This is a genomic window from Flavihumibacter profundi (assembly GCF_020076305.1).
In the GTDB taxonomy this organism is placed as follows: Bacteria; Bacteroidota; Bacteroidia; order Chitinophagales; family Chitinophagaceae; genus Flavihumibacter; species Flavihumibacter profundi.
On record NZ_JAIQXE010000004.1, the window covers coordinates 461,373 to 576,715 of the forward strand.

113 protein-coding genes and 1 pseudogene (2 of these 114 cut by a window edge) are annotated in these 115,343 nt (G+C 43.1%); 54 read left to right on the forward strand and 60 right to left on the reverse strand.

Translation table 11 applies throughout. The annotated features are described in order from the left end of the window. The 4 genes in view from LAQ65_RS20290 to LAQ65_RS20305 are tightly spaced (at most 50 nt apart) and all read right to left on the reverse strand, a layout consistent with a single transcriptional unit that may run on beyond the window. Positions 1–407: the 5' portion of a tetratricopeptide repeat protein gene (locus tag LAQ65_RS20290; protein ID WP_224118847.1), read on the reverse strand. It extends 1,225 nt beyond the left edge of the window; only the first 407 of its 1,632 coding nucleotides appear in the window; its start codon is at positions 405–407; its stop codon lies off the left edge, out of view. 50 nt (positions 408–457) lie between these two features. Continuing rightward, positions 458–1,366, reverse strand: coding sequence for a PstS family phosphate ABC transporter substrate-binding protein (locus tag LAQ65_RS20295; protein ID WP_224118848.1), 909 nt, complete (start codon positions 1,364–1,366; stop codon positions 458–460). A gap of 29 nt (positions 1,367–1,395) precedes the next feature. Next, complete coding sequence (locus tag LAQ65_RS20300) at positions 1,396–1,632, reverse strand: hypothetical protein (RefSeq protein WP_224118849.1); 237 nt, start codon at positions 1,630–1,632, stop codon at positions 1,396–1,398. 42 nt (positions 1,633–1,674) lie between these two features. Then, positions 1,675–2,496 (reverse strand): TonB family protein, encoded by an 822-nt coding sequence (locus LAQ65_RS20305; protein ID WP_224118850.1) that lies wholly within the window; start codon positions 2,494–2,496, stop codon positions 1,675–1,677. 110 nt (positions 2,497–2,606) lie between these two features. On the opposite strand from LAQ65_RS20305, the gene LAQ65_RS20310 reads away from it, so the two are divergent. Continuing rightward, positions 2,607–3,071, forward strand: coding sequence for a low molecular weight protein-tyrosine-phosphatase (locus LAQ65_RS20310; protein ID WP_224118851.1), 465 nt, complete (start codon positions 2,607–2,609; stop codon positions 3,069–3,071). Positions 3,072–3,081: 10 nt separating this feature from the next. After that, a complete protein-coding gene (gene hisS, locus LAQ65_RS20315) occupies positions 3,082–4,458 on the forward strand; it encodes a histidine--tRNA ligase (RefSeq protein ID WP_224118852.1) in 1,377 nt (458 codons plus the stop codon). On the opposite strand, the gene LAQ65_RS20320 is transcribed toward hisS, so the two are convergent. Then, complete coding sequence (locus tag LAQ65_RS20320) at positions 4,445–4,855, reverse strand: hypothetical protein (RefSeq protein ID WP_224118853.1); 411 nt, start codon at positions 4,853–4,855, stop codon at positions 4,445–4,447. The genes hisS and LAQ65_RS20320 overlap by 14 nt on opposite strands. 169 nt (positions 4,856–5,024) lie before the next feature. Between LAQ65_RS20320 and rlmN the strand changes: the two genes are divergently transcribed. The 4 genes from rlmN to LAQ65_RS20340 all read left to right on the forward strand — a co-directional run bounded on the left by rlmN (position 5,025) and on the right by LAQ65_RS20340 (position 8,501). Further along, a complete protein-coding gene (gene rlmN, locus LAQ65_RS20325) occupies positions 5,025–6,077 on the forward strand; it encodes a 23S rRNA (adenine(2503)-C(2))-methyltransferase RlmN (RefSeq protein ID WP_224118854.1) in 1,053 nt (350 codons plus the stop codon). A gap of 37 nt (positions 6,078–6,114) precedes the next feature. Then, positions 6,115–6,654, forward strand: coding sequence for a hypothetical protein (locus LAQ65_RS20330; protein ID WP_224118855.1), 540 nt, complete (start codon positions 6,115–6,117; stop codon positions 6,652–6,654). A gap of 61 nt (positions 6,655–6,715) precedes the next feature. Next, positions 6,716–7,735 carry a pseudouridine synthase gene (locus LAQ65_RS20335; protein WP_224118856.1) on the forward strand — a complete coding sequence of 340 codons (1,020 nt, stop codon included), beginning with the start codon at positions 6,716–6,718 and terminating at the stop codon, positions 7,733–7,735. 13 nt (positions 7,736–7,748) lie between these two features. Then, entirely contained in the window at positions 7,749–8,501 is a 753-nt protein-coding gene (locus tag LAQ65_RS20340; protein ID WP_262901532.1) for an RluA family pseudouridine synthase, read from the forward strand. Positions 8,502–8,544: 43 nt separating this feature from the next. On the opposite strand, the gene LAQ65_RS20345 is transcribed toward LAQ65_RS20340, so the two are convergent. The 3 genes from LAQ65_RS20345 to dinB all read right to left on the reverse strand — a co-directional run bounded on the left by LAQ65_RS20345 (position 8,545) and on the right by dinB (position 11,807). After that, positions 8,545–9,825 (reverse strand): metal-dependent hydrolase family protein, encoded by a 1,281-nt coding sequence (locus tag LAQ65_RS20345; protein WP_224118857.1) that lies wholly within the window; start codon positions 9,823–9,825, stop codon positions 8,545–8,547. A 130-nt stretch (positions 9,826–9,955) separates the two neighbouring features. Continuing rightward, a complete protein-coding gene (locus LAQ65_RS20350; protein WP_224118858.1) occupies positions 9,956–10,594 on the reverse strand; it encodes a peroxiredoxin in 639 nt (212 codons plus the stop codon). Positions 10,595–10,655: 61 nt separating this feature from the next. Then, positions 10,656–11,807 (reverse strand): DNA polymerase IV, encoded by a 1,152-nt coding sequence (gene dinB, locus LAQ65_RS20355; protein WP_224118859.1) that lies wholly within the window; start codon positions 11,805–11,807, stop codon positions 10,656–10,658. A gap of 73 nt (positions 11,808–11,880) precedes the next feature. Between dinB and LAQ65_RS20360 the strand changes: the two genes are divergently transcribed. The 3 genes from LAQ65_RS20360 (at position 11,881) to LAQ65_RS20370 (ending at position 13,609) form a co-directional block, all read left to right on the forward strand. Further along, the gene (locus tag LAQ65_RS20360; protein ID WP_224118860.1) at positions 11,881–12,351 is read left to right on the forward strand and encodes a hypothetical protein; all 471 of its coding nucleotides are present in this window, start codon (positions 11,881–11,883) and stop codon (positions 12,349–12,351) included. Then, complete coding sequence (locus tag LAQ65_RS20365; RefSeq protein WP_224118861.1) at positions 12,348–12,938, forward strand: Crp/Fnr family transcriptional regulator; 591 nt, start codon at positions 12,348–12,350, stop codon at positions 12,936–12,938. Before LAQ65_RS20360 ends, LAQ65_RS20365 begins: the two co-directional genes overlap by 4 nt. A gap of 71 nt (positions 12,939–13,009) precedes the next feature. Beyond that, positions 13,010–13,609, forward strand: a complete 600-nt coding sequence (locus LAQ65_RS20370; RefSeq protein ID WP_224118862.1) for a DinB family protein — start codon at positions 13,010–13,012, stop codon at positions 13,607–13,609. 3 nt (positions 13,610–13,612) lie between these two features. On the opposite strand, the gene LAQ65_RS20375 is transcribed toward LAQ65_RS20370, so the two are convergent. The 4 genes from LAQ65_RS20375 to LAQ65_RS20390 form a co-directional block, all read right to left on the reverse strand. Continuing rightward, positions 13,613–14,125, reverse strand: coding sequence for a ribosome maturation factor RimM (locus LAQ65_RS20375; RefSeq protein WP_224118863.1), 513 nt, complete (start codon positions 14,123–14,125; stop codon positions 13,613–13,615). An 85-nt stretch (positions 14,126–14,210) separates the two neighbouring features. After that, the gene (rpsP, locus tag LAQ65_RS21130; RefSeq protein WP_214458421.1) at positions 14,211–14,651 is read right to left on the reverse strand and encodes a 30S ribosomal protein S16; all 441 of its coding nucleotides are present in this window, start codon (positions 14,649–14,651) and stop codon (positions 14,211–14,213) included. A 114-nt stretch (positions 14,652–14,765) separates the two neighbouring features. Beyond that, the gene (ffh, locus tag LAQ65_RS20385) at positions 14,766–16,100 is read right to left on the reverse strand and encodes a signal recognition particle protein (RefSeq protein WP_224118864.1); all 1,335 of its coding nucleotides are present in this window, start codon (positions 16,098–16,100) and stop codon (positions 14,766–14,768) included. A gap of 81 nt (positions 16,101–16,181) precedes the next feature. Further along, positions 16,182–17,057 carry a sigma-70 family RNA polymerase sigma factor gene (locus LAQ65_RS20390; RefSeq protein ID WP_224118865.1) on the reverse strand — a complete coding sequence of 292 codons (876 nt, stop codon included), beginning with the start codon at positions 17,055–17,057 and terminating at the stop codon, positions 16,182–16,184. 312 nt (positions 17,058–17,369) lie between these two features. On the opposite strand from LAQ65_RS20390, the gene LAQ65_RS20395 reads away from it, so the two are divergent. Then, positions 17,370–17,750: an START-like domain-containing protein gene (locus LAQ65_RS20395; protein ID WP_224118866.1), complete on the forward strand. Its 381-nt coding sequence runs from the start codon at positions 17,370–17,372 to the stop codon at positions 17,748–17,750. Here LAQ65_RS20395 and LAQ65_RS20400 read toward each other — a convergent pair whose 3' ends face one another. Next, entirely contained in the window at positions 17,751–18,344 is a 594-nt protein-coding gene (locus LAQ65_RS20400; RefSeq protein ID WP_224118867.1) for a hypothetical protein, read from the reverse strand. 36 nt (positions 18,345–18,380) lie between these two features. On the opposite strand from LAQ65_RS20400, the gene LAQ65_RS20405 reads away from it, so the two are divergent. The 6 genes from LAQ65_RS20405 (at position 18,381) to LAQ65_RS20430 (ending at position 24,134) form a co-directional block, all read left to right on the forward strand. Then, positions 18,381–19,829 (forward strand): LptF/LptG family permease, encoded by a 1,449-nt coding sequence (locus tag LAQ65_RS20405; RefSeq protein ID WP_224118868.1) that lies wholly within the window; start codon positions 18,381–18,383, stop codon positions 19,827–19,829. An 18-nt stretch (positions 19,830–19,847) separates the two neighbouring features. Continuing rightward, a complete protein-coding gene (locus LAQ65_RS20410; protein WP_224118869.1) occupies positions 19,848–20,618 on the forward strand; it encodes a superoxide dismutase in 771 nt (256 codons plus the stop codon). Continuing rightward, entirely contained in the window at positions 20,618–21,634 is a 1,017-nt protein-coding gene (locus LAQ65_RS20415; protein ID WP_224118870.1) for a cation diffusion facilitator family transporter, read from the forward strand. Before LAQ65_RS20410 ends, LAQ65_RS20415 begins: the two co-directional genes overlap by 1 nt. Before the next feature lie 24 nt (positions 21,635–21,658). Continuing rightward, a complete protein-coding gene (locus LAQ65_RS20420) occupies positions 21,659–23,032 on the forward strand; it encodes a dipeptidase (protein ID WP_224118871.1) in 1,374 nt (457 codons plus the stop codon). A gap of 70 nt (positions 23,033–23,102) precedes the next feature. Next, positions 23,103–23,486: an RNA-binding S4 domain-containing protein gene (locus tag LAQ65_RS20425; protein ID WP_224118872.1), complete on the forward strand. Its 384-nt coding sequence runs from the start codon at positions 23,103–23,105 to the stop codon at positions 23,484–23,486. Between the two features lie 222 nt (positions 23,487–23,708). After that, positions 23,709–24,134 carry a hypothetical protein gene (locus LAQ65_RS20430; protein WP_224118873.1) on the forward strand — a complete coding sequence of 142 codons (426 nt, stop codon included), beginning with the start codon at positions 23,709–23,711 and terminating at the stop codon, positions 24,132–24,134. Positions 24,135–24,160: 26 nt separating this feature from the next. Here LAQ65_RS20430 and LAQ65_RS20435 read toward each other — a convergent pair whose 3' ends face one another. Beyond that, entirely contained in the window at positions 24,161–25,216 is a 1,056-nt protein-coding gene (locus LAQ65_RS20435) for a response regulator (protein WP_224118874.1), read from the reverse strand. Positions 25,217–25,336: 120 nt separating this feature from the next. Here LAQ65_RS20435 and LAQ65_RS21135 point away from each other — a divergent pair, with 120 nt between their 5' ends. The 8 genes from LAQ65_RS21135 to LAQ65_RS20475 all read left to right on the forward strand — a co-directional run bounded on the left by LAQ65_RS21135 (position 25,337) and on the right by LAQ65_RS20475 (position 34,117). Continuing rightward, positions 25,337–27,709: a heavy metal translocating P-type ATPase gene (locus LAQ65_RS21135; protein WP_224118875.1), complete on the forward strand. Its 2,373-nt coding sequence runs from the start codon at positions 25,337–25,339 to the stop codon at positions 27,707–27,709. 85 nt (positions 27,710–27,794) lie between these two features. Then, positions 27,795–27,959, forward strand: a complete 165-nt coding sequence (ccoS, locus tag LAQ65_RS20445; RefSeq protein ID WP_224118876.1) for a cbb3-type cytochrome oxidase assembly protein CcoS — start codon at positions 27,795–27,797, stop codon at positions 27,957–27,959. Positions 27,960–27,979: 20 nt separating this feature from the next. Further along, a complete protein-coding gene (ccoN, locus tag LAQ65_RS20450) occupies positions 27,980–30,103 on the forward strand; it encodes a cytochrome-c oxidase, cbb3-type subunit I (protein ID WP_224118877.1) in 2,124 nt (707 codons plus the stop codon). 38 nt (positions 30,104–30,141) lie between these two features. Then, positions 30,142–30,321, forward strand: coding sequence for a cbb3-type cytochrome c oxidase subunit 3 (locus tag LAQ65_RS20455; RefSeq protein ID WP_224118878.1), 180 nt, complete (start codon positions 30,142–30,144; stop codon positions 30,319–30,321). A gap of 9 nt (positions 30,322–30,330) precedes the next feature. Continuing rightward, on the forward strand, positions 30,331–31,548 hold the full coding sequence (locus tag LAQ65_RS20460) for a cbb3-type cytochrome c oxidase N-terminal domain-containing protein (RefSeq protein ID WP_224118879.1): 1,218 nt from the start codon (positions 30,331–30,333) through the stop codon (positions 31,546–31,548). 11 nt (positions 31,549–31,559) lie between these two features. Next, complete coding sequence (gene ccoG / locus LAQ65_RS20465) at positions 31,560–32,960, forward strand: cytochrome c oxidase accessory protein CcoG (RefSeq protein ID WP_224118880.1); 1,401 nt, start codon at positions 31,560–31,562, stop codon at positions 32,958–32,960. Between the two features lie 3 nt (positions 32,961–32,963). After that, the gene (locus tag LAQ65_RS20470) at positions 32,964–33,410 is read left to right on the forward strand and encodes a FixH family protein (protein WP_224118881.1); all 447 of its coding nucleotides are present in this window, start codon (positions 32,964–32,966) and stop codon (positions 33,408–33,410) included. Further along, positions 33,410–34,117 (forward strand): sulfite exporter TauE/SafE family protein, encoded by a 708-nt coding sequence (locus tag LAQ65_RS20475; protein WP_224118882.1) that lies wholly within the window; start codon positions 33,410–33,412, stop codon positions 34,115–34,117. The genes LAQ65_RS20470 and LAQ65_RS20475 overlap by 1 nt, the downstream gene beginning before the upstream one ends. Here LAQ65_RS20475 and LAQ65_RS20480 read toward each other — a convergent pair. Beyond that, complete coding sequence (locus tag LAQ65_RS20480) at positions 34,106–35,674, reverse strand: sensor histidine kinase (protein WP_224118883.1); 1,569 nt, start codon at positions 35,672–35,674, stop codon at positions 34,106–34,108. The genes LAQ65_RS20475 and LAQ65_RS20480 overlap by 12 nt on opposite strands. A gap of 8 nt (positions 35,675–35,682) precedes the next feature. Further along, the gene (nudK, locus tag LAQ65_RS20485; protein ID WP_224118884.1) at positions 35,683–36,264 is read right to left on the reverse strand and encodes a GDP-mannose pyrophosphatase NudK; all 582 of its coding nucleotides are present in this window, start codon (positions 36,262–36,264) and stop codon (positions 35,683–35,685) included. 378 nt (positions 36,265–36,642) lie between these two features. Between nudK and LAQ65_RS20490 the strand changes: the two genes are divergently transcribed. Then, positions 36,643–37,896 carry a T9SS type A sorting domain-containing protein gene (locus LAQ65_RS20490; RefSeq protein WP_224118885.1) on the forward strand — a complete coding sequence of 418 codons (1,254 nt, stop codon included), beginning with the start codon at positions 36,643–36,645 and terminating at the stop codon, positions 37,894–37,896. A gap of 140 nt (positions 37,897–38,036) precedes the next feature. Here LAQ65_RS20490 and LAQ65_RS20495 read toward each other — a convergent pair whose 3' ends face one another. Both LAQ65_RS20495 and LAQ65_RS20500 read right to left on the reverse strand, forming a co-directional pair. Continuing rightward, positions 38,037–40,511, reverse strand: coding sequence for a glutaminase family protein (locus LAQ65_RS20495; RefSeq protein ID WP_394369740.1), 2,475 nt, complete (start codon positions 40,509–40,511; stop codon positions 38,037–38,039). An 11-nt stretch (positions 40,512–40,522) separates the two neighbouring features. After that, a complete protein-coding gene (locus LAQ65_RS20500) occupies positions 40,523–41,629 on the reverse strand; it encodes a cellulase family glycosylhydrolase (protein ID WP_224118887.1) in 1,107 nt (368 codons plus the stop codon). A 123-nt stretch (positions 41,630–41,752) separates the two neighbouring features. On the opposite strand from LAQ65_RS20500, the gene LAQ65_RS20505 reads away from it, so the two are divergent. The 5 genes from LAQ65_RS20505 to LAQ65_RS20525 all read left to right on the forward strand — a co-directional run bounded on the left by LAQ65_RS20505 (position 41,753) and on the right by LAQ65_RS20525 (position 47,100). Beyond that, positions 41,753–42,862, forward strand: a complete 1,110-nt coding sequence (locus LAQ65_RS20505) for an efflux RND transporter periplasmic adaptor subunit (protein WP_224118888.1) — start codon at positions 41,753–41,755, stop codon at positions 42,860–42,862. Further along, positions 42,859–44,118: an ABC transporter permease gene (locus LAQ65_RS20510; protein ID WP_224118889.1), complete on the forward strand. Its 1,260-nt coding sequence runs from the start codon at positions 42,859–42,861 to the stop codon at positions 44,116–44,118. Before LAQ65_RS20505 ends, LAQ65_RS20510 begins: the two co-directional genes overlap by 4 nt. Before the next feature lies 1 nt (position 44,119). After that, positions 44,120–44,800 carry an ABC transporter ATP-binding protein gene (locus LAQ65_RS20515; protein ID WP_224118890.1) on the forward strand — a complete coding sequence of 227 codons (681 nt, stop codon included), beginning with the start codon at positions 44,120–44,122 and terminating at the stop codon, positions 44,798–44,800. Positions 44,801–44,824: 24 nt separating this feature from the next. After that, positions 44,825–45,499: a tRNA (guanosine(37)-N1)-methyltransferase TrmD gene (gene trmD / locus LAQ65_RS20520; RefSeq protein WP_224118891.1), complete on the forward strand. Its 675-nt coding sequence runs from the start codon at positions 44,825–44,827 to the stop codon at positions 45,497–45,499. Between the two features lie 290 nt (positions 45,500–45,789). Then, on the forward strand, positions 45,790–47,100 hold the full coding sequence (locus LAQ65_RS20525) for an MFS transporter (RefSeq protein WP_224118892.1): 1,311 nt from the start codon (positions 45,790–45,792) through the stop codon (positions 47,098–47,100). Positions 47,101–47,102: 2 nt separating this feature from the next. Here the strand turns inward: LAQ65_RS20525 and LAQ65_RS20530 are convergent, their stop codons facing one another. From LAQ65_RS20530 to LAQ65_RS20545, 4 genes are read right to left on the reverse strand one after another with little or no spacing between them, the layout of a single operon-like run. Next, complete coding sequence (locus LAQ65_RS20530; protein ID WP_224118893.1) at positions 47,103–48,263, reverse strand: glycoside hydrolase family 172 protein; 1,161 nt, start codon at positions 48,261–48,263, stop codon at positions 47,103–47,105. Positions 48,264–48,275: 12 nt separating this feature from the next. After that, a complete protein-coding gene (locus tag LAQ65_RS20535; protein ID WP_224118894.1) occupies positions 48,276–49,133 on the reverse strand; it encodes a fumarylacetoacetate hydrolase family protein in 858 nt (285 codons plus the stop codon). A gap of 2 nt (positions 49,134–49,135) precedes the next feature. After that, positions 49,136–50,368, reverse strand: coding sequence for a DUF6786 family protein (locus LAQ65_RS20540; protein ID WP_224118895.1), 1,233 nt, complete (start codon positions 50,366–50,368; stop codon positions 49,136–49,138). A gap of 15 nt (positions 50,369–50,383) precedes the next feature. After that, complete coding sequence (locus tag LAQ65_RS20545; RefSeq protein ID WP_224118896.1) at positions 50,384–52,039, reverse strand: UxaA family hydrolase; 1,656 nt, start codon at positions 52,037–52,039, stop codon at positions 50,384–50,386. Positions 52,040–52,234: 195 nt separating this feature from the next. Here LAQ65_RS20545 and LAQ65_RS20550 point away from each other — a divergent pair, with 195 nt between their 5' ends. Next, the gene (locus LAQ65_RS20550; protein ID WP_224118897.1) at positions 52,235–53,113 is read left to right on the forward strand and encodes an AraC family transcriptional regulator; all 879 of its coding nucleotides are present in this window, start codon (positions 52,235–52,237) and stop codon (positions 53,111–53,113) included. A gap of 6 nt (positions 53,114–53,119) precedes the next feature. On the opposite strand, the gene LAQ65_RS20555 is transcribed toward LAQ65_RS20550, so the two are convergent. The 9 genes from LAQ65_RS20555 to LAQ65_RS20595 form a co-directional block, all read right to left on the reverse strand. Then, complete coding sequence (locus tag LAQ65_RS20555) at positions 53,120–53,446, reverse strand: FKBP-type peptidyl-prolyl cis-trans isomerase (RefSeq protein WP_224118898.1); 327 nt, start codon at positions 53,444–53,446, stop codon at positions 53,120–53,122. An 11-nt stretch (positions 53,447–53,457) separates the two neighbouring features. Then, on the reverse strand, positions 53,458–56,091 hold the full coding sequence (locus tag LAQ65_RS20560) for a GH116 family glycosyl hydrolase (RefSeq protein WP_224118899.1): 2,634 nt from the start codon (positions 56,089–56,091) through the stop codon (positions 53,458–53,460). A 135-nt stretch (positions 56,092–56,226) separates the two neighbouring features. Next, on the reverse strand, positions 56,227–57,357 hold the full coding sequence (locus tag LAQ65_RS20565) for an acyltransferase family protein (RefSeq protein WP_224118900.1): 1,131 nt from the start codon (positions 57,355–57,357) through the stop codon (positions 56,227–56,229). Positions 57,358–57,857: 500 nt separating this feature from the next. After that, complete coding sequence (locus LAQ65_RS20570) at positions 57,858–58,070, reverse strand: family 20 glycosylhydrolase (protein WP_224118901.1); 213 nt, start codon at positions 58,068–58,070, stop codon at positions 57,858–57,860. Then, positions 58,067–58,477 carry a glycoside hydrolase family 20 zincin-like fold domain-containing protein gene (locus LAQ65_RS20575; RefSeq protein WP_224118902.1) on the reverse strand — a complete coding sequence of 137 codons (411 nt, stop codon included), beginning with the start codon at positions 58,475–58,477 and terminating at the stop codon, positions 58,067–58,069. Before LAQ65_RS20575 ends, LAQ65_RS20570 begins: the two co-directional genes overlap by 4 nt. 127 nt (positions 58,478–58,604) lie before the next feature. Further along, positions 58,605–60,902: an aminotransferase class III-fold pyridoxal phosphate-dependent enzyme gene (locus LAQ65_RS20580; RefSeq protein WP_224118903.1), complete on the reverse strand. Its 2,298-nt coding sequence runs from the start codon at positions 60,900–60,902 to the stop codon at positions 58,605–58,607. A gap of 1 nt (position 60,903) precedes the next feature. After that, positions 60,904–64,005, reverse strand: coding sequence for a glycoside hydrolase family 2 TIM barrel-domain containing protein (locus tag LAQ65_RS20585; protein WP_224118904.1), 3,102 nt, complete (start codon positions 64,003–64,005; stop codon positions 60,904–60,906). A 115-nt stretch (positions 64,006–64,120) separates the two neighbouring features. Then, positions 64,121–65,644, reverse strand: a complete 1,524-nt coding sequence (locus tag LAQ65_RS20590) for a glycoside hydrolase family 32 protein (protein WP_224118905.1) — start codon at positions 65,642–65,644, stop codon at positions 64,121–64,123. 89 nt (positions 65,645–65,733) lie between these two features. Further along, positions 65,734–66,813: a fatty acid desaturase family protein gene (locus LAQ65_RS20595; protein ID WP_224118906.1), complete on the reverse strand. Its 1,080-nt coding sequence runs from the start codon at positions 66,811–66,813 to the stop codon at positions 65,734–65,736. 187 nt (positions 66,814–67,000) lie between these two features. Between LAQ65_RS20595 and LAQ65_RS20600 the strand changes: the two genes are divergently transcribed. The 8 genes from LAQ65_RS20600 to LAQ65_RS20635 all read left to right on the forward strand — a co-directional run bounded on the left by LAQ65_RS20600 (position 67,001) and on the right by LAQ65_RS20635 (position 75,113). After that, positions 67,001–67,471 carry an Lrp/AsnC family transcriptional regulator gene (locus LAQ65_RS20600; protein WP_224118907.1) on the forward strand — a complete coding sequence of 157 codons (471 nt, stop codon included), beginning with the start codon at positions 67,001–67,003 and terminating at the stop codon, positions 67,469–67,471. Positions 67,472–67,474: 3 nt separating this feature from the next. Then, complete coding sequence (locus tag LAQ65_RS20605) at positions 67,475–68,431, forward strand: EamA family transporter (RefSeq protein WP_224118908.1); 957 nt, start codon at positions 67,475–67,477, stop codon at positions 68,429–68,431. A gap of 174 nt (positions 68,432–68,605) precedes the next feature. After that, entirely contained in the window at positions 68,606–68,761 is a 156-nt protein-coding gene (locus tag LAQ65_RS20610; RefSeq protein WP_224118909.1) for a hypothetical protein, read from the forward strand. Between the two features lie 67 nt (positions 68,762–68,828). Next, positions 68,829–69,449, forward strand: coding sequence for a c-type cytochrome (locus LAQ65_RS20615; protein WP_224118910.1), 621 nt, complete (start codon positions 68,829–68,831; stop codon positions 69,447–69,449). A 33-nt stretch (positions 69,450–69,482) separates the two neighbouring features. Beyond that, positions 69,483–71,096 (forward strand): alkaline phosphatase PafA, encoded by a 1,614-nt coding sequence (gene pafA / locus LAQ65_RS20620; protein WP_224118911.1) that lies wholly within the window; start codon positions 69,483–69,485, stop codon positions 71,094–71,096. Between the two features lie 11 nt (positions 71,097–71,107). Beyond that, positions 71,108–72,142: a hypothetical protein gene (locus LAQ65_RS20625; RefSeq protein ID WP_224118912.1), complete on the forward strand. Its 1,035-nt coding sequence runs from the start codon at positions 71,108–71,110 to the stop codon at positions 72,140–72,142. Positions 72,143–72,187: 45 nt separating this feature from the next. Continuing rightward, positions 72,188–74,074 carry an ABC transporter ATP-binding protein gene (locus tag LAQ65_RS20630; protein WP_224118913.1) on the forward strand — a complete coding sequence of 629 codons (1,887 nt, stop codon included), beginning with the start codon at positions 72,188–72,190 and terminating at the stop codon, positions 74,072–74,074. Between the two features lie 13 nt (positions 74,075–74,087). Then, positions 74,088–75,113, forward strand: coding sequence for a phospholipase D-like domain-containing protein (locus LAQ65_RS20635; RefSeq protein WP_224118914.1), 1,026 nt, complete (start codon positions 74,088–74,090; stop codon positions 75,111–75,113). A gap of 5 nt (positions 75,114–75,118) precedes the next feature. Here the strand turns inward: LAQ65_RS20635 and LAQ65_RS20640 are convergent, their stop codons facing one another. Next, on the reverse strand, positions 75,119–76,162 hold the full coding sequence (locus tag LAQ65_RS20640; protein ID WP_224118915.1) for a glycoside hydrolase family 43 protein: 1,044 nt from the start codon (positions 76,160–76,162) through the stop codon (positions 75,119–75,121). A gap of 134 nt (positions 76,163–76,296) precedes the next feature. On the opposite strand from LAQ65_RS20640, the gene LAQ65_RS20645 reads away from it, so the two are divergent. Then, positions 76,297–76,893: a hypothetical protein gene (locus tag LAQ65_RS20645; RefSeq protein ID WP_224118916.1), complete on the forward strand. Its 597-nt coding sequence runs from the start codon at positions 76,297–76,299 to the stop codon at positions 76,891–76,893. Positions 76,894–76,908: 15 nt separating this feature from the next. Here LAQ65_RS20645 and LAQ65_RS20650 read toward each other — a convergent pair whose 3' ends face one another. After that, positions 76,909–77,406, reverse strand: coding sequence for a hypothetical protein (locus LAQ65_RS20650; RefSeq protein ID WP_224118917.1), 498 nt, complete (start codon positions 77,404–77,406; stop codon positions 76,909–76,911). Positions 77,407–77,530: 124 nt separating this feature from the next. Between LAQ65_RS20650 and LAQ65_RS20655 the strand changes: the two genes are divergently transcribed. From LAQ65_RS20655 to LAQ65_RS20670, 4 genes are read left to right on the forward strand one after another with little or no spacing between them, the layout of a single operon-like run. Then, positions 77,531–78,850, forward strand: coding sequence for a TolC family protein (locus LAQ65_RS20655; protein ID WP_224118918.1), 1,320 nt, complete (start codon positions 77,531–77,533; stop codon positions 78,848–78,850). Positions 78,851–78,864: 14 nt separating this feature from the next. After that, on the forward strand, positions 78,865–80,043 hold the full coding sequence (locus LAQ65_RS20660) for an efflux RND transporter periplasmic adaptor subunit (RefSeq protein ID WP_224118919.1): 1,179 nt from the start codon (positions 78,865–78,867) through the stop codon (positions 80,041–80,043). A 2-nt stretch (positions 80,044–80,045) separates the two neighbouring features. After that, a complete protein-coding gene (locus LAQ65_RS20665; RefSeq protein WP_262901534.1) occupies positions 80,046–80,792 on the forward strand; it encodes an ABC transporter ATP-binding protein in 747 nt (248 codons plus the stop codon). Between the two features lie 9 nt (positions 80,793–80,801). Beyond that, positions 80,802–82,028, forward strand: a complete 1,227-nt coding sequence (locus tag LAQ65_RS20670) for an ABC transporter permease (protein WP_224118920.1) — start codon at positions 80,802–80,804, stop codon at positions 82,026–82,028. Between the two features lie 14 nt (positions 82,029–82,042). Here the strand turns inward: LAQ65_RS20670 and LAQ65_RS20675 are convergent, their stop codons facing one another. Further along, positions 82,043–82,597 carry a hypothetical protein gene (locus tag LAQ65_RS20675; protein ID WP_224118921.1) on the reverse strand — a complete coding sequence of 185 codons (555 nt, stop codon included), beginning with the start codon at positions 82,595–82,597 and terminating at the stop codon, positions 82,043–82,045. A gap of 164 nt (positions 82,598–82,761) precedes the next feature. On the opposite strand from LAQ65_RS20675, the gene LAQ65_RS20680 reads away from it, so the two are divergent. Continuing rightward, positions 82,762–83,529 (forward strand): copper resistance protein NlpE N-terminal domain-containing protein, encoded by a 768-nt coding sequence (locus tag LAQ65_RS20680; RefSeq protein ID WP_224118922.1) that lies wholly within the window; start codon positions 82,762–82,764, stop codon positions 83,527–83,529. Between the two features lie 21 nt (positions 83,530–83,550). Here the strand turns inward: LAQ65_RS20680 and LAQ65_RS20685 are convergent, their stop codons facing one another. Next, positions 83,551–84,069 carry a hypothetical protein gene (locus LAQ65_RS20685; protein WP_224118923.1) on the reverse strand — a complete coding sequence of 173 codons (519 nt, stop codon included), beginning with the start codon at positions 84,067–84,069 and terminating at the stop codon, positions 83,551–83,553. A 156-nt stretch (positions 84,070–84,225) separates the two neighbouring features. Here LAQ65_RS20685 and LAQ65_RS20690 point away from each other — a divergent pair, with 156 nt between their 5' ends. Continuing rightward, complete coding sequence (locus LAQ65_RS20690; protein WP_224118924.1) at positions 84,226–85,545, forward strand: alpha-L-fucosidase; 1,320 nt, start codon at positions 84,226–84,228, stop codon at positions 85,543–85,545. 54 nt (positions 85,546–85,599) lie between these two features. Next, positions 85,600–86,712, forward strand: coding sequence for a Gfo/Idh/MocA family protein (locus tag LAQ65_RS20695; RefSeq protein WP_224118925.1), 1,113 nt, complete (start codon positions 85,600–85,602; stop codon positions 86,710–86,712). 13 nt (positions 86,713–86,725) lie between these two features. Here LAQ65_RS20695 and LAQ65_RS20700 read toward each other — a convergent pair whose 3' ends face one another. Further along, positions 86,726–88,219: a mandelate racemase/muconate lactonizing enzyme family protein gene (locus LAQ65_RS20700; protein ID WP_224118926.1), complete on the reverse strand. Its 1,494-nt coding sequence runs from the start codon at positions 88,217–88,219 to the stop codon at positions 86,726–86,728. A gap of 33 nt (positions 88,220–88,252) precedes the next feature. Then, entirely contained in the window at positions 88,253–89,197 is a 945-nt protein-coding gene (locus LAQ65_RS20705; RefSeq protein ID WP_224118927.1) for an RraA family protein, read from the reverse strand. Between the two features lie 133 nt (positions 89,198–89,330). Between LAQ65_RS20705 and namA the strand changes: the two genes are divergently transcribed. Further along, positions 89,331–90,392 (forward strand): NADPH dehydrogenase NamA, encoded by a 1,062-nt coding sequence (namA, locus tag LAQ65_RS20710; RefSeq protein WP_224118928.1) that lies wholly within the window; start codon positions 89,331–89,333, stop codon positions 90,390–90,392. A gap of 194 nt (positions 90,393–90,586) precedes the next feature. Beyond that, on the forward strand, positions 90,587–90,850 hold the full coding sequence (locus tag LAQ65_RS20715; protein ID WP_224118929.1) for a hypothetical protein: 264 nt from the start codon (positions 90,587–90,589) through the stop codon (positions 90,848–90,850). Between the two features lie 108 nt (positions 90,851–90,958). Here LAQ65_RS20715 and LAQ65_RS20720 read toward each other — a convergent pair whose 3' ends face one another. The 18 genes from LAQ65_RS20720 to LAQ65_RS20805 form a co-directional block, all read right to left on the reverse strand. Further along, a complete protein-coding gene (locus LAQ65_RS20720) occupies positions 90,959–91,465 on the reverse strand; it encodes a YybH family protein (protein WP_224118930.1) in 507 nt (168 codons plus the stop codon). Between the two features lie 46 nt (positions 91,466–91,511). After that, positions 91,512–92,999, reverse strand: coding sequence for a pyridoxal phosphate-dependent decarboxylase family protein (locus LAQ65_RS20725; protein ID WP_224118931.1), 1,488 nt, complete (start codon positions 92,997–92,999; stop codon positions 91,512–91,514). A gap of 28 nt (positions 93,000–93,027) precedes the next feature. Then, complete coding sequence (locus LAQ65_RS20730; protein WP_224118932.1) at positions 93,028–94,662, reverse strand: serine hydrolase domain-containing protein; 1,635 nt, start codon at positions 94,660–94,662, stop codon at positions 93,028–93,030. A 104-nt stretch (positions 94,663–94,766) separates the two neighbouring features. After that, on the reverse strand, positions 94,767–96,302 hold the full coding sequence (locus LAQ65_RS20735; protein WP_224118933.1) for a M20/M25/M40 family metallo-hydrolase: 1,536 nt from the start codon (positions 96,300–96,302) through the stop codon (positions 94,767–94,769). Continuing rightward, complete coding sequence (locus LAQ65_RS20740) at positions 96,299–96,748, reverse strand: hypothetical protein (protein WP_224118934.1); 450 nt, start codon at positions 96,746–96,748, stop codon at positions 96,299–96,301. The genes LAQ65_RS20735 and LAQ65_RS20740 overlap by 4 nt, the downstream gene beginning before the upstream one ends. A gap of 198 nt (positions 96,749–96,946) precedes the next feature. Next, positions 96,947–97,159 carry a hypothetical protein gene (locus LAQ65_RS20745; RefSeq protein WP_224118935.1) on the reverse strand — a complete coding sequence of 71 codons (213 nt, stop codon included), beginning with the start codon at positions 97,157–97,159 and terminating at the stop codon, positions 96,947–96,949. A gap of 64 nt (positions 97,160–97,223) precedes the next feature. Beyond that, positions 97,224–98,264 (reverse strand): acetylserotonin O-methyltransferase, encoded by a 1,041-nt coding sequence (locus LAQ65_RS20750; protein WP_224118936.1) that lies wholly within the window; start codon positions 98,262–98,264, stop codon positions 97,224–97,226. Positions 98,265–98,859: 595 nt separating this feature from the next. Continuing rightward, positions 98,860–99,492 carry a hypothetical protein gene (locus tag LAQ65_RS20755; protein ID WP_224118937.1) on the reverse strand — a complete coding sequence of 211 codons (633 nt, stop codon included), beginning with the start codon at positions 99,490–99,492 and terminating at the stop codon, positions 98,860–98,862. Positions 99,493–99,497: 5 nt separating this feature from the next. After that, positions 99,498–99,872, reverse strand: coding sequence for a group I truncated hemoglobin (locus tag LAQ65_RS20760; RefSeq protein ID WP_224118938.1), 375 nt, complete (start codon positions 99,870–99,872; stop codon positions 99,498–99,500). 441 nt (positions 99,873–100,313) lie between these two features. Continuing rightward, positions 100,314–100,700 carry a nuclear transport factor 2 family protein gene (locus tag LAQ65_RS20765; protein ID WP_224118939.1) on the reverse strand — a complete coding sequence of 129 codons (387 nt, stop codon included), beginning with the start codon at positions 100,698–100,700 and terminating at the stop codon, positions 100,314–100,316. Positions 100,701–100,718: 18 nt separating this feature from the next. Continuing rightward, positions 100,719–101,903, reverse strand: coding sequence for a DUF1624 domain-containing protein (locus LAQ65_RS20770; protein WP_224118940.1), 1,185 nt, complete (start codon positions 101,901–101,903; stop codon positions 100,719–100,721). 138 nt (positions 101,904–102,041) lie between these two features. Continuing rightward, positions 102,042–102,842 (reverse strand): phosphatase PAP2 family protein, encoded by an 801-nt coding sequence (locus tag LAQ65_RS20775; RefSeq protein ID WP_224118941.1) that lies wholly within the window; start codon positions 102,840–102,842, stop codon positions 102,042–102,044. Between the two features lie 4 nt (positions 102,843–102,846). Beyond that, entirely contained in the window at positions 102,847–103,509 is a 663-nt protein-coding gene (locus LAQ65_RS20780) for an ureidoglycolate lyase (RefSeq protein WP_224118942.1), read from the reverse strand. 54 nt (positions 103,510–103,563) lie between these two features. Continuing rightward, positions 103,564–104,394 (reverse strand): MBL fold metallo-hydrolase, encoded by an 831-nt coding sequence (locus tag LAQ65_RS20785; RefSeq protein ID WP_224118943.1) that lies wholly within the window; start codon positions 104,392–104,394, stop codon positions 103,564–103,566. Then, positions 104,391–104,786: a PAS domain-containing protein gene (locus LAQ65_RS20790; RefSeq protein ID WP_224118944.1), complete on the reverse strand. Its 396-nt coding sequence runs from the start codon at positions 104,784–104,786 to the stop codon at positions 104,391–104,393. Before LAQ65_RS20790 ends, LAQ65_RS20785 begins: the two co-directional genes overlap by 4 nt. 85 nt (positions 104,787–104,871) lie before the next feature. Next, complete coding sequence (locus LAQ65_RS20795; RefSeq protein WP_224118945.1) at positions 104,872–105,882, reverse strand: acetylserotonin O-methyltransferase; 1,011 nt, start codon at positions 105,880–105,882, stop codon at positions 104,872–104,874. A 103-nt stretch (positions 105,883–105,985) separates the two neighbouring features. Further along, positions 105,986–106,255, reverse strand: coding sequence for a DUF3764 family protein (locus tag LAQ65_RS20800; protein WP_224118946.1), 270 nt, complete (start codon positions 106,253–106,255; stop codon positions 105,986–105,988). Positions 106,256–106,274: 19 nt separating this feature from the next. After that, positions 106,275–107,213 carry an NAD-dependent epimerase/dehydratase family protein gene (locus LAQ65_RS20805; protein WP_224118947.1) on the reverse strand — a complete coding sequence of 313 codons (939 nt, stop codon included), beginning with the start codon at positions 107,211–107,213 and terminating at the stop codon, positions 106,275–106,277. A 241-nt stretch (positions 107,214–107,454) separates the two neighbouring features. On the opposite strand from LAQ65_RS20805, the gene LAQ65_RS20810 reads away from it, so the two are divergent. The 3 genes from LAQ65_RS20810 (at position 107,455) to LAQ65_RS20820 (ending at position 110,226) form a co-directional block, all read left to right on the forward strand. Continuing rightward, a complete protein-coding gene (locus tag LAQ65_RS20810) occupies positions 107,455–108,321 on the forward strand; it encodes a LytTR family transcriptional regulator DNA-binding domain-containing protein (RefSeq protein WP_224118948.1) in 867 nt (288 codons plus the stop codon). Between the two features lie 126 nt (positions 108,322–108,447). Next, a complete protein-coding gene (locus LAQ65_RS20815; protein WP_224118949.1) occupies positions 108,448–109,047 on the forward strand; it encodes a hypothetical protein in 600 nt (199 codons plus the stop codon). 6 nt (positions 109,048–109,053) lie between these two features. Next, positions 109,054–110,226 (forward strand): serine hydrolase domain-containing protein, encoded by a 1,173-nt coding sequence (locus LAQ65_RS20820; RefSeq protein ID WP_224118950.1) that lies wholly within the window; start codon positions 109,054–109,056, stop codon positions 110,224–110,226. 40 nt (positions 110,227–110,266) lie between these two features. Here LAQ65_RS20820 and LAQ65_RS20825 read toward each other — a convergent pair whose 3' ends face one another. Next, positions 110,267–110,422 (reverse strand): hypothetical protein, encoded by a 156-nt coding sequence (locus LAQ65_RS20825; RefSeq protein WP_224118951.1) that lies wholly within the window; start codon positions 110,420–110,422, stop codon positions 110,267–110,269. 31 nt (positions 110,423–110,453) lie between these two features. Between LAQ65_RS20825 and LAQ65_RS21265 the strand changes: the two are divergent. Continuing rightward, positions 110,454–110,630, forward strand: a pseudogene (locus tag LAQ65_RS21265) (molybdopterin-dependent oxidoreductase); the annotation flags it as partial. Positions 110,631–110,713: 83 nt separating this feature from the next. Here LAQ65_RS21265 and LAQ65_RS20835 read toward each other — a convergent pair. The 4 genes from LAQ65_RS20835 to LAQ65_RS20850 are packed head-to-tail and all read right to left on the reverse strand — an operon-like array spanning position 110,714 to position 114,567. Further along, positions 110,714–111,994: a M24 family metallopeptidase gene (locus LAQ65_RS20835; RefSeq protein ID WP_224118952.1), complete on the reverse strand. Its 1,281-nt coding sequence runs from the start codon at positions 111,992–111,994 to the stop codon at positions 110,714–110,716. 2 nt (positions 111,995–111,996) lie between these two features. Further along, a complete protein-coding gene (locus LAQ65_RS20840; RefSeq protein WP_224118953.1) occupies positions 111,997–112,989 on the reverse strand; it encodes an MlaD family protein in 993 nt (330 codons plus the stop codon). Then, positions 112,986–113,762, reverse strand: coding sequence for an ABC transporter ATP-binding protein (locus tag LAQ65_RS20845; RefSeq protein ID WP_224118954.1), 777 nt, complete (start codon positions 113,760–113,762; stop codon positions 112,986–112,988). The genes LAQ65_RS20840 and LAQ65_RS20845 overlap by 4 nt, the downstream gene beginning before the upstream one ends. Before the next feature lie 4 nt (positions 113,763–113,766). Beyond that, complete coding sequence (locus LAQ65_RS20850; RefSeq protein ID WP_224118955.1) at positions 113,767–114,567, reverse strand: MlaE family ABC transporter permease; 801 nt, start codon at positions 114,565–114,567, stop codon at positions 113,767–113,769. A 293-nt stretch (positions 114,568–114,860) separates the two neighbouring features. Between LAQ65_RS20850 and LAQ65_RS20855 the strand changes: the two genes are divergently transcribed. After that, a protein-coding gene (locus LAQ65_RS20855) for a cytochrome b/b6 domain-containing protein (protein ID WP_224118956.1) crosses the window boundary here: on the forward strand, positions 114,861–115,343 show its 5' portion. 276 nt of this gene lie beyond the right edge of the window; only the first 483 of its 759 coding nucleotides appear in the window; the start codon lies at positions 114,861–114,863; the stop codon falls past the right edge of the window.

Consider the following 115,343-nt stretch of genomic DNA (forward strand, 5'->3'; position numbering starts at 1 on the left):
GATTCTGTCATGGCATGACCGATCGCATTGGCGATATTGATGTCTTTGTATTTGGTCAGACTCAGCGCAGTTTCAAAACGTTGGCGGGCTTCCTCTTTCCGGCCCTCCTTCAGTTCAATATGGCCCATACCAACCAATAATATGGGCGCGTTCCCATTCGTAGTCAAGGCTTTCTGGTAGAGTTCCTTAGCAGCCGAAGAATCATTCAGTTCTATTAAAGTCTGTCCTAACCAGTAAGTGGCAACAATGTCATTCGGGTTGGCGGCTAATGTTTTCTCAAAAGCATCTTTTGCACTCTTGTAGCGTTCGTAATAGTAGAACTTCTTTCCCTGGTCAACACTTTGCGCGAACAGGGAGTTACCACACATTACTGCGGCTAACACCAGGCTGTAGAGGTATTTCTTCATTGTCGTTTGCTGTTTTAGTCGGTTGTAAATGTATAAAAAACTGGTTTTGTTTATTCATTGATTCCTGCACTTCTTACTTCGAACTGCATTCTTGCCGGCCACAGGTAGGCCCTTCTGAAAATTAACTGCCCCCGTTCATAGATGAGAAAATTCGCAAACCCGCTTCCCAAACCTTCATAATTTTCTTTTAAAATGTAATGCAATCCACGAACCAGGGGATATTGCAAAGTAGCAATATTAACCTGGTTGGGTTTTACATAAACTGAACTGTCGCATATTTTACACCGTAACGAAGCTATGGTTACCTTTTTTTGTAACCTTACATGGACTGAATCTTCGGGGTTGCCGATCCAGCTTACCCCCACAAAACCAACTGCATCAGGATTCCCTGCCACATAATCAATTACCCCCTGGCTGGAGGTTGCTGCTGTTACCGTTTTCCCCAGTTCCTGGCCTTTAAGTATGGAATCCAGCGCATACCTGACAGTACTCGTAGCCGTTAGACCATCCAGAACAGGCCTTAGTTTAAGTGTCCCTGTGCCATTTAAGAGCGATTTAACGTCACTCACCTCAAGAATTGAATCCTTCGACTGTTTGTTGACGATCACAGCTACTGCATCATAGGCAATCCTTCCCTGGACCGGAATAAAGGAAAGGGCATCTTTAAGCCGCTGTTCCTCTGATGACTGCAACTGCCGGGTTACAATAACCATCCGGATACTGTCTACCAGTAAATCTTTCAGGCATTCTGCCTCGGGCTTGTAATGGGCAATGATATGTGCATCCGGAAAGGAAGATTCAAAAACCTTAATCTGTGCATCAATAACAGGCTTAAAGGATTCATCCACACTGATTTGTATGGTGCCACGATCCAGCTTGTCGCTATGGTAAACAACAGGCTTGTTACTGCAATGGCAGCAAAATAAAGCCAAGGCAGCAGCAACCATTAATCGATTCATACGATTATGTATAAACGCAGTACTAAGTCTCATTCAGAATAATAATTCTTTTGATAGCCGCGGTAGATCCTCCAGGCACCATATATAATACAGAGAAAAGAGAAAAAATATTTGAACAGTGGCTCCAGATCAAAGTAAAAGCCCAGTTTCTCAGCAAAGAGGAAGAAAAATCCAAATAATAGAATTATACCGCCCATGCCATAATCGAGGATGGATCGCATCAGACTGTATTGTTTCCTTCTGTTATCGGGTGATTCTTGGGCCATTTATTTGTTGGTTTGGTCCGGGTTGGGCAAGTTAGGAAAAATCTATTGTTCGGGCATTTCAAAAATTATAGGGATATAAAACCAAACATTCACCGCACGACCGTGTTGCTGGCCGGCTTCCCAGCGTGGCATTTTTTTCATAACCCTAATGACTTCACTGTCATAGGGGTCGCCACCCTGCTTTACCAGTTCAACCTGGCCAATTTCACCTGTTTTACCCACAACAAACCGCACCACCACTTTTACCCTTTCGCCCGCCTGCTGGCCTTCCTGGGGCCTGAGCTGCTTCGATAACCATCTTTGCAGGGCTGCTTCACCACCAGGAAATTGCGGCATAACTGTGGCCGTTTCCAGCACTTCAGGTGCTTCTTCCATAGGGGGCTGAACAGGTGCCGCCGGCATTGTGGCCTGGCCATTGCTAGCGGGACCAGGGGCTGTGTTATCACCTGGTTCACCTGTAAAGTTTTCAGTTCCAATGCGGCTTTGCGCGAGATCATCCTGGTCCGGAATACCCGAATTTTCCACATTTGGATCAATAACCGGGGCACCAAATCCAACAGTTGAAATTCGTGGCCGATGTTGTATTGGCGGCGGCGGTGGCGGCGGCGGAGTGGAAAAATCAGGCGTAGGAGCCAGGCGGATGGTATCTGTTAAAATGAAAGGAAGGAGGTTGGATAATTTCCCGTTACCAGGATATTTTGGTAATAATATCCAGAAACCGGCCACGAGAAGCACCATACCGACAATACCAGTAACTAAATGCAGGGTATAGTTCCGCCTTAATGCATAAGCGCCGTAGGCTTTGTTGCGGTTTTCAAAGAGAATATCCAGCAGATCACTGCGTAAAATGAGTTCTGGCTTCATAAAATTGAAGTTTGGTGACTAAATGTTATGGTTAAACGCAGCGCTGTGTCCTGCAATAAGATGCCGGGAACAAAGGAATCCATAAAACAAACTATCCTATTTTTGCGGCCATGAAGATCCTGATGGTATGCCTGGGAAATATCTGCCGGAGTCCGCTGGCGGAAGGAATATTGCGGCAGAAAGTTGCTGAAGCCGGACTTAACTGGACCATTGACAGTGCGGGTACAAACGGGTACCATGTTGGGGAAGCCCCCCATCCCCTATCCCAAAAAGTTGCCCGGATGAATGGTATCGACATTTCAGGGCAAAGGGCCCGGAATTTCGTGGCAGCAGATTTTGACCGGTTCGACAGGATTTATGCCATGGCCACTGATGTATTAGCCGAAATGCGCCGTATTGCCCGAAACAACTACGATCCGCCAAAAGCCATGCTGCTGCTGGATGCCATTTACCCGGGCGAAGAGCGCGATGTACCAGATCCCTGGTACGGTCCGGAGCCGGGCTACCATGAAGTTTTTGACCTTATCAACAAGGCCTGCGCCACCATTATTGAACAATCAACTATCACCTTTTAGTATATTCCCGATGTCTAAACCTTCCCTTCCAGCCGGAACCCGCGATTTTAGTGCAGATGTGGTCCGCAAACGGAATTATATTTTCAATACCATTAAATCGGTTTTTGAACTCTACGGTTTTCAGCCCCTGGAAACTCCCGCTATGGAAAACCTGAACACCCTGATGGGAAAGTATGGTGAAGAGGGTGATAAACTGATTTTTAAAATACTTAATAACGGACTAGGCGACCCTAAGAATATTGATAAGGCAAGGGTGGCATTTGAACAGGTATTACAGGGTAAAAATGATGCAAACTTAACAGAACGTGCACTTCGGTACGACCTCACCATCCCTTTCGCCAGGTATGTGGCCATGAATTACGGGCAACTAGCGCTTCCGTTTAAACGCTACCAGGTACAGCCTGTCTGGCGGGCCGACCGGCCGCAAAAAGGACGTTACCGGGAATTCTACCAATGCGATGCTGATATTGTAGGCAGCAACTCCCTTTTAAATGAAGTGGAACTGACCGCCATTTACGCAAATGTTTTCAAGCGATTAGGCATCCCCGTTGAAATAAGGTTGAACAGCAGGAAAATTTTAGCAGCCCTTGCCGAACTATGCGGCGGTGCCGGTAAGATGACAGACATCACCATAGCGATAGACAAACTGGATAAGATTGGCCCCGATAAAGTGAAAGATGAACTTATTGCCCGAGGACTAACACCGGAACAGGTAACAGACATTGAAAAATATTTATCCATCACCGGTAGTAACAGAGAAAAAATTGAAGCGGTCAGGTCCCTGCTTGGCCATATCCCGCTTGCCGTTCAGGGCATCAGCGAATTACAATTCATTCTATCTTTTAATGAAGCAGGAAACCCCGATGCAGCAGATAACCTCGTTTGTGATTTTACCCTTGCGCGTGGACTCAACTATTACACCGGAATCATTTTTGAAGTAAAGGCAACCACTGTTCAAATGGGCAGTATCGGCGGCGGCGGAAGGTATGATGATTTAACCGGCCTGTTCGGTGTACCGAATGTACCCGGCGTGGGTATTAGCTTTGGTGTGGACCGTATATACGATGTTATGGAAGAACTGCAACTTTTCCCGGCAGAGGTAAATACAGGCACCACTGTATTGTTTTTTAACCTGGGGGAAGCGGAAAGCCGGGCTGCATTTGGTTTGTTGCAGCAATTAAGGAAAAAGGGTATCCGTTCAGAAATCTATCATGAACAGGCAAAATTTGACAAACAGTTCAAATATGCCGAAAAGAAAGGCATCCAATATATTGTTATACTGGGCAGTAAGGAATTAGCAGATGGAAATTGCATGGTTAAGCAGCTGGCCAGCGGGCAACAACAAACGGTTGCCCAGCCAGATTTACCAAAATTTAATTTCGCCTGAACTGCCGCCCTGCATATAAAGGTTCGCCTGAACAGGAAATGCTCCAGGTCCAGGTTGCAGTACCATTGTCTTTCTGGCCATCCAGGATATAGCCCATGGCTTCAATATGAATACCAACTACTGCCCTGGTAGAATCTGCCCTTTTAAAATTTGCAATTCCATTGAAATTAATGATGGTGAAATTGTCACCATCCAGGTGTTGCAAGGGAGAGTTTCCTGCTTCTGAATTCATGCTAAGCGCGTTGAGGCTGTCACCCACCACTTCAACCGACTGAACAACGCTACCATCAGGAAACTTATATTTTCCTAAAAAAGATTTGTAGGTAGTATCCTGCTGGGCATGGGCAATGGCCAATCCGCCAAAAAAGAACAGCAAACAAAACAAACCGTTTTTCATATAGCAAATTTTCCTAAATATAGCAATTGGGGCTGAAAAAAAGAACAGAGGCCGCCAAGCCAAACATGCAGCAGGAAAAGAGCAGGCTGACATCAGCAATAAATCAAGGATTAACGATACACTAACTACCGTTCAACCCTCGCCGCCCACCATTTCCTATCTTTGCACGATGTTAAAAGGGGCAAACAAGAATATCCGGCAGTTGTCGAAAGAGGAACTGGAGCAATATTTTGAGGAAATCGGGGAAAAGAAATTCCGGGCTAAACAGGTCTATGAATGGCTATGGGCCAAACAGGCCCAGCGTTTCGAGGATATGACCAACCTCAGCAAGGAGTTACGCACCAGGCTGGCTGAACATTTTACCTTGCCAGCCTTAACAGCTGATTTAACGCAGCACAGTGCTGATGGTACTGTCAAAAGCCGCTTTCGTACGGTAGACGGGCACCTGGTGGAAGGGGTATTAATCCCCACCGATGACCGTAAGACAGCTTGCGTTTCCTCCCAGATAGGCTGCTCGCTGAGTTGCAAGTTTTGCGCTACAGGGTATATGGACCGTAAGCGGAACCTTGAATTCGATGAAATTTATGACGAGGTGGTACTGATTAACCAGCAAAGTGAAAAAGTGTATGGCAAAAAGCTGACGAATATTGTTTTTATGGGAATGGGTGAACCGTTGCTCAACTATAAAAATGTGCTGAAAGCCATTGAAATGATCAGTTCACCGGAAGGATTGGGCATGAGTCCGAGACGCATTACAGTTTCCACCGCCGGTGTAGCCAAGATGATCCGCCAGCTTGGCGATGATAAAGTGCGGTTTAAACTGGCGCTTTCCCTGCATGCGGCAAATGACGCTAAGCGGCACGAAATTATGCCCATCAATGACAGTAATGATATCAAAAGCCTCATTGAAGCCCTGAATTATTTTTACCAGCAAACAGGTAATGAAATCACCTTTGAATACATCCTGTTCAAAGACTTTAACGATTCTTTAAAAGATGCTGAAGAACTTGTAAAGATCTACCGCCAGGTTCCCGCTGACCTCATCAATATTATCGAATACAACCCTATTGACCTTGCTGCATTTGAAAAACCCGAGGAAGATAAAGTGATGCAATTCATGCAATACCTGGAAAAGCACCGGGTGAACGTTCGCTTGCGCAGAAGCCGGGGAAAAGATATTGACGCAGCCTGCGGCCAGTTGGCCAATAAAGAAAGCCATTAAACTTTCGCCTTCATAGCCAGTCCTAAAATAAAACGCTATGAAAAAAATATTCACAACGGCAATGCTTGGATTTTGCCTTCATATGGCGATGGCCCAGGAAGGTGGCAAGATGAGGCTGCAAGATGGTGTGGGACCTGACAGGCACCGTCAACCGATGGATTTTAAAGCATTACACCTAACGGAAGACCAGCAAAACAAAATGGCTGAATTGCGCAAGGAACAACAGGCCAAAATGATGGCGATCCTAACGCCGGAGCAAAGGAAGCAGCTTGGTGAACAAAAGGCCGGCCGAAAGCTGGAAAACGAAAAAAGATCTGCAGAAAGGATGGAGAAAATGAAAGAAAAACTGAACCTCAGTGCTGATCAATCCACAAAAATGACCCAGCTGGATAAGGATTTCAGGCAAAAAGCTGAAGTAATAAGAGCTAATGATGCCCTTGCTGCAGCTGAACAGCGCAGGCAACTAAAAGCATTGGTTGAAGCGCATAAATCCGATATGAAAGCTATGCTTAACCCCGACCAGCAAAGCATCCTGGATGAAATGAAAAGCAGGCGGAATAAGGGCCAATCCCGATAATCCGGGTTAACTTCAGTACTTTTGCACCCATCCCTGTTGAAAAACAGCAAATTTTAAGTACATGAAAAAGTCCACCGGGTTCGAGAAATTCGCGAACAAGAAGAAAGCGGGTACCATTAAGGAAGCCTACCGCAAAGAAAGAAGAGAAATCAAAAATGAGCGGGCTGAAGCCATTAAGGAAAAAATTGACGAGAAAAGAAAATCAAGGTATGCAAAGCCGGAAGCCCCGGCAACCAGGCCATCCCACAGTAAAGCCATAACAAAAAGTGCAGTTAAGATAGCTGATAAAACGCCTCCTGCTGGTGTTGCAAATGCAGGCCAGCACGAACACGGTGCATCCCTAATGCCGCTGAACAAATTCATTGCACATTGTGGTGTTTGTGCCCGGCGCGATGCAGCTGCGCTGGTAAAAGAGGGCATCGTAACTGTAAATGGCGCAAATGTTACTGAACCGGGATTTAAAGTAACCGAAAAGGATATTATAACGGTGAAAGGTAAGCGGGTTACAATTACCAAGAACCTGGTATATATATTACTAAACAAGCCGAAAGATTATATTACAACAACGGAAGATCCCCAGGGCCGCAAGACTGTGCTGGACCTGATCAAAACAGCCACTTCAGAAAGAGTATATCCTGTTGGGCGGCTCGACAGGAACACCAGTGGTGTACTCTTGTTTACCAACGATGGCGATCTGGCGCAAACGCTTTCACACCCAAAGAACCAGGTTAAGAAAATTTACGAGGTTAAACTCGATAAACCCCTGACTAAAAATGATTTTGATACCATTCGCAATGGTATAACACTCGAAGATGGATTTGTTGCCCCCGACGCACTGGGTTATGCCGATCCGAAAGACAAAAGCGTTATCGGCATTGAAATTCACAGTGGCCGTAACCGCATTGTGCGCCGCATTTTTGAACATATGAAATATGATGTACGCGGGCTTGACCGGGTAATGTATGCGGGGCTGACAAAGAAGAATGTACTGCGGGGAAAATGGCGTTTACTTACTGAAAAAGAGGTTCGCCTGTTGAAGCATTTCAACAAAAGCACAAAAAAAGAAAAATCCGACCAATAACAGCCTGAAGTTCATGAAACATCCATTGGAAATTTTACTGGAAACCGACGACCTGATAGCCGTGAACAAACCTGCCGGGTTATTGTCTATACCAGACCGCGAACAATCTGAACCATCGCTTAAAGACATCCTACTGCAAAAATATGGCAGCATTTATACGGTGCATCGGTTGGATAAAGAAACAAGTGGTGTAATCGTCTTCGCAAAGAATGAAGCCAGTCACAAATTTTTATCAAAGCAGTTTGAAGAAAGAAGTACTGAGAAATTTTATAACGGACTGGTTCTGGGCAAACTATACGAAGCCGAGGGAATAATCGATGAACCCATTGGTGAACACCCGGTAAAAAAGGGGCTGATGACAATTGTCCGTAAAGGAAAACCATCTATAACCGCATACAGGGTATTGGAAAGTTTCAATTTATATAGCTGGCTTGAATTTAAAATCCTTACCGGGCGTACACACCAGATCAGGGTGCACATGAAACACCTGGGTCATCCCATTGTGTGCGATCCATTATATGGCGACGGCAAAGCGGTATTCCTTTCTTCTTTCAAGAAAAAATTCAACCTGGGGAAAGATGTTCTGGATGAAAAACCTTTGCTAAACAGGCTGGCATTACATGCAAGGGAACTTCGTTTTACCGATCCCTCAGGAATACAAAGGTCACTGGAAGCACCGATACCCAGGGACCTGAGGGCTACCCTGCAACAACTGGAAAAACATGGTGGTGGCAAAACGGGAGAATTTAAAAAACAAGCCATTTAATATTCCCCGGTAATCGCCTGTAACCACAGCATTCCTGAAATACTCATTCACTTTTATATACTTTGCCTTCTTTCATAACAAACCTTACCCGGCCCATTGCCTGAACATCTTTAACGGGGTCGCCGTCTATTGCAATAATATCAGCCAGTTTCCCATTTTCAATAGATCCGAGGATATCAGTGGCACCTAATAATTCCGCCGCAGATACTGTAGCAGATTTTATTGCTTCCATAACAGGCATTCCTGCTTCGTGCATGTAAACAAATTCGAGCCAGTTTTTCCCGTGGGCATATACTCCCGCATCAGTTCCAAAAGCAATTTTAACCCCGGCTTTATATGCTTTTGCGAATGTCGCCTGGATCATTGGACCGGTTGCCAGGGCCTTTGGGGTAACAACTTCTGTATAGTAACCTGGTATTTTTGCGCTGTCGCCGACAGATTTTCCGGCAGTAATTGTAGGAACATACCAGGTTCCATATTGTTTCATCAGAGCAATGCCTTCATCGTCCATAAAAGTACCATGCTCAATAGAATTTACACCACCCCGTATGGCACGCTTTATACCTTCTGCGCCATGGGCATGTGCAGCGACTTTAAAGCCATAGTCTTTTGCAGCAGCAACTATTGCCTTGATCTCTTCTTCAGTAAACTGTGCGTTGGCACCATCTTTGGCCTGGCTAAGGACACCACCGGTAGCTGTTATTTTGATCAGGTCAGACCCTTCTTTGTAGCGTTGCCTCACTGCCTGGTAAGCTTCTTCCACACCATTAATCACACCTTCTTTTGGTCCGGGATCACCCATCAGGTCTTTGCGGTAGCCATTTGTCGGATCTGCATGTCCGCCAGTTGTGGCAATCGATTTGCCTGCGGTAAATATCCTTGGGCCAACCACTTCACCTTTGGCAATAGCATTGCGAAGCGAAATGTTTACGCCGGTTCCACCCAGATCGCGGACTGTAGTGAAGCCCGACATCAAGGTACTGTTTGCGTATTTTAAAGAGGAAAAAGCGATATCAGCCGGATTGACCACAAACCTTTCGCCGGCTTCTCCCTTTTTTGTTTCCATTTCGAGGTGTACGTGCATATCAATTAACCCGGGCATCACCGTGCGGTTCTTCAGGTCAATCACCTTGTCATTATTCCTGGCTGTAATATAGCCATCTTGTATATCTGCAATTTTTTTTCCATCCACAATAATGGTTTTTGCAGAAAGCATTTTACCTGCTTTAACATCAACAAGTTGTCCGCAGTAAATAATTGTACGCTGGCCGGAAGCAAGGCTGGCAAAAAGCAAAAGAAGGCCAAAGAGGGAAAATATTTTCATAAACAATATTCTAATAGGTCCTTTGAAAGTACTAAGCTTTTAGCATTCCGGCAGATTATCCGATTCAATAAAACGGGCAAAAAAAACCCGGAGAAAATAATTCACCGGGTTGCTATAATTACTACTCCAATTAATCAATGTTTGGCTGTGGGGTATAGCGCAGGTAAGGCTTAACCACTTTCACGCCTTTAGGGAATTTTTTAATGGCATCTTCTGTACTTACAGCAGGGACAACAATAACGTCATCACCAGCTTTCCAATCCGCAGGCGTAGCTACACTGTATTTGGCAGTAAGTTGCAACGAGTCAATTACACGCAATACCTCAAAGAAATTACGACCTGTGGAAGCAGGGTAAGTGATCATCAGTTTTATTTTTTTATCAGGACCGATGATAAACAATGACCTCACGGTAAAGGTTTCTGAAGCATTGGGATGGATCATACCATACAAATTGGCCACTTCTTTTTTCTCATCGGCAATGATGGGGAAGTCAACCGTACAATGCTGCGTTTCATTGATATCATTGCGCCATCCCAGGTGTTTATCCAGTGGGTCAACAGAAACCGCAAGCACTTTTACGTTACGCTTTTCAAACTCCTGTTTCAACAGGGCTGTTTTACCAAGTTCGGTTGTACATACTGGTGTATAATCTGCAGGGTGCGAAAATAACACACCCCAGCTATCGCCCAGGTACTCATGAAAATCAATTTCCCCTTCTGTAGTTACGGCTTTAAAATTGGGCGCCGTATCGCCTAAACGTAAACTCATATGATGGAATTTTAATTCGATGGACGTGCAAGATAATTAATCCTACTTATTTAATAGGGAATTATTTTTTCATACCTCCAGCCTTATTGAGGGCCCCTTTTCCAAACTTATTTTTCACCTCATCTATAGCTTTATAAAGGTCAGATTTCCGGTTTACATCCTGGAATAAATTGGTTTGCCGCGCCCCATCAGTCAGTTCGCTGAGCCGGACACCAATGAGGCGAACTGATTTTCCTTTACGGTAAAGCTGATGGAACAGTAATTTGGCCTGGGGCAGCAATTCATCATCATAAAATGTGTAGGGAATGGAGGTTTGGCGGGAAGTGGTTTCAAAATCGGGGTACCGGATTTTAACGGAAATGCATCCAGCCAATTTATTATCCTGTCGAAGTTCAAACGCAACTTTTTCGGTCATCCGCACCAATTCAGCCAATAAAAAATCTGTATCAGAAACATCTTTATCGAAGGTTATTTCTGTGGAAACCGATTTGGTTTCCTGGTAAGGTGAAACAGCCCCAATATGGATACCATGGGCTTTTTTCCATAGATCTGTACCGGATTTTCCCAGCTGCCGGGTTAGCAGGTCTGGATTTGCCTGTCGCAATTCGCTGATGGTTTCAATACCCAGTTGCAGCAGGTCACGATAGGTTTGGTCGCCGACGCCGGGAATTTTACTAACCGGCATCGGGTCAAGGAAACTCCCCTCTTTTCCGGGTTCAATAAAAAGAAAGCCATTGGGCTTGGCGGCATCTGTGGCGATTTTTGCAATCATTTTATTAGAACCCATACCAAATGAGATAGGGAGACCAGTTTGACTGATAATTTTTTCCCTTAACGCGACGGTCCATTCCAGTGGATTGAAAAAGCGGTCCATGCCGCTGATGTCTAAATAAAATTCGTCGATGGATGCCTTCTCAAAAACCGGAGCAGCCGCAGCGATCATTTCGGTAACCATACGCGAGTACCTGGTGTAGGCGCCCCTGGTGCCCTGTACAATTCGCAACTGCGGACAAATGCGAAGTGCTGTTCGCATAGGCATCGCCGAATGAACGCCAAATTTCCGGGCCTCATAACTGCAGGCCGCAACAACTGAACGGTCGCTGTTCCCGCCAACAGCAAGAGGAATTCCTTTAAGAGATGGATCCAAGAGGCATTCTACCGATACAAAAAATGCATCGAGGTCAAAATGTGCAATCAACCTTTGAGCAGACATTCCCAAATGTACAACTTTCACCCGCCGGGTAATACCCGGCGGGTGAAAGGCCTGAAAACACTATTTTTAAGGCATGGAATGGTTAAAAACCGGACTAGGTCCATTAGAGAAACTGATCAGTTTTTTACAGCAGAAATCAGAGACTGCAGATGTGCATAAAAAGCAACTGCTTCGTGAACTGCGGCTTAACCTCAGTGTTTTCAGGAATGGCTACCTGAATCATTTTCCGGAGGATACTATTATCGGGCACCTGTCGAATGAAGCTATCAAAGCAGCCATCAAGGCTAATTTCAAATTCACTAAACTAAAACCCGGGAAAATAGAACCATACCATATTCTGGATGAACGCAACCGGCGTTACCAGGGTTGGACAATAGCGCAACTTTTTGATAAGATTGATGAAAAAATTGAAGAAATAAAAACCATCCAGCAAATGAACGGCGGTTCGGTTAAGCGGGTTAGGAACAATATCGCCCTGATGTTAAGTAATTTGTATTTCCGGTTAAAGCTTGCAGCTGATTTCCTCCAATCTGAATTGAAATGAAGCAAATACCCGATGCACTGAAAATAATGTATGAGCAGCTGTCTGCCCTACATGATATACCGCCAATCGAATGGTCGGCTTTCAGCGACATCTGGGTACCGGTAAGCTATAAACGAAAAGAAGTGATAACCGTGGCAGGGGAAAAAGAAAAATATCTCTATTGGGTAACAGAAGGTGTTCAGCGGGGCTTTCAGTTACATGGTGAGAAAGAAGCCACTATTCTGTTTAGTTATCCCTATTCTTTTTCCGGCATTCTTGATTCTTTCCTCAACCAGAAACCTTCGAAGTTTTTCCTGGAAACCTTAACCAGCAGTAGTTTTTTACGAACCAGTTACTACCAGTTTGAGCAGGTTAGAAAAAGCCGGCAGTCTATTGCAGAGGTCATTTATCAGGCGCTCTGTACTACGGTCAGCGGCCTGTTGGACAGGCAGGCAGAGTTAATGGTCTATACCGCTGAAGAAAAATTCAGGACCTTATTAACCAGGAGCCCGCACATCCTGCAAATTGTGCCACACAAATACCTGGCTTCCTATCTTGGATTAGACCCCACTACTTTTAGTAAGCTGTTGTCTTCTGTAAAAATATAGGCAAGGAAAAGCTTGGCCTGCACCAAGATTTTGTTGTAAGGGCTAAAATAGATTTGTGAAAAATAACCAGGATGAAACCATTTAATTCCTCCGTCCTGCTGCGGGAACTTAGCAATGAATCTCTCGTACTGCTTGAAGATATCACACAAATAGCCGAACAAACATCACCTGATTTGCTGGAAACCAATGATGGGCCAGGCAGGTGGAATACCCTGCAAGTGCTGGAACACCTCAACAGTTATTACCGGTATTACCTTCCGCTGATGGAGCATAAAATGGAGCTGTCCACCAAACACGCACAACCATTATTTAAACCTGGATGGTTGGGTGATTATTTTACCCGGTCGATGTTGCCTAAAAACGGGACAATCTCCAATAAAATGAAAGCAGTGAAAAGCCACTCACCAAACCCAAAACTTAATAGCAGCCACGTTATAGGTGAATTTTTACAATGGCAGAGAAAACTGGTTCATCTGCTTCATTTGGCAGAACGCTGTGACCTGAATGCTATCCGGATTCCAATCTCCATAAGTCCATTTATAAAATTAAAGCTAGGTGATGTCTTCAGGTTCATTATAGCACACAACCAACGACACCAGGTGCAAATCGGGAAATTGCTCAACCTGGTTCACCCCGCGGGTATTACCCGCCGGGAACTACCCGCCGGGTGAAGGTTAGCGGAAGATATCGAGAAGGCCGTCGGGAAGGTCGAGTATCACTAGTTTTTTCTTAGGGTCCATTTTGAGCAGGGAGCCTGCATGCACAGGGATGAGGGCTTCTTTACCATCAAGGTCTATTCGACAAAGCACCTGGTGTGGCTGTTCAATTACCTCCAGAATTTCCCCGAGATCCTGGCCATCATGTATGATGTGGTAACCCAATAATGAAATGGACGCATTTTTCGCGGCGTACCTTGAAAAGTCTTCTTCAGTCAGCCAGACTTCCTTCTGATTCAGCAGCAGTGCGGCCTCGCGACTGGAAACACTTTCAAGGGCCAACAGCACCTCGGTATCGCTTTTGGCGCGTGCAGACTGAATAAAATAAGGCAGGAATTCCCCCTTGTGTACTTCAATAAATATTGTTTCCAATCCCTTCAGGGCCGTTTTTTTCCCCAGGGCATGTTTTAACACCAATTCGCCATTAACCCCAAAGCTGGCTACGATTTTACCAATACTGTTATACTGCATAATAAATTAATTGGCCTTATACAGGTAATGAAAAATCCCGGTGACGGGCACCGGGACTTTATTCTGAGCATTTTTTTGCATTCAATTATTCAGCACCACCTTCCTGACGGGGCTGCGGCCTTCTGTTCGGGGTTGGAAACCGGCGAACCTGGCGTTGCTTGCGGTGCTCATCGCTACGCTTCTTCAACTGAGCTTCATGTTCTTTGTGCCATACTTCAAACTTCTGCATAGCGGTAACATCATCGAACAAGCCCAGCTTAACGCCGCGCAACAGGTGTTTCAGGTACAATACACCTTTGAATGACAGGATACGACGAACCGTATCAGTTGGCTCAGCACCTTTGTGCAGCCAATCGAGCGCACGCTGGCGATCTAACTGAATGGAAGCTGGAACTGTCAGAGGGTTGTAAGTACCGATTTTCTGGATGAATTTTCCATCCCGTGGTGCACGTGCATCCGCCACTACTATAAAGTAGAATGGCCTTTTCTTGGAGCCGTGACGCTGCAATCTCATTTTAACTGGCATCTTAAATAAAAATTTAAATGCGTGAATAAATAGGGTTTCCCTTAATAAGGACTGCAAAAGTAGCAAGTCCGAAACATATATGCAAACTAAAAAATTATTATCTTATTACAAAGCTTAACGACGACCAAAACCGCCCATTCCGGGCATTTTTCCACCCATTGGCATCTTATTCATCATTTTCATCATGTCTTTCATCTGGTCAAATTGCTTCATAAAAGCATTCACATCACTAATATCTTTTCCAGAACCTTTGGCAATCCGTTTACGGCGACTGATATCAATAGTATCGGGGTTTGACCGTTCAAACGGGGTCATTGAGTTAATCATTGCCTCAATGCCCTTAAATGCATCATCACTGATGTCAATATCCTTTACCGCCTTTCCCACGCCGGGGATCATGCCGAGCAGGTCTTTTATATTACCCATTTTTTTAATCTGCTCCAGTTGTTGCTTGAAATCTTCAAAATCAAACTGGTTTTTACGGATTTTTTTCTCCAGTTTCCTGGCCTGTTCTTCATTGAATTGCTCCTGGGCCCTTTCTACAAGCGTTGTAATATCGCCCATACCCAGTATCCTTTGCGCCATCCTCTCCGGATAAAACACATCCAGGGTATCGAGTTTTTCGCCGCTGCTAACAAACTTAATTGGTTTATTAACCGTATAACGGATTGAAAGCGCCGCACCACCGCGTGTATCGCCATCCAGCTTGGTCAGTACTACCCCGGTAAAATTAAGGCGGTCATTGAAAGTTTTCGCAGTATTTACAGCGTCTTGTCCGGTCATGGAATCCACTACGAACAGAATTTCCTGCGGGTTTACAGCAGCCTTAATATTGGCCACTTCGTTCATCATCACTTCATCCACAGCAAGCCGGCCGGCAGTATCGATAATCACCACATTTTTATTCCTGGAACGCGCTTCAGCAATAGCTTTGCGTGCAATGTCAACTGCATCCTTATTATCAGGTTCGCTATAAACATCCACCCCAATCTGGGAACCAAGCACTTTCAGCTGGTCGATTGCCGCGGGACGGTAGATATCTGCTGCCACCAGCATTGGGGAGAATCCTTTTTTCCCTTTCAGGTAATTGGCCAGTTTTCCGCTGAACGTTGTTTTACCGGAACCCTGGAGACCGGCAATCAAAATCACCGCCGGATTGCCTTTTGCATTAAACTCGCTTTCTGTGCCGCCCATCAGTTCAGCCAACTCATCTTTCACGATCTTCACCATTAGCTGGCCCGGACTAACGGCTGTGAGCACTTTCTCGCCCATGGCTTTGTCCTTGATACGATCGGTAAATTCCTTGGCAATTTTATAGTTCACATCTGCATCCACCAATGCACGGCGGATATCCTTAACAGTAGCCGCCACATTCAGTTCTGTAATACGGCCTTCCCCTTTTATCTGCTTAAAGGCCGACTCGAGCCTTTCACTTAATGATTCAAACATACCCGTGTGTTTTTTCCCAAAAAATAAGGTGAACTTAAAGTTCACCTTAAATTGGAGTGCAAATATAATTGAAGCGATTGACTATACACCCAGGTATGTGCGTAACTCCTTACTTCTTGAATTTGTTTTGAGTTTGGTAATCGCTTTGTCCTTGATCTGGCGAACCCTTTCACGGGTCAGGTTAAATTTTTCCCCTATATCTTCCAGGCTCATGGGATGGTCTACCCCCAATCCGAAGAAATAGCAAATCACTTCTTTCTGGCGCTCGGTTAGCACCTGCATTGACCTGTCGATCTCCATTTTCAGGCTTTCGTCATGTTCAATGCCTTTATCTGTGCGTTCAGCGTTAGGGTTTTCCAGTACATCGATCATTGTATTTTCTTCACCATCAGACAATGGTGAATCCATACTTACGTGACGGGCGGAAATACTAAGGCTTGCGGAAACTTCCTCAATATCGATCTGGAGCAATTCTGCCAGTTCCTCAGGAGATGGCTCGCGCTCAAACTCCTGCTCCAGTTGCTGATATGCTTTTTGTATGCGGTTCGTCAAACCCACCTTATTCAGGGGCAGGCGAACAATCCTGCTTTGTTCGGCCAGGGCCTGCAAAATACTCTGGCGAATCCACCAAACAGCATAGGAAATAAATTTGAAGCCCCGCGTTTCATCAAAGCGCTGGGCGGCTTTTATGAGCCCAAGGTTCCCTTCATTAATCAGGTCGGGTAAGGAGAGGCCCTGGTTTTGGTATTGTTTGGAAACCGATACAACAAATCGAAGGTTGGCGCGGGTTAAACGGTCCAGGGCACGCTGATCGCCCTGTTTGATGAGCCTGGCGAGGCGCACTTCCTCTTCAGGTGCGATGAGCTCTACCTTGCCAATTTCCTGGAGGTATTTCTCGAGGCTCTGAGACTCCCGGTTGGTGATAGATTTAGTAATCTTAAGTTGACGCATGCTCATAGGCAGGGTTTTAGAGGTTTTTTTTTCTAAGATTTGAGGTTTGGTCTAACTAGAAACGCATTAATTAGGAATTTCTTGCATAAAAAGAGATTACTTATTAAGGTTACCCAGTTACAGCAATTTAATGTTCCCCTACCCCATTTCCAAATCCCGCATGCCTAAAACCCTGCATTCCGGTGTTAATACGGTTATTTTGTGTAATCATGTAAACAAAACCGTTTAACAAAAAATACTTATTATATTATTTTGCGCTGTCATTTAATTTTCTATTATTGCATTGATTGCATTACTAATGAATGATATTGACAGGAGATGACTAAGAAACAAATGTATACTTTGGAATATCCGGTCAGGTGCTCACCGACCATTTTATATGAATTTTTGAGCACCCCGGCCGGATTGCAGGAATGGTTTGCCGACAGGGTAGATGAAAGAGACCAGGTTTTCAGCTTTTCGTGGAATGGCTCAATTGATAAAGCAGAGGTATTGGAAAGTGAAGAAAATAGTTTTATCAGGTTTCACTGGTTACATGCGCCAAAAGATGAATTCTTTGAATTCCGCATCGAGAAATCGGAAGTTACCAACCAGACCATACTGGTGATCAATGATTTTGCTGAAAAGAAAGAAATCAAAGATTCCAGTCAGTTATGGGGATACCAGGTGAAGGATCTGTTCCATCGACTGGGTAATTAACTACAATAGCAGTTTCATCCAGCTGCTGAATCCATTAAACAGAAATCCCTGTGCGCTATCCCATTGGGATACAGGCAATACTATGGACAGTTTCAGGAAATTTCCCTGGGTTGCCAGTGAGATGATTTTTTGCGGGTCCATGCCTATCACCGGAAGGTAATTATCGGGACCGAAATGATGCTCCCACGGCGATGCATGTACGCAGACATGGGTTCCTTCCGGCCAAAGCGCCATTTTACCTAACAGAACCTGGCTAAAATCACCTGAAACCTGCAGGCTGCAGGAAAAAAAATTACCCCACCAGAATAAATGCCGGATAGCCAGTGTTGCTTCAGGAGCGAAAACACGCGGATAATCAAGCATAACCCAGGGCAATTGCTGATAATTCTCGCCCCTCGAAATTTTAGGCGGGTACATATAAATACTTTCAGGCAACTGGTGTCGCATCTTAGTGGTATATGCTACTTCAGCTTCGCTAAGCGTACCAAATTGCTGCATCACTGCACTCAATATACGGTTCTTGGTTAAAATAATGCCAGTATCTGCTGCCATTTCTTGTTCCTCTCTGGAAAGCTGTATTTTTACGCCGCTCATACCAACAAAGTTATTCAGAAAACATTCCGCTCCGCTGTGATAAAAAAGCTAGATAAATTAATATTAAAAGCCTTTGTTGGCCCATTTATCGCTACCTTTTTTATTACCCTTTTCGTGCTTGTACTCCAGTTTTTCTGGTTGTATATTGATGATATTGTGGGAAAAGGCCTCGATTTGATGACCATTGGCCAGCTGATCATGTATGTTGCAGCGACGGTAGTACCATTGGCTCTTCCGCTGGCTATACTTCTTTCTTCCATAATGACTTTCGGGAACCTTGGCGAAACCTTTGAGCTTGTTGCCATCAAAAGTGCAGGAATTCCTCTGCTACGTTTTATGCGTCCCCTGATGGTGGTTAGTATAATCATTTGCGGCATTGCCTTTTTATTTAATAATTATATTATTCCGGTTTCAAACCTGAGGCTAAACCGTTTAAAATATGATATCATCAACAAAAAACCGGCATTCGACCTGCGCGAAGGAGTCTTTTATACCGTTCTGCCGGGCTATGCTATAAAAGTTGGTAAGAAAGAAAAAGATGATTCCACATTAAGGGATATCATCATTTATGAAAAAGATTATAACCTACAGGATAATATCATTATTGCCAACAAAGGCATTATGAAAGTTTCAGCTGATAAACGATTCCTTGAATTCAAATTACAGAACGGATGGAGGTATTCCGAGCGAGGGTCACGATTAAACACCAATACAGAATTCATCCGCCTGGGTTTTACCGAATTTAAAAAAGTATTTGACCTCAGCACCCTGGCACTGAGTAAAACGCAAGACAGCCTTTTCAAGGATAATTACCAGATGCTTAGCGTGAGACAACTGAATTTCGCCATCGACTCACTGGAAGGGTTACACGAATACTACCATAAGAAAATGTACACCGACCTTTCGCCGTATGTGACTTTTGAAAAATATATTGATACCGGATGGAAGCAACCGGTAAAAGCAGCACCGGTCAGCAAACTTTCGGACATAGTACCAGATAGCTTAATTGCCAACTCGAATACAAAAGTATTATCGCAGTTAACTATTATCAAGAGTACTATGGATGCCAATACTGCTGAATACATGAGCAGGGCCAAAAGCCTTCGGCTGCATAAAATTGCCTGGCATGAAAAATTTACCTTATCCATTGCCTGTTTTATATTGTTCCTTATAGGGGCACCCTTAGGTTCCATTATAAGGAAAGGCGGGATTGGTACCCCCCTTGTATTTGCTGTAGTATTTTTCGTACTCTTTTTCCTGCTGAATAATTTCGGGAAAAAGTTCGTTAAGGAAGATGTTATGCAACCGGTATGGGGCATGTGGCTGGCCTCCTATGTATTAGCGCCGATCGGAATTTTCCTGATCTGGAAAGCCATGCATGATTCACAATTATTTAATAAAGAATTTTATTTCAGGATACTCCGCCAGATTCAACCATGGTTTGCACGGTTAAAAAATATTCGCAGTACGGACAAGGCTCAGTAACTTTAAAAAAACAGGTAAATGAAACTTTCCAAACAATCCAGACGAGACTTCCTGGCTAAAGGCACAAAAGCCTCTTTAGCTGTTGGTATTGGCAGTACCATAGTTGGCAGCAGTCTGCTGAGTTCCTGCAGCACAGCAAAAGCCACCGTTAACAATCCTTTCCACACTGGCTTCGACCAAAAGCCACTGCCATATGACTACAAAGCATTAGAGCCGTATATTGATGCCATGACCATGGAAATTCATTATACCAAACATGCGGCAGCGTATGCGAAGAACCTGAATGATGCCGCTCAGGCAGAAGGTATTGACCGCAGCAAACCACTCGAAGATATTTTCGGCAGTATCTCAAAATATTCTGACAAATTGCGCAACAATGCCGGCGGCCATTATAACCATGAACTCTTTTGGCAGAGTATGCGGGCCCCACGCGCTGATAACCGGCCAACAGGCAATTTGTTAACCACCATTGAAAGTAAATTTGGCTCCTTCGCCAATTTTAAATCCCAGTTTTCAGATGCAGGTAAAAACCGCTTCGGCAGTGGATGGGCATGGCTTGTACTTTATGGTGATAAACAAAAAGAATTAATACTCACTTCCACGCCTAACCAGGATAATCCGCTGATGGATATAGCCGGAACAAAAGGGTTGCCGATTCTCGGTCTGGATGTTTGGGAACATGCGTATTACCTGAAATACCAGAATAAGCGTGCCGATTACATTGAGAATTGGTGGAATTTAGTAAACTGGGATTTTATCCAGCAACGTTATGATACAGCAATGAAGTAATGCAGGCACAAAAAGAAAACTTCAGGTTGCAACAATGGGTTGTATTGGTGGCTGTATTATTATTCGGCATCAAAATCTTCGCCTGGTATATCACCCGGTCTGTTTCAATCCTTACTGATGCGCTGGAAAGTACTGTGAATGTCATTTCAGGGTTTATCGGTTTATACAGTTTATATATAGCTTCCAAGCCGCGAGACATGGATCATCCATATGGCCATGGGAAAGCTGAATTTATATCAGCAGCTGTTGAAGGAACCCTTATCATGATCGCAGGCCTCATCATAATTTACGAGTGCATCGATAATTTTATTCATCCGCATATCCTTCAAAAGCTGGATTACGGGATGATATTGGTGGGCATTGCCGGCTTAGTGAATTTCATAATGGGATATATCGCCATCAGGCGGGGCAAAAAAAACAATTCCCTGGCACTTGTGGCAAGTGGCAAACACCTGCAGTCCGACACATATTCCACCATTGGCATTCTGGTAGGTATTGCCCTGATCTATTTCACAAAAATTCAACTGATCGATAATATTGTTGCGCTCATTTTTAGTTTCATCATCATCTTTACCGGGTATAAAATTTTACGGGCATCACTTGCCGGAATAATGGATGAAGCCGATAATGAATTACTGCAACAAATGATAAAGCGACTGAACACCGACAGGCCCGCAAACTGGATTGACCTGCACAACCTCCGGGTAATCAAGTACGGCGCTATACTGCATATAGATTGTCACCTTACGGTGCCCTGGTACCTGAATGTTCATGAAGCGCATAAAGAAATTGACACCTTAAGCCAGCGCATCCGCCAGGAATTCGGCGACAGCATTGAACTTTTTGTTCATTCCGACGGTTGCCTTGAATTTTCCTGTGCCATCTGCACCAAAAAAGATTGCAAAGTGCGCATGCACCCATTTGAAAAACAAATCGAATGGACAGTTGGGAATATTTTATCTGACCAGAAACACCAGCTCCCCCAACCCGGCGAAGTATTGCCCAAAACCGCCTAAATTCGTTTCGCTAAATACATTACCATGAATGCTTGGAAAGAATACCAGGATCAGCATAAAGACCGTTTCCTGAATGAATTACTAGACCTTTTAAAGATTCCAAGCGTTAGTGCGCGTGGTGAAAACAAAGGCGATATGATAAAATGTGCTGAAGCGGTAAAGGCCAGCCTGCTTGCAGCCGGTGCTTCCAGGGCTGTAATTTATGATACACCGGGCCATCCCATTGTATATGGAGAAAAGATTACAGATCCAACCAGGCCAACTGTATTAGTTTACGGGCATTATGATGTTCAACCGGCTGATCCGCTGGAACTTTGGCACAGCGGACCTTTCGAGCCGGTAATTAAAGACGGGAAAATTTTCGCAAGGGGGGCTTGTGATGACAAAGGCCAGTTTTATATGCATGTAAAGGCTTTGGAAACAATGGTCCAGACCAATTACCTACCCACAAATATTAAATTTCTTATCGAAGGGGAAGAGGAAGTGGGATCACCAAACCTGGCCAATTTTGTTAAAGCGAACAAAGCCCTTCTGGATGCAGATGTTATATTGATCAGTGATACGGCCATGATCAGTATGGATAACCCTTCAATTGATATTGGTGTCAGGGGCTTATCCTATATTGAAGTAGAAGTAACAGGGCCAAACCGCGATTTGCACAGCGGTGTCTATGGTGGTGCAGTAGCAAACCCCATCACCATGCTGGCAAAAATGATCGCCTCCCTTCATGATGAAAACAATCATATTACTATTCCGGGCTTCTATGATGATGTAATTGAAGCAACTCAGGAGGAAAGAATGCTGATGGCAAAAGCACCATTCAGTGAAGAAGAATATGCCAAAGACCTTGGGGTATCTGCATTATGGGGAGAAAAAGGATATACAACAAATGAGCGCACCGGCATTCGTCCAACACTTGAATTAAATGGAATCTGGGGTGGTTATACCGGGGAAGGCGCAAAAACCGTATTGCCATCCAAAGCATTTGCAAAAATATCCTGCAGGTTAGTTCCAGACCAGGGGTCAGAAAAAATCACACAATTGCTCATCAACCACCTCTATGCTATTGCCCCGGAAGGAATAACGATCAAAGCATCCCTGCACCATGGCGGTGAACCCTATATGACACCCATAGACAGCGATGGCTATAAGGCAGCTGCCATGGCTGTTGAGAAAACTTTCGGCAAGAAGCCTATCCCGGTAAGGGGCGGTGGCAGTATTCCTATTTGCGCCTTATTTGAAAAAGAACTTGGGCTGAAAATAGTGTTTATGGGATTCGGGCTTGACAGCGATAACCTTCATTCACCGAATGAGAAATACGACCTGGTAAATTATTATAAAGGCATTGAGACGATTCCTTATTTCCACCAATATTTTGCAGCAATTGTTGAAGACTAAAGGGTAAGAAGTTGCCGGAAATCCCTAAGCAGTATGCCTATTCACGATTTACCATTCACCATTCACTAATATGTCTGAAAAGCTTCGACTCGATAAATATCTCTGGGCCATCAGGCTGTTTAAAACCCGGAGCCTGGCTGCTGAAGCCATTGATAAAGGCCGGGTTAAAAACCAAGGTGTTGCAGTGAAGCCATCCCGTGCAGTAGTAGTTGGCGATGAATACGAAGTCCGTGCGGAGGCAAGGAAATGGGTGATACGGATAACCGGGCTATTGCAAACCCGCGTACAGTACAGCGAAGCCATAAAATATTACGAAGACAAAACCCCACCGGAAGAACTGGAACGGCTCCAATTCCAGGCTGCCAGCTTTAATACCGGGAAAAGATTAAGCAAGGTTGGGCGCCCCACCAAAAAAGACCGCCGCGACCTGGAAGATTTTACCGAAAACAGCTGACAAAAGTCATCTTTCCTCCGAAACAAAATCATATTACTGCTCTGGCGCGGCACTTAGATTTGTAAGCGTATTACAATATTTAAAGGGGTAGCCAATGTTATTACAACATAAAATTCCAGTAAAAGAAACATTTTCATATGGTGAGCCGGTAATTATAATGCCTCGCAGTTCATCTTTTAAAGTATGGATAATTGTGATGTTTCCGTTTAATAATGCAATATCATGACGATGACATTAAGCATATTAGCATCAAAGCACCTGAATGAGGTACAGAAAGAGTTCAATACCTATTTCCCCTACCTGAAAATTGAATTCTTCCAGAGAATGCATGGTGTAAAGAAAGCTTCTCCACCACAGCGAATGTACCCGCATAACCTAACTATATCAGAAGCCAGGACTAACAATACCGAAGGCTACCTTGATTTGTGGCCTGACATGAGTGTGGCGGAACTAGAGCAGGCATTTTGGGATAAGTATGGCCTTTCCATCCAGGTTTTCCGGAAGTCGGGAAACTTATGGCTGGAAACAACCATGACCGACAAATGGACGCTGACCCAACAAAACAGCCATGGTCAGGAAATATCATCACCCAATACCAAAAATGAGGAAACCAAGGATGATTATGAATTAAATCGCGGCGAGGATTGATACACCCTTAATCAATATACAGCAACTTAATACAAAAGGTTGCCCAGGCGGGCAAGATCTGTTATACGGATTTTGCCCTCTTTTATTTCAATCAGTTTTTCTCCTTTAAAATCGCTTAATGTGCGGATCAGGGATTCGGTTGCCGTACCTACATACTGGGCAATATCTTCCCTGGAAATTTCAATGGCATGATTATCAGCGCCAGCACTAAATTTTTGTTGGATATCCACCAGTGCCTTCGCTACCCTTTTCCGCAATGAATCGTAGGCAAGGTGCAATAACCGGTCTTCCTTTTCTTTCACATTATGACTGACCAGCCTGATAAATTTTGTAGCAATTGCCATATCATTAAATACCAGTTGCAAAAAATCCTGCGCCGGGATCATTGCAAGTTCCGCGTCTTCCAGCACTTCAGCAGTGTCGTCGTACAAGCTATTCTCCAGCAGGGCAATATAACCTAAATACTCACCGGCATTATATAAATTAGTAATATATTCTTTCCCATCCTCATGTAGTTTATAGGTTTTCACTTTCCCGCTTTTGAGGTAATACAAAAACCTCGGCCTTTTATTTTCAGAATAAACAAACTGCCTTTTTGAAACAGATTCAACATCAAATTTTTCAGGATCAAGGTTGATCAGCCCGGATAGATTAAGGTCTTTCATCAACTCTTTCATGCCCAGCTCATTACCTGCATATTTCTGTTCCAGGATATCCTTCTTTTTCAACCTGATTTCAATCGCATTCAGTAATTCAATATCATCGAAAGGCTTCGTTATAAAATCATCGGCACCCATTTCCATCCCTTTCCGGAAATCGCTTCTTTCAACCTTAGCGGTCAGGAAAATGAATGGGATATGTTCTGTGGCCGGATTTTTGTGTAACAGGTGCAATACCCCAAAGCCATCCAGCTCAGGCATCATAATATCGCAAATAATAAGATCCGGCTTTTCCTGCAGGGCCAGCTCTACGCCCTTTTTCCCGTTTTCAGCGGTAAAGGTTTTGTACCCCGCTAAAGACAGAATTTCAGCAATATTTTCCCGGATAATGTCGTGGTCGTCGATGATAAGGATTCGTTTCATAGCTTGAGTTACATGAAATTAAGGCAAATTGAGAAAAATCAGTTCTATTCCTGAGAATTATCAGTAAAGGACGGGGCGATTACCGATAGCTTAGCCCCAAAAATAAGGGTGCCAGCTACAGTGAACAAACAAACCGCCTGCTATCATTGCGGAGAAGATTGCGGTGAAGTAAAGATCGTACTTGCTGAGAAACAGTTTTGCTGTGAAGGTTGCAAAACAGTTTACCAAATTCTGAATGACCATGGGTTGTGCGATTACTATGACCTCAATAACAATCCCGGCAAAAACCTGCGCCAGTCGATCAGGAAAAATAAATTTGCATTCCTCGACGATGAAAAAATTGCCGGGCAACTGATCAGTTTCCGCAATGAGGAACAAACCCATATCAGTTTTTACCTGCCCCATATCCATTGCAGTTCCTGTCTTTACCTCATTGAACACCTGCATAAAATCCACCCGGGTATTGTGCGAACAACGGTAAACTTTTCACGTAAAGAAGCCGATATCATTTTCAACCATAAAAAAATAAGCCTGCGGGAAGTTGCCGAATTGCTTACCCGTATTGGTTACGAACCTTACATCTCCCTAAACCAGCTGAAGGAAAAAAAGCCCCGCCTGCCCCGTACCATGATTTATCAGTTGGGGATAGCCGGATTTTGTTTTGTTAATATAATGCTGATGAGTTTTCCTGAATACCTGGGGCTGAAAAATATTGAAACCAGCCTTTTACATACATTCAGGTATTTGAACCTTGCGCTATCAGTACCAGTTTTGATTTTCAGCGCGCAACCCTTTTATGAATCAGCCTGGAAAAGCCTTCAGCACCGCTTCCTGAATATCGATGCCCCGATTGTACTGGCTATATGGGTTACCTTTTTCAGGAGCGTTTTTGAGGTATTGACGAATACAGGCAGTGGCTATTTTGATTCTTTTTCCGGTATCGTTTTCTTCATGCTTATTGGCCGGGTTTTGCAGGACAAAACCTACCAGGAACTTTCCTTTGACCGAGATTATACGTCGTATTTCCCCATTGCGGTAACCGTACTGAAGGATGACCAGGAGGTGCCCATGGCCCTGCCTGATATACAACCCGGGCAAACCCTCCTGATACATAATGAAGAACTTGTTCCTGCAGACGGCATCCTTACCAGGGGCAAGGCCTTCATCGATTATAGTTTTGTAACCGGTGAATCGCTGCCAGTATTAAAAGAAGTTGGTGAAATCATATATGCCGGCGGCAAACAGACAGGGGGCAATATGGAATTGCTGGTTGTAAAGGAAGTATCCCAAAGCTACCTTACCCGCTTGTGGAACCAGCCCAATAATCAGCCAACTGAAGAAAAAGGGATTTCCTTTGTGCACCTCCTGAGCCGGTATTTCACATATATCGTTCTAACGATAGCATCTCTTACGGCACTATATTGGTGGGCTAATGATCCTGTCCGCATATGGCCGGCAGTAACTGCGGTACTCATTATCGCTTGCCCCTGTGCGTTATTATTATCGAGCACTTTTACTAATGGCAATATCCTGAGGATATTGGGCAGGAATAAATTTTACCTCAGGAATGCCCAGGCCATTGAAGATATTGCCACCATAGACCATATTGTATTCGACAAAACCGGAACCCTTACAACCACCCAGCTACATGATATAATTTATGAAGGAGAACCGCTGTCAAAATCTGCACAGGAATCTATTGCTGCGCTTGCTGCACAAAGCGGGCACCCGCTAAGCAAGGCCCTGGCCAGGCATTTTGGGCGGAACAGCCTTATTGTCCAGGGATTTCATGAAAAAACCGGCAGGGGCATTGAGGGACTGATCAACGGAGATCTTTATGCACTGGGGTCACAGCAATTCATAACCGGAAAAAACACGCATCCGGGTGGTACCAGGGTATATGTTTCGAGGGAAGGCAAGCTTCTGGGCTTTTTCAGTTTCCGCAACCACTACCGCAATGCTGTGAATGATTTATTACAGGATTTACAGTCGGATTTTGAATTATCCGTGATTTCAGGAGATAACGCTTCCGAAAGGTCCACCCTGCGCAACCTTGCCGGCAAAAAAACCACCCTCCTCTTCAACCAGCAACCAGCTGATAAATCGGAATATGTCCGGCAATTGAAAGACCACCAGAAAAGGGTAATGATGGTTGGTGATGGATTAAATGATGCCATTGCTATGCGGGAAAGCCACATTGGTATTGCCATGGCAGAAGATTGCAATACGTTTACCCCTGCCAGTGATGGCATACTTGAATCAGCGCAATTAGGGAAACTAAACCGGTTTATCAGGCTTTGCAGGGCCAATAAACAGATCATCCTGGCAAGTTTCATGATGAGTATCGTATATAATATTATAGGCCTGTATTTCGCTGTACAGGGTAACTTATCCCCGATGGTAGCCGCCATCCTGATGCCGTCCAGTTCTATCAGCATTATCGGTCTCACTTACGGAAGCACCAACCTTGTAGCCAGGTGGTTAAAATTATAAACATGATAAAAATCAGATTAGGCATTGAGTGGGGTCATGGCTCACAGAGCCAGCAGCCGATACATTTACAAAAATTTAACGTTAAATGAGTGTAATCATCCTGCTTTTACTGGCAAGCATTTTTGTTGCAGCCATTTTCCTGGCCGGTTTCATCTGGAGCGTTAAAAGCGGTCAGTATGATGATGATTATTCCCCTCCGGTCCGTATGCTTTTCGATGATAAACCTTCACAAGAAAGTTCAAAAAAATAACCCGATAAACAGTCCCCGATATGCAGATTGAACAATTCAGTTATGACAACAAGACGGTAAAATGGTTTGCCTTTGCCACCATGCTATGGGGTATTGTAGGCATGCTGGTTGGCCTTTGGATCGCCATCGCGATGTATTATCCTCCGCTTAACCTGGGTTTTGCCCCAACCACTTTTGGCCGGATGCGACCTGTACACACCAATGCAGTGATCTTTGCCTTTGTAGGCAATGGTATATTCATGGGTGTATATTATTCCCTCCAGCGCCTTTGTAAAGCGAGGATGTTCAGCGACTTGCTGAGCAAAATCCATTTCTGGGGCTGGCAGCTTATTATTTTAAGTGCTGCATTAACGCTCTGGACAGGACATACTACCGGCAAGGAATATGCGGAGCTGGAATGGCCTATAGATATTGCCATTACCCTGGTTTGGGTAGTCTTTGGTATCAATATGTTCGGTACTATCCTTAAGCGGCGGGAGAGCCATTTATATGTAGCGATCTGGTTTTATATCGCCACCTGGGTAACCGTTGCCATGTTGCACATTGTCAACAGTTTTGAGTTACCGGTCAGTATCCTGAAAAGTTACAGTTGGTATGCCGGCGTACAGGATGCACTTGTACAATGGTGGTATGGTCACAATGCCGTTGCATTCTTCCTCACCACACCATACCTCGGATTGATGTATTATTTCCTGCCCAAGGCGGCTAATCGACCGGTATATTCTTACCGTTTGTCGATCATTCACTTCTGGGCATTAATCTTTATGTATATCTGGGCTGGTCCGCACCACCTTTTGTATACCGCCCTGCCTGACTGGGCGCAATCACTCGGGGTTGTATTCTCTGTAATGCTAATTGCCCCATCCTGGGGTGGTATGCTGAATGGACTTTTCACCCTCCGTGGCGCATGGGATAAAGTACGGGAAGAACCTGTTTTGAAATTTTTAGTGGTGGCGATAACCTGTTATGGCATGGCCACTTTCGAAGGCCCTATGCTAAGCCTTAAAAGCGTAAATGCAATTGCTCACTTCAGCGATTGGATAATTGCCCACGTGCATGTGGGTGCGCTTGGCTGGAACGGCTTCCTCACCTTCGGCGTTTTATACTGGCTGATCCCCAGGATGTACAATACTCAACTGTATTCCAAAAAACTAGCCGGAACGCATTTCTGGATCGGAACAATTGGAATTATTCTATATGCAATTCCCATGTATTGGGCTGGATTTACACAAAGCATGATGTGGAAGCAGTTTACCGAAGAAGGCCAGTTGAAATTTCAGTTTCTTGAAACCGTTACGCATATCATTCCCATGTATGTTTCCCGGAGTATTGGTGGAACGCTTTACCTGACCGGTGCTTTAATTATGGTCTATAATTTATATAAGACTATGGCAGCCGGAAGTTTTGTGGCAAATGAAGAGGCTGAAGCAGCGCCATTGCCCAAAGTAATTCCTGTGCATGGCAAGGAACACTGGCATCGCTGGGTCGAAAAAAGACCCGTCCAAATGCTGGTTTTCAGTTTTATTGCAGTTGCCATTGGCGGTATCCTGGAAATGGTTCCAACATTCCTTATAAAAAGCAATATCCCCACCATTTCCAGCGTGAAACCCTACACACCACTTGAATTACAGGGCCGTGACATATATGTAAGGGAAGGATGCTATACCTGCCATTCCCAAATGATCAGGCCATTCCGGGATGAGGTAGCACGTTACGGTGAATATTCAAAGGCGGGTGAATTTGTTTATGATCATCCATTCCAGTGGGGATCAAAAAGAACCGGTCCCGACCTGGCCCGTGAAGGTGGCAAGTATCCTGATAGCTGGCATTTTAACCATATGATGGACCCCCAATCTATGAGTCCGGGTTCAATCATGCCATCCTATCCCTGGCTTTACGAGAACAATATTGATACTTCCAGCACACCGGCAAAAATCAGGGCTATGCAAACACTGGGCGTTCCTTACGAAGAGGGATATGCGAACAAAGCCAATGCCGACCTGATGAACCAGGCAAATGGTATAAGGGTCAGCCTGAAAATGGAAAAACTGGAAACTGCAAAAGACAAGGAAATTGTAGCGTTAATCGCATACTTACAAAGGCTGGGTAAGGATATAAAGGGTGAACAGACAGCACAGAAATAGTGAATTTTGAACAGAATGAACATTAAAAAAAGAACAACATGAAATTTATAAACTACCTGGAATCGATAGCCGGCGTAAGCATATACGGATTGGGTTCGCTACTTATTTTCAGTGTGCTATTCCTTGGCATATTAGTGTGGACCTTCAAAGCGGATAAAAAACTGATTGAAGAAATCAGCCGGATTCCCCTCGACAACAATAACCCAACTCATTCTTAAAACAACCATATGTTTTTTAGTGATCAAATAAAGGGCAAACTGCAGGCAGGAACAAAAGCCATGGCCATTGTATTATTTTTGCTTGCCGCGTCGGCAACGGCGTGGGCAAAAGGCGCTACAGGCCCGGCTCCTACTAACGCTCTTGAAAATCCATTGGCGATTACCCTGTTAATCATCATCAGTGCCCTGGCGCTTATACTGGCCTTACTGGCCTGGGTAGTAAACGGCGCAGCCGGTGTTTTCCTGGGCAGATCAGCAAAGGAATCAGAACCTGGCAGTAGTTCCTCTTCTACAATCATTTCTATCCTCCTTGTACTATTGATGGTGTCCCCTGCAACTTTTGCACAGGATGCTGCAGCAGAAGCAGGTCAGGCCAGAATCGGGGGAATGGACCCGATAGCTTTCTATTTCATGCTGTTCATCATAGGGATTGAATTAGTGGGCATACTTTACCTGATATACAATCTCCAATTGCTTATCCGTGCAGAAAAAGCAAAAGTTATTTCAGTTGAAACGGCGGAAGCAGCAGGACCAAAAATAAACTGGTGGTCAAAATTCAACCGGTTCAGGCCAGTTGAACAGGAAGCCGATATAGATCTTGGGCATGATTATGATGGCATCCGTGAATTGGATAACCGTCTTCCGCCCTGGTGGCTATATGGTTTCTACCTGACTATAATCGTTGGAGTAATTTACCTGTGGCGTTACCATGTTGTACATACAGCCCCATCTTCTAAAGAAGAATATGAAATTGCTATGAATAAGGCCGCTGCAGAACAGGAAGAGTACCTTAAAAAATCAGCAAGTAAAGTGGATGAGAATACTGTGGTTATGCTGGATGCCGGCGGTATAGCAGCAGGCCAGTCAACTTTCATAACAAATTGCGCAGCCTGTCATGGCAAACTGGGTGAAGGTGGCGTTGGTCCAAATCTCACGGATGATTACTGGATCCATGGCGGAAAGATCAACGACATTTTTAAAACCATTAAATATGGGTATCCGGAGAAAGGAATGAAATCCTGGAAGGATGACCTGAGCCCGGTAAAAATTGCACAATTAGCGAGTTTCATCAAATCGATTCACGGAACAAATCCGCCGAACGGAAAAGAAAAACAAGGTGACCTGTATACAGAATCTGGCACACCAGAATCAACTGCAGTTCCCAAAGACTCAACTGCCAACCCTAATAGTAAAGATAGTACTACACCCAGTCGGTCCGCCAAATAAAGATAATTTCCATGATAGAAGAACAGGAAGATATCAGTTTTCGTGACCACCTGGCTACAGTTGATGCAAAGGGAAAGCGCAAGTGGATTTACGCCCAGAAACCAAGGGGCAGGTATACCAATATGCGCACTTATGTAAGCTGGGGATTCTTCCTGATTTTCCTGTTATTGCCTTTTATTTATGTAAACGGAAGGCCCTTTTTCATGTTCAATATCCCTGATGCGAAATTCATCATTTTCGGCCAGGTTTTCTGGCCGCAGGATTTTTTCATCTTCGGTTTAACGATGGTTTCCTTCGTTATTTTCATCGTTTTATTTACAGCCGCATTTGGAAGACTGTTTTGCGGATGGGTTTGCCCGCAAACCATTTTTATGGAAATGGTTTTCAGAAAAATTGAATACCTGATCGAAGGTGATGCGAGCCAGCAACGGTTACTGAAAAAATCGTCCTGGAACACAGAAAAAATTGTAAAAAAAGTAAGCAAACACCTTGTCTTTTTTTTAATGTCATTTATAATTGCCAATTTTTTCCTGGCCTATATTATCAGTATTAAGGAACTTTGGAAAATTATTACAGAACCCGTTTCAGAGCACTTCGTAGGGTTCTTGTCCCTTTGTGTTTTCTCCGGCGTTTTCTACGGTGTATATGCTTTTTTCAGGGAACAGGTATGCACCGTTGTTTGCCCTTATGGCCGCCTTCAGGGGGTTCTTCTGGACCAGAATTCACTCATTGTAGCCTACGACTATAAAAGAGGCGAACCCCGTGGAAAAGTTAGCCAGAAAGAAGAGCTTGGATTGGGGGATTGTATAGATTGCCTGCAGTGCATTAAAGTTTGTCCAACGGGGATCGATATCCGCAACGGCACACAATTGGAATGTGTTAGCTGTACAGCCTGTATTGATGCCTGTGATAATATCATGGAAAAAGTGGGGCGACCAAAAGGACTTATCCGGTACGCTTCGGAAAACGGTATTGAGAATAGTGAGCCATTGCGCTATACCACGCGGATGAAATTATATACAGCTTTATTAATGGTCCTGCTCGTTATATTATCCACCCTGCTCCTGACCAGAAAAGATATAGACGCCACAATTATGAGGACACCGGGTATGCTATACCAGGAAAGAGGGGCCGACAGTATCACTAATCTCTATAATATAAAAGTGGCCAATAAAACGATGGCGGATGTTCCCATGACTGTTCGGATGGAAAGGGGTGATGGAAAAGTGGAGATTATAGGTGGGGGTCCGATTATTGTAAAAAAAGAAGGGCAGGGTTCTGGTTCATTTTTTATTGTACTTCCCAAAAAGGCTATACATGAGCGGAAAACAGAATTACGGCTTTATTTATATGAAGGAGAAAAAGAACTTGACCACATGAAAACCAATTTTCTCGGGCCCATAAATCAATAAGCTATGACGCTGAACTTCGGACACAAACTGCTTATCGCCTTTATTTTGTTTGGTGCCATAATGCTTTACCTGGTTTACCAGACTTTACAAACAGACTATGAACTGGTATCAAAAAATTATTACCAGGATGAGCTGGAGTACCAGCAGGTAATTGATGCCACAAAAAACGCCAATGATTTGGGCTCTAAAACGGTTATAAGCCAGCAGGGCAATGAAATCCTGCTGCAACTTCCAAAGGAAATGTACAACCAGTCCATAAGTGGTAGAATAAATTTTTATTGCCCGTCTGATTCAAAAAAAGACCGGAACTTTACGCTGGCCCCCGACCCCGCCGGTCATCAGGTTATACCAATTGACAAAGACATTAGTACTGCCTCATACCGTGTCCGGGTAAGCTGGATGGCCAATAACAAAAAATATTACCAGGATTCCTACCTGCAGGTAAAATAATGTACGCGGATATAATCATAGCTGGATTAAGTTTAGGCGCCATCAGTAGTTTTCATTGTGTTGGCATGTGCGGTCCTATTGCATTTGCTCTTCCGGTACAAAACCTGGGGCGGTTAGACCGACAGATTGCCGTTTTAGGTTATCATAGTGGAAGAATTATTACCTATGCAAGCCTGGGTGCCATTTTCGGCGGACTGGGAAGACAGGTTTATCTCGCAGGATTCCAGCGATGGTTTTCTATTGGATTAGGGATCCTTTTACTGTCATTATTGATACAGTACGTCAAAAATAAATCAAACATACAGCCTACAATTTTCAATCGCCTGCAGCAAAGGATTCAACAATGGATGGGGCATTTGCTCAAAGATAACAAGCCATCTTCCTTCCTGCTGCTGGGTATGGCCAACGGGCTGCTGCCCTGCGGCATGGTTTACCTGGCTATTGCCGGGGCATTAAGTACCAATAATTTTACAGATGGGATCATCTTCATGGCCTCATTCGGCTTAGGCACTTTTCCAGCTATGCTGGCACTTAGTCTCTTTGGATATATGGCAAGTATAACACTACGCAACAAGATTAAAAAACTCACCCCGGTTGTTATTGCCCTGATGGGCGTATTGTTAATTTTACGTGGCCTAAATTTAGGCATCCCCTACATTAGCCCCGTGCTGGAATCAGCAAGGGGTAAGGCTGAATTATGCCACTGAAATGATTGTACCTTCAGGTAAGGTCACGGTGAAAGTTGTCCCTTTGTTAAGTTCACTTTCTACAAGAATTTCCCCATTTAACAGGTCTATATAGCGCTTTACTATATGAAGGCCTAATCCGGTACCCTGGATATTAAAAGCATTCTTCGCCCTGAAAAAACTACCAAACAAATAAGGCTGGTCTTCTTCTGCGATACCAATTCCGCTGTCTTTCACTACCAGTTTAAGTGTATGGTCATGATTATTTACTGTTATTCGTATTGATGTACCTGTTGGCGAAAACTTAACCGCATTGCTAAGAAGGTTAATCAGGATATGTTTAATAAGGCGTTTGTCTGTTGAAAAATGGGCATCCCCCACCAGAATGGTATCAATCTTTTGTCCATCCTTAAGCATCGGCTTCAATTCATCTTCCAGGTCTTCAACCAGGTTATGAATATTGACACTGGAAATTTGGGTTTCCACTTTGCCTTCTTCCAGTTTTCCAAAGGAGAGAAAATCCTCCAGCAGATCATTCAGGTGCTTAACAGCATCTTTTACACGTAAAATATGCTTATCTCGTTGTGGCTGTTCTTCCGTTTGCTGATAACGGCCAATTAAAGCAGAAGAGGATAATATGGTACTCAGCGGCGTCCTGAATTCATGGGATGCCATCGACACAAAGCGCGATTTTATTTCGTTCAACTCTTTTTCTTTGTTCAGCGCCTCCTCCAGTTCATGCTGCGAACGCTCCAGTTCCTGCAGGGCTTCCTTTAAGATAAGCGTCCGCTCTTCCACCTTTGTTTCAAGGTTTGCGTTTAGTTTCCGTACATCATTGGTTACTTTTTCCAGTTGTTCCTTCTGTTGCAATAATTTTATTTCAGCCTCTTTTCTTTGCGTAATATCTATAATGAAAGCAATTACAAAATTTTGCTTTTTATGTTTGAAATGACTGAGGCTGATCTCAACCGGAAACTCTGAACCATCTTTCTTTTTGGCAAAGAGGTCACGCCCCTGACCCATCCTGCGATTACTGGGGTTTTCCACAAAATTTTCCCGGTATTGAACATGGTTTGCCTGAAACCGCTGTGGAATAAGCGATTCAATGGTTTTTCCAAGTAATTCATTTTTATTATAACCCAATAATCTTTCTGCTTCGGGATTACCAAGAATAATTTCCCCATTGCCATTTGTAAGAATAATTCCTTCCGTGGCAAATTCAAAAAGTGCAGTAACCTGGCGCCTTTCCCTATCAAGACTCCTGTATAATTTTTTCTGGTATATAACCAGTAGCATGGTCATTATGATTACAACAGCAGAAAATAAGTGCTGCAGAAATAGTTGGGGCGCAGGGATTGATGAGTCAGGGTTAAAGGACGAAACCAAAACAAGTGCAAGGCCACAAAAACCAAAAATCCGTGTATAGCTATCGTCATTTAAAAATATAGTAAGCAGGATAGCTATGATATAGCCGCCATCAAAAAAGCTGTAATCGGGTTGATTGTACTGCATTACTGCAGTCACCAGGATTACAATACAGCTGAATAAAACAAGAGGAAGAGGTTTTTCTTTAAACATATTTAAAGTTACAGCAGCAAGCCGTTAATTTGTGCATATTGTAATAACAATATTGTTTTAGCATCCTTTATTTCACCAGATCTTACCATTGCCAGTGCATCTTTAAAATTGTATTCAAGCACTTCAATATCTTCATGGTCTTGTGCCACTCCACCACCTTTACCCAATTTCATTTCCTTTTCATAAGCAGCAACAAAAAAATGGAGGATTTCAGTGACAGAGCCTGGTGACATATACGCTTCAAATATTTTTTCAACATCTTTAATTTTATAACCAGTCTCTTCTTCAGTTTCGCGCCTGATACAATCTTCAGGATGGTCGTTATCCAAAAGTCCGGCACAAGCTTCAATAAGCATACCGGTTTCATTACCATTAATGTAGGTTGGCAACCTGAATTGCCTGGTGAGAATTACAGTTCCGGCTTGTTTATTATACAATAATATTGTTGCACCATTTCCCCGGTCATATGCTTCACGGTTAAGCTGTTGCCATACACCATTATTATCACGGTAATCAAAAATGATCTTCTTAAGTATATACCAATTATCAGATAATATTTTTGTCTCGAGGATTTTTACGCGATCATTCATGAATTACTAATTGATACAACGTAATTTAATTATTCCGTTTAGGATATCTACTAAAAAACAGTTAGTTAAACTACTAATTTTACTGAAATGCAGGCTGGTATTGGGTACAACTACTCGACAATAGCAGTCCATTCATCGAAAAAACACTATCAATACTTGTATTTTCCGAATTCTGAAACAATCTTTGTACAGTTGATCGGTAATAATGTAACCTGCGCGGCAGGAAAATTTTTAAAAATTCCAAAATCTTTGAAAACCAAAGTTTCGCAACAATACCTATGAGGAATATATATTTCCTTACCCACAGTTGATTTTATGAAAACTTTGTACCCCCATTTGTCTAGCCAGGTTTTGGTAAACAAAATTAAAACATTCATCTTGATAGCTTTCCTGCTATCCTCCGGATCTATCTCCGCCCAAAATATCAGTTTTACGAATTACAAATTAATCGGTGGTGCCGCTGGTCAGAGAGGTGCCATGTATCGCTTCAGCTCTGTAACACAGGATGTTTTCGGCAAACCTGTTTCTGATTGTATCATAAAAATTGAAGGTATAACACCCGGTGTAACCCTGAAACAAATTAACCATGATGCAGCCGGCCATATTTCTTCTTTCCAGCCTGAAGTTGAATACCAGGATATTAACGGGCCCTCATGGATTGAATTCAGCTTCACTTTCGTTCCCCATAACTCTTCAAGTACACAATACAACAATTACCATAATATTCCTGAGATCACTACATCTGTATCAGGACTTAATAATTTCGGATCAGCACAGGAATTTGCAGAATGTAATCTTGGCCCGGATAGCAAGATTGTATACGATTCAGAAATCACTAACCTGATGATTTCAGCCACCGGTACCGGATTTCGCGCTGAAAACAAATGGGGTACTGAAAATGGCACAAAAAACAAAATAAACAATACCGATAAGCTGAGCATTGTGAACAAGAATATTTCAGTTATCAGGATCAAAATCGGTATCAACAGAAATAATAATAACTGGGGTGGAACCAGCAAGTACACGATCGAATTGAAGGATGCCGGTCCCGATTTGACAAAAGTATATATGCCAAATATAGTAGGCTTCCAGGCAAGGATGCAACAAGACCAGGTTCAACTGGCATGGTCCAGTCCTAACCAGGATAACCTGCAGGATATTTCAGTAGAAAAAAGCCTTGATGGTGAGATTTTCAGGCAAGTTGGCAGCTTCAGAAAAACTGAAATGGAAAAAGATGGTTTGTTTGAGTTTACTGATGAGGCAAAATCATCGACTACAATGGGGGCTGTATTTTATCGTTTGCGTACCAGGGACATGCAGGGTAATTTTGAATATTCTTCTGTTAAAATGGTTGTCCTTAAAAAGAAAGATGACTTCATAAAAACAGATATCAGTATGGACCCGGTTACTGGAGTATCAGTATTGTTGACTCCGCTGGGATGGCAACAGAAAGACATTTCTGCCGAAGTCTTTAATGCGCAAGGTGAACTGGTGAAAAAAATCACTGAAAAGAAAGCTTCAGCCCAAATGAACCTTGAAATGAAGGATCTTCCTGCCGGTGCCTATGTAGTTCGATTCACCTGTGGAAAGCAATACTCAACTCAATACATTATTCATTCCGAAAGCCTGTAAGCATTCGCAGTATTCTGTGCAAGCTTATTATTCAAATATTTTACGCTGCCATTCATAGTACTACCAAAAGTAAAAACCAGTTCCAAACAGGAAACTGGTTTTTACTTTATTTAGCAATAATTTCAGGACTATTAACAGGATTATTTCCCGGGCTTCATTTTTGCTTCAAGCATCTTGATGAAATACCCTCCAACTACGCTCCTGGCCTGGAATCCAACCATTTTTCCGTCAGTGGTCTCATGCCAATCGCTTAAAGGTACCCTGGAAGGTGTTTCATTGGCATAGCGGAATACCGGGGCAACAATAGCTTCAAATTTTTTCCGGTCATCTGTCAGTACGGAAGTCCAGAGAATCCAATCTGATTTTGTATATGTCTTCCGGCTGTCTAGCGGTAATCCGTAGATGTTTTGCCTGGTCAGGTAATAGTCAATCTCTTTCTCATATACCGATTTTGGGAAAAGGCCCAGTCCCAGCAACTTATCCCACACCAGGTTGTATTTCTGGCTCCAGGTGCCTTTACTTTCAAAGGTCAGGGCATAATGGTCGCCATCATCAGCAAGCTGCATCCATTTCTGCGCCATTTCCCTGGCCATAGACTGGTATTTTGCGGCAACCTCCGTAAATCCGAGCTGGTCGGCCATCTGCGCATACCCACCCAGGGCAACAATCGCCTTAACCGATAAATTTGCATTCCTGGCTAAGTGCCCGGCAAAATCATCCGTACAGAGCTGGTTGGCAGGATCAAATCCTTCTTTGGAAAGGTAGTCGGCCCAGGCACTTAAGGTTGCCCAGTGTTTTTTTGCGTAACCGGCATTTTTTTCCACCTTCACTATTGCTGCTGTGAGAATGAGCATATTGCCACATTCTTCCACTGGCATGTCTTCCCCATAGGTTTGTCCGTTGGCCAGCGGATAAGTCCCGAGGTCATGGGCTGCAAAAGGTTTGGTCCATTTGCCAGATTCGCTGTAATAAAATATTCCATTCAGCATACCCTTCAGCAGATCAGGATTATACAAAAGGAATAATGGAGCAGAAGGATAAGTTACATCCACCGTATTTATGGAACCGTTACTGAAATTTTCCTTAGACAGGAAAAGAATTTCACCATCCGGGCTCTTAAGCAATTTATGGGCGGCTATACTTTGCCGGTAAGCCAATGATACCAACTGGGCATATTGATCACCACCGGCATCCCGGGCATCTTTTTGCATTTGCTGGTCGAATGCTGTACATTTCTTAACAACAGACGGATATTCTACCAGTGCATTTACCAATTGTTGTTCAAAAGATATGGTGCCATCTGAATTCCACCAGGGCCGAAGGTATTTCTTGAAAAATTGCACCGAATACACATCATTATAGCCTAGCAGAAATAGTTGTTCTTTTGCAGAACCACCTACATCGCCCAGGTTCGCAACAGTATTTAATATAAGGTGCTTCCCTTCCGCCTTACCAGCAATAGTCGCACCTGATGAGTTGGTTACAGCCTGGATAATCCCTGCACCTTTAGGAGCTGCAAAATAAAAATAGCCCCAGTCAATACGCAAGTCATCGCCTTTTTTTTGCAGAACAGGTTGTTCCTTTGTTCCCGACTTAAGAATTGATAAATTACCCGAAAAATATTTTTCTGCAACGACTGGCTGAGCAGCCGTATTAGTAGCAATATCTGTGGAAGCATCCAGGTAGAGTTTTACTTTATGCATTTTCCCATCATTTGATTTCACCTGGGCATTCACATATGAAACAGGCCTGGATAAAAGGTTGAGGTCATTCATCAATAAAGGGGAAGTGAAACTAAGGGTTAAGTCTACTTTTCCACAAACAAATGAATAGCTTGTTTGTGTTGCTGTAATCCGGTAGCCTTTTTGTATGGCCTTTGTTTCTTGCTTGCTGGCGGAAGATTTGGATTCGGTGACCAGGCCAGCATCGAGCCAGGCCCCACCATCAGTATTTTCAACGTGAATGGCAAGCAGGTTCTCCCCTTTTTTAAGGCTCCTGGTAATTACTTCATTTATGGGTATGATAACGAATTTATGGGTCCAGCCTGTTAGTTTATATACCAATTCTCCATTCAGGTATACTTCAACGTTATCATCGTGCTGCAACTTTAGGAAAAGCGGTTGTGTAATAGTTTCATTAATTAAGAATTTCCTGCGCATCCATATGTTTTTTGAAGTCCACAGTGTCTTTACCTGGTCCTTTTCATCACCAAAAGGGGCAATACCTTTTTTCCAGTTTGATTCATCATATGCTGGTAGTATCCAATCACGCGAAGGCATAGTTTCGGTATAAGAAGCTGCATAATTCAATTCATCCCCTGCCGGCAAAATGGTAGTGTAGTTTTTTTCCTCATCGCCCATAAACCGGTAGAAATTACCATCTACGCTGATCTTCCCTAGCAGGGAATGACCAGTGCCAGTCCAATGTTTGGTAGTTGACCCGTTTAACTGGTCAGTTGTAGACCAGATACTAAAATAAGGATCATGGGTTATGAGTGGGTAAGCTGGCGGACGTAGTTGCTGGGCCTTCAGATTTTCGGCAAAAATGGAAAACAATAATATTATTATAAATATTATTTTAGGATTTCTAGCGGAAATGGTAAACCGATTATTCATTTTCTGTTTTATTATTTTGTTCCTGTAAGCGTTTTAATCAGCTCAGTTTCTTCAGGATCGAAGGCAGAACCGTCTTTCCGGAAGATATCGTGAAACCAGATTTTGGGTTCTTTACCATCCGGCATGGGTGTATCCCAGGCGTAGATTGTATTTGTTTTACCTGCAACCAGTCCCCAATTGATAGCACCCACATTTTTTTCCTTAAGCAGGGGAAGGATATTTTCGAACTTGCTATTGCGGGTTCGGGCCATATATTCAGTACAGATCAGAGGCTTGCCATTGGCCTTTAATACTTCAATAGTGCGCCTGTGCATGGGCTCTTCCTCGTAATCGTGGTAGGTAATTACATCAGAATGCGACAAAATCAACTGGTTAAATTTTTCCAGGCTCCAGTCATATATGCCTACAGAAACAGGCTGGTCTGGATTGGCTTCTTCTGCCCAACGGAAAACATTGGTCAATAAAGGAAAGGAGCTATCTCCTTTACCAGAGTTGCCCGGCTCGTTATACAGGTCCCATAAAAGTATCCTTGCGTCATTTTTGAAATAACCCATTATTGCTTTTACATAAGATTCCAATAAAGGGAAAAGTGTTGAATCTTTTGAATACGGATCACCCGGATCCTGCATCCAGCCAGAATTGTGTACACCAGGTTTCGGTGCGGGCTGAGTGCCGGTTTTAGGGTCTTTATTCCAGCAATCATCAAAGAATACGAAAATAGTTTTGATGCCATAAGAATTCGCAATGGTGAGGTATTGGTCAAGCCGCCCGATAAAACCAGCCTTATCGGCTTCCCAGGCCTTATGGTGCAGGTAAACCCGCATGGTATTCATCCCGATCTGGCTAGCCCATTGCAATTCCCTTGAAATAGTAGTGGAATCAAAAGTTTCAGCCTGCCACATTTCCAACTGGTTAATAGCAGTACTGGGAATAAAATCAGCACCCACTATCCATTTTTGCCGGCTGTACCAGGAATTTGCTTTTTCGGCAGACCATACCTTTCTGGCAGTTAGGTCGGAAGATAGTTCAACTGGCTTTGAAGCGATTTGATTACAGGAAGCCAATACCAGGATTGAGTAAACAATCGAAATGAGGCCACTAAGGAAATTAATCCGCATAATATTTTTTTGAAAATGGTGAAGTTTAAAGTTAAGCGAATAGGTCATTAGTTGAACAGTCACAACAGGCTTAAATCAGGGGATTAAGGAAACAATTAAAAGTCTAATTTTAGGGGATACAATATGAAACCAGCAAGTAATATGCGCCCCCTTTTTTCCTGCCTTAACTTACTGCTGCTTGCAATGACGTTTTTATCCTGCCGGCAAAAAACTGAATCAACCCAACCAACCATTGAAAAAATCACAGAATCAGTTTACGCTTCAGGCACCATTAAAAGTCGCAACCAATACCAACTCTATGCTACGGTAAATGGCATAATCAAGGACATTTATGTAAAGGAGGGGGACACTGTTAAAAAGGGTAGCCCATTGATGAAAATACAGAATGAAACCGCCAGGCTAATGTCTGAAAATGCGAGGATTGCCGCTGATTATGCCGATGTAACCAATAATGCTGATAAACTTGAGGAATTAAAGGTTAATATCAGTGTTATTCAAAGCAAGTTAAAGAATGACTCATCGCTTTATGAAAGGCAAAAAAACCTATGGGCATCAGGTATAGGTACCCGTAATGAACTGGAGCAGCGCGAGCTTGCTGTTACGAATTCAAGAAGCAATTATGAAGCTGCATTATTGCGCTATAATGAGTTAAAGAAACAAATTGAGTTTACTGCCAAGCAATCAAAAAAATCACTGCAAATTTCATCTGTACAGGAAAATGACTTTATCATTAAAAGTGAAAGCTATGGGAAAGTATACGACATCCTTAAAGAAAAAGGGGAAACGGTGAACCAGCAAAGTCCGGTTGCAGTAATTGGTGATCCATCTGATTTCCTTGTGGAATTGCAGGTAGATGAATATGATATAGCTAAAATTAGACTCGGGCAATTGGTAATTATTAGTCTTGATAGTTATAAAGGGGATGTATTTGAAGCTGTCATAGATAAAATATATCCTATCCTGGATGAAAGGTCGCGTTCCTTTATAGTTGAAGCTTCATTCACCAAAAAGCCACCGGTACTTTTTCCCTTCCTTTCTGCAGAAGCGAATATCGTTATCAGGACCAAAGAAAAAGCCCTGACTATTCCACGCAATTACCTGGTGGATGACAATTACGTACTGACTGGAAAAAAAGAAAAAAAGGAAGTTAAAGTTGGCATTAAGGATTACCGCAAAGCAGAAATCATCAGTGGCCTTCAGGAAGGAGAAACAATTATGAAGCCAGACGAATGAATACCAAACTAATTTTCAATATCGCCATTTCAATGTTGCTGGCAAGATGGAGGCAAACCCTTGTTGCAGCAATCGGAGTGACATTCAGCATAACCATGTTCGTTACTTTATTGAGTTTTATGACCGGACTCAATAAAATGCTGGATGCATTGATTTTGAACCGTACAGCCCATGTGCGCATATACAATGAAATTAAACCCAATGAGCGGCAGCCGTTGAATAGTTCACCTGGATTCAGTGACAGCTACAATTTTATTCAATCGGTAAAAGCCGGGAACAGCAGGCAATCTATATACAATAGTGAGGCAATCATGAAGCAGGTGAAAAATGACCCTCGCGTATTGGGTTTATCGCCAAAGATCACTGCGCAGGTATTTTTCAATGAAGGCAATATTGATATTACCGGTGTTATTTATGGTATAGATATCGAAGCAGAGAGCCGGTTATTTTTTTTCAATGACTACATTGTGAAAGGTAATTCCGCTGATATTAAAAACTTATCCAATACCATTGTTTTGGGTAAGGGCCTGGCGGAACAGTTACTTGCAGATATCGGAGATGTAGTACAAGTGACGACCTCAAAGGGTGAATTATTCCGTTTAAAAGTGGTAGGCTATTTTCAATCGGGTATCCAGCAAATGGATAAAACCCAAAGTTTTGCATCAATTGCTACAACACAGAAACTTCTGGGCGAACCCAAAAACTATATTACCGATATCCAGGTAAAATTGAAAGACATTAACCAGGCCCCGGTAGTTGCGAAAGAATATGCAAAAACCTTCCAGGCTGATGCGGAAGATATACAAACTGCCAATTCCCAATTTGAAACCGGCACAACAGTCCGGACCATCATTTCCTATTCCGTTGGCATCACATTGCTGATTGTTGCCGGTTTCGGCATTTACAATATCCTGAATATGATGATTTATGAAAAAATGGATTCCATTGCAATATTAAAAGCGACCGGGTTTTCAGGTCGGGATGTTAACTGGATATTTCTGGTGATTGCTTTGAGTATTGGCTTTTTTGGTGGATTAACAGGATTGTTTTTGGGTTTCTTATTGTCAAATGTAATTGACAATATTCCTTTTAATACTGCAGCCTTGCCGACCGTAAAAACCTACCCCATCAATTATAATCCGGTGTATTATTTTATTGGCGCAGTTTTCTCGCTGGTCACGACTTATTTCGCCGGATATTTTCCGGCTCGAAAAGCCAGCAAAGTAGACCCGGTAGTTATTATAAGAGGAAAATAATATGAGTGAAATCATCCTGGAAGCAAGGCATATTTATAAACAGTTCAATGATCCGGTTACGATTGCTGTATTGAAGGATATTTCTTTTACGATCAATAAGGGAGAATTTGTTTCTGTGGTCGGCAAATCGGGCTGCGGAAAATCTACCTTGCTGTACATTTTGTCAACTATGGATACTGCGTACCAGGGTGAGTTGCTGATTGACAATGAAAAAATGACCGGGTTAAAAGAAAAAGAACTGGCCCGGGTCAGAAATGAAAAAATAGGTTTCGTATTCCAGTTCCACTACTTGCTGAATGAATTTTCTGTTTTGGAAAATATTATGCTGCCAGGGCGCAAACTGGCAAAAAAGCCGTTAGAAGAAATTGAACACAGGGCCATGGAATTGTTGAAAATATTAGGTATTGACAAACTAGCCGCCAAAAAAGCCACACAACTTTCGGGCGGTGAAAAACAACGGGTAGCCATTGCCAGGTCCCTGATTAATGAGCCACAAATTATTATGGCTGATGAACCCACAGGAAACCTCGACAGGAAAAACAGTGAAATTGTATTTGATATTTTCCAAAAGCTAGCCAATGATTTAAACCAAAGCCTTCTGGTTGTAACCCATGATACAGAATTTGCCGCAAAAACAAAACGGATCATTGTAATGGAAGACGGGCGCATCGTCAGCCAATAAACTGAACCTTCCTATCTTTGCTGCATGCGCATAGATATCATTTCCATCATTCCCGAACTACTGGAGAGCCCGCTGGGCCATTCCATCATGAAAAGGGCCCAAAGTAAAGGCCTGCTGAATGTGCATGTACACCAATTACGGCAATGGGCAGTGAATGAATATGGGCAGGTGGATGATTACCAGTACGGTGGTGGCGCTGGCATGGTTATGATGTGTGAGCCATTGGCCAGGGCAATCGATCAACTATCAGCAGAACGGTCTTATAATGAAATCATTTACATGACACCTGATGGCCAGCGTTTCGATCAAAGAACGGCCAACAGGCTTTCCCTTTCAGAGAATCTATTAATTATATGTGGGCATTATAAAGGAATAGACCAACGGATAAGAGACCATTATATAACATTGGAAATATCCATTGGAGATTATGTGCTGAGTGGTGGAGAATTGGCTGCAGCTGTTGTGACAGACGCCATCGGACGCCTGATACCCGGTGTATTGAATGACGAAACATCGGCCCTGACAGATTCATTCCAGGATGATTTACTGGCCCCCCCAGTATATACACGACCTGCTGATTTCAGGGGCTGGAAAGTTCCGGAAATCCTCTTAAGCGGCGACTTAAAAAAAGTGGAGGACTGGCGATATGAGCAAGCCCTCCAGAGAACAAAAGATCGCAGGCCCGACCTTATTGATTAACTCAGGTAAATTCTTTTAATGTATTTACAAATTGTTAATTATCAAGGCAATACCTGACAACAAGGTTCCCTGAAGAATTTTTATGTATCTTTGCAGGGTTAATTCATTTTATACACTGAGTGATTCAACATAGTAAGTATACTTCAGGTATTACTATTTTACATAAGCGCAGCATTTCTGCTAAGTGAAAATGATTCCCGGTGTCGCGCAGCTTGCCCCATTAATTTAAAAGTAAAACATAACGATTGCCTGCTTTTCAAGCAGGCAATCCTGTTATAATATGTACAATTATGAACCAAACATTTTTTCCGCATACAGCAAAAAGAAGACTTTATGTGGCCATGCCGGGTTCAACAAAACCGGTCACGAAACCAGGAAATTTTACAGTAAGTAAACCTTTAATCGATAAAACTTTCCTGGCTAACAATTCATTAAAAGCCAGCTTACTAACGCTCACCCTTGGTGGATTTAGTATTGGCATGACAGAATTCATGATGATGGGTGTGCTGCCGGATGTCGCCAAATCCCTGGCGATATCTATACCAACAGCAGGTAACCTGATTTCCATTTATGCCCTTGGCGTTGTAATTGGTGCGCCATTGATGGTAGCTTTAGCCGGACATTATCCACCCAAAAGAGTACTGATGTACTTAATGCTTTTGTTCGCCCTTTTTAATGGCCTTTTCGCAATAGCTCCAAACTATTCCACCTTGCTATTAGCAAGGTTATTTTCCGGATTGCCCCATGGCGCTTTTTTTGGCATGGGTGCTGTAGTAGCAAGTAAATTGGCAGATCCCGGCAGGGAAGCCAGAGCAGTTTCAATCATGTTCGCCGGACTCACCCTGGCCAATATAATTGGAGTACCACTGGGAACTTATATCGGACATAACCTGAGCTGGCGGATATCATTCGCTTTGATCGCATTTGTTTCCTTGGCTGCTGCAGGCAGCATAAAAAAATGGCTACCCAATTTACCAGCTGCACCAAATTATGGATTTAAAAAGAGCTTATCCGTATTACAGAAACTCGATTTCTGGTTAATCATTGGTATTTCTGCGATCGGCACTGGGGGGTTGTTTGCATGGATCAGTTATATCGCCCCGCTAATGACGGAAGTTGCCGGGTTTGATGGTAATTCAATTACTGCAATTATGATCATTGCCGGCGCAGGCATGGCGGCAGGAAATTTCCTGGGAGGAAGGCTGGCCGACAGGTTTTCACCTTTGAAAACCACAAGCTTTCTACTGATGGCGATGGTTTTTGTGTTACTACTGGTTACACTTCTGGCTCCTTTTAAGATTGCAGCACTTTTAATGACTTTCGTTACAGGGGCTATCGCATTCGCAGTTATCGCTCCGATGCAGATGCTAATGATCAATGCAGCGAAGGAATCAGAAATGCTTGCTTCTGCATCCCTTCAGGCCAGCTCAAACATTGGGAATGCATTAGGTGCATTCCTGGGTGGGTTACCCATCATTGCCGGCTTCGGTTATGCCTCACCAGAATATGTTGGTGCAGCCCTTGCTTTTACAGGATTCCTTTTTTGCATGGCCCTGGCCAGGAAAGAAAAATTAGCTGAAGTAGCTGCACCGACCTTTTAAAATCAGTTTACTTCCAACTCATCTTTTGAAGGGAATTTCGGGAAGCTGGTATGCGGTTCGGTCTGGTACCAAAACACAACAGAAGCAATGTCATCCTGTAAAGGAAGATAACGGCCGCCACTGCGCCAGCCCAACGCCTGGATTGTTACTTTCAGGTCCTTTTCGAACCGAATGGGATCTGTAATATGCCAGCGGTACATGCCAAACCGCTGCGATACATCGTAATGCCCATCCCCTTTTATCACCTGGTGCAAACCGGCATAAGCAGTTGAGAATTCCGTATAATTGGTTTCGTCCACACCTGCAACATTTTTCCTGCGTGTATCGAAATCGTATGAACCGCAGAAATAGTCTTCTGTACCTGTGCCACAGATTGTTGGATACTCGGTATCACCATCCATGAAAAATTTTATCTCGCCTTCACCCCACCAGCCATTGTTGTGCACGCCCCATGCTATGTAAGTGCCTACATATTGTCCGCGTCCTTTGATATTATCCACCAAAACATAATCCTTTTTATAAGGCAGCGGATTAGTACGGTTAAACTGCGCATGGAAATAGGCCGCATCTGAAGGCACATCAGTTAAAATATAATCCACCTGGTAATAAAGGACCATATCATCATTATCAATATTCTCCATGGTAATCCTGCACTTTTTACGAAAAGGCATGGGCCAGTAACAATTGAATGCGCTTCCCGGATTAACTGTAACAGGTAAAGAATTCAAATGAGAATACTGTCCCCAACCCATACAAAAAAAATCTCCTACCGGTGCCTCCACAGAAGGAGTTGCCTCATCATCCCAATAAAAACGAATGATGGAATTCCGCCAGTTGCCTGTTGGTGTCATCCAGATATGCTGGATGGAACCGGATCCATCAATTTCCGCTACAGTATATGTTGTTTTTGATTTGATCACTACACTCGGACTCACTTTCCAACCTTTTCCCAGTTCACGTGATGCATTTGACCCCGTGCCTTTGGTAGCCATGCCACCCTTACCTTTTTCACCATTAAAATTCTCCGGACTGATTGACCTTGTTTTTGCGTCAGACATACGATACAGGTTACCCAGGTTGGCATCGATACCATTAAACTTTTGCTGGGCCTGCAATTGTCCAAGAATACAAAAAGCGAATGCAAGCGTTAGAATTTTCTGCATGATTGGCAAGTTTTATTTTTTTGAAATTTTTATTCCAATTGTATTCGTTAAGGTACCAATTCCTTCAATGTAAATGTTTACAATATCGCCTTCCTTTAGAGTGAAATCGTTAGGCGGCACAACACAGGTGCCAGTCATAAGAAAAGCGCCTGAGTCAAAATCCATCTCCTTAAACAGCCATCCGGCTAACTCGGTCAGGCTTCGTTTCATCCGGTTAAGGGATGTGGCATCATCAAAAAGTTTTACTCCGTCGCGAATGATTTCCATCTGGATTTTAGTATCGGGCGAAATTGGTTTGTCCAAAATCCATAAGCATGGACCAAGTGCGGCACTTCTTTCATACATTTTTGCCTGGGGCAGGTATAAAGGATTCTCCCCTTCAATACTTCTTGAACTCATGTCATTACCGATGGTATAAGCCTGGATATTCCCACCGGTACTAATGAATAAAGTGAGCTCAGGTTCAGGCACATCCCAGGTGGAATCCTTGCGGATATGCACTATTCCACCAGGTCCTGCAACCCGATGGGGAAGGGATTTAAAAAACAATTCAGGCCTCTCTGCTTCATATACCCGCTGGTAACAATCAGCCGCACCCGAATCTTCTGACTCTTCCATCCTGGCATCGCGGCTCCTTAAATAAGTTACCCCGGCTGCCCATACTTCCTGCGAACCTATTGGTGGAAGCAGGAAATCTGTTAACCACTGATTTGCAGTTGTAGCATCCAATTTCCATTCTTCTTTCAAACTTTCTTGCAGGTAAGCAAACAAATCCTCCCGGTTAATGAGTTTATCCCAGGTTACGCCAATTTTGTAAAACTGCCCTTCTTTTTGAAGGACATTGCCTTTTAATGTCTTGTAGAGATGCATTGTTATTTTTTTATATCGTCAAGGTTAACGCCCAAAAGTTGACTAACCAACTGCTTCATGCTTTTATAGTCACCAGTTAAGTGACAGGTTATTTGCCGGTACTCGCCGGTTTGTCCCTTTTTCAATTCAAGAGCGGGTGAAGATGATTCGATCTCGAAAAAAGGCCCCATCTGCGTTCCATCCGCTAACGGTCCGTCATTGTATGAATTGATCACATCACCTTTGTAGGGTTCTTTTTGCAATTCCCATTTGCTGTTTACATAAGGTGAATTTTTATGCACGGTGGGAATTACTAATGTCAATACGTTTTTTTCAAAATCAAATCCCGCCGCCAATGGTTTTGCAATTGCCGGAGATAAGCCAATCTTGCTGCGGTATTTGCCATCGCAGGTAAAGAAGAGTACACTGTCTTTTACATGCAACCTGTCAGGCGGTACAGTTCCAAAATAGTTGTCAGTGATATAGGATTTAGCATTTTCAATTGGACTAAATGGAATCATAACCACCGTTTCCGGGGAAGGAGTAAACATACCCAGCAACCAGATTGATAACAACCCCTTCTCTTTTGTCCAGTCAGACTCCCCGATATTCGTTATGCTATTAACAGTTTCATACCCGACCATGCTGATATCTTCCGATATATTAGTCTGCAATTTGCGGGCGAGATCTGCTTTATCCAAAAGGTGTATGGAGCGTATAATATTGAGGTTGAAAACAGTTCCGCTATAGTTAGTGAGTTGTGTTTTCTTGGAAAAAGTCGCTGATGTATCAGTAGCCTTTTCAATGATATAAGCTTCTGTATCAATTACCGGCGGAACCTGCCAGTTGGCAATATTAAAGGAATCCTTTCCCTTGAAATAAATGGAATATTGCCCGCCTTCCGGCCCAAGCCAGAAACGTTCTTCACCACCATAGGGATTGAATTGTTTCTTCTTTTCGGGCGCGGCTATTAAATTGTAATTCAACCAACCGAAGCTGGCACCAGAATCACCGGCGGCTGTGCTTGTCATAACTCTTCCCTGGTAACCCGCCGCCAGCAACACCTTCGAAGAACCATCGGCACTCATCAGTTCGATGGCACCTGGTACATGTGCCTTTATGAATTTCAGGTCATCGCCATAGGTGGCATTGTTATGAATTACATCCGGTTTCTTGTCTTCCATTTTCTTTACAGGATTATTGCAAGCCGCTGCAATGGATAAAAAAACTAATCCAACCCAGGTAAATACGCGCATAATTGTAAAATTTCACTATAGAGAAATACCTCTTTTCCAGGGAATAAAATCATCATGACCTGCTGCACTTGCTTTTACCGGCATTTCACCACTTGCCATTTTGATGATTGTTTCAAAAATCCGTTCACCGGCTTCTTCAACTGTTTCCTTACCATCTATAATTGTTCCGGTATCAATATCGATAATATCATTCATTTTTTGAAAAAGTGCTGTATTAGTGCTGACTTTTACTACAGGTGCAATGGGATTTCCGGTTGGTGTTCCCAATCCGGTTGTAAACACAACAATTGTTGCGCCAGATCCCACTTCTGCTGTAGTAGATTCAATGTCGCTACCTGGTGTGCATAATAAATTCAGTCCGGGTTTTGTTATTTTTTCGGGATAATCCAGGACAGCAGTAACTGGTGATGATCCGCCCTTTTTCGCTGCTCCGGCGCTTTTCATGGCATCAGTAATTAATCCGTCGCGAATATTACCGGCAGAAGGATTGGAATCAAAACCTGAGCCAACTGCTTTTGCCCTTGCAAAATAATCGCGTATCAGTTGTATAAACCGCTCAGCTGTTTTATCATCAATACAACGGTCGCTTAAGTTTTGTTCAACTCCGCATAATTCCGGAAACTCCGACAAAACTACAGTTCCGCCAAGAGCTACTAAAATATCAGAAACATGGCCTAAAGCCGGATTAGCTGAAATACCTGAAAATCCATCTGATCCGCCACATTCCAAACCCACTACCAGTTTGCTAAGAGGTGCCGGTTCCCGTTTGCATTGATTCGCAGTTATCAGCCCGGCAAAAGTTTGTTTGGTAGCCTGCACCAGCATTTCTGTTTCGTTGCCAATGGCCTGTTGCTCCAATAAAAACAAAGGCTTAGAGAAATGGGGATCCCGTTTATGAATTTCTTCCTCAAGAATTGCCAATTGTGCATTCTGGCAACCAAGACTTAAGACAGTAGCGCCTGCAACATTTGGATGGGTAATATAGCCAGCCAGCAACCCACATAAGGCTGTAGTATCATCTTTGGTACCTGCACACCCCAGAGTATGGTTAAGTATCTTAATACCATCCACATTCGGGAAGAGTTTTTGCTGTGTGCTCCTTATTTCATCCAGGGTGATCGTACTGTTCAATATTTCATCCGCGGTTTTTCCTGCTTTGTATTGATCAGCCAGGGATTCGGCAATAGATTCGTACTTTGACTTATTTTCTTTATAACCCAGCGCTTTTACCAGTGCTTCCTGCAAGGCATCCACATTTTTGTTTTCACAAAAAACCATGGGCAAAATCAGCCAATGGTTGGCGGTGCCAACAGAACCGTCTGCACGATAATAGCCCATAAAGGACCTTTGCTGCCATTTCGAAACATCGGGCTTAGTCCAATTGGTCTGCCGCTCTTTCAGGCTAAACCCCTGTGTTGCATGCACAATATTTTTTGTAGTGACCAGGCTCCCGCAGGGAATTGCAGTTAGGGCTTTGCCCACAATAACACCATACATTATCACTTCCGAACCTTCCGGAATGTCATCAGAGGCAAACTTATGTTTGGCAGGGATTGCATCGCGCAAAGTGATTTCACCAGAAATTCCGGTAACTATATCCCCTTTTAATAAGGCGGAAAGTGCCACGGCGACATTATCGCCGGGATTAATTTTAAGTGTTGTTTGTTTCATGCAACACAAAGGAATAGGAATAGCCGTTTCAAAATAGGCAAATTGTTTGCTTAAATTGGTATAATATTGGCATATTTAAAATAATGTCCCCTGCTAATTTTAAACAAAAAACAGAGAAATAAAAGGGAATTTAATTAGTTTAGTATAATTGCAGCAATATTTATTATTGCCATAATAGTATGAATTGAGACCATCATGAAACCAATTCTCAGGAAAGTTGACACGGGTCATCATTATTCTTTTAGCATAAGGGAAGACATCTTTCCTTACCTGTATAATCGCTGGCATTACCATCCTGAGATTGAACTTACACTTATCAGGAAAGGAACAGGAATAAGGCTGGTTGGAGACAGTGTGGAAAAATTTGAAGACAACGACCTTGTGCTTTTAGGATCAAGCCTGCCGCATTACTGGAGGAGTGATGCAAAATATTTTGAAGAAGGCGCCGACCTTCATGTTGAAGCAATTGCCATTCATTTCAAGGAAGACTGCTGGGGTAAAGAATTATTTGATATGCCCGAATTTGCAACAGTTAAAAAACTATTACTGGATGCCAAGAAAGGTATTGAGATTACCGGGAAAACAAAAAAAATACTGGTCCCGCTGATGGAAGAAATTTTAATGTCTAAAAATGCCCGGCGGGTAATCCTTTTACTGGATATGCTGCAAATAATCTCAACTTCAAAAGATATTAAAGCATTATCCAGTGCAGGCTTTTCTAAAACCTATGACCATTCCAACACAGACCGTATAAATGAAATTTACAACTATACCTTCAACAATTTCCAGAAGGAAATCAGTATCAGGGAAATTGCAGCAGCAGTGAATATCAGCCACAATTCTTTTTGCCGGTATTTCAAAACCAGGACCACCAAAACCTATTGGCAATTTTTACTTGAAGTGCGTATTGGCTATGCATGCAAGCTGTTGATAGATGATAAAATGAGTGTGGCCCGTATATGTTATGATTGCGGCTTTAATAACCTGTCTAACTTCAACCGGCATTTCAAAAACATGCTGGGAATGACACCACTTCAGTACAGCAAAACATTTCTCCAGGATAAGCGGAAATAATTCCTATTAACAATTGCAATCTGGCCCGCAGTCACCTGCTATCAAAGGCTTTGATGGTATACCCTTTTCAATTTCTTCGCCCGATGCAGGTCTTACATTATCTACTATTACCTCAAAATGAAAAACGCCCCTTAATAATTTATCACTGATCGAAAAGAATTTGGTTTCGCCGGCAGACAATCCAATCATGGCATTTTCCAATGCCGGGAATAAATTTCCGCTACCATGAACATACTCGAATGGAGCAGCGTTGGTATTATCTTCCATAATTTCTCCTGCATCATTCCGCATTTTGTAACGCAGCGATACTATTGTATTGTTGTCTATTTGCATGACTTACCTTGTTATACCTGGATATATGGTTTCTTTTTACCCGATATACTAATGGTTTGGATATCAATTTTCCCATAAGCCACTTTAACAAATGGTTTTCCCATCTTAAGAGAAACGTTTCCAAAACCCTGCTCGGTCGCCAAAAAGGAAGTAAAATCGCCAACCTTTGAATCTATGTACAATGTTTTTTCAACTGCATCATACTGAACACCTGTCAAGGCCTGCAGGTAACCATAGCTCGATAAAGCCCTTGCATACCAGTGGCCACATTCATACTCATTGAATGGATTCCTGATTTTACCATCATAGCGTTTGCGGCTTGCCCGCAAAATATCAAGGCCTTCTTTTACATAACCCATCAGCATCAGGTGGGAGGCAACCTGGTGTTCGATTCCTGTCCATACTTCATCACTATATACAAAAGGCAGGGAAAGTTTTCCCCCTTTCGGCCATGTGCAAAGCAGTAAACCACCTTCATCCCCTAAAGCAAAAGAAGGCCGTTGCGGATTTGCATGTTCACTCAAATTTTCCCTGAGGTTATATTTGTGCACCGATTTTAAGTGGCTTTTAATCTTTGTGCTATTTACCGGATCTGGCAAGCCACACATACGGGCTATCCATGCACCCAGAATACCATCGGAAAGGCAGCCTTTTCCATACTGGTACTTAGGTCCTTCTTTTTCAAGCAATTTCTGTGCTTCCTTGGAATATTCCCCGCCGAAGGAAGTTGCAGTGGCCGGATTTTGAGCATTCAGGCCGGTGAACTGGATTTTCTGGAAAAAATACTCTCCGTTATAGAGTTCGGTTTCCATAAATAATTTTCCTTTTTCCGACAGTTCCCTGTACCAGGAAATATCCCGGCCAAGAAAGTTTCCCATGGCGATGATGGCTTCTAATGCACCAATGTAAAAACTGCAATGCATGCCATCGGGCCCCCAGAATTCGATGTCATAGGTATTGTGGTGTGGTTCTTCAATAATGCCTTTATGTTTGGGGTCCCAGGTACTGATACAGTAATCCATACTTTTTTGCACCATGGGAAATATTTTCTTCAGCCAATTACTGTCGCCACTGATCCGCCATTCGCGATATACTTTCATAATCCCACCAAGCTGCCCGTCTGCAGCAGCGTGGAATTCATGGGTAGCAGGTTTGATTGGAAGCGCTGACCTGAAATTCTGGTGCCCCTTCTCGTCCTGGCTCTCACAGAATTCTGTATTCCTCAAACTTCTTTCCAGGGCCGGAAACAAATGCGGAATTGCCTGTGCGTAATTCCAAACATGCGTGCATGATCCATGGCAACAGCCCCCATTATCACTGCATCCTTCAAAACTCCACAACCGGCCATCGTATTGCCGCAAAACAGTCGGGGATTTCAAAATAGTCAGGTTGGCCGCAACTGCTTCCATTACTTCCGGCGGTAAATTTCCGGAGAAAAAGGCTTCCTTGAAAAGTGTTGATTTACGTTTCAAATCATCATAATGGTTTCCCCAGAAATCGCATACTTCTTCAACAGATTTGAATTGACTGCTATACCAGGGCTTGTAGAAAGGTGCATTAAAATCCTTATCATATTTATCCAACCCAATGTCTGAAGGAGAATTACAACAACCAGATTCAGGATTACAATTTTCTTTTCGCGTGCCCATATCACCAAAGGTGAGGTCTGACTCTGGTGTATACCAGGCGAACATTACCCTTATTACTTTCTTCCCGCCGGGCATTAATCTAAACGGCACATACAAAGAAGCACCGGGTGCGTTATTCTCCACCGGGTCATTGCTTATGACGTCTGAGTTTTTTACGGCATTCCAGGCCATGGTCAGTGGATCCCACCAACCACCCCTGAACCAACAGTGATCCACAACCGATTCCATCTCACTCGTAAACACGGCAAAATCAGTGCGGAATGGTTTTTCCTTTTCTCCTTTCTCGGTGAGGATAAAACCATTTTTAAGAGGACTAATATTATTGTTTCCATTATCAATCTTCAGGAAATTTTTTGCATTAAATGAAAAGACTGCTTCACGGGTGGCAGCCCCTGTATTATGGAAACTATACTCCATGGCACCTACAGGCAAACTCGAATTATCTTCTTCACCAGGAATAAAAGGGCTCCAACCTGTTACCTGCACCTTAAAAGGAATGTCGGCATCATGCAGATCGAGCTGGCCAAAAGGAAACCTGGGAAGGAACGATGCATTCCTGAAACGCGGCAAGCCAGTAGTAGCACCAGTTGAACCATTTCCAGCATCTATAATCCCAAATTTTTTCCAGTCAGGAACAGGCCCTTCCAGCAGCTTGGCTCCATCTTTTATACCCTTTATGGAAATGGCTGCAAAAACAGATGGTTCATTAAAAATTTCTGGTTTGTTCCTGATGGACATATGTGAAATTGCCCCGGTTCCTTCCATGCAAAACATGCCAGCACCCATTCCCCCAATGGGAAATGCAACGCGGTTGAGATACGCACCAGTATACGTGGAATTAAATGACCTTTGCCCGGCTACTTCAATAGCATTATCATGCTGGTCCTTCTCAACTTTTTCATTAGCGACAAAATTAGTGGCAGGAAGAATGACCGTACCAACACCTCCCATCCCTAAATTCTTAATGAAGGACCGGCGGCCAGATTTATTTCCCATATGTAGTTTTTTTGAATGAATTAACACAGGAATTTTCCTTCCCGAATATAAATTGATTCAAAAAAAAATGCACTGTCAATATTCTACCAATATTTGCCAATTATGGCGAACTATTTCGAGCCTGGCTTTTGGAAACTACACTTTCAGGAATACTTTTTTCAGGTAAAGAATATAAAGGAATACCCATTTTACAGCAACTGCTGCAATGGCCAGCACAACCAGTGAGTATGGTTCCCCGGCGAGCTGCATTAACCATTGGAAGAACGCTTTGGCAGTGTATTCCCAATTGATAAAGTGACCCGACATGTAGATCAGGATTGAATTCATTCCAATAACCCGGAAGAAAAATGCCCATTTCTGGTACCCCAAAACATCAATGATATAATAAAATACAGCCAGCAATAAAAGGCTAATGCCACCCACATGCAAAACGAAAGAACTGGTCCAGAGATTCTTATTGATCGGGAAAGAGAAATTCCATAAGTAAGCCATTAAAAGGAAAATTATACCAACCCCGGCCATTTTCATCACTTTGGTTGTTCCTTTTGAAGGATCGTTCTTAATGTAAGTTCCCGTTATGATGCCAAGCAATCCGGTGCTGATGGCGGGTATTGTAGAGAACAATCCTTCAGGGTCATGAATATCGAGGTAAAGTCTGCCAGGCATCAGTAAACGATCTACATAGGATGCAAAATTCCCTTCCATCGTCAGGTCGCCTGCAGGAAATCCAGGTGCTGAATTAAATTTCAGCATCAACCAATAAAAGACCAAAAATGCCCAGAACCATACTACCTGCCATTTTTTCCCGGCGTTGAGGTAAATTAAGTTAGCGAACAAATAAGCTGTACCAATCCTTCCTAACACACTCCCGAACCTGATTTCAGATATGGGTTTTATTTCTAACCCGTTATTTACAATCAGTCCAAACAAAATGAGCAACAAAGCTCTTTTCAAGACACGGAAAGCAATTTCAGTTTTCGCTTTTCCTTTCTCCAATTCGCGACCTACAGAATATGGAGTGGCCACGCCGGCAATAAAAAGGAACAGTGGGAAAATAGCATCATAGAAATGAAAACCATTCCAGGCAGGATGGGTCAATTGCTCCGCAAAGCCCGTCCAGAAAGGCGATCCGGAAATTTTTGCGGTGCTATGGACAATTTCTTCGGCTCCCATAATCCAGAACATATCGAAGCCCCTTAAGGCGTCAAGGGAATACAATCGTGGTGCAGTTGTTTTTGGGAATGGAGTAGTTATTGCGGCTGCCATGGAACAAATTTGTTTAATAATGATCCATCAATAATACTTCTTAATTTTTTAATTCTGCTAATTGACGCAGGGACATTTCAGGAATTATCATCATCTTACCCACCATTATTCCATTTTTACAAGCAACAATTTGCAGGAGACTAAGGACTTTTGGAATGGTTAAAGGGGATTGGTATTTTGGATAAAACTAATCCGAAAAAAAACTATCAAAGCTGTAATACATTTCTAAACCCTCCACTTCAGTAGGCGAGTCAACAACAAGTTTGCCTTTTGCATTTTTAGCCACTTTTACAATTGGCTCATACATGCTGGTGCGATACTTTTTTTGTACCTGGTCGTATATCAGAAAATGTTGCTTTACCCTAACAATAAAATCGTTCCAGTACTTTTTAGCATTGTGTGACCAAACTACTTAAGACACCATAAAGGCTGTTGGCCATTTCATATATTGCAAATGGCGTGTATTACAGGTTTTTTCGGTCCAGATATTTCATCTGTAACTACGTATAATAGCCTACGTTAGTTCGTGGTTCATCGGGACCAGGAGCCGAAAATTCACCAAAATCGCCGCCAACTTTATTAACATTCCGTGGCCCAACTTCGGTAAGCCTTGGTAAGCCCTTAATCTCAATTCTCCAGCCTTCATCATCTGAAAGATGCAGGTGTAAAAAGTTGAATTTACAGCGCACCAAATCATTTATAAAAGACTTCACCTCGTCAAAGGTAAAAAATGCCTGGCCACATCAAGCATCAATTCCCCCCATCCAAACCGCGGATAATCGGTTATATTAACATACGGGATAGTCCATTTTTGGGCTGGCCCTGCTTTCCTACGCTCAATTTCCTTAGGTAATAACTGCATTAAGGTTTGCATGTGATAAAATAAACCTGCCGGATCGATTGCCCTGATTATAACCCCGCTGGCGGAAACATCCAGCCGGTATCCTTCCATACCAATTACCTGGTCCCCGACCCTATTAATTTGAAATTGTATGCTTCCTTTTGCAGGGAAGGTTACGACCTTTACCGGAATACCTGTTGGAGCTGCAATCACTTCCTTTAAAAATTCAGCTACACTTTCTGATCCTTTATTAATTGAAATAACCAGGTTAGCGGGCAATTAAAATGTTCATGAGTTTCTGAGGAGCGATACTGGTTAAGGGATAATTGCAATCGGCGGCTCCGGATTACAAAAAGCCAAAAAGGTAGCAAACAAACAAAAAACAAGATAGATAATTCTGTTCCTGTTAAATTGTATTTAATACCTGGTCCAATTGTTCAACCATATCCGCAGCATTCTTTTTATTGAAAACTAGAGGAGGTTTTATTTTCAGCACATTATATAATGGGCCGTCTGTACTGATCAGGAATCCCCGGTCACGCATGGCCTCAACGATCATATCGATCTCCGGCACTGCAGGTTCAAGTGTATTCCGGTCGCGCACAAGTTCTGCCCCAATAAATAATCCATGTCCTCTTACATCACCGATAATAGGATGTTTTTCCATAAGTTTCCGCAGTCCTTCCATCAGGAAATTACCTGTCTCCAGTGCATGGTGCTGGAGTTCTTCCTTTTGAATTATTTCCAATACTGTTTTACCGGTTACCATCGATACGGGGTTCCCGCCATAAGTATTAAAATATTCCATTCCATTATTAAACGCATCAGCGATTTCATTAGTCACAACAACAGCAGCCAGCGGGTGCCCGTTACCGATAGGCTTTCCCAATACTACCATATCGGGTATGACATCCTGCAATTCAAAACCCCAGAACTTATCCCCGACCCTCCCGAAACCTACCTGCACTTCATCGGCTATATTAATACCGCCGGCCTTATTAACATGATCATATACACGCCTTAAATACCCTTCCGGAAGAGGAATTTGTCCTCCTACTCCTAGCAATGTTTCGCATATGAAAGCAGCCGGTTTTTTTCCGGATTCAGCCAGCATACTGATTATCCGTTCGACATCATTGGCATATTTCTCACCGGCTTTTTTATCACCAGACCGATAAATACCCCGATAGGTATCCGGATTCATGGCTTTATGGATGTATGGTTTTTGCGGGAAGCCTCCTTTGCCATCAAATTTATATGGACTCATTTCTATAGCCGTTGTTGATGTACCATGGTATGCATGATCCAGTACAATTACATCTTGCTGCTTTGTAAAATGGCGGCTCATTCTTATGGCCAGGTCATTGGCTTCACTGCCGGAATTGGTGAAATAACAAACTGATAACTTTGAAGGCAGTGTGGCGGTAAGTTTTTTTGCATAGTCAACCAGGTGATCATTCAAGTATCGTGTATTGGTGTTCAGGGTAGCAACTTGTTTCTGCATGGCTTTCACCAGCACAGGGTGGCAATGCCCGATATGGCTTACATTATTGACACAATCAATATAGGTATTGCCCAGGTCATCGTACAAATACTGCAGGGCCCCCTTAACGATCTTTAATTTTTTAGCATAACTAATGCTAAGGTTCCGGCCTACATACTTTTTTCTTTCTTCGAGCAAATGGCTGTATGTCGCATCAAGGGGCTGCAATTCGAAGCCACAGGCCTCGCGGAAAACCCGCTTCGCCCTAACGGGATTGATTTCAATGAGTTGGTATAAGAGATTCCAGGCTGGCACTTCGGTAATAAAGTGGTGTTCATTTTCACTATCATTCGAAGCATTAAAAGCCGATTTGCCCACGCTGATACAAAGCCGTCCGGCTACGAGATAGTACAACAGGTCGGTTTCTTCTGGAAGAACGGGGTTATGCTGGTGATATCCTTTTACCACGTGTACCGCTGCAGCTAAAGGGTCTTCCTTTGCCAACATTGCATAGGTAACCGCTACCGCCAGGTTATTTATCAGTTCAGAATATACCATATCACCAAAATCAATCAGTCCGGTCATACGGTCATCCTGCACCAGGACATTGTAGTCGTTAGCGTCATTATGGATATAGGCTTTACGCAATTGGTGGCGAAGGGGCATCACTTCCATTTCAAACTGCAAAAGGAAATATTTTGCGATCCTCCTTTTTTCGTGTGATCGAATATAATCCAGGTGCTGCAATGCATCCATAGCATTGCTGATATCCCATTCATAGTGGCGATGCATGGCTGGATGCCGGAATCCCTGCAGGCCCAGGTCCATTTGTCCTATTACCTTACCAATACTATAAAGAAGCGCATCGGAGTGAATAGGCACATCAACAAGAAATTCACCATCCAGGAAATTAAGGACCCTGAAAAAAAACAATTCCCCATTCTGTTGAATAGTGGTAAGGGCCTTCCCTTCCTTGTTCAAAATGGGTTGCTGAAAAAATTCCTTAACAGGAGTATGCTGCAAATGTTGCATCATGGCCACCTGTGCTTCCAGGAAATAAAGGTCATGCTGCGGGGTTGCCACTTTACAAATAAATTTTTTTCCTGAAACATCCGTTAGCAGGATGTTCTGTTCGTCATAGCCATTCAGGCTCTTCAGTGTACCCTTCATGCCATAAGACGTTAAAAGGATCTCTGACACTGCTTGTTCGGTGATATACATTTCAGTTGTATTCTGGTGATATAGAAAATGAATAAGTATAATTAGTATAAGGCAGCAAATATTCGGAATGCGTTTTTAGTCCCCAGCTATTGTCACCACCCAGTCCCATTTGCCTGTAATCAATATTGATCCAGTAAAACACATCATGATCAATTGTTGCGCCATGAATATTCTTACTACGGTTAAAATCAATTTTGTGCCGGTCAAAAGGCAAGACGCCAAAACAAAACAGGGAGTCACTGCGGAAGCGGACACCTGTTCCATCGGCAGCGGTCAGGCTCATCCATCGCGTATCAGTTCTGTAGCCGCTTTCCTGGGCCCTTGGGTAAGGATGGAACAAAGCATTTGCAGGCATTTTATAGCGGTCAATAAACGCAGCCGACTTCCTGTCCCAATAATTATCAAATGGTCCCCTGCCTAACCATTCCACCTGGTCGTATTCCTTTTTCACCAGAAGTTTCATACCATACCGGGGTAATTCCGGATGATTTTTTCCAGCTGCCAGAAAAGTTGCTGATACTAAAAGCTCCCCTCCCCGACTCAATGAATAGGTTACCTTATAAATTGCTTCAACCGCAGCCAATGCATGTATGGTAGTAATGGTATAAGTATCAGCCTGTTGTTCTACTATCAAACTTTGAAGTGTAGCCGAATCAATAGTGTTTTGCCAAACGGAGCACCGGATTTGCTGACTGTTGCCAATATCATTGTCAGTAGCCGGCCGCCAGAAATCGGGCTGCAAAGGGCCTGCAAGTATTTCTTTTCCGCCAAAACTTATGCTGCTCAACCATCCATTTTGTTTATTCCATTGAAAACTGCACAGCTCATTTGAGATAACCAGGTATTGACCAGTTTCTTTTGCCTGCAGCGCACTTCCCCTGCTTATAGCTGTCTGAACTTTATTTGCAGAACGAGGAAGCTCAAATTGTTCACTTGCAATAATATGCCCGGAGGGCAGTAATTCTGTGGCTGCTTTTACATATGCTTCCATCACCAGGAATTGTTCGGCACCTTCGGTTATCATTGTTACAGGAAGGTTCAGGTTAAGGATAGTATCGGCACCTGGGGCAAGATCGAGTACTGGCAGTTCACCGGTTGCAAGTTCTTTTCCATTGGCGCGCAAATGCCACCGGATACCAAATTCCCTTAATGAAATAAAATCAAAACGATTCCTGACCCTGATTTTTGCGGATCCGAACGGCATTGCTTCAAAACTAATATTTTGGTAAACTTTCTTTAACTCATAAGCCTGCGGGTGTGGTTTACGGTCAGACTGGAATAATCCGTCAGCACAGAAACTGGTATCACTGGTAGCGCCAACTGATCCCATATCACCACCATAGGCCCAGAATTCCCTGCCCTGTCCATCTTTCTTCAAAAAGGTTTGGTCAGAAAAATCCCACACAAATCCCCCCTGCAGTTGCGGGTACCTGTAAATCAGGTCCCAGTCATCTTTCAGGTTACCTCCGCTATTCCCCATCATATGCGCATACTCGCACTGTATGAACGGGCGCTGCTGCCAGTCCCGAACATACTCAAGCATTACATTGAGTGGCTTGTACATTGGGCATATAATATCTGTATAGGGGTTATCCCTTGCTTCCTCATATTGCACGGGGCGGTTATTATCACGCTTTTTTATCCATTCATAATCAGCTGCAAGGTTTCTTCCAAAACGGCTTTCATTTGCCAATGACCAGGTTACGATGCTGGAGTAATTTTTATCCCATTCCACCATACGTTTGGTGCGATCGAGATATGCTGCCTTCCAGTCAGGATGATCGGACAAAGTTTGCAGGGGATGAAAAACCATGCCATCGCATTCAATATTCGCCTCATCAATTACATATAATCCATATTTATCGCAGAGTTCATACCACTCGTAACGGTTGGGATAATGACTATTTCGAACCGCATTAATATTGAATTGCTTCATCACCCTGATATCCCTTATCATACTTTCTACCGTGATCACTTTTCCGGTAACCATATCGTGTTCGTGGCGATTTACGCCTTTAAACTTTATAGCCTTACCATTTACCAGGAAAAGGCCGTGTTTAATTTCAACTGTCCTGAACCCGATTTTGTGGCGAATCACTTCCAGGATGTTGCCCCCCTTACTCTTTTGTAGCAGGACAAGCGTATACAGGATAGGGGTTTCAGCAGTCCATTTTTTAATGGCGGGCAAGCGCTCCTTAATTTGGACAGAGTCATTTTGACCAACCGGAATATCCTTTTCAAATACAGATTTATTACCCGCTGATTCATCAATCAGCTTCAGCGATATCTTTTCCCCTGAGGACTTCTGCAGCCCTGCCATAGCAATATCCAGCGACAATAAACCATTTTCATAAGTTTCATCAAGTAAAGCTTTAACATAGAAATCGCGTATAAAATGCGATGGTCGCTTTACTAAAAAAACTGATCTTTCAATGCCGCTAAGTTTCCACATATCCTGTCCTTCAAGATAAGTGCCATCACTAAAACGGAATACCTGGATAGCCACCCTGTTCTTACCTTTTTTCAGCAATTTTGAAATATCAAATTCCGCTGGAGTTTTACTGTCTTTACTGAAGCCAAGGTATTGCCCATTAACCCAGCAATAGAAAAATGAGTTTACTGCCCCGAAATGCAGGAAAACAGTCTGGCCCTGCCATCCGGCGGGAAGGTTGAAATCACGGATATAAGAGCCAACCGGATTAAAATCTTTCGGCACGAAGGGGGGGTCGGGCTTTATGGGATATTCCACATCAGTAAAAATATAAGAATCATATCCTTCAGTTTGCCAGTTTGCAGGGACTTTTATTTCATTCCATGAAACTGCATTGAAATCTTTACGGTAAAACGTTACTGGTCGGTCTGCCACTTTACTTACCCAGTTAAACTTCCATAAACCATCGAGTGAAAAAAGATTTGAAGAATTGTTACCCACCATAGCCTGCTGTTCATTCGGGAAGGGAATAAAATGAGCATGTGGTGCCATGGTATTAAATGATACCATTTGAGGATTCTCCCAGTCATTTAATGGCTGGGAGAATACCATAGATGGGGCACAAGCAATAAACAGGAGAGTAAGAAAACAGCTCTTTTTTTTACGAGGCATCAGCAACTAAGTTTAAAAGACAATCAAGCGCGATTGGCAACCTGGCAAATATCGGCCTATCCTTTCAAAAACCGGATGAAAAAGACATACTTAATATTAACCAAAAAGCAAACTGTCACTGAATGCTACTCTTTAAAATAGTGTATTGTAGTTGCCGGACAATAGTTCCTTTTTCGGTGGAAATACGTAAGGCAGTATAGCGGTTTTTAGGAAAAACGACATCAGTCATTACAGTTAGTCCATCGTCTGCAAACAACTCCACCGAAGCCTGGTCAAAAACCAGGCTTATGGATATTGAATTCCCAGTGGAAAGCCTGGGTGCAAAATGCTTTTTAGCAAAACCGGCTTCAAATGAAGTTACCCCCGATTTCGATCGGTCAATATAATATTTGTTGGATGTATGGTCAAAGCCAATCACCAGTTTTTCTCCCGTTTCATTGTCAAGTAAAATGCTGAAATTATTGGCTGCAGTTAGGTCAAGGTCAAGTTGGAATAACCCGTTTTCATTTTTTTGATGGGCCGCTACAAGATAGTTTACCGGTGAGGTAATATTGGCTTCAGTAATTGATTTCCCTTTGATCACTTTCATTTCTGTTACAGGGCTTGAAGCCAGGTATAGTTTACCAGCTGCAGACTTTAGCGACAGGGTCCTTGGAATGGTCATCGCACTGCGCCATTGAAGGGTAGGCACTTGGGTCGCATACTGCCAGTTGCTCATCCAGCCCAGGAATATTTTCCTGTTACCTGAATTGAAAAAACTAACCCCGGCATAATTATCTGTGCCAAAATCAATCCAGCGTGTAGCCGTATCCGTTGGTGTAAACTGAATACCGTCAAAATTGCCGAGGAAATATTGTGTGGCAGATCCGCCATTGGGTCCGCCGGGATTAATACTAACCAGCAGCACCCAGGTTTTCCTGCCCTGATAATCCATTTCCATTAAATCCGGACATTCCCAAACCCCGCTATGGGCACCCAATTGAAGGCCGAATTCACTTAACTTTTCCCATTGCTTCAGGTTTTTTGATCCAAAGAATGAAATACGGTCTTTAGTTGCTAGGGTCATTATCCATTTTTGTTGTGGTGCATACCAGGAAACCTTGGGGTCCCTGAAATCAGTAATCCCTGGATTTGGCAGAACAGGGTTACCCGCATATTTTGTCCACGTCATCCCATCATCAAGACTAAAGGCTAGGCCCTGGTATTGAAAATCTTTTCTTTTCGCCTTTTCCAGGACAGGGTTATGGTAAGTGAAAATAGCCACCAGTGGCGTTTTCCCATCCTTACCAAAACCTGAAGTGTTTTTAGCATCAACTACTGCGCTGCCTGAAAAAATATAGCCGAGGGTATCGGGGTATAATGCAATGGGTAATTCTTTCCAATGGAAAAGGTCGGTACTGGTTGCATGGCCCCAATGCATGGGTCCCCATACTGTTGCCTCGGGATAGTACTGGAAGAAAATATGATAAACCCCCTTATAGAATATGAGTCCATTAGGGTCATTCATCCAATGTTCCCGTGGTGAAAAATGAAATTGCGGACGATACATTTCCTGTGCTGTACTGGATTTTTCCTGTGCAGATAAAACAGCAGCAAGTAACAGGGAAATGGTGACAAGCAATAATTTTCTTTTTGTCATACTGAGAATGATAGAATGTACAAGTTAACTATTCCTATCAATATTTTAAAAGTCGGTCAGCTGTTGAAAAACCAGGCAACCAGAATACTTCAGGCGGGCATAACCGATGGTTTTATTCCCATCATTTTCAGGTAATGGAAATGATCGGCTATTGTGTCTGCAAAAGTTTTTTCCAGATAGGGTATATTGTAATCCTGCAAGACTTTTTTAATGATTTTGGTTAGGTTAAAATAGTGTGTATGGCAGATATTCGGGAACAGATGATGAACAAGGTGTGTATTTAATCCACCGCAGAAAAAGTTCAGCAACCGGTTCCCTGGAGAGCTGTCTACCGTGCTATGGATCTGGTGTAACACCCAGTCATTCCGGTTATTAATGTCATGGCTTCCCATCGTTGATGCCGCTTCCGTATTAATATGTGGAACCACAAGCACAAGCAATAGCAAAGATCCGGAAATCCCCATAGCAATAAGGTACAGAATCAGTACATGCCACCAGGCAAAGGGAAGCACTAAAAGGGGAATAAGGAAACTTACTATTAAAAAAACCGATTTTGTAAAAATCATGCGCGCCAGGAAATTCCGAGGTAATTGCCTCACCCCATGATTCTTCAATTGCTTCGAAAAGTACATGATAAAATCCCTTATAAAAACAATATAAATACCAAAGACCCCATATAAAAAAGCTGCATAAAAATGTTGGTATTTATAGTAGTGCCTATAGGGATAAGTTGGGCTGAAACGCAATAGTGGACTCTTTGCAATATCAACATCCTGGTCGGGTATATTTGTATAGATGTGATGGGAATGATGGTGCTTTATTTCCCACAAATATTTACTGACACCAATTATGTTCCAGGAAAAACTCATCCATTTATTTACCTGTTTCCCTTTAAATAAAGCATGGTGTGAGGCATCATGGGCAACGGAAACAACAAACAGCGCAGCACCAATGATAAAGAGGATAAATCCTGTAAAAGCCGACATTAAAGACATGCCCCCAAACTGTAAAAGGAAAATATAGCCCACAACTGTTATAATGCCAAAAAGAATCATCTTCAACCACATAATCCAATCACAAAATTTACTCTTCCCGGATTCTTCAAAATACATGTTGATCCTTTCTTTCAATTCCTGAAATAATTGATTGTCAGTTTTTGGGTCAACCATTGGAATTCATTTATATTAAGTTATTACAAAAAATACAAAGCCGGCAACTTCCCGCATTATTTTATAAATAAAATATTTACTGAATATTATTCCAATATTGATTTAATAATTAGAATTATATTCTTTAATATTTTATCAATATCGAATTAAGTTCCTTTTTTTATTAATTTGCATTTAAATTGAAAGAATGAATTTCAATCTGGACGACATAGACTTCAGGATTCTGGAAATGATGCAGTGCAATGCGAGAATATCGAATGCAGACCTGGCCCGTGAATTGGAAATGGCACCCTCCGCTATCCTTGAAAGGGTAAGAAAACTGGAGCAGAAAAATGCGATCATGGGATATACGACCCGTTTAAATCCCGCGGCTGTCCGGCAAAAACTACTTGCCTTCATTTTTATCCGTACAAAGGATGGATTTGGCGAAACCGGTAAAACCACCCAGGCTTTATCAAAGATTCCTGAAGTGCAGGAAGTGCACCATATTGCCGGGGAAGATTGTTTCCTGGTAAAAGTGCGTACAGAAGATGCTGCATCCCTTATGGAGCTGATGCGTAAATCTTTCAAAAAAATCCCCAACATATCCTCAACCCGAACCACAATTGTATTGGAAACCGTTAAAGAAGAACAACAGTTGGTTATACCAAAAATGTAAACAATGTCTGTGCAATTAAAGAAAGGTGCTTCTCCAGCAATGGTTATCCTGGCTTTTGCCATTGTTTATATAGTCTGGGGGTCTACTTATTTTTTCATCCAGCGGGGCGTAAAAGAAATCCCTCCGTTTATCATGGGCGCCATGCGTTTTATTTTATCGGGATCTATTTTGATGGGCTGGTGTATGTATAAAGGGGAGAGGATCTGGGACCAAGGACAGGTGAAAGCAGCTGCTATAAGCGGACTGATCCTTTTATTGGTGGGTAATGGCGCTGTGATCTGGGCAGAGAAAACATTACCCAGTTCATTGGTAGCTATCCTGTCATCCGTAACCCCCATATGGTTTGTAATTTTAGACCGGCCGAAATGGACAGAAAATTTTCAAAGCAAGTCAACCCTAATTGGATTGTTCATCGGCTTTATTGGCGTTTACCTGCTTTTTTCTGAACAGGTAGCTTCAGTGATGAAGGGATCAGGTCATTCATTGCAGATTATCAGTTTAATGGTACTGATGGTCGGTTCAATCAGCTGGGCAAGGGGATCTTTGTATGCAAAATATCATTCAAAAGGATCGGCGACTGTTAGCTCTGCCTGGCAAATGCTGGTGGCCGGACTCGCATTCCTTCCGTTAAGCGCAATCAGCAGGGAATGGGGCAATTTCCATACCTCCAATGTATCCTCTGGTGCGTGGCTATCAATACTTTACCTTGTCTTCATGGGATCGTTAGCCGGATACAGCGCATATATATGGTTGTTACAGGTCAGGCCTGCTACCCAGGTAAGCACGAACGCCTATGTAAACCCGGTTGTGGCTGTTTTATTGGGCACCATGTTTGCAGGTGAACACATGAGTGGGTTACAGATATTGGGTTTAGCTGTTATACTTACCAGTGTTTTACTGATTAACCTGGCCAAATACCGTTCGGCTAAAGCAGAATCCGCAGCTATGCAAATCCGGTAAAACCCATTTGACCAGACCATAACTATATACCAGGCTTATCCCATCCCGGTTTTACAAAAATCGCGAAACAGATTCTGCCTTGCTTGTCAAAAAATCTGCGGAAGTTGATGCCAACAGGAACCGGATGCGGCATTCCAAATATATTCACACAGAAAAAAATATCCCCGCATAACGGTGATGGTCATTCTCGCCTGGATCGTTTATTATCATGCCGATTATGATAATAATGATGGCCAGTCGGTTGCTACAATCGGGAAAGCAACGCGCATTTTAGTGAAAGAGAAAAAACCAGTGATCATGTTTGCCTATCATTGTACCTTGTTATTTTAGCGAACATTCAAATAATATTTTCCCTTCATATTAAATATCAGTAAATTAGGTATCTAAACAAATCAAGATGAAAACTCATTCATTGGTTATCGGTTTGATTTGCAGCTCTGCCTTTTTCTTCGCTTCACGATGCACGGAACGCACACATGAAATGCAGCCCACGGCAGCAAGCATTTCTTCAACAGATTTTGGCGGTTATGACAGTCCCGAAAAATGGGGTCAACACCTCGTTACCATAGGAGGCTGCAATGACTGCCATACACCTAAAAAAATGACGGAACACGGCCTTGAACTGGATAGCAGCCTGACGCTTTCGGGCCACCCCGAAAAATTACCGCCACCTGATGTAAACAGGAAGGAAACCGAAGCCAAAGGGCTTATCGTTACCAATGATTTAACTACCTGGGCAGGCCCGTGGGGTGTTTCCTTTGCCGCTAACCTAACCCCCGATCCAAGTGGCCTGGGTAACTGGAAGGAAGAAAATTTCTTTATGGCAATCCGTGAAGGAAAATTCAAAGGCATTTCGAACTCAAGGCCATTATTGCCGCCAATGCCCTGGCAAATGCTCAGGAACATGTCCGATAATGAACTGAAAGCAATATTCGCCTACCTCAAATCCATTCCACCGGTAAAAAACCAGGTACCAGAATTTCTGCCTCCTGTTTCTTCTCCGAGCCCTGCGAAATAAACTATTTTGTTCCCAGCTTGTCAAAAATTTCATATGTATAAAATACTATTCCTGCTCTTGTCTTTTATCTGCACATCTGCCACTCATGCACAGCCAGGTGCAGCATCAAAAGGATCCGCCATTCCCCGCCCCAAATTGGTGGTGGGTATTGTAGTAGACCAGATGCGATGGGATTACCTGTACCGCTATTATAACCGGTATTCTGCAGAAGGCGGATTTAAGCGGTTGCTCAACAATGGATTCTCCTGTGAAAACACACTTGTTCCATATGTCCCTACTACTACTGCATGCGGCCATACCAGCATCTATACAGGCTCAGTGCCAGCTATAAATGGCATTACCGGAAATGATTGGTTTGACTATGACAAAAATGATTATGCGTATTGCACCGGCGATACCAGTGAAAAATCCATTGGCAGCAGCAGTGCCCTTGGCAAAATGAGTCCGCGCAATTTGCTTGTCACAACTATTGGTGATGAATTGAGACTGGCTACCAATTTTCACAGCAAGGTTGTCGGCATAGCCTTAAAAGACAGGGGCGCGATCTTGCCGGCAGGGCATAGCGCCAATGCTGCTTTCTGGTATGACAACACAACCGGCGACTGGATCAGCTCTTCCTATTACATGGCGGAATTGCCCCAATGGGAAAAGGAATTTAATGCAAAGAAACTGGTAGATAAATATTATGCACAAGACTGGACCACACTTTTCCCTTTAAATACCTACGAGCAAAGCGCACCTGATCCAAAAGGTTTTAATCATCCTCTTAAACAGTATACCGGAAAAAACTTCAGTATCATTTCAGCCACACCACATGGAAACAGCTTTACTTTAGAAATGGCAATGGCGGCAGTCACGGGCGAAAAACTGGGTGGAGGTGAAGCAACTGATATGCTTACAGTAAGCTTATCTTCTCCCGATTATATCGGGCATGCTTATGGTCCCAATTCTATTGAGGCTGAAGATGGATTTCTAAGGCTTGATAAGGACCTGGGGGATTTTTTTCATTTCCTGGATGATAAAATCGGTAAAGGCCAGTACCTGCTTTTTTTAACCGCCGACCATGGCGTTGCCAATTCGCCTGGATTTATGAAGGAGCATAAAATTCCAACTGGAAATTTCGATAATGAAAAAGTTACTGATACAATTAATGCAATTCTGAAAGCGAAAACAAATACTGCTGATATAGTACTGGGAATTATAAACTACCAGGTTTTCCTCGACCGGAAAGTTATAAAAGATGCGAAGCTGAATAAAGATTCGATCGAGACCTGGGTAATGAATAGTTTAATGTCGACTCCAGGTGTTGAAAGGGTTTTCCTGTTAAACACCCTCAATAAGATAACCCTGAACAGCACACAAAAAGAAGCACTTACCAATGGCTATTTTCCCCAGCGAAGCGGCGACATTCAAATACTATTTAAGCCCCAGTGGATAGACAGCTTTTTAAAGGGAGGAACTACGCATGGCGTCTGGAATCCCTATGATGCCCATATCCCATTGCTTTGGTATGGTTGGAATGTCCATCCCGGGAAATCGAACCGCGAAGTTTATATGACCGATATTGCTCCGACCATTGCAGCCATGCTTCATATTCAGATGCCCAGCGGGTCTATAGGGCATGTCATAGAAGAAGTCACAAAATGAATTAACATAAAATGAAAACAAACAACTCCATCCTGCTTATTTTTTTTTCTATAACCTGCCAGTTCATTTACGGTCAGGCAACCCCGGTAAATAAAGTTAAATTTTTCGAGGAGCAGGCACCATTGAGTGTAACCCTGGCTGCCAATTGGAATAAAATAATCAACCAGAAAAACAATACCGGGTACGTATACCCTGGAATGTTTATTTGCAAACTGCCAGACAGCACATTGGTTAACGATTCTATTAATCTGGAAGTTAGGGGGCATTTCAGGAGGGAACACTGCTATTTACCCCCGATAAAAATCAACTTTAAAAAATATGATCAGTCAGTAATGTATCCGCTGAAATCATTGAAACTGGTGAATTCCTGCAAGGCCAATTCAGTAAGTGACCAGAACCTGCTCAAAGAATACCTGATCTATAAAATGTACAATTTATTTACTGATAAAAGTTTCAGGGTAAGGCTTTTAAATATTGAATATAAAGACAGTAGCGGCAAGAGTAACAAATTTACAGAACATGCATTTTTTATTGAAGATGTCGATGAAATGGCTAAAAGGAATGATTGCATTGAGTGGGAGCATGCCAATCTGAATCAGGAAACAACAGAACGAAACCAGATGACTATACTGGCCATATTTGAATATATGGTCGGCAATACTGATTGGGCTGTTTCAGCTAACCATAATATTAAACTGATCCAGTCAAAACAAGACTCAACTTCAAGGCCATATGCCGTACTTTATGATATGGATTGGTCAGGACTGGTAAATTCTGATTATGCAGTTCCGGACCCGATTTTAAATACTGAAACAGTAAAAGAAAGGGTTTACCGGGGATTTCCACGTACCCAGGAAGAGATCAATTCAGCAATTGATCAATTCAAAAAGCAAAAAGAAAACATCTACGCCTTAATCAATAATTTTGAACTGCTCACACCAAAAAGTAAAAAAGGCATGATCGATTATCTTGATGAATTTTTTGATACCATCAATAGCCCCAAACAAGTGAAATATGTTTTCATTGACAATGCCAGAACCCAGTGAAATACGGCTGTAACCAACTGATACCCTAAACCAAAACAACCTTTCATGGCCGTAAAATTTGTCAATCCAGACGACACCTCCGATCCGGTTCCAAGTGGGGTGCATTTTTCCAAAAGCCTGGCATCAATGGTACTCGGGCTGGTACGCCCCTTCAGGAAATGGCTTTTCCTGATTTTAATTGCCATGCTAATTGAAACCATAATGAGCCTGGCTGCTCCCTGGCCGCTGAAAATAATAATCGATAATGTAATTGGCGACCATAAACTACCCCACTGGCTTTCGTGGATGCAGAATACCGCGCTTGGCGAAAATGCTTTGGCGCTGGCAGCAGTAGCGGCAATCAGCGTAGTTATAATTGCACTTATCGGATCAATTGCCGGTTATGTAAACAGTTATTTTACGGAAAGTGTTGCGCAACATGTAGCCAATGACCTGCGCAGGCGAATGTACCACCACCTGCAGCGGCTCTCCTTATCTTATTATGATTCGCACCAGGTAGGAAAAGTGCTTAGTACCATAACATCAGACGTATCCACTATTCAGGATTTTGCATCTTCATCACTCCTCAGTATTTTGGTTGACGCACTTACTATCATCGGCATGCTCTGCCTGATGTTTTACCTGAATTGGGACTTTGCCCTGATCGCTGTTGGGGTTACACCATTCCTGTTGCTATTTATTGCGCGTTTTAAGAAGGCAGTAAAAAAAGCTACCCGGCAGGTACGTCTTTACCAAAGCAATATGATTGTTGTGCTGCAACAGGGACTGGAATCCATGCGTGCAGTAAATGCCTTTGGCCGGCAGGACTATGAAGAAGACCGTCTTAAAAAAGTAAGCCAGGAAACCATGAATGCCGCGCTTAGGGCCCGGCGCTTAAAATCATTGCTGGTTCCGGTTGTGACAGTAATCGTGTCGATGTGTACAGCGCTGGTACTTTGGCGTGGCGCAGGGTTATCCTTAAAAGGGATAATGACAGTTGGGTCACTCACAGTATTCCTATCCTATCTCAATAAGTTTTTTAACCCGGTGCAGGACCTTGCCAAACTAACCAATACTATTGCCCAGGCTACAGTCGCCCTTGAACGGATCCAGACAATACTGGAAACAGACACCATTATTCCGCAAAAACCAAATGCCATTGTGCCAAAAAACCCGAAGGGGCATATCGTGTTTGATCATGTGGCCTTCTATTATAACCCGGAAAGTCCGGTGTTACACGATCTCTGTTTAACTATCCAGCCAGGCCAGAGGGTGGGCATCTGCGGACCAACCGGCGGCGGTAAATCTACAATCGCCAGTCTTATACCGCGCTTTTATGACCCTACTGCCGGCAGGGTACTGATTGATGGCATAGATATCAGGGATTATAATCTCGATGGACTAAGAAACCAGATCGGTTTTGTTTTACAGGATACCGTTTTGTTTTATGGTACCATCCGGGAAAATATAGCCTATGGAAGGCCCAGTGCCACTGAAGAAGAATTAGTTGCTGCAGCCAAACTTGCCAATGCGGATGAATTTATTGCAAAAATGCCCCATGGTTACGATACACTGGTGGGCGAAAGAGGAATGACACTTTCCGGCGGACAGCGGCAACGGATTGGCATTGCCCGTGCAGTAGTTCGAAATTCACCCATCCTTATCCTGGATGAACCAACTGCCGCACTGGATACTGAATCAGAGAAAATTGTTATGGATGCATTGGAAAAACTCATGGAAGGCAGGACTGTTCTGACGATTGCGCACCGGCTGAGTACCATCAGCGATTCGGACAAAATTATCGTCGTAAAGGATGGTATAGTAGCTGAGGAAGGCCGGCACGAAGAACTAATTGAAAAAAATGGAATTTATGCAGAACTTTACCATGTACAAGCCCGGGAAGACAAATCAATAACTGAAAACGGACACCATCAAAAAAAAGAAGACTCATAAAAAAGCCAAACATATGTATCATCGCTCCATAATTGTGTTGCCAGACGATACAGTAAAATCAATAACCGACGCTATTAATTCTGCTACGGAATCGCTTCGCATTAAAATGTTCCTTTTTAATGATCCCGATTTGATAGAAGCGGTTATCGCTGCAAAAAAACGCGGAATCGAGGTGAAAGTGATGCTAAACCCAGCGCGTCGTGACGGGGAAGAAGAGAACAAGGAAACCAGGAAAATGCTGGAAGATGGAGGAATAGCAGTAAAAGACAGTAACCCGAATTTCGGATTGACCCATGAAAAATCAATGGTGGTTGATAATCGTCTGGCCTTTATAAAATCGTTGAACTGGGAAACAAAGAACCTGACCGAAACCCGCGATTATGCTATTGTCACCTCCCACCCGCATGAAGTGGAAGAGGTTATTATGTGTTTTGAAGCAGATTGGGATCGTAGGGATTTCAACCCCGGGGAATCAGCACACCTTATTTGGTGCAGTGGCAACGGCAGGGCAAGGATAGCCCGTTTTATTGACGATGCAAAACACTCCCTTTTTGTACAGAACGAGCGTTTCCAGGATCTGGTGATCATAGAAAGAATCGTACGGGCTGCCAGCCGTGGTGTGAAAGTGCATGTAATGGTAAGACCACCACATACCTTAAAAAAAGAGAAGTTAATTGAAGGGGTTGGTGGCCTGCGTATCATGGATGACGTGGGTATCAAGATACATAAATTGAAATTTCTGAAATTGCATGGAAAAATGTTGCTGGCAGACGGATGCAGGGCAATAGTCGGTTCTATCAATCTAGCGCCAGGCAGTTTTGATGACCGCCGTGAACTCGCCATCGAAGTGCACGATGCAGACATAGTGGAAAGATTGCACAATATTGCCCGCCATGACTGGGAAAATTCCCATCCCCTGGACCTCTCAGACGCGGGGTTACTGGAAGACCTTGAAGTGCGCGGCTATGGCGGATCAGAGAAATTAGTTTTGAATGTGGATGAGGATAAAAAGAAAAAAAACAAACACAACAAAAAATAAAAACATTACTTGCCAAGTGGCCGTGCAGGCACACCTTCCCTGGTCATCCTGATAGGCAGGATTAGTCCGTCGGCATCAAAATACATCCGGTCAATACAAGTTTCGCGGTGATTGCCATTGGTTGTATTCAATGGACGGCGGTGATAAACAATATACCACTCATCAGTACCCGGGATATTAATTACAGAATGGTGCCTCGCCCCAGTAGCAATCTGCATGTCTTGCTTCAGGATTTTATCAATTCGCTTAAATGGGCCAAGCGGTGAATCGCCGATGGCATAGGCCACACTATAATCAGGACCCGTCCAGCCTCCTTCCGACCACATCAGGTAATACTTTTCTTTTCTTTTGATCATGTACGGACCTTCCACATAATTTTCAGGCGTAATTTCAGTAAAAGTGGTGCCATCCTTGAAAGGAACCACATGCAACAGGTCGGCACTTAGCTTAACTACGTTACAATGCCGCCAGCCGCCATAATACAGGTAAAATTGTCCATCTGTATCCTTGAAAATAAACTGGTCGATAGGTTGGGCGCCATTGTAGAACTGGCCAACCAAGGGCTTACCCAGGGCATCCTTAAAAGGGCCTTCGGGTTTCTTACTAACGGCCACGCCTATACCTCCATATTCATTATTGCCTTGGATATCATTCGCAGAAAAGAAAAGGTAATATTGGTTGTTTGCATGGACGATGGAAGGTGCCCAAAGGGAATAAGCCGCCCATTTTACATCCTTGATATCCAGCACATGCGGATGTTTTTTCCAGGTAATTAAATCGGATGATGAAAATGCGTTAATGAAAGTCTGCTTCAGATACTGTTTGTTAATAGTTTTCTTTTGTGCCTCTAATTGATCCGTGGACAATGAGGCCGACCGGTCAGTTGCACCATAGTCGTCCGAAAACGTTGGATAAATCCAATACCTGTTACTAAATATGGCAGCTTCCGGGTCGGCATACCAACCAGGAAAAATAGGGTTACCTGATTTCTGGGCCTGGGTGCAAAGTGCCCCGGTAAAAATTAGTATAGTCGCGACAATAATTTTCATGGCATGTATTAAACTACCCCAATATACGGCCAAAATTTAAAGCCGGACAATTCAAAGAATTCCCCGGAAAAGGGGTAAATTAAAGAAGAAATAAGCCATTTACATGAAAGACTTATTTAAATAAAAAAATAATCATGAAGAAGACAATTCTACTCCTCACTTTATTTGGCAATATCATTCCCGCATTCTCGCAAACTACCGCCCCTCCGGCTGCTATCCAGATCAAACTGGCTGTTTTGGCTGCGCCTGAAGAAAAGCGTGAAGGTGCAATGGTGTATGGCTATGACAGCAAGGGCACTTTAACAGTTCTGCGCAAAGGAACTAATGAAATGATCTGCCTGGCCGACGACCCAGTACAAAAAGGATTCAGTGTTGCCTGCTACCACAAGGACCTTGACCCCTTTATGAAAAGAGGCCGCGACCTTAAGGCCCAGGGAAAAAAATATGAGGAAATTTCAGCAATCAGGGAACAGGAAGTAAAATCAGGAAAACTGAAGCTGGTACAGCAACCCTCTACCCTTTTTGTATTCACTGCGAATGACGAAGACTGCGACCTGGTAAATGGAAATGTAAAAAATGGCTACCTACGTTATGTGATCTATATTCCTTATGCCACTCCGGAAAGTACTGGCTTACCCTTAAAGCAAGATGCCCCGGGAATGCCCTGGATCATGGACCCCGGTACTTATCGCGCGCACATTATGATTAACCCAGCGCCAGTGAAACAATAAACAGGCTAAATAATATCAATGGCTTTTACCAACCTGAAAACTTTGGTTGCTAAAAGCAGGTTGGTCTGGTATTTTCACTACATTGAATCCAAACTCCGTAGCCTGGTGGCACTTATTGCAGGTTGCAGTCAGCAGGTTATAAGTCTTTTCAAACGCCAGGGGATTCTTTTGTGTGATCGCATTATTCATGCTATCCAAAACGGGATCCAACATGGGTAACAATTTGGATTCCTTGCGCCCGGACTGGTATTTGGTTATCCCATCAAGTGCTTCCATGATTTCATGTATTTCAAAATTTGCCAGCGCCCAATTTTCATTCTTACCCGCAAACCACAGTTTGGCATGGTGTGACTGAACAGCACTCATAAATTCACCAAAGCCCGGTTTGTATGTTGACGATAACTTCAATTCAAGACTGTCTATCCGATTTTGCAACTGAAGTTCATGCCCTGAGGGTTGCCGGCACGAAAAAATACTTACAAGTATTATTGGTAATAAAAATGATGATTTCATTTTACCCCGGTTTTGGTTTTCACACCATGAATTTAAGGTATTAACCAGAATCCGGAACTGATTAGTACAGCCGGAATTTATTGGTTAATTTTATTGTGCCCAACAAGCATAATATCCCTTAGATATGCCTGTTAGATCATTATATATTTTAGCATTCTTTTGGCTGTTGCTCCCCGCCCCTGAACTCATTGCCCAGGATTCAACTTTCCCACGCTGGACGCTTGTACAATGTATTCAATATGCAGAACAACATAATATCGCCTTAAACAATTTCCGCTTAATAAAACAATTAAAAGAACAGGACCAGGTACAGGCTAAAGCTGCTATAATCCCAGACCTCTATGGTGGCGCCTCATACGATTTTACGCATTATTCGCAAGCATCAAGCCTGTCTAAAACAACTGTAAATACAACCGGTTCGTGGGGACTAAGTTCAAAGGTTGTTTTATATAATGGCGGGATACTGAAAACAAATATCCGGCAAAGCGACCTTGATGTAAAAATAGCAGACCTTAATATCGCCCAGGAAAAAAATAGTTTATACCTGAACATTATTGAAGCCTACACCAATATCCTTTTGTCAAAGGAAACAATAAATTATGCAAAAGTCCAGTTGGAAAGCAGCCAGGTACAAAATGAACAGGCAAAGATTCAATACAATGCCGGGGCCATTGCCAGGAAACAATTAATTCAGCTTGAAGCACAACTGGCAAATGACGAATTCACATTAACCAACGCACAAAATGCAGAAAGGTCAAACAAGGTTATCCTAAAACAATTATTACAAATACCGGTTACAGACAGTTTCGATATTTCAGATAAAACAGCAGAATTCGCGTTACAACTCATTCCCTCTTTAAACGAGGTCCTGGAATCTGCCATGAAATTCCGTCCGGAAATAAAAAGCAGCCAGTTAAACAGGGAGATGGCTGAGCTTGACCTGAAAATAGCCAAGGCAGGCTATTTACCATCTATTTCTGTTGGTGGAAAACTTTATACCGGGAACCAGAATATTGTCAACAAAAATATCCTTGCGCAACTAAATGATAATTTCTACCAAAACATTGGCATTTCGGCAAGCATTCCCATTTTCACAAAAAAAATCAATGCAACTAATGTTGCGAGGGCTAAGATCAGCATTACGCAAAGCGACTTAAACCAGTTGAACACAAAAACAATTTTATCGCAGGAAATTGAACAGGCATATATAACTACTAACAATGCCTATGGAGAATACCTGGCGGCCAAAAAACAATTCGGGTATTATGAAGAAGCCTATAAAATTGCCTCGGAAGAACTACGCCTGGGTGCAACGAATATTACGGAGTTTGTACAACAAAGGAACTTGTATACGCAGGCACTGCAAGCCTATGTGCAGGCAAAGTACAAAGCCATGCTGGCTTATAACGTATTAAACTTCTATGCCGGCAAATTAAATAATTAGCTTATCCAGAGAAGATGAAAAGAAAATATATTATAACCCTCGTATTTGTGCTCATCTTAATTGGTACTATTTCCGCATATTATATATTGAATAAAGGAAAAAATAACAACGCTTTTACTTTAAATACAGAACAGGTAAAAAAATCAGCAATAGCCAGTATTGTTACTTCCACCGGCACAATAGTACCGGTTGATACAGTAGCGGTGGGCACGCAGATATCAGGGATGATTTCAAAAATACATACTGATTTTAATGCCAGGGTAAAAAAAGGCCAGCTACTGGCGGAACTAGATCCAACAATTATGCAATCAACAGTAGAGCAGATAAAAGGTAACCTGGCACTGGCAGAAAGTAACCTTGCTTATCAAAAAATAAATTACGAACGCCAGAAACAATTGTATGACGTGGGTTCAATAAGCAAAGCTAATTATGATGCAGCCATAAATGGCCTAAGTAATGCAGAAGCAGCTTTATCCAGTATAAAGGCACAATTAAAATCTGCTAATAAAAACCTGAGTTTCACGAAAATATATTCCCCAATTGATGGTGTTGTGTTGAACAGGAATATCAGCGTAGGGCAAACTGTAGCAGCCAGTTTCAATACGCCTACACTATTCAGCATTGCAAAGGACATCACAAAAATGCAGGCCCAGGCAAAAGTTGATGAAGCCGATATCGGGCAGGTCTCTAAAGGCAATAGGGTAACATTTACTGTTGATGCTTTTATAAACGACATTTTTCCTGGTACCGTTGCCGAAATAAGGTTACAGCCAACCATTTCCGCAAATGTTGTAACCTATACCACCATTATTAATACAAACAATGATAGCCTTAAACTGAAGCCCGGCATGACAGCTACCATTACTATCTATACTGCCGAAGCAGAAGATGTACTAACAATTCCTTTACCGGCTCTAAAATTTAAACCCAGTCCCGAAATGATGGGCAAAGATTATACGATCGTTGCCTTTACAGGAGCCAGGAAAGCAACAGATAAATTTGTCTGGGTCCTGAAGGATAAAAACATTACCGAAAATAAAATCACAACGGGCATTAATGATAATACAAGGGTCCAGGTATTAAGCGGAATAAAAGAAAATGACCTTGTGATAACCGGGGTTTCCAATGAAGCCAATAGCAAAGCAAATAGCGAATCAAAAAGCCCGTTCTTACCAACAATGAGAAGACGATAACTATGCCTGATATATTAAAAATGGAGAATATTAAAAGGGAGTTCATCCTGGGTCCACAGGTGGTAAAAGCATTGCGGGGGATAAGTTTCAGCGTTCAAACCGGTGAATTTGTAAGCATTATGGGGAGTAGTGGTTCCGGAAAATCAACCTTGCTGAACCTCATTGGGTGCCTGGACAAAGCCACGGAGGGAGATTATTTCCTGGATAGCACAAATGTGAAATCATTAGATAAAAATGAGTTGGCTGAATTACGGAATAAAAAAATCGGTTTTGTATTCCAGTCATTCAACTTGCTGCCAAGGACAAGCGCTTTGGAAAATGTTGAATTGCCCTTATTGTACCAGAAAGGAATTTCCCGAAGTGAAAGGAAAGAAAGGGCAATGCAAGCCCTTGAAAAAGTGAAACTGGCAGACCGGTTTGAACATACGCCCAACCAGCTTTCGGGTGGACAGCAGCAGCGGGTTGCTATTGCAAGGGCACTGGTCAATGAGCCTGTACTTGTACTGGCTGATGAACCTACTGGTAACCTCGACACACGAACATCCTATGAGATCCTGAACCTGTTACAGGAACTGAACCGTGACCAGCAAAAAACAATTTTACTGGTAACACATGAACCAGACATTGCAACCTTCAGCAGCCGTACATTAATCCTGCGTGATGGAAAACTATTGCGAGATTTCCAGAATATTACAGTCCGTTCCGCAAAAGAAGCTTTGGCCGCTATACCTGTAAACGATGATTTTTAATCCATATAAATGAATTTTTTCAACCTGTTACGAATCGCCTTAAAAGCCCTCAGGAGAAATAAGCTGAGAGCATTTCTGACTATGCTGGGCATAATAATCGGCGTTGGCGCTGTAATTACTATGATGGCCATTGGTTCAGGTTCAAAACAAAGCATTGAGGAAACCTTTTCCAGCATGGGTACCAACATGATTATAGTTAGGCCTTATAGTAATATCCCACTACCCGGTGGGGTGCGTATCGGATCATCCAATATACAATCGCTAACCCTGAAAGATGTAGATAAAATACGGGGCGAGGTTACAAATATCTCCGCACTGTCGCCGGGTATATCAAGCAGCGGGCAAGCCATCAGGGGTGCCAAAAACTGGCCTACCAATATGCAGGGCGCTTCGGTTGATTACCTGTCCATCCGGAAATTATCCGTTTCAATTGGCACAAACTTTAATGAAGAGCATGAAAAATCATTTGCAAAAGTTTGTGTAATAGGGCAAACTGTAGTAAAGAACCTTTTTGAACCAGGAGAAAACCCGGTTGGCCAGATCATACGCTTTGGAAAGATCCCTTTCCAGGTTATTGGTGTTCTTACCGAAAAAGGACAAAATACTTTTGGGCAGGACCAGGATGATATCATCGTAGCGCCTTATACCACAATAATGAAACGGGTTAAAGCAAGCATTTACATACAGAATATTTTTGCCTCTGCAGAAAAAGAAGAACTATCCGAAGAGGCTACCAAAAATATCATTGCCGTTTTAAGAAGCAGCCACAAATTAAGAAAGGAGCAGGAAAATGATTTTGATGTAAGGACCCAGCAGGAATTAATCAGTACCATGAGTAAAACAAGCAATATGATGACCACATTACTGACTGCCGTTGCTGCCATTTCGCTGGTTATCGGAGGTATTGGTATTATGAATATTATGTACGTTTCTGTAACGGAAAGAACCAGGGAAATCGGCCTCCGGATGTCGATCGGTGCCAAAAGCAGGGATATCTTATTGCAATTTTTAACAGAAGCCATTATCATCAGCATAACGGGCGGCCTCATTGGCGTGCTGCTGGGCATTTCCGCAACTTATTTTATAGCCAATTTCCTTAAATGGCCAACAATTATCAACCAAAACGCAATGCTGGTCTCATTTTTGGTATGTGTACTTACAGGTGTTTTCTTCGGCTATTATCCAGCATTAAAAGCTTCTTCGCTAGATCCTATTGAAGCACTTCGATATGAATAAAATATTTTGCCAGGTCATTTTTTCTTATTTAACCAGAAGCCAATGCTAACTCTACCCAATAACGTCAGATTTTCCTGGTTCTCTGTGTAGGGGTTGCCGGTTTCATCCCAGTAAGTATGCTTTGTAAATAAATAGCCCAACCCAACATTTGCATCAATGCTAAAGCGTTTGGCGTAGTTCCTCTGTATACCCCAGGCGATTCCTATCCGGTTTACTGCTTCCCAATGGTCTTCCGTTTTGTCCTGGTAATATAAATGCACTTTAGTAAAAAAAAGTTCGTCTATACCTGCCAGGTAATTCATGCTATTCATTTCAGTTCGTTTTCCTTTAGCCATCCTTTTTAAGGAATTGTAATAATACCTGTATTGAAGTGTTGTTGCCGGGTAGAATCCCACAGAAGCTTCACTACCGAAACTGCTGGAGTAAGAATACGCAAAGCCAATACTTACAAAACCCCGGAGATAGAGTGTTTGCATGTGGCCGATACTTTTTTCATAGCTAATCCCCGGACCCAAAATAGTCAATTTAAAAACATCCGTAACACCGCGGTCTTGCTTTTCCTGGCCCATGCAATTTCCATTAAGCAATAGGCATGAGCAAAAACAGCAAACTGATTGTATACATAATTTTACCATAAAAGCACCAACTGATTAACTTCAATTCTATCGGCGAAGAATATAACTAAATTTAAATAACATTTCCATTCACCCCGGCGGTAATTAAAACGAGAACTATGAAATTATTAGCACAGATCTGCATTACAGTATCTTCCTTCTTTTTTGCCTGTAACCCTGCTTCAAAAACAATTTCACCGGCAGCCAAACCCGATAGCAGTATGACTTCCCTCGACAGGAATGGAGTTTATTATGGCATCCTGCCCTGCGCAGATTGTGAAGGCATAGAAACCGTTATCCACCTCAATAAGGATAACACCTATTCCATAAAAAGAAAATACCTGGGTAAGTCAACCGATATTAATGAAATGACCGGCAGGTTTACCTGGAACAGTAAAGGCAATAAAATATCCCTAGAAGGGGTTAGTCCGGGTATCTACCTGGTAGGCGAAAACAAACTTATCCATCTCGACATGAACGGGAACAGCATTACCGGCGATCTGGCGGCTAAATATGTACTGGTACAAAAAACACCGGGGATAGTTGAAAAATATTGGAAACTTACTGAGCTTAATGGTAAGCCTGTAACAGTGACGTCCAATATGAAAAAAGAAGCGCACATGATTCTAAAGGCAGAAAACAACCAGGTGAACTTACATGGTGGTTGCAACAGTTTTACCGGCACATATGAATTGAAGCCCAACAATAAAATCAGTTTTGGAAAATTTGCAGGAACCCTGATGGCATGTCCGGACTTGGAAATGGAAACCCAATTCCTGAAAGTGATTGAAACCGCAGACAGTTATATTCTGGAAGGCGACAAACTTGTTTTAAACCGGGCCAAAATGGCGCCGCTTGCCCGTTTCGAGGCGGTGTATTTTCAATAAGTTTTCGCAATAAACAAATTTCTATGCCGACTTCCTTTTAACAGGGACTTCAGCCCAATAGTACCAAAGGTAGGCCAGGCAAGCAAAGACAATTACATCAAGCAACAATAAGGCATTCCTGCCACGTTTGAAGTATGGAGCTGGATTTGAATTATCTTCCGTTTGTGTCACGTCTAAAGGCATGTTAGTTGGTGCTTTTTCCCACATACCGGATGCCTGGATAGACAATTCATGAAAATGTTTGGCTAATACAAATGCCAGGAACATTACTGATAGTCCGGATAAAATGACTAACAAATTCCAACCTGCACGTTTATATTTATACTTGAATTCCCTGATAAAATAAGTGAAGAAACCTATCACTAAAAAAAAGACAACAAATAATAATCTTTGCGGGAAAACAAATGATTTACCCATAAAGCGCACACCAAATAGTCTTGGCACTTTTACGCCACCAAAAATGCTGTTATACAATATCGCTGAAAGCAGTGCAATACCAACAAGGATAAATATTTCAATTTTCGCTTTACCTGGTTTCATTTCTTTTTTTTGAAGCCTCAATCTTTCAAATATACAATTGCTTCGATAATATTTTCGCTTTATCCAATAAAAGGCCAGGCGATGGTAACGGAAAATATTAGCTGTATATTGCTATTGGTGCCTGCTGCTGATTAGCAGTCCTCAAATACACTTAGCATGAAAAGAGTAATCCTTTTGACCGGTTTCACAGTAGCCTGTTTCCTAGGATCGATCGCACAAAAAACACCCGGAGAAAAGCCAATATCAACAACGGGAAAAGACGTCATCAAAGGCTTTATGGACAAACGTTTTGGTATGTTTATCCATTGGGGTCCTATCACGCTAAGGGGCACAGAGATCGGCTGGTCAAGGGGGCATGAAGTACCAGTGGAAGATTATGACAACCTGTACAAAGAATTTAACCCGGTTTTGTTTAATGCAGATACCTGGGTGAAAGCGGCCAAGGATGCAGGTATGAAATATATCACTTTTACTTCCAAACATCACGATGGCTTCTGCATGTGGCCAAGTGCGTTTACACAATATGATATCCAATCCACACAATATAAAAAGGACATTGTTGGTGAAATTGCAAAGGCCTGCAAAAAACAAGGCATAGCATTCTGTCTCTATTTCACAATACTGGACTGGCATGATACCAATTATCCACTGCATAACCTGGGCGATAGTATTCCCGATCCTAAATCCAATATGGGAGCGTTCGTACAAACCATGAAAAATGAACTCACTGAACTGGTTACCAATTATCACCCTTACATGATATGGTTTGATGGGAACTGGGAAGAACCATGGACAAAGTCTTACGGCCAGGAAATTTATACCCACCTGAAGAGACTCGATGCCAATTTGATTATCAATAACCGTTTAGGCAAAGGTTCCCACAAAGTGATGAGTGCAGCATCTGTTGGCGATTACACCACGCCCGAACAGGAAATTGGAAATTTAAATATGGATACACCGTGGGAAAGCTGCATCACTATTTGCGACCAATGGGCCTGGAAACCCAACGATAAAATGAAGACATTGCAGGAATGCCTGCAGACATTGATAAAAACAGCATCTGGAAATGGCAACCTGCTCCTGAATGTTGGCCCCATGCCCGATGGCAGGATGGAACAAAGGCAGGTAAACCAGTTGAAAAAAATTGGCGACTGGCTGAAAATATATGGTGAAAGCATATATGGAACAGCAGGGGGGCCTTATGCACCTAATGATAACTATAGCGCGACACGCAAAGACACCAGAGTATTCATCCATATCTTCAATACCGCCAATAAGGAAATAGTATTGCCCGTACTCCCGGGTGTAAAACTGCTTAGTGCAAAATTAATGAACGGCCCGGCAGTAAAGGTGCAGGCAAAGGATGACAATTATTATTTCACCTTGCCAGCGCAACTACCCGACAATAACAGCAATGTGCTGGTATTGCAACTGGACAAGCAGGCAATAGATCTTCCTATAATCGACTCCAAATAGATATATATATACTTGTTCTATTCGTTAATTTCAATATATTAAAATCATTCACTCATGAACTCACGTCGTCAATTCCTGCAAAAACTGACCGCATCCCTGATTACTGTGCCATTCCTGCCACTTGAAGACCTTTCGGCTCCGGCCGGACCAGATAATACACCGTACGCCGGACCAGTACTGCGGGTAGCCATCATGGGACTAGGCGGCTATGCAAACCGTGTTGCCGAAGCCATGCGCGCATGCAAGAAAGCCAAAATAGCAGGGGTTGTAAGCGGCACTCCGGCTAAAATCACCGATTGGCAAACCAGGTTCAGGATCCCGGACAAGAACTGTTACAACTACACGAATTTCGACAAGATGATCGATAACCCCGATATTGACGCTGTTTATGTGATCACCCCGAACGGGCTTCACCACGACCACGTGATCAGAGCAGCAAAGGCGGGCAAGCATGTGATCTGCGAAAAACCAATGGCTGTGAATGCAAAAGAGGGACAGGAAATGGTGGATGCCTGTAAGAAAGCCAACGTACAATTGCTGGTAGGTTACCGTATGCATTTTGAACCCAAAACGCTTGAAATTATCCGTATGCGCAATGCCGGCGAATTTGGCAAAGTACAATTTTTCCAGGGCCTCAGCGGATTTGTAATCGGCGATCCCACCCAATGGCGGCTTAACAAACAACTCGCAGGCGGTGGTGCAATGATGGACATCGGCATATACTCGGTTAATGGCATGCGTTATATGCTGGGTGAAGAACCAATTTGGGTTACAGCAGAAGAAACCAAAACCGACCCTGTCAAATTTGCTGTAGGTGTTGATGAAACCATCCAGTTCCAGGCAGGATTCCCCAGTGGTGCCATTGCTTCCTGCCTTAGCACGTATAACATGAACTTCCTCGACAGGTTTTTCCTGACCGGTGAGAAAGGTTTTGCAGAATTGAATCCCGCCACTGGTTACGGCCCCATTCTTGGCCGCACCAACAAGGGCGAACTGAGCTTCCTTCATGTGGCCCACCAGACCATTCAAATGGAGGAAATGTCAGACATCATCCTGAAAGGAAAACAACCAATCGTTCCCGTTAACGGTGAAGAAGCCGTGAAAGATTTAAAAATTATCGATGCGATTTATAAAGCAGCGAAAGAAGGTAAAAAAATACTGTTGTAATAAAAAACCAGGCTTAGCTCCATTCCCGGTCCCAGCTGTCAATTTTGTCCCACTCCTGGGTCGGGGCAAAATAAAGTTCCCCTTTTTTGAGGTGTTCTTTCACTACTTTCTCATTCAACTCTACACCCAGTCCCGGTTTGTCAGGCACTTTGGCAAAACCATTCTGGAAAATGGGCTTTTCCACGCCAGTAACCAGGTCTTCCCACCAGGGAATATCAAAGGAATGGTGCTCGAGGGCTACAAAATTTTCCGTCGCAGCAGCGCAATGCAGGTTTGCCATGAAACAAACCGGACTTCCCGCGAAATGCATCGCCATAGGCACCCCTCTTTCTTCTGCATAGTCCCCGATCTTTTTGGTCTCCAGTAATCCACCTGAAGTGGCAAGGTCTGGATGGATCATGTCTACCGCACGTGCATCTATTAACTTAATAAAATCTTCTTTCAGGTAAATATCCTCCCCTGTTAAGGTTGGCGTTTCAATAGCATCTGATATCTGCTTCCATTGCTCCGTATAACTCCAGGGCACCATGTCTTCCAGCCAGGCCAGCTGGTATTTTTCCAGCGCTTTGCCCAGGCGGATGGCCGTATTCACATCAAAATGGCCAAAATGATCTGCAGCCAATGGAATCTCATAACCCACGGCCTGCCGCACATTGGACACATATTCACTGATCATATCCAATCCTTTGTCTGTTATCTGGATTCTCGTAAAAGGGTGCCTCGTCTGGCTATAACTCCGGGCATTGCCTTTCTCCGGGGCACCATCGCCCCATTGCCGCTGGTAATCCCAGTTCTTCGAACCAATTACTGTACCCGGGGTCTTTGCCAGCAACTCAATACCGAAATCCATTTTTAAAAAAGTCAGCCCGAGTGCCTGCCTTTCCTGCATTTTTTTCGCATATTCAGCCGGGTTATCAACTTCCGGTGTGTCGCCATATATCCTGATTTGGTCCCTGAATTTCCCACCCAGCATCTGGTAACAGGGAACATTAAACGCTTTCCCTGCAAGGTCCCATAGCGCCATTTCGACACCACATACACCGCCTGCTGCCCGGCCCGCGGCACCAAATTGCTTGATAGTCTTAAAAAGGTATTCCACATTGCAGGGGTTCTTCCCCAGTAAACGGCTCTTCAGGAATAATCCATATTTGGCACTGGCCCCATCGCGGATCTCACCATATCCTGAAATACCCTGATTGGTATCGATGCGAATAATCGGGCATGTCATCGGCGCACCTGTAATTACAGCTACCCTCAGGTCGGTTATCTTCAGGTCCGACGGACTACCCCTGCGGTTTACTTTCTGGGTGATATACTCAATTTCCTTAGCCGGATTATTGTTGAACATCATGCCCAGGCCTAAACCTCCCATGGAAACATTTTTAAGAAAATCACGGCGGTTACTGCCTTTCTTCTGGTCCTGGAACTGTAAGTCTGTGCCTGTTTTTGAAGAAGGCCCTTCAGGGATTCTTCCATTAAATTGAAACCTGTCAATTATATTTTTCATGGCGAATCGTTTATCAGTTTTTATAGGAATAAGTTACCAGGTGCGGTCTTTTAAAAACGCATCCAGCTCAGCTTTCGACATTGGCACTTTCGAAGGATTGTCCCTGATCCATTGCATAAAATCCTTCTTGATATCTTCTGTCCAGCCCTGGTCAATCTGGCCCGGCGTATACTTTCCTTCTTTTAACCGCTGGTGTGAAAAATCATCTTTCATCGCAATAAATTCCGCGGTGATAATAACTTTTTCCGCCAGGTAGGCTGGTATGAAAATCACTCCTTCTTTCTTTCCTAAAACCAGGTCACCGGGCAATACGGTAGCACGGCCAATACGAATGGGATAGTTGATGCCTGTTAACATCACGTCTTTTATATAAGATGGATCAACCCCGCGCACAAAACCAACGAAGCCATCAATTTCTTCCAGGCCTTCAAGGTCACGTACCCCTGCATCAAAAACAACACCCGTCTTAGACTTGGTATAAATTGAATTGCCCAGGTTATCTCCAATCAGGGTACCATCAATAATTTTAGAAAAGCCATCCGCCACATATACATCACCATTCTGCAACAAGTCAATCGGCCAGGAATTAGGGGCACCGGACCTGCCCTCCGATTTGCCTTTTGCCTTTATCGGATTATCAACATCAGGCCGTGTTGGCATATACTGCGCTGTCACTACCCTTCCAGCTAAAGGTTTTTCAGGATGGATAACCTGCCAGCCGGCTTCAAACTGGTTATTAAACCCCTCATTACGCAATACCCCCCAGGCTTCTTCCATAGAAATATTAGCGAGCCGTTTAACCAAATCATCTGACACTTTCGGACGTCCGTCGGGATAACGTTCCCCTTTCCATTGGGAAGAATATGTGAGGATTTGATCTTTGGTGGCCTGTATTTGCTGGCCACTACTTTGCAGGTAAAATGCTATACTGGCAATAATGCAAAGCATTAAAGGCAAGCCCGTTATTCGATTATTCATAAAAGGTATTTTTTTCGGTCCGCTATTAAGATAATCATTATTATTATTCAGCTGTCCTGCCGGAAAACTACTTTACGTATATTCAAATGATACAATTTTGCAGTTCAATTCTTACAGTATAAAATAAATAAATATGTCGCGACTGTTTTCACGCTTAATGATAAAAGATTTCCACCTGAAAAACCGCATTGCAATTTCACCTATGTGCCAGTATTCAGCTGAGGATGGTTTTGCCAATAACTGGCACCTGGTGCATTTGGGAAGCCGTGCAGTGGGTGGTGCCGGGCTAATTATCCAGGAAGCAACAGCAGTTTCACCGGAAGGACGTATCACACCCGGTGACCTTGGCCTGTACCATGATGAACACATTGCACCATTGAAAAATATCACCAGTTTTATACACCAGCATGGTGCTATAGCAGGTATACAGTTGGCTCATGCCGGCCGGAAAGCTTCCTGTGCCAGGCCCTGGAAAGGCGGCCACCAATTGGATAAAACTGCTGGTGGCTGGACTACCATGGCACCTTCAGCTATCCCTTTTCATGAAAAGGACGATTCACCCAAGGCACTGGACCTTGCTGGCATACAGCAAGTGATCACCGATTTTACAAAAGCTGCAGAACGTTCCCTTGAAGCTGGATATAAGTTGGTGGAAATTCACGCCGCACATGGCTACCTGATCAATGAATTCCTGTCACCTTTAACCAACCACCGGACAGATGATTACGGTGGCAACTTTGATAACCGGACCCGGTTGTTGCGCGAAATCATTCAATCGGTTAAAAAAGTCTGGCCTGAAAATAATCCTTTATTTGTACGCTTATCGTGTATCGATTGGGCCGAAGGCGGCTGGACTATTGAAGATTCTGTCCAACTGGCAGAAATACTAAAAAATATCGGCGTCGACCTTATCGATTGTTCTTCCGGAGGATTGGTATCGCATGCAAAAATTCATGCCAGTCCGGGTTACCAGGTGACTTTCGCAGAAAGGATTAAACAGGAAACGGGCATCCTCACAGGAGCTGTTGGATTGATCACTGAGGCTGAACAAGCAGAAGAAATTATAAGAAATGACCAGGCCGACCTGGTATTGATCGCACGGGCTTCCCTGCGTGACCCAAACTTTCCTTTGCATGCTGCAAAGGAACTGGGTTTTGACATAGACTGGCCTGCGCAATACCTCCGGGCGAAATAAGATTATTCGCAGCTTGCTTTCAAAAACGCCACAATCTTTTCATTTACCAAATGCGGCTTCTCCATTAGTGGCAAATACGCGGCATCATCAACTCGCAAAACCTGCCGCAGGGAATCTGCATAGCGGAAACAACAAGCCCAGACAATGATAAGCAATGGTTTGATGTAGCCTGGAATGGTAACCATATTGTAACAGTGGGCGTCGGAGTTTCTGCCACTTCCCCTGATGGGATTAACTGGTCTATTAAAGATATTCCGGTGGAATGGGCTTTGAGTGCCGTTATGAATGCAGGCAATAAATATGTCGCTGCAGGTGCTGGCATTTATAATCCATCAGATGGTTTAAACTGGACCAAAACTTACCCAGGTGAAATCTTGTATCCATTGAGGAGTATTGCATGGAACGGTCTGCAATATGTTGCTGTTGGTAAGCAAATGATGGTTTTGGAATCGCCATAACAGCAAAACCTTGTTGGGGACAAATTGGTATAAGTAAACCATGGCCACGAGCTGATTTGCGGGTGACCATAGTTACTTCAACCACTACCTGTTCTTGATAAAATAAATCTATTTGCCTTTGGGAACAGGTAAATCAGAATTGAATATATCCCGGAAAAGTTTCCATTTGCCATCTTCTTTTTTCCAAAGCACAATGTATTTCCCTTTGTCCAGTTGCTTACCATCCATGGTAGCTATTGACATTACCCCTTCTTCAGCCAGCATGGATTCATTTCCCCAAACATCAGTAGCGGCCAAATCAAGTTTTACTGGCCCGGCTTTAATAAGGCCTGCAATTACAGGTTGGATGTTCTCCCTTCCTGAAGCAGCTGGTCCATTTGGTCCCATAAACTTTGCATCAGCAGTGTAGCAATTGGCAACACCAATAGAGTCACCCTTGCCTACAAGATCCATAAAATTTTGGTTGGCAGAATCAATCTCCTTTTTTGCCATAGTCAAATCAAAAACCGGTTTAGCGTCAATCTCAATTGTTTCTTTTGGTTCTTCGGCATTATTGCATCCAAATAATAAAAAACTAAAAAAACAGGTAACTGTAAATAAAGAAAACTTTGTCATGATTTTGCTTATTAAGAATGATAAATGATAGGTTTAGGTTGGATTATTATTTTCCCGAAAGCTTTTTGTGCATTTTTTTGCCTTCGCGGACAATTATATTTATGATCTCTTCGATATCTTTTTTTGAAGTACGGAAATTGACGATACATCCCCGCAGGCAATATTTACCATTTACCACTGCGTTGGATAAAAACACTTCGCCGCCCTGCTGCAAATCATTCAGAAGTGCTTCATTCAACCTGTTCAGGTAGCTATCCCTCTCTTCCTTGCCAGCCGTAAAATTAGCAGGCACGTAGCGTAAAGTTGTAATGCTCAGGTTTTGCGTAATGGCTTCCAGTTCTTTATGTTTCTTTGCCAGGTCAAAAAACAATTTCGAGAGTTGGATATCCTCATCAATCATTTCAATATATCCTTTCCGGCCCACCTGTTGCAATGTTAGCCAAACCTTCAATGCCCTGAAGCCCCGGGAATTCTGCAATCCGTATTCATAATAATTTTGTGTTACTGTTTCGCCAATATTGAAATTGTAATATACCGGATGCGAACTGAAGGTTTCAATCAAATGGTTGGGATCTTTTACAAGCGTGCAGCCGGCTTCCAGGGGACTATAGAGCCATTTATGCGGATCAAGGGCGATGGAATCTGCCGCTTCAATTCCCTTAAATATTTTTTTCAGCCTGGGGATAACAGCTGCCGGTATACCATAAGCGCCATCAATGTGAAACCACAAGTCATGGGTCTTACAAATGGCTGCAATAGCTTTTAAATCATCTACTGCCCCGGTACTTACATCGCCGGCAGTACCGATAACCATAATTGGCTTGCAACCTTTTTCAAGATCAGTTTTGATCGCCTGCTCCAATAATGTATTATCCATTTTATTATGGGCGTCCGCTGGTATCCAACGAATAGCATTTAAGCCAAGCCCGAATAAAACTGCCGCTTTCTCCACCCAGGTATGCGTCGTTTTGGAACAATAAATAACAAGCCTGGCAGGCGCTCCGGAGATGCCTTCTTCCTTAATATTTTTTGGGGCTTTTGCGGTCCTTCCTGCTAAAAAACCTGTGAAATTGGCCATATTGCCACCACTCACCAATATGCCACCATAATTGGGTGAAACCCCGATAAATTCGGCCAGCCACCTGATTGTTTGCTTCTCAATTTCCGTTGCCATAGGACTTAATACCTGCGCACCCACATTGGGATTTATGCTGGCCGCCAGCAAATCTGCCAGGGCACCTATGGGTGCTGCAGAAGAAGTGATATACCCCAGGAATTTTGGATGGCCATTCAGCAGGGAATGCCTGAATAGCAGCTCCTTAGCTTTAGACAGTATCTTATCAGGGGCACTGCCATCTTCCGGCAAAGAGACCGTCCCAAGGATTTTTTGTAATTGCTCCGGCGTTTCACCTAGGGTTACTGGCTGCTCATCAATAGTATCGATAAAATCAGCAATCGAATCGATCATTTTGTAACCCATTTTCCTGAAATCTTTCTTACTGATTTCTATAGGTGAATCCCGTTTTTTTTTCATCGCTTAAGTTATGAATAATATTGCCTGGTTATTTCACTATTTTATTAAACCGCAAATGCTGTATCCGGCCTGAATTGACCTCAAAGCCAATAATATTTTTTTTACTATCCCGTACCACCATCAGGTGATTGATCCACCAATTGTTATTGGTTAAATGATCGTTGCCAACCAGCGTCAATCTTGCATCTTCGTATTTCGCATTGGTCAAAAGCAGGTGGTGGTCCTTCAAAATGATGCCGTACTTACAATCCAGCTCCGGACAATAATACATTCCAGTATAAGCCTTTAAAACCTGGTCAGTTTGTGCAGTATCTTTTAAATACTTCTTTATATGATACGTTTCATCGGGTGTCATTACATCAACCGTTGTATCCTTACCCTGAAGCTTAAAAACAAATTTGATATTGGGTGCAGCAGGAATAGAGAAAGTATCTTTCGCTTCTTTTATTAAATAATTGCTTTCATCATAAATCTGGTAATAGAGTTTATTATTTTTAACCTTGAAGTTAAAAGGCAGGCCATCATTGCCAATATAATCACCACTATATTTCTGCCAGGCCGAAGCATCCTTTAAAATAGCTGTGATACTATCGCGCACTGCTTTATTCTCCTCTTTTTTCTGCGTGGTATCTTTTATGAAAAGATCTGCAATCGCATAAGCTTTACCACCGGGATCAAAATCGCCCAGGTTACTAAATACAATAATCCCCAGTTTCAGGTCGGGGAAAACGGACAGGTAAGTCCTGTAACCCGCATCTGCACCGCCATGTGAAAACTGGCGCCATCCTTTATATTCATTCACTACAATCCCATTGGCATAAGTCAATTCTTTGCCACTATTGAGCCTTCCTTTTTGGGTAAGCTGCCGTACAAGCTCCTGGTTCGAGACCTCCTGGTTATAGAAATGCATCACCCATTTGCTCATATCGTTAACATTGGTAAACAGGCTGGTTGCACCGGCGACGGAATAACTCAAAATGGCATTGGTAAAATGCGCGCTGTCTTTTCGATTATAAGAATAAGAGCGGTTCCTTTCAATCTCCGTATAATCATCGTGAAAATGGGTACTGGTCATGCCCAGGGGTTTAAAAATCGCGGAGTCGGTAAATTTCCGAAGCGTTTGTCCCGTTACAGATTTTACAATCTCGGCCAACATGGTAAAGCCACTGTTGGAATAACTATATTTTTCGCCGGGTTTAAAATTAAGGGCCTGTTGTTTGCTGAGTATTTTAATGATCTGCTCCTGGGTAATCACATCGTCTAACCTTGTTCCTGAAATTGCCAGCAGTTGCCATTGGTCTCGAATACCGCTGGTATGGTTTAACAGGTGCTGGATTGTGATCTTCTGTTTGAGGTCCGGAAACCAGGGCAGGAATTTGCGAACATCATCATCCAGTTTAAGCTTACCCTGCCTGGCCAGTAAAATAATTGACCAGCCGGCAAATTGCTTTGAAATAGATGCCATGTGAAACGGAGTTGCAACCGTATTAGGCAGGGAATATTCGAGGTTGGCCATTCCATAACCCCGGGAATAGATCAGGGTATCGTTACGGACAATACCGATAGCACAACCCGGACTACTATTCGTATTCCATTGAACAAATAAATTATCAATTTTTTTGGTGACTGAATCGGGCAGGATCTGCCCCGAGGCCGTATGCATTGTTATCAAAGAAAATAAAATCAAAATGATGCTTAATCTTATCCTGATACTCATAACAGTGCTTCTTACCCTGTAATATAAAGAAATTCCACCATCTGTCAGGATTACAATATGAGCATCAGGGATCCTATCGATTCAATGCCATCAAATAAATTCCGCAACCGGATATTTTCATTTTCAGCATGCTGGTTATTATCATGGTTTGCAATGGGCACTGTAACCGTTTTGGCATCCAGGTATTTTTCAAACAGGAAAAGCGGAAGGCTGGCACCCGACGTTGGTTGCAGCACTACCTGGTCTTTAGTGGTGGCTTTAACTGCCGCAATTACCTTTTTAATGATTGGCAGGTCCATGGCGGTACGCTGGGCATTATAACCATCGTTGCCGGCTGTTATTTTGATCAGCTTTGCATAATTTTTTCTTTCTTCATCAGTAGGTTCACGATCAGTTACATAATAGCCCAGGGCTTTTATATGATCGATGACTTTCTGTTGCTGCCTCTTCCAATCGTTGCCTAATACCAGTCTCAGGTCAATTACTGCCGTGGCATAAGCAGGTATCTGGTTGGAGGCCATTTTCCCGACATTGCCACTCTGTATACCGTTGATGTTTAAGGAAGGTTGGTTGATTGCTTCGCCAAGGGATATGCCAGGTATTTCACTTGCTTTGATGCCAAGTTCATTTTTCATTTGTTCATCCACAGAAGGCACTTCTGCAAGTGCTTTTTTCTCTGTGGTACTTAACGGGGTAACATCATCATAAAATCCTTTTACAGTGACTCTACCATTATCATCTTTCAAAGAAGCCAGTAATTTAGCCATCATCAGTGCCGGGTTAGGCGCCCAGTTGCCATAATGGCCACTGTGCAAAGGTTTCTTTGATGCATATACGGTAAGGTCGAGGTGCGTATCACCGCGAACACCAAACACAATCTGCTTTTTACCTGATTGGTGAACTGGGCCGTCGCAAATAATCCATAGGTCTGACCCTAACAAATCCTTATAGTTTTCCAGTATCTCATTCAGATGTGCAGAGCCGGCCTCTTCTTCCCCTTCGAAGAAAAACTTAAGGTTAGCACCCGGAGTTAATCCATTATTCTTTAAAGCCTCCCACGCGTTGAGAGTGGCCGTTACACCGGCTTTGTCATCGGATGCACTCCTGGCATAAATCCGCCATTCAGGATCAAAATGCTGGTCGGCAGGAAAAGGGATTGCTGACCCACCATTTTCAATTTTATCAGTATACAATTTCGGCTTAAAAGGATCGAGCTCCCTGGCCCATTGGGCCGGGTTAACGGGCTGGCCATCATAGTGGGCATAAAATACAAGGGTTTGCTTTGCACCAGGAACAAGCACTTCACCATATACTGCAGGTGGTACGCCCGGAGTTGTAGCGGATAGAAGTTGAACATTTTGAATACCGCGCTTGATCATCATATCCATTAAGAAGGCCGTATTTTTTTGCTGGCCTGCAGGGTCTGCTGCAACATTGGGCAATGCAAGAAATTCGGAAAACTCACTCAGTATATTCCGGGCATTTTGCTGGTTATATTGCCTGATCTTTAATGTCCCGGGCGATTGGGCATAAAGGGATGCACTGATCACCAAACTGAATGCAAAAATAATATGGCGGGGCCTCATAAAACTTTCTTATACTTTTCAACGATGATATGGTCGATGCCCATTTTCTCCACTTTCTCGACACCTTTTTGAATTAAGGTATCCCCGGAAATCTTCACTACAAATTCAAAAATCCCACCCTCCCATTCTTTATTCACAAAATAATCAAGATGCTCCGTGTACACACTATCAACTAAAGTATAAGGTCCGCCACCTGCCGTGAATGCAGCGGCCATTGAATCTTTCGCACCGCTGATATCATGACTTAAAAAAGCAAAATGCGTTGGATTAATGATCTTGATCATTTTCACTTTCGGATTGAAAGTTGACATTGTTGTGTCGTTCGCTGAAGATGTTGCTGAAATCAATTCCCAGGTTCCTACAATAGGTAGTGGAACTTTTTTTTCAGTTTGTAAGCAGGATGTAGCAATAATAAAAAGGAAGACAAACTTATATGACAGACGCATGCAATTTATTTCTTTCGAATATAAGCGATATTATCTACCTATACCTTTTAACCATTCACTGCATGTTAGTAGAAATCTGCCGCAAGTTTCGTTTTATTAAAAGCATTGTGTGAAATAAAAAATCCCTGTCCGGCCCGGGAAGCCGATTTTCCTGCTGTAAATGCAAGACTTTCTTTATTTAAAGAAGGGCCATCCTAATTAAGGGATGCGCTCTTCATCATATGAAACAGTAGTGCCTTCATTGGCAAGTCCCCTTCCTGAAATAGCTTTTACGTGTGAAACCGCACTCTCCATCGCCCTGTTCATGGCTTCAACAGATGATCTTTTCTTTGGCTTTTTATGTTCCGTCTTGCTTTCCGGGGGGGTATTTTCTTCCTGTCTATCCGGCAGCTTATTTTCTTCGTTTTCCATTGTATCAGTTTTAAATTATCAAATAATGGTATTTAATGCTTTCCTGGATTTCTAAAGAAAAATTTTATTTATTGGCGATCGCTGCGCTTGAAGGTCCGGCAAGCGGAAGAAGATCAGTTTTTTTGAAGCCAACAATTTTTGCCCACTTATTAAAGTCTGCAAAAGTGTAATCAAATCCTTTGCCAGTTTCAATAAGCATATTCAAACTCATCATCATACCGAAAACATTCTTTCTCCTTTCGTCATCAATAATGCTTTCAATGGCTACAAACGCACCACCTTCCGGAATTGCATTAAAAGCTTTTTTCATCAGCAGCAGTTTAGTCTCTTCGTCCCAGTCATGCAGGATATTACCCATTACAACGATATCGGCTTTAGGTAAAGGTGCGGAAAAAAAATCGGCCGACACTATTTGAACCCGGTCGCCCATTTGAAACTGACTGATCGTATGTTTAGCTATGGGCTCAACAGAAGGAAGGTCAAAACTAATACAACTCATGTGGGGTTGGTGTTTGGCAACCGTTACCGAGAGCAAACCGCTTGATCCGCCTACATCTGTTAATGTTTTATAGGGTGAGAAATCAAACTTTTGCGCAAAAGCCATAAAATTGCCCATTTGAATACCGCTCATTGCATGCACAAACTGGTGCAACCTGTTAGGGTCGCTGTACAATTCGGCAAACATATCCTTTCCATTTTTTATTTCATTTTGCGGCTGTCCGGTAAGCAAGCCTTCTTCAAGATTACCCCAGAATCCGTACAAACGGTCATTCATCATTTCCAGGATACCTCCAATGTAACCGGGCTTCTGTTTATCAAGGAAAAAATCGGCGTTGCTGCTATTTGAATACATGGCCGATTCCAATATACCTTCCCGGTTAAGGAATCCTAATACAGTTAAAGCATCCAGGAAATCGTACACATTCCGGTCAGTACACCTCAAATCCAGCATTGTTTTTATGGCTGCTGCTGACATTGATTCCTGTTGTGCTAATTTAGTAAATAACTGGAAATATATAGCCGCTAAAAGTGTTTTAGAAGCCCAGAAACCGGTACCGACTTGCATGATGCTTTCCGGATTTGGAGGTATACCTTTTTGTTCCATTTTGCGTTGGTTTATTTTTTATCCAGAATCTGATCATTTAATTTTTTGGCAGGAATGCTAAACAGTGTAACCAGGGAAACGGAAAATGGAAGTAGTTTAACGGCCTCTGAATTTAGTCAATTTTCAGCTGTCTGCCAATGGAGTTTTACTTTTAACAACTCCTTCCCAATAAAGCTAAAGTCTCAAAATACCAGAAACTTATATCATCAATTTTCCGCTGGCTTTACCCTCTTTTTTATAAACCACCATTTTTGGAAACTTAAACGCTTCCCATTCCTGTTCTATGGGCTGCCACCAATTGGCTCTGTCCTTATTAAAGTAAAAGCGCCGGCTAGTTTTATGTATCTGTTCGCGAAATAGGCTCTCTGTATTTTAAAAAAGAAGTCGCGTATAACCCTGGTGAATATTCCATGGGCGGCAGCGAACATATGTTACCCGGCTATAATGCTTGCGGGAAATCGAAATGACAATTTCAAACAGGTGGAGAATCCTTTCCAATCCTAAGTCTTTTAAGGTGAGTGGGCAACAACAGATAACAATAGCCGCAGCTAATAGTTTGATGCTGTTTGTGTTGGTGAAATAGCATAATTTAAAGTCAATGAAATGACTTAAGCAATGCCGGGTAACTATAAGAATTCTTAGCTGTTAATTGCACCCCGGCAATTTCGGAAAGTACATGGTGAGTTACCAGGTTGAAATTCCGGTCAATTTGCTCCCCGCTGCCAAATGCTTCAAAAGAGTAACTAAACCAGGAATCCCCGCTTATTTGCAACGCTGTATATTCCACCTGGCAGCCCTCCGCCGGGAAGATTCCTGCGGGAATCCTACTTAAAGCAGCATCAGGGTAAACTTCAAACATCACTAAACTTCTTCTTTTGATAATTTCAATAAACCTGGACATGTTAAGATCGTAGAGTTGTTCCGGTGAACCAATGTTGTTTTTTAAACTGAGGCTCCATTTTAACCAACTCTCTGCATACCCGCTGTATTTCCCAAAATTGAAAACCGTATTCGGTCCTCCGGACCTTATTTTAATTTCAGTTTTACCCTCACGTAATTTGTAGGAAATATGATCTGATGGAAACATGTCCAGGTAAAAATCATGCCGTTCCTTTTGCTGGTCCAGTGCAGCGTCATGGATATTGAACCAGTCTTCGATTGCTTGTTGCCTTTCCCTGAAAAACCACCTCAGTTCCTTGCTGGAATATGCACTACTTTGTATAGTCATATAATTTATTTCCCAATGACCATGCCTTTTAATGACCATAGGATGGCCAGCACATCTTTCCTGGTGTCTTCATCTGCTTTATGATTATCCAATACCGTCATTATATCATCAACGACATGCATATATTCAGCCGGACTGATATTCATACCCTTATGTGAAGTCGGCATATCCCTGCCTCTGTAGATTGCAGGCCCGCCGCTTCCGGCACTAAAAAAATCAATTGTGTGTTGCTTGATTTCTGCCAATCTTTCCGGCTGATCGCCAAGAGGTAAAAACCGGGCACTGATAGCCGGGTTACTCATATGCGCCGCTACGACGTCCTCAACAATGGCTGAAATTCCGGAGGTACCCCCCAGCCGCTCAAATAGTACAGTAGACATAACATGTATTTTGGTGAATAATAAAATATCATTTCAACACCTGCAATTACCATCCCCAGAAGTACGAAAGCGATCAGGGGGGGTACATATTAAACACCTCCTTTAAAGTTATTTAAATTTGATAATTATTCCATCTACTGAAGTTTCCTTATATACCATTTCGTTTCCTTCCCTACATACTCTGCTGGCGGCTCGTGGCCTTTATTTTATTCGGCAAATTCTTTCCGGGCAATGGGAATCAGGCCTAATAGCTGATAGAACCCCTTAATCAAATAAAAATTTTCTTTATGCCCCCAAAAACATGAGAAAAGGAGTACAGCGAACATCGCCAGAAAAAGTCGTTGGCATAATCGCCTGGCAGGCATCATTGCTGGCCGCAGTAATTGCTGATTAGGCTATGACGCGGGATTTGGCGCAATAGTTAATACAAAGCATCGACCTTTAACCATTCATTGTTACCGTATCCACAGCCTGGAAAAAATGGGTCACCTTACCATTTTTCAAAGTCCAGATATGGGCAGCATTGGCTTTGAAAGGCTTGCCAGTGGCTTTATTCGTTCCTAGATAGTATCCGTACATAGCCACTTTATCCCCTTCACCAAAGATATCCGTGATGGCAATATTAAATCCATCAATATGCTCCCCGATCTTCATGAACACATTGTTGACTATCGCGTCGTGACCAATAAAAACGCCATCACCATTTATAAAAGAAACGCCCTGGCATTCGCGCCATTCAACAGCGGGATCCCATACCGCCAAAACTGCAGGAACATTTCCTGTTGCAAAATTGGCATAACCTTGTTTAATCAATTCTACGTTTGTCATACTGTTTGTTTTATGTGATTATAAATAACTCAGCCATTTTTTCTCCGGATGGCTGCTTTTGTATTTGTCATACCACCTGCACAAAGGATACAAGGCCGTCACCAGGCTAATCCAGATTACATACACCATAGCCAGGTTAAATCCTTCGCCGGCAACTAAAAACTTCCAGGGTGTTCCGGGTATTCCTGTCATGCCTTCTGCAAAAGAATGCCCCCTGACAAAAAAGAGGGTGGTGTTGATTATACTTAACAGGTAAAAATGAACGACGTAATAAAACATCGGCACCCTGCCATATACGATGAATATTTTTGAAAGCCCGCTTCCGGCATTTTTTACCAGGGCAAGGAAAATAAAGCCAATGCCGATGGTGGCCGCCATATACATTAAAGAAGGTGGGTATTTTTGCACATTCATAAAAGACAGAAAAGTATATAATCCATCTTTTTGAACTGACCAATGCAATGGATCCCCATATATATTTGTAAAGCGGACCGCTGCAAAAAATAGCAGCAAATTCAAACCTATACTGAGCAATATGTTCCTGCGCTGCTTCCCTTCATAGTTAGTAAATATTCTTCCTGCACAATACCCCAGCAGCATTAAACCGGTCCAGGGAAGAAAAGGATAAAATACCAGTAGGTTATGGCCCTCCCATAAAGGCACGTTACCATGTTTGTGTAATAACATCCACCAGGCCGGAAAGCTGCCCGAATGGTTTAGTTCCGCTATATCAAGGGCATTATGCCCCACCACAATCAGCAATCCGGTTGCCAGGATGGCGTAATAAGGCAACCAGATCATCAGCCCTAGTACCGCCATGCTGATACCAATAGCCCAAAGCGTTTGGATAACAAATGTGCTGAAATACAAATTGGCTGTTGTAGCAAAAGTGATAAAGAAAAGGTCAACGAAGATTAGCCATAGTCCACGGGTGATTAAAAAACTGCTCAGTTCCCTTGTGGTTTTCCGGCCGCTTTGCAGCCAGGCAGATACGCCAGACAGGAAAACAAAAATGGGTGCGCAGAGGTGGGTAATCCAGCGCGTAAAAAACAGGGTTGGCGTTGTTGTTGCCAGGTCAAGCGGATCCTGTATTCCAGCTGAAGCATGGAAATATTCCCTGCAATGGTCCAATGCCATGATGACCATGATGATACCCCGTAATAAATCGATCGATTGAATCCTGGCTTTTTTGACCAATTCCATATGGGATGTTTATACAATTGATCAATAAACTACGATTTAGGAATCACCTGAATTCATGGTACAGGACGAAACCGGTTTAAAACTGTCCGGAGACGGGGGAATAGTTACCAACACCTCTTCCTATATTTCCTTCTTACTTCACAGTTTCTTCACCAGGCAAAGGCCGAATGTATTATTCTGGTATGTCGGCAAAATGAGGGTGCCCACAGGCTTGTCTTTGAAAAGGGCCCGGCGGATTTTGGGGTAAAGCCAGTAGCTTAGTTTCACCGAACCGATTCCTATTCCGGCGCCTGCTACTACATCGCTGAACCAGTGCTGGTTATTGTACAGTCGCAGGTAGCCCGTTGCTATCGCACATGCATAACCGGCTACGCCATACCAGGCCGATTTGCCGGCATATTCTTCCCTAAGGAATTCCGCAGACATGAAGGCTTCGGCAGTGTGACCGGAAGGGAATGAATTATAGCCCATATCGTGTGGTTCTGGAGGTAATGGTTCCTGGATGGTGTGTTTCAGGGTGTAGGTGGTACCACCCATGAGAATACTGGACATAGCTAATATCATTGTCCGGTCGCGGAAATTATTCTTACCCTTTACACCCGCAATATTCAAACCATAAACAGCAACAGCCGGCACGAATCGCAGGTAATCATCAAGGTGGATCTGGTCGTGCGGGTTGTTGGTCCAGACCTGGTCCTGGATGTGCTGGTTAAAATCCTGAAGGGCCTGTGAGCTCACTGCCGCAAATCCATAACCCACCATTATAGTCGGTATGATCAGGCCCTTCCAGGGAAACTGCCCTTCTTTCTTTGGTTTATTCTTGCTGATGGGTGCATTGGCTGCAGTATCTGGCAGCAAAGCAGTTTGCTGTGCAATTGCCGGAAAAAGCAGGAGCATCTGCAGGACCAGCAGTAATGTGACTTTCAGGATTGTCGGCATGGGTTTAAAACGCATTAAACGGCACTTCTAAAAGTACACCAAACTCCTGCGCGAAATTCACACTCACCCGGCCATGCACAGCACCCTGTTTATCAAAGAAACTGGCCTTCGTAGCGATCGGGAATATGCCTTCATGCCATATACCAGGGTGGATATACAATCCATGGCTCCCATCGAAATAAAAGTTGGTGAATTTATCCGGACTGATGTCATCACCTGGCAATGCAAGCGGCGTTACAAAAGGGGCACCCGTTATCGGGAAAAAAAGCTGGCCGCCATCTGGATGGTAATTGGCATGCCAGAGCAGCACTTTATCCGGAGCGGTTTGCAAATCTTTATATTGGTCGGCTTCATCCGGATTAACACTCCACCCTAACAGGTATTCATCTTTAACTGCGTTATTCCGGCCAAACAGCACGTCACCCTCCCACCAGAAATCAAAAATACCCTGCTTGGTACCGGCCTGGTTGCCGGTATCTGCATCAATAGGCCGGCCACCTGTTTTTGGCCACTGTACTATTTCAACCGGGAACTTTTCGTAATCATCTTTAGGCACCAGGCAACCATAACCTTTTAAGGATTCATTTGTAGCGATTACGGTTTTTACTTTATGCCATGGCAAAGAACCTGGTACATCAGGCTTAAGGTAGTTAACGGGTTGGGACATTCGGTGTATTGCTGTTAGTTAAAATTAAAAATACCAAAAAGAAGTTCAAATCCTTTATGGCAATTCAATTTCTCTTCCCTCAATTGCCAGTTCAAAGGGGAATGGGTAGCTTACCTCTTTTTGTAGCTCTGAAAATATTTCACTCAGCAATTTATCATTGTGCAAGGGATCATGATGGGTTAACACCAGGTGTTTGACTGCTGCCAGGGAAGCAAACCTGATAGCGTCTTCCATACTGGAATGGCCCCATCCGATTTTATTAGTGTATTCCCGGGCGGTATACTGTGCATCGTGCATCAAAAGGTCGGCATTTGCAACAAGGTCAAATCCTGATATCCATTTTGTATCTGTTAGTAATCCTGTTAATCCCAGGGCAGGTTCATGGTCGGGAATGTACGCTAATACCGAATGTTGCCCGGTAATGCGGTACCCAACCGTTGGGCCCGGATGAATAACAAAGCGGGATTCAATGGTAAAGGGGCCTATTTCAAAAACACTGTTGTCAATATCGTGCAGGATTAGTGTGCAGGGCAGTTCGCGGAGCAGTACCGGGAATAAAGGCGGTGAAAGATATCGGCTAATCCGGGCGTGAAGGCTTTGCGTGGCACTTGCCGGGCCCCAGATGTGGACTTCCATATCCTGATTAAAAAGCGGACTGAAAAAACCAAGTCCCTGTATATGGTCAAAATGCAAATGGGTCAATAATATATCAACCCTTTTAATGCTTGAAGGCAGGGTAACTTTTTGCATACCTGAGCCGCCATCAAGAACAAGGTACCAATCATTTTCAGACACTACCGTGCAGGAAGTGTTACCACCATAATATGAAGTATCGGTGCCCGAGGTGGGAATAGAGCCGCGAACCCCCTTCAATGAGATTTTCATATTTCATTTGTTTCCCAGAAAATGGCAACAGCGCCTAAAAATTTACCAGCCCTCCCTATAATCGGATATGATGTTACGGCTATTTTTTCAGCTAACCCTTTCATGCTTTCAATCCAGAATATTTTGTGGTGGGGCTGTTGGTCATTCAATGTCTTTACAAGCGGCAGCTGCTCAGGTGGCATAGGTGCTCTAAACTCATCCAGCGGTTTGAAGATCGTGGACCAGGTTTCAACGGGCATTTCACCGGTATCTTCAAAATTGGTTCCAAAGATTTTTTCTGCAGGATCATTATAGTAAATAAGGTTGCCTATCGTGTCCGTGATAAAGACTGGTATAGAAAGGCAATCGGCCAGTTGGCGGTTTAAAATAATCTCAATTTCATATGCAGCCATAAGGGGCAATATTGAATTAGTGCCTCTTAAATATAAGGAAATTAGATGAAAATGTATATTGCCGCACTGGCCTTTTAACTGGCGGCTACAGTGCACTGCCTTCCACAACACTAAGGTCGTGCATGAAAGGAACTATGCGATCCACTTTCAAACCGGCTTTCGCAAATATATTCTCGAACTGGATGCGGGTCCGCTCCTTGCCACCGACCATCAGCATGGTAAGGTCAAGCAATTTAAAAGGACTCGGTTCATTACCGTCCTGGATAACCGCTTCAACAACCAATACCTTTCCACCGGGATTCATGGCTTTCCTGCAATTAGTAAGGATTTTAACGGCGTCTTCATCACTCCAGTCGTGGAGGATATGCCGCATTATATACCCATCGCCACCTTCAACAACCTGCTCAAAAAAGTTGCCCGAAGCCAACTGGCAGCGGTCGCCTAAACCACTTGCGGTTATATTAGCCCTTGCCCGGTCTATTACATGGGGCAGGTCAAATAATATGCCTTTTTGACCCTTGTTTTTATGCAGGACGCTGCTAATCACTTCGCCATTTCCTCCACCTATGTCTGCCAAGGTTTTGAAATGTGAAAAATCATAGGCATCTACCATGGGCGCGGTCTCACCCCCATGGATATCCGTCATCATGCGATCAAAAATCTTTGCCTCGGCTGGGTTCCTGCCCAGGTATTCAAAAACCTTCATGCCTATCGCCTTTTCGAATCCGCCATCACCGGTTTGAACAGCATATGGCAACTCATCGTAAGCTTTAAACCATACATTCCCACATCCCAGGGACATGGCCTTCACGGTATCGGGACTATCTTCCCTGAGGCATTCTGCCATTGGTGTCAGTGAAAACTTGCCGTTTGGATCTGCAGCAAAAATTCCTGCACTGGCTAATGCGCGCATAAGCCGGAATAGGGATTCCTCGTGGGCACCTGTTTTAACTGCAAGTTCGGCGCAATTCATGGGACCGTTAGCTGCGATCAAATCAGCTATATCCAGCTTTGTTGCAACGTAAATAGCTTTCGAAACCACAAAGCCAAAAATCATTTGGCTGAGTATTATTTTTGGCGGCATATTATTTTCCATGAAATTGATTTTAAATGTTAATTGTTACGTTATACTCGCCCTAAGCATACCCATAAAAAGCGATTTGAATATTTACTTTAGCATGTTGCCTATTTGTAAGCAATCAGACCTTGTTTAAAAGCTTAACCTCAGGCATTCCTATTACACCGCCTTTTTCCATCGCTACTTTTAAATCGGGGTTTGACATGAAACCTTTTACCGCATCCATGCCTGGGGCTTCACCAACCAGGGTTATCATATTTGGATTGTCAACTGACCGGTACATACTTGAAATGTGGAGCCCCGCTATTACACGGTTTTCTTCATCAGCATCATACACTTTCTTCCAGTCAGAAAAATCTTTTACCTCGTGGGTTAAAATTACTGTGATCATTTTTTTTTGATTATAATTGTTATGCCGAAAATTGATTTAATGGAATGATTGCGGGATTAAATACCACACCCAGTTCCTTTTTTGCAAGGTTATTGCTATAAAATATTTCTGGCTTGTGCTTAGGTGCCTGGTTATTCAGCATTAAATGAATATCAGACACCCTGTAAGTTTCGCTCGACAATAAATAATTCTTCCCATTAAGGCCCTTTGTCGTAGCCGCTTTATAAATACATTCAGCTACGTCGGCTACATCTACCATGGCAAATTCTGTATCATTTTCATATAACATCTGAACAAAAGGATTCGGGGCAATTTTATTTTTAAACAGGTATTGCATACCCATAGATGTTGAGTCCTGCCTTGTTGATATTGCCTTCCCTACAACAAATACAGGGGAAACGGTGGTAATTTCAAAATCCAGCTTAGGATGATCCCCTATATATTTTTTAACAGCCTGGTTGGCTAAGAATTTTGCCTGTCCATAGGGGTGGCTTTCTTCACTCATAAAAGGTTCATCGTCTTCATTGAATTGCTGGTCCCGGGTTTTGTTTCCGGGCAAAAGGGGGAAATTAGTATTATAACCAGCAACCGACGCGATGATGACTACTTTTTCTATTCCTGGTGTTTGTTGAACAGCTTCCAGGAAGTTTTCAGTGCCCTTGATTGTAGGGTCGAATAATTCAGCTTTGGGGTCCTTAACATCAAGCTGGAAAGGTGTGCCGCCATGAATAACGATAGAACAATCCTTCAAAAACTGGACTAGTGCTATTTTGTCTTCAACATCAAGTTGCACGATCTCCAGGTGTTGGGCATTTGGCAATTGGAGCAAATGTTCATATTTCTCCATTTTGGAAAGATCTGTTGTAGATACTTTCACTGCATATCCTTCGCCAAGGAATTTTTTAGTATTATAACTTCCAATAAAACCTGACCCGCCAATAATGCCAACTTTTTTCATGGTAAAACCGTTTTGTTATGGATAACGTTCTTTAAACTTTTGTCCCATAACCTACGATTTTCTTAAGTCCAAAATGCCTGGCACAGGATGAAAGACGGTTAAAACTGTCCGGGGAGGGAAAATATTTACCGGGGATCCGTGGTTTAAGGATGGAGTATATATGAAGGGTCCTGGAAGATAGTTAGAAGCAAGAAACAAGCTTAATTTTGATCAATAGCAAGACACCATAAAGATGAAAGAAATGGAGGGACTACTTTATTCAAACACCAATGACCATCGCCAGGTTAATGACCGGTGGATTTTTTGGTGGATCCTCCCCATAGTCCCTTTAATTGTGGTGCATGTTGGAAATGATAACAGCCTGGCCGTATTACTCAAAACGCCAAGTTATTACTCAGATTTACTCCTGGCCTTCCTGGTCACCTACCTGACCGGATACTATTTGAGGATAATATATTTACAGGCAGACCGGAAATTCGACTGGTATACATCAATCGCTGCTCGGGTAAAATGGCTGTTTATCTATTCATTTTTATGTCCTCTTTTTATTGCCCTCACCATTGAATTACTGTACCTCGTATTGTTCCTCAGGATACCACTTAAAGGCAGTTCCGTATTCTACCTTGAATTGCCTTTGTTTGCACTGGTTTTACTCCTGCTCAATTTCACCTATTCATTTTTGTACTTCCGGAAATACAACGCAACTATCCTTACTACCTTTGCAAAATATCAATCTTCCACTGGGAATAAATCCGATACGAAGAAAGGAAGGCGGGACTTTTTAGTAACTTCTGGTGCAACGTCTGTTATGGTTGGTGCACATGAGATAGCTTACTTTATGGTTATGAACAAAACCACATTCCTGGTTACGCTAAAAAATGAAAAATATCTCTACAATGCTTCCCTGGATAAAATTATGGCCGACCTGCAGCAGCGGGATTTCTTCCAGCTAAACCGCCAAATTATTGCCAGCCGCCAGGCCATTAAGGGATTTGAAAATACAGCCACCAGGAAATTGTCTATTCAGTTATTCCCTTCACCAGCAGACCCGGTATTTGTCGCCAAAGCAAAAACCGGATTATTCCTGGAATGGTTGAAAGCGAGCTAAGTCCGGTTGGGCAATTTGTACCTGTCCGCTTCAACCTATTTATTGCCTGTTTGGGAAAATGACCGACTGAAGTATGCCGGGACCAGGCCCTGGCCGCCCTTATTTTACAACTTTAAAACAGGGTCCATGCCAGTAAGCATCATTCGCAAATTCGTCTTTATTTGCATTTTGGGAGCTGCACCAATTTATTTGAATGCACAGCCGCCCATTACCGTTACCCTTCAAAACGAAGCGACCGCCATACCCTTCACAAAACTGTTCACAAGGCCTGTTCATCCAGGCGTGCAACTGGGTACGGAAGGCAATTATTCCCGGCATAACTTATCCCGCTTATACCAGACCATCAGTATCGGGTATATATTTCACCGTCATTTGTTTAAGGGTATATATATCCATACTGCATTGGGCTATGACTATGGATTCCATTCCGGGTTCAACCTGAAAGCACAGGTTGGATTAGGCTATATGCAGAGTTTTACCACCGGGAAAGAATACCAGTTCAGCCAGGGGGAATATAAAGCGGGTCGCGATAGGGGAAATAGTCGCTTTATATTTTCTGTTGCACCCGGACTGGGTTACCGGCTTCAACAAAACAACACAGACTCTCCAGAAATTTTTACCCTGTACAATTGTTGGTTCGAGTATCCCTATTCCCCTGGGTTCATACCTGTGATGACGCATATCAGCCAGGAATTAGGTTATAGTTTTTACCCGGATAATAAATAATAAGCTATGCAAAAATTCATATTCAACCTGGTTACTTTACTCGCATGCTTACCTGTTACATCACCAGCCCAAACAAGCACAGAGGCTCTGCAACATTTGCTGGATGAACTTACGGGGTCAGGCGTACCGGGGATCACGATGAGTATCAATTACGCAGATACCAATCTTTGGCTGGGTGCATCGGGTTATGCTAATTTACAAAGCCGCACCAGGATGAACCCAAACAATATAACCAGGATGGGCAGTACAGTGAAGACCATCACGGCCACAACCATATTATTGTTACAGGAGGAAGGCAAACTGCAACTGGATGATAAGATAACTTCCTATTTATCAAAAGACCAGTTGAAAGGCATCAGGAATGCTGAGCTGGCTACCATCAGGCAATTGCTGAACCATTCCAGCGGTATTTTCAATTATATTCAGGATAGTCACTTCCAGGCCGCCTCGCTGAATAATTTAACAAAGGAATGGCACGCAGAAGATCTGTTGAAATATGCCCGGAATAAACAACCGTATTTTAAGTTAGGTGCCGATGTGCGGTATTCCAATACGAACTATATTCTATTGGGTTGGATCATAGAAAAAGTATGCGGCAAACCATTCTGGTCGGTTTTCCAGGAAAAGATATTTACTCCCCTTGACTTTACCCAAACCCGGTTTGCTGCTACAGACAAAGTTCCTGCTGGCATAGTGCATGGTTATATTGATCTTTACAGTAACCTGAATGTAATAGATGCTACCAATTATAGTGGCTGGGATTATTTTACGGCAGATGGCGGGTTGATTTCCAATGTTGCTGAGTTGAATTTATTCCTGACGAGTTTGTGTACCGGGAAAATTATTTCAGAGGCTTCGTTTCAGGAGATGGTAAATGGTATTCCTGCAAAAGCAATTGACCCTCCATTTTTTCCAATAGAATACGGACTGGGTATTTTCAAAATGGACACGCCCTGGGGGGAAGCCTGGTTCCATAGCGGTGATGCTATAGGCTATTATGCATGTATGGTGTATTTCCCAAAATCCCGTACAACCATTGTATGGAGTGCCAACGGCAATTATGGTAAGATCGATCCATTCATTTCATCAAAAGAAGCCATGGAAAAAATTTTCACAACAATATTCGGCAAAGTTGTCGCATCCAATGCAACCTGCTTTGCAATACCCCTCTTGCCATAGAACTTATCGTTGACTTTGTCAAGGGTTATTATATTAGTTTTTACGCTTTTTTTTCTCTTTTAATAAACCCTTCCAATTCTTTATTGTTGGGTAATGCTACTAAATATTGCGCTACAAATACTTTATCTTCTATGCCTGCCGTGGCAAATTCAACATATTCCTGATCTTTTCCTGCGCAACGCTTTACTTCTCGCACAAAGGTCACCAGGCATACCTGTAAAGAAGGCTTGACTGCTATCGCAGAATGGACAGTCGTAACACTCAGCCAAGTACTTCAACACGCAGGGATCCTGGCGTATGCTATGACAGGTCGCGACCTTCCGGTTCCGCACAGTGCACCTGTTCGCCTGAGGGAAGGGAAACAAATCGGTTATAAAAGCGTGAAGTATTTACAGCGCATAGCGGTCACCGATGAATTTGTGGATGTGGGCGATACTCGTTGGTCCTGGTATAACGACATCTTATATATAGCGTTGATCGCCGTCGCTTATCCAAATGGCTCGAAGATGGATTTGCCCTGCGGCGTGAACCAGTTGGGGCCTGCTTCCGTCATGTATACACAATCTTCCATCCTCACCCCGAATTCGCCAACAATGGCAATAGTAGGTTCGATACTAAAACACATGCCCGGCTCCAGCAATTTTTTGTTGCCACGTACCATATTACCCCATTCATGGCCGTCCATACCAATTCCATGGCCTGTGCGGTGTGGTAATCCGGGTAATTTATAGTCAGGGCCAAATCCGGCATCTGTAATCACTTTCCGTGCTGCGGCATCCACATTTTCACATGGTGCCCCGATTTGTGCCGCCGCAAATCCGGCAGCCTGCGCTTTTTTCTCCAGGTTCCATATCTCCTGTTGGCGCTTAGTCGGTTCCCCGCTGAATACAACTGTCCGGGTAATATCAGAGCAATAACCCTCTACCTTGCAGCCACAATCCATCAATACCATGTCGCCCTTCTTCAGTTTAACCGGAACCTTTGTGCCATGCGGGAAAGCGGATGCTTCGCCAAACAGGCATAAAGCAAAATCAGCAGCACCACCTAATTCACCCTGTGCCTTGTTGATGATGCCGACAAGTTCATTGGGTGACATTCCCTCCCTGAGTTGGCTCACACCAATTTTAATTGCAGCCAGGGTGATATCGCTGGCCTTTTGCATCAGGGCGATTTCGGCCGGGGATTTTATCATTCGGCAAGCCGCCGACACAGGGTCCCCGCTTACAAACTGCAAATGCGGCGCTGCTTTGTGCATACCATCAGCAATAAAAAACCGTACCTCTTCTTCTACACCGATCGGCCCCGATATAACACCGGAATCCTTAAAGGTTCTTGCAATCAGGGCATACGGGCTCTCATCTTCCTGCCAGGTGAAAACATCCTGGCCAATGATGATTTGTTCGCGCAAACGGGATTCTTCAAAAGCCGGACAAACATATTTCACCGGTCCGTTTGCCGGGATGATCGCGACCATAGTGCGCTCACTCGGCCACCATTTAATTCCGGTAAAATAATCTAGTGAAGTACCGCAATCCAAAACCAGCGCACCCATCTTGTTTTTCCTTAATAAGCTTTGGGCTTGATCGATCCGCGCCATTCGCTCCTGCAGGGTGATAGGAACTACATCGCCAGCCATATATCCCAAATTGGGAAGATTGGAGTTTTGTAGTTGAACAGGGCGGGCAGACGCTTTTGCGCCCAGTCCCAGGAAATAACCGGATGCAGCTAATGCAGCCAGGTTGATAAAATTTCTTCTGCGTATGGACATACTTATTGTTTTTTTGCCTTTTCTTGTTTCTTGAAATAGCCCCTGAATAAAAAATTATCCTGCAATGCCCGCAGGTCCTCATCTAATTTCTTACTGCTCGTTTCCAGGTTCTTAATAATGACTTTGATCGAAGCGGCTGTTGCTGTATCATTTAATATCACACCAGCAGCATTATCAGCCTTGTTTAATTTTTCACTTGCGGCATTAAGGTTACTGGTTAACGCTGCAACAGCATCAGCAGATTTTTCCAATTGTTCCAATGTGGTTTTAATTTCCCGGTACATAATTGTATCGGATACAAGATCGTTAATCGAATTTCCCGGCTCATTTAATTTTCCTGATACATTTTTTAAATCTGACAAAACGTTCTTACCGGTTACAGAAACTGTTTTGAAATTTGATACAGTTGCCTGCAATTTATCCAAAGTGTTATTTAATTTGTTAGCCATGGACGGGTCATTTATCAACGCAGACACCAACCCTTGCCCACTATTTATTTTCTTACTGATACTTTTGAAGTCACTGGTTATTTCAAACAAATTTTTACTACTGGATTGCAGGATGGCCAGCATATCATCCATGCTCGACGATTTTTCCACTTGTAACAGGTCATCCGTTTCTACAGGCAACATGGTAGAATCCCCATCATATATAATTACAATCCTGTTCCCTATTAAGCCGTCGGAACCAATCTTTGCCCTGGCATTTTTACGGATATGGGATTGTACTGATTTTTCGATACTCAAAGTAACATCCACCTGGGAGTTCCCAAAAAATTGTATGTCTTTTACTGTTCCCACCTTTACCCCTGAAAACCAGACATTCCCGCCTTTATTCAAACCGGCCACATCATTGAAAATGGCATGGATGGTAAACGATTTTACAAAAGTTTTTTTCTGCCCGCCCAAAGTAAATATGGTCACGACCAGGATTGCAATTCCTAAAAGGATGAATATCCCTACAATTACAGGCCTTTTATTTTTAATTGTGATCATTTGTTGATAAAATTATAATCATGGAAACTCCTGGTTATTTCATTATCCCTACTGAATATCTCGTCAAACGATCCGGGTTCCAGGAACTTGCCTTCCTCTATCACAGTAACTTTGTCGGCAGTGGTTTTTGCACAGGTAAGGTCATGTGTAATGATTACAGAAGTGGCATTGTACTGTTGCTGTACCCTAACAATCAGGTTATTAATATCAACACTTGTCATCGGGTCAAGGCCTGCTGTCGGCTCATCATACAACATGATTTCCGGCTTCATAATCAGCATACGGGCTATTCCGATCCTCTTTTTTTGTCCTCCGGAAAGTTCATCAGGCATTTTATCAATGGATTCCGATAATCCGACACCTCCCAAAACAGATTCAATCGCCAGTTGAATTTCGCTGTTGCTTAAATCGCGCTTGTTCCTGGTAAGCGGGAAAGCAAGATTTTCCCGTACACTCATACTGTCATATAAAGCGCTGCTCTGGAATGAAAAGCCGATTTTTGTCCTGAGTGCCTGCAATTCTTTCCTGCCTATTTTATCTATCTCCTGGCCCAGCACTTTCACAATACCGCTGTCTGGCTTTATTAATCCGGATATGATTTTAATCAATACAGATTTCCCGCTTCCGGACCTGCCAAGAACGGCAATATTCTCCCCTTTGAAGATGTCAATATTAATTCCATCAAGCACTAAATTACCTTCAAAAGATTTTTTCAAGTCCCTTATTGAAATCACAGGTTCACCTGTGTCATGGTCTGATTCTTTTTCTGGCATATCCTTACCGTATTGCATTTATAACTTGAACAATCACCATTTCCTCCACAAAAATCATAAACATTGAGATTACTACAGCAGAGTTTGCCGCCATACCAACACCACGGGTTCCGTTTTTAGCATAATAACCCTGGTAACATCCCGCTATACCAACAGTAAAACCATAACAGATTGCTTTTATTATAGAAGAATTAATATCCAAAAAAGAGATGGAATTGAAGGCACTGTGAAAAAAGGCTACAAAACTTGTATGTTCATTCTGGTGGATATTTAAATAAGCACCCAACATCCCGATTAACCCGGTATAAAATACCAGTATAGGCAACATTAAAGTTATAGCAATTACCCTTGTAACTACTAAATATTTAAAAGGATTTGTCCCGGATACTTCCATGGCATCAATCTGTTCGGTTACTTTCATGGACCCTAATTCAGCGCCCATATTTGAACCGATTTTCCCGGCTGCAATCAATGCGGTAACCAATGGTGCCAGGGCCCTGATAACCGCAATCGAAATCAATGAAGGCAGCCAGGAAGTTGCACCAAATTCTGCCAGGGAGGGCCTGGACTGTTTCGTAAAAACAACTCCTGTAATAAACCCGGTCAAAGAAATTAATGACAAAGACCTGACCCCCACATAATAACATTGGTTGATGATCTCTTTCCATTCAAAAGGCGATAAAAATGCTTCTTTAAAAAAAAGGATAATGAATTGGTAAACATTATATATCCCGGTGAAGAACTCATCTGCCTTTTTGGAAAGCACGTATCTCCTTATTGGTATATTTTCAATATGAGGTTCCATATGTTGCAGGTATTTAAAGTACTGCTTTACTATTTATAAATGTACAATAATGGAAAATATAAAAGCAGGAAGGTTTAACCCATCAGCACTGCAAATTTGGAGTTATGATTCATCTTAAGACTTTAATTTAAAATTGAGTATATGTTTTGAAGACATTATTTTTTGTATCTCTGCCCTGAGGAACCAGGCATACTTAAGCGCAATTTTCCTGATAGGAATTTTATGTACAGCCAGGGCTCAACACCTCCAGAACAAAACCTCCCCAAAAAAATGTATATTTAATTACATTAACCATGAGCTCTCCAAATAACCAAAGCACTGCAACCACCCCGCACAAACGTTGGGTAAAAGGATCTCATTGGATCATCACCCTGAGTTTTCTCGCATTGGCTTTTACCGGCTTTGAAATGATCATGGTTCACCCGCGGTTCTACTGGGGCGAAGTGGGTAACGACCTTACCCCCGCCCTCTTCGAATTGCCCGTCAGCCGGAACTATAAGCATGGTGGATGGGAAAACAGCAGTCCCTTTTTCGCACAGCAGGGATCACCAATTACCGCTAGCCGCACCTATGATATTTTCAACCAGAATGGCTGGGGACGAAGCTTACATTTCCTGGCTGGCTGGTTCCTCGTAGTGACTGGCCTTGTTTACCTGCTGGCAGGTTTATTCACCGGCCATTTCCGGCGAAACCTCTGGCCCGGATCAAAAGAGTTTACCCTTCAAAACTTCCGGCTAGACCTCGCCAGCCATTTGCGGATGCAGATTCCGCCCGCG

What these genes read in the sequence shown, in the direction of transcription:
- LAQ65_RS20295 (WP_224118848.1), bottom strand. Translation starts at nt 1,366, where the DNA reads ATGAATCGATTAATGGTTGCTGCTGCCTTGGCTTTATTTTGCTGCCAT.
- LAQ65_RS20300 (WP_224118849.1), bottom strand. Translation starts at nt 1,632, where the DNA reads ATGGCCCAAGAATCACCCGATAACAGAAGGAAACAATACAGTCTGATG.
- LAQ65_RS20305 (WP_224118850.1), bottom strand. Translation starts at nt 2,496, where the DNA reads ATGAAGCCAGAACTCATTTTACGCAGTGATCTGCTGGATATTCTCTTT.
- LAQ65_RS20310 (WP_224118851.1), top strand. Translation starts at nt 2,607, where the DNA reads ATGAAGATCCTGATGGTATGCCTGGGAAATATCTGCCGGAGTCCGCTG.
- hisS (WP_224118852.1), top strand. Translation starts at nt 3,082, where the DNA reads ATGTCTAAACCTTCCCTTCCAGCCGGAACCCGCGATTTTAGTGCAGAT.
- LAQ65_RS20320 (WP_224118853.1), bottom strand. Translation starts at nt 4,855, where the DNA reads ATGAAAAACGGTTTGTTTTGTTTGCTGTTCTTTTTTGGCGGATTGGCC.
- rlmN (WP_224118854.1), top strand. Translation starts at nt 5,025, where the DNA reads ATGTTAAAAGGGGCAAACAAGAATATCCGGCAGTTGTCGAAAGAGGAA.
- LAQ65_RS20330 (WP_224118855.1), top strand. Translation starts at nt 6,115, where the DNA reads ATGAAAAAAATATTCACAACGGCAATGCTTGGATTTTGCCTTCATATG.
- LAQ65_RS20335 (WP_224118856.1), top strand. Translation starts at nt 6,716, where the DNA reads ATGAAAAAGTCCACCGGGTTCGAGAAATTCGCGAACAAGAAGAAAGCG.
- LAQ65_RS20340 (WP_262901532.1), top strand. Translation starts at nt 7,749, where the DNA reads ATGAAACATCCATTGGAAATTTTACTGGAAACCGACGACCTGATAGCC.
- LAQ65_RS20345 (WP_224118857.1), bottom strand. Translation starts at nt 9,825, where the DNA reads ATGAAAATATTTTCCCTCTTTGGCCTTCTTTTGCTTTTTGCCAGCCTT.
- LAQ65_RS20350 (WP_224118858.1), bottom strand. Translation starts at nt 10,594, where the DNA reads ATGAGTTTACGTTTAGGCGATACGGCGCCCAATTTTAAAGCCGTAACT.
- dinB (WP_224118859.1), bottom strand. Translation starts at nt 11,807, where the DNA reads ATGTCTGCTCAAAGGTTGATTGCACATTTTGACCTCGATGCATTTTTT.
- LAQ65_RS20360 (WP_224118860.1), top strand. Translation starts at nt 11,881, where the DNA reads ATGGAATGGTTAAAAACCGGACTAGGTCCATTAGAGAAACTGATCAGT.
- LAQ65_RS20365 (WP_224118861.1), top strand. Translation starts at nt 12,348, where the DNA reads ATGAAGCAAATACCCGATGCACTGAAAATAATGTATGAGCAGCTGTCT.
- LAQ65_RS20370 (WP_224118862.1), top strand. Translation starts at nt 13,010, where the DNA reads ATGAAACCATTTAATTCCTCCGTCCTGCTGCGGGAACTTAGCAATGAA.
- LAQ65_RS20375 (WP_224118863.1), bottom strand. Translation starts at nt 14,125, where the DNA reads ATGCAGTATAACAGTATTGGTAAAATCGTAGCCAGCTTTGGGGTTAAT.
- rpsP (WP_214458421.1), bottom strand. Translation starts at nt 14,651, where the DNA reads ATGCCAGTTAAAATGAGATTGCAGCGTCACGGCTCCAAGAAAAGGCCA.
- ffh (WP_224118864.1), bottom strand. Translation starts at nt 16,100, where the DNA reads ATGTTTGAATCATTAAGTGAAAGGCTCGAGTCGGCCTTTAAGCAGATA.
- LAQ65_RS20390 (WP_224118865.1), bottom strand. Translation starts at nt 17,057, where the DNA reads ATGAGCATGCGTCAACTTAAGATTACTAAATCTATCACCAACCGGGAG.
- LAQ65_RS20395 (WP_224118866.1), top strand. Translation starts at nt 17,370, where the DNA reads ATGACTAAGAAACAAATGTATACTTTGGAATATCCGGTCAGGTGCTCA.
- LAQ65_RS20400 (WP_224118867.1), bottom strand. Translation starts at nt 18,344, where the DNA reads ATGAGCGGCGTAAAAATACAGCTTTCCAGAGAGGAACAAGAAATGGCA.
- LAQ65_RS20410 (WP_224118869.1), top strand. Translation starts at nt 19,848, where the DNA reads ATGAAACTTTCCAAACAATCCAGACGAGACTTCCTGGCTAAAGGCACA.
- LAQ65_RS20415 (WP_224118870.1), top strand. Translation starts at nt 20,618, where the DNA reads ATGCAGGCACAAAAAGAAAACTTCAGGTTGCAACAATGGGTTGTATTG.
- LAQ65_RS20420 (WP_224118871.1), top strand. Translation starts at nt 21,659, where the DNA reads ATGAATGCTTGGAAAGAATACCAGGATCAGCATAAAGACCGTTTCCTG.
- LAQ65_RS20425 (WP_224118872.1), top strand. Translation starts at nt 23,103, where the DNA reads ATGTCTGAAAAGCTTCGACTCGATAAATATCTCTGGGCCATCAGGCTG.
- LAQ65_RS20430 (WP_224118873.1), top strand. Translation starts at nt 23,709, where the DNA reads ATGACGATGACATTAAGCATATTAGCATCAAAGCACCTGAATGAGGTA.
- LAQ65_RS20435 (WP_224118874.1), bottom strand. Translation starts at nt 25,216, where the DNA reads ATGAAACGAATCCTTATCATCGACGACCACGACATTATCCGGGAAAAT.
- ccoS (WP_224118876.1), top strand. Translation starts at nt 27,795, where the DNA reads ATGAGTGTAATCATCCTGCTTTTACTGGCAAGCATTTTTGTTGCAGCC.
- ccoN (WP_224118877.1), top strand. Translation starts at nt 27,980, where the DNA reads ATGCAGATTGAACAATTCAGTTATGACAACAAGACGGTAAAATGGTTT.
- LAQ65_RS20455 (WP_224118878.1), top strand. Translation starts at nt 30,142, where the DNA reads ATGAAATTTATAAACTACCTGGAATCGATAGCCGGCGTAAGCATATAC.
- LAQ65_RS20460 (WP_224118879.1), top strand. Translation starts at nt 30,331, where the DNA reads ATGTTTTTTAGTGATCAAATAAAGGGCAAACTGCAGGCAGGAACAAAA.
- ccoG (WP_224118880.1), top strand. Translation starts at nt 31,560, where the DNA reads ATGATAGAAGAACAGGAAGATATCAGTTTTCGTGACCACCTGGCTACA.
- LAQ65_RS20470 (WP_224118881.1), top strand. Translation starts at nt 32,964, where the DNA reads ATGACGCTGAACTTCGGACACAAACTGCTTATCGCCTTTATTTTGTTT.
- LAQ65_RS20475 (WP_224118882.1), top strand. Translation starts at nt 33,410, where the DNA reads ATGTACGCGGATATAATCATAGCTGGATTAAGTTTAGGCGCCATCAGT.
- LAQ65_RS20480 (WP_224118883.1), bottom strand. Translation starts at nt 35,674, where the DNA reads ATGTTTAAAGAAAAACCTCTTCCTCTTGTTTTATTCAGCTGTATTGTA.
- nudK (WP_224118884.1), bottom strand. Translation starts at nt 36,264, where the DNA reads ATGAATGATCGCGTAAAAATCCTCGAGACAAAAATATTATCTGATAAT.
- LAQ65_RS20495 (WP_394369740.1), bottom strand. Translation starts at nt 40,511, where the DNA reads ATGAATAATCGGTTTACCATTTCCGCTAGAAATCCTAAAATAATATTT.
- LAQ65_RS20500 (WP_224118887.1), bottom strand. Translation starts at nt 41,629, where the DNA reads ATGCGGATTAATTTCCTTAGTGGCCTCATTTCGATTGTTTACTCAATC.
- LAQ65_RS20505 (WP_224118888.1), top strand. Translation starts at nt 41,753, where the DNA reads ATGAAACCAGCAAGTAATATGCGCCCCCTTTTTTCCTGCCTTAACTTA.
- LAQ65_RS20510 (WP_224118889.1), top strand. Translation starts at nt 42,859, where the DNA reads ATGAATACCAAACTAATTTTCAATATCGCCATTTCAATGTTGCTGGCA.
- LAQ65_RS20515 (WP_224118890.1), top strand. Translation starts at nt 44,120, where the DNA reads ATGAGTGAAATCATCCTGGAAGCAAGGCATATTTATAAACAGTTCAAT.
- trmD (WP_224118891.1), top strand. Translation starts at nt 44,825, where the DNA reads ATGCGCATAGATATCATTTCCATCATTCCCGAACTACTGGAGAGCCCG.
- LAQ65_RS20525 (WP_224118892.1), top strand. Translation starts at nt 45,790, where the DNA reads ATGAACCAAACATTTTTTCCGCATACAGCAAAAAGAAGACTTTATGTG.
- LAQ65_RS20530 (WP_224118893.1), bottom strand. Translation starts at nt 48,263, where the DNA reads ATGCAGAAAATTCTAACGCTTGCATTCGCTTTTTGTATTCTTGGACAA.
- LAQ65_RS20535 (WP_224118894.1), bottom strand. Translation starts at nt 49,133, where the DNA reads ATGCATCTCTACAAGACATTAAAAGGCAATGTCCTTCAAAAAGAAGGG.
- LAQ65_RS20540 (WP_224118895.1), bottom strand. Translation starts at nt 50,368, where the DNA reads ATGCGCGTATTTACCTGGGTTGGATTAGTTTTTTTATCCATTGCAGCG.
- LAQ65_RS20545 (WP_224118896.1), bottom strand. Translation starts at nt 52,039, where the DNA reads ATGAAACAAACAACACTTAAAATTAATCCCGGCGATAATGTCGCCGTG.
- LAQ65_RS20550 (WP_224118897.1), top strand. Translation starts at nt 52,235, where the DNA reads ATGAAACCAATTCTCAGGAAAGTTGACACGGGTCATCATTATTCTTTT.
- LAQ65_RS20555 (WP_224118898.1), bottom strand. Translation starts at nt 53,446, where the DNA reads ATGCAAATAGACAACAATACAATAGTATCGCTGCGTTACAAAATGCGG.
- LAQ65_RS20560 (WP_224118899.1), bottom strand. Translation starts at nt 56,091, where the DNA reads ATGGGAAATAAATCTGGCCGCCGGTCCTTCATTAAGAATTTAGGGATG.
- LAQ65_RS20565 (WP_224118900.1), bottom strand. Translation starts at nt 57,357, where the DNA reads ATGGCAGCCGCAATAACTACTCCATTCCCAAAAACAACTGCACCACGA.
- LAQ65_RS20580 (WP_224118903.1), bottom strand. Translation starts at nt 60,902, where the DNA reads ATGTATATCACCGAACAAGCAGTGTCAGAGATCCTTTTAACGTCTTAT.
- LAQ65_RS20585 (WP_224118904.1), bottom strand. Translation starts at nt 64,005, where the DNA reads ATGCCTCGTAAAAAAAAGAGCTGTTTTCTTACTCTCCTGTTTATTGCT.
- LAQ65_RS20590 (WP_224118905.1), bottom strand. Translation starts at nt 65,644, where the DNA reads ATGACAAAAAGAAAATTATTGCTTGTCACCATTTCCCTGTTACTTGCT.
- LAQ65_RS20595 (WP_224118906.1), bottom strand. Translation starts at nt 66,813, where the DNA reads ATGGTTGACCCAAAAACTGACAATCAATTATTTCAGGAATTGAAAGAA.
- LAQ65_RS20600 (WP_224118907.1), top strand. Translation starts at nt 67,001, where the DNA reads ATGAATTTCAATCTGGACGACATAGACTTCAGGATTCTGGAAATGATG.
- LAQ65_RS20605 (WP_224118908.1), top strand. Translation starts at nt 67,475, where the DNA reads ATGTCTGTGCAATTAAAGAAAGGTGCTTCTCCAGCAATGGTTATCCTG.
- LAQ65_RS20615 (WP_224118910.1), top strand. Translation starts at nt 68,829, where the DNA reads ATGAAAACTCATTCATTGGTTATCGGTTTGATTTGCAGCTCTGCCTTT.
- pafA (WP_224118911.1), top strand. Translation starts at nt 69,483, where the DNA reads ATGTATAAAATACTATTCCTGCTCTTGTCTTTTATCTGCACATCTGCC.
- LAQ65_RS20625 (WP_224118912.1), top strand. Translation starts at nt 71,108, where the DNA reads ATGAAAACAAACAACTCCATCCTGCTTATTTTTTTTTCTATAACCTGC.
- LAQ65_RS20630 (WP_224118913.1), top strand. Translation starts at nt 72,188, where the DNA reads ATGGCCGTAAAATTTGTCAATCCAGACGACACCTCCGATCCGGTTCCA.
- LAQ65_RS20635 (WP_224118914.1), top strand. Translation starts at nt 74,088, where the DNA reads ATGTATCATCGCTCCATAATTGTGTTGCCAGACGATACAGTAAAATCA.
- LAQ65_RS20640 (WP_224118915.1), bottom strand. Translation starts at nt 76,162, where the DNA reads ATGAAAATTATTGTCGCGACTATACTAATTTTTACCGGGGCACTTTGC.
- LAQ65_RS20645 (WP_224118916.1), top strand. Translation starts at nt 76,297, where the DNA reads ATGAAGAAGACAATTCTACTCCTCACTTTATTTGGCAATATCATTCCC.
- LAQ65_RS20650 (WP_224118917.1), bottom strand. Translation starts at nt 77,406, where the DNA reads ATGAAATCATCATTTTTATTACCAATAATACTTGTAAGTATTTTTTCG.
- LAQ65_RS20655 (WP_224118918.1), top strand. Translation starts at nt 77,531, where the DNA reads ATGCCTGTTAGATCATTATATATTTTAGCATTCTTTTGGCTGTTGCTC.
- LAQ65_RS20660 (WP_224118919.1), top strand. Translation starts at nt 78,865, where the DNA reads ATGAAAAGAAAATATATTATAACCCTCGTATTTGTGCTCATCTTAATT.
- LAQ65_RS20665 (WP_262901534.1), top strand. Translation starts at nt 80,046, where the DNA reads ATGCCTGATATATTAAAAATGGAGAATATTAAAAGGGAGTTCATCCTG.
- LAQ65_RS20670 (WP_224118920.1), top strand. Translation starts at nt 80,802, where the DNA reads ATGAATTTTTTCAACCTGTTACGAATCGCCTTAAAAGCCCTCAGGAGA.
- LAQ65_RS20675 (WP_224118921.1), bottom strand. Translation starts at nt 82,597, where the DNA reads ATGGGCCAGGAAAAGCAAGACCGCGGTGTTACGGATGTTTTTAAATTG.
- LAQ65_RS20680 (WP_224118922.1), top strand. Translation starts at nt 82,762, where the DNA reads ATGAAATTATTAGCACAGATCTGCATTACAGTATCTTCCTTCTTTTTT.
- LAQ65_RS20685 (WP_224118923.1), bottom strand. Translation starts at nt 84,069, where the DNA reads ATGAAACCAGGTAAAGCGAAAATTGAAATATTTATCCTTGTTGGTATT.
- LAQ65_RS20690 (WP_224118924.1), top strand. Translation starts at nt 84,226, where the DNA reads ATGAAAAGAGTAATCCTTTTGACCGGTTTCACAGTAGCCTGTTTCCTA.
- LAQ65_RS20695 (WP_224118925.1), top strand. Translation starts at nt 85,600, where the DNA reads ATGAACTCACGTCGTCAATTCCTGCAAAAACTGACCGCATCCCTGATT.
- LAQ65_RS20700 (WP_224118926.1), bottom strand. Translation starts at nt 88,219, where the DNA reads ATGAAAAATATAATTGACAGGTTTCAATTTAATGGAAGAATCCCTGAA.
- LAQ65_RS20705 (WP_224118927.1), bottom strand. Translation starts at nt 89,197, where the DNA reads ATGAATAATCGAATAACGGGCTTGCCTTTAATGCTTTGCATTATTGCC.
- namA (WP_224118928.1), top strand. Translation starts at nt 89,331, where the DNA reads ATGTCGCGACTGTTTTCACGCTTAATGATAAAAGATTTCCACCTGAAA.
- LAQ65_RS20720 (WP_224118930.1), bottom strand. Translation starts at nt 91,465, where the DNA reads ATGACAAAGTTTTCTTTATTTACAGTTACCTGTTTTTTTAGTTTTTTA.
- LAQ65_RS20725 (WP_224118931.1), bottom strand. Translation starts at nt 92,999, where the DNA reads ATGAAAAAAAAACGGGATTCACCTATAGAAATCAGTAAGAAAGATTTC.
- LAQ65_RS20730 (WP_224118932.1), bottom strand. Translation starts at nt 94,662, where the DNA reads ATGCATACGGCCTCGGGGCAGATCCTGCCCGATTCAGTCACCAAAAAA.
- LAQ65_RS20735 (WP_224118933.1), bottom strand. Translation starts at nt 96,302, where the DNA reads ATGAGGCCCCGCCATATTATTTTTGCATTCAGTTTGGTGATCAGTGCA.
- LAQ65_RS20740 (WP_224118934.1), bottom strand. Translation starts at nt 96,748, where the DNA reads ATGCGTCTGTCATATAAGTTTGTCTTCCTTTTTATTATTGCTACATCC.
- LAQ65_RS20745 (WP_224118935.1), bottom strand. Translation starts at nt 97,159, where the DNA reads ATGGAAAACGAAGAAAATAAGCTGCCGGATAGACAGGAAGAAAATACC.
- LAQ65_RS20750 (WP_224118936.1), bottom strand. Translation starts at nt 98,264, where the DNA reads ATGGAACAAAAAGGTATACCTCCAAATCCGGAAAGCATCATGCAAGTC.
- LAQ65_RS20755 (WP_224118937.1), bottom strand. Translation starts at nt 99,492, where the DNA reads ATGACTATACAAAGTAGTGCATATTCCAGCAAGGAACTGAGGTGGTTT.
- LAQ65_RS20760 (WP_224118938.1), bottom strand. Translation starts at nt 99,872, where the DNA reads ATGTCTACTGTACTATTTGAGCGGCTGGGGGGTACCTCCGGAATTTCA.
- LAQ65_RS20765 (WP_224118939.1), bottom strand. Translation starts at nt 100,700, where the DNA reads ATGACAAACGTAGAATTGATTAAACAAGGTTATGCCAATTTTGCAACA.
- LAQ65_RS20770 (WP_224118940.1), bottom strand. Translation starts at nt 101,903, where the DNA reads ATGGAATTGGTCAAAAAAGCCAGGATTCAATCGATCGATTTATTACGG.
- LAQ65_RS20775 (WP_224118941.1), bottom strand. Translation starts at nt 102,842, where the DNA reads ATGCCGACAATCCTGAAAGTCACATTACTGCTGGTCCTGCAGATGCTC.
- LAQ65_RS20780 (WP_224118942.1), bottom strand. Translation starts at nt 103,509, where the DNA reads ATGTCCCAACCCGTTAACTACCTTAAGCCTGATGTACCAGGTTCTTTG.
- LAQ65_RS20785 (WP_224118943.1), bottom strand. Translation starts at nt 104,394, where the DNA reads ATGAAAATCTCATTGAAGGGGGTTCGCGGCTCTATTCCCACCTCGGGC.
- LAQ65_RS20790 (WP_224118944.1), bottom strand. Translation starts at nt 104,786, where the DNA reads ATGGCTGCATATGAAATTGAGATTATTTTAAACCGCCAACTGGCCGAT.
- LAQ65_RS20795 (WP_224118945.1), bottom strand. Translation starts at nt 105,882, where the DNA reads ATGGAAAATAATATGCCGCCAAAAATAATACTCAGCCAAATGATTTTT.
- LAQ65_RS20800 (WP_224118946.1), bottom strand. Translation starts at nt 106,255, where the DNA reads ATGATCACAGTAATTTTAACCCACGAGGTAAAAGATTTTTCTGACTGG.
- LAQ65_RS20805 (WP_224118947.1), bottom strand. Translation starts at nt 107,213, where the DNA reads ATGAAAAAAGTTGGCATTATTGGCGGGTCAGGTTTTATTGGAAGTTAT.
- LAQ65_RS20810 (WP_224118948.1), top strand. Translation starts at nt 107,455, where the DNA reads ATGGAGGGACTACTTTATTCAAACACCAATGACCATCGCCAGGTTAAT.
- LAQ65_RS20815 (WP_224118949.1), top strand. Translation starts at nt 108,448, where the DNA reads ATGCCAGTAAGCATCATTCGCAAATTCGTCTTTATTTGCATTTTGGGA.
- LAQ65_RS20820 (WP_224118950.1), top strand. Translation starts at nt 109,054, where the DNA reads ATGCAAAAATTCATATTCAACCTGGTTACTTTACTCGCATGCTTACCT.
- LAQ65_RS20835 (WP_224118952.1), bottom strand. Translation starts at nt 111,994, where the DNA reads ATGTCCATACGCAGAAGAAATTTTATCAACCTGGCTGCATTAGCTGCA.
- LAQ65_RS20840 (WP_224118953.1), bottom strand. Translation starts at nt 112,989, where the DNA reads ATGATCACAATTAAAAATAAAAGGCCTGTAATTGTAGGGATATTCATC.
- LAQ65_RS20845 (WP_224118954.1), bottom strand. Translation starts at nt 113,762, where the DNA reads ATGCCAGAAAAAGAATCAGACCATGACACAGGTGAACCTGTGATTTCA.
- LAQ65_RS20850 (WP_224118955.1), bottom strand. Translation starts at nt 114,567, where the DNA reads ATGGAACCTCATATTGAAAATATACCAATAAGGAGATACGTGCTTTCC.